General features: G+C 72.9%; 95 protein-coding genes, 1 tRNA gene, 1 pseudogene and 1 riboswitch (1 of these 98 cut by a window edge). Of the genes and pseudogenes, 39 read left to right on the top strand and 58 right to left on the bottom strand.

The window, feature by feature from the left end:
- Positions 1-938: 938 nt before the first annotated feature.
- Together HNP84_RS30955 and HNP84_RS30950 are read right to left on the bottom strand one after the other, a co-directional pair.
- Positions 939-2,000, bottom strand: a complete 1,062-nt coding sequence (locus HNP84_RS30955) for an ABC transporter substrate-binding protein (protein WP_185053448.1) — start codon at positions 1,998-2,000, stop codon at positions 939-941.
- A 100-nt stretch (positions 2,001-2,100) separates the two neighbouring features.
- Positions 2,101-4,698 carry a PA14 domain-containing protein gene (locus tag HNP84_RS30950; protein ID WP_185053447.1) on the bottom strand — a complete coding sequence of 866 codons (2,598 nt, stop codon included), beginning with the start codon at positions 4,696-4,698 and terminating at the stop codon, positions 2,101-2,103.
- 246 nt (positions 4,699-4,944) lie between these two features.
- On the opposite strand from HNP84_RS30950, the gene HNP84_RS30945 reads away from it, so the two are divergent.
- The 3 genes from HNP84_RS30945 (at position 4,945) to HNP84_RS30935 (ending at position 7,778) form a co-directional block, all read left to right on the top strand.
- Complete coding sequence (locus HNP84_RS30945) at positions 4,945-5,751, top strand: DeoR/GlpR family DNA-binding transcription regulator (protein ID WP_312926071.1); 807 nt, start codon at positions 4,945-4,947, stop codon at positions 5,749-5,751.
- A gap of 129 nt (positions 5,752-5,880) precedes the next feature.
- The gene (locus HNP84_RS30940) at positions 5,881-7,422 is read left to right on the top strand and encodes a sugar ABC transporter ATP-binding protein (protein WP_185053446.1); all 1,542 of its coding nucleotides are present in this window, start codon (positions 5,881-5,883) and stop codon (positions 7,420-7,422) included.
- Between the two features lie 95 nt (positions 7,423-7,517).
- A complete protein-coding gene (locus HNP84_RS30935; protein WP_185053445.1) occupies positions 7,518-7,778 on the top strand; it encodes a hypothetical protein in 261 nt (86 codons plus the stop codon).
- Here HNP84_RS30935 and HNP84_RS30930 read toward each other — a convergent pair.
- Together HNP84_RS30930 and HNP84_RS30925 are read right to left on the bottom strand one after the other, a co-directional pair.
- Positions 7,715-8,989: a multidrug effflux MFS transporter gene (locus HNP84_RS30930; protein ID WP_185053444.1), complete on the bottom strand. Its 1,275-nt coding sequence runs from the start codon at positions 8,987-8,989 to the stop codon at positions 7,715-7,717. The genes HNP84_RS30935 and HNP84_RS30930 overlap by 64 nt on opposite strands.
- Positions 8,986-9,849 (bottom strand): NAD(P)H-binding protein, encoded by an 864-nt coding sequence (locus HNP84_RS30925; protein WP_185053443.1) that lies wholly within the window; start codon positions 9,847-9,849, stop codon positions 8,986-8,988. Before HNP84_RS30925 ends, HNP84_RS30930 begins: the two co-directional genes overlap by 4 nt.
- Positions 9,850-9,931: 82 nt before the next feature.
- Between HNP84_RS30925 and HNP84_RS30920 the strand changes: the two genes are divergently transcribed.
- On the top strand, positions 9,932-10,369 hold the full coding sequence (locus tag HNP84_RS30920; protein ID WP_185053442.1) for an Rrf2 family transcriptional regulator: 438 nt from the start codon (positions 9,932-9,934) through the stop codon (positions 10,367-10,369).
- 74 nt (positions 10,370-10,443) lie between these two features.
- Here the strand turns inward: HNP84_RS30920 and HNP84_RS30915 are convergent, their stop codons facing one another.
- Complete coding sequence (locus HNP84_RS30915) at positions 10,444-10,839, bottom strand: RidA family protein (protein WP_185053493.1); 396 nt, start codon at positions 10,837-10,839, stop codon at positions 10,444-10,446.
- A gap of 123 nt (positions 10,840-10,962) precedes the next feature.
- Here HNP84_RS30915 and HNP84_RS30910 point away from each other — a divergent pair, with 123 nt between their 5' ends.
- Positions 10,963-11,937 (top strand): helix-turn-helix transcriptional regulator, encoded by a 975-nt coding sequence (locus HNP84_RS30910; RefSeq protein ID WP_185053441.1) that lies wholly within the window; start codon positions 10,963-10,965, stop codon positions 11,935-11,937.
- Between the two features lie 43 nt (positions 11,938-11,980).
- Here HNP84_RS30910 and HNP84_RS30905 read toward each other — a convergent pair whose 3' ends face one another.
- Positions 11,981-12,901 (bottom strand): aminoglycoside phosphotransferase family protein, encoded by a 921-nt coding sequence (locus HNP84_RS30905; protein ID WP_185053440.1) that lies wholly within the window; start codon positions 12,899-12,901, stop codon positions 11,981-11,983.
- Positions 12,902-13,071: 170 nt separating this feature from the next.
- Here HNP84_RS30905 and HNP84_RS56820 point away from each other — a divergent pair, with 170 nt between their 5' ends.
- On the top strand, positions 13,072-13,275 hold the full coding sequence (locus HNP84_RS56820; protein ID WP_376771985.1) for a hypothetical protein: 204 nt from the start codon (positions 13,072-13,074) through the stop codon (positions 13,273-13,275).
- Positions 13,272-14,357: an STM4014 family protein gene (locus HNP84_RS30895; RefSeq protein ID WP_185053439.1), complete on the top strand. Its 1,086-nt coding sequence runs from the start codon at positions 13,272-13,274 to the stop codon at positions 14,355-14,357. Before HNP84_RS56820 ends, HNP84_RS30895 begins: the two co-directional genes overlap by 4 nt.
- Before the next feature lie 61 nt (positions 14,358-14,418).
- Here HNP84_RS30895 and secA2 read toward each other — a convergent pair whose 3' ends face one another.
- Both secA2 and HNP84_RS30885 read right to left on the bottom strand, forming a co-directional pair.
- Entirely contained in the window at positions 14,419-16,653 is a 2,235-nt protein-coding gene (secA2, locus tag HNP84_RS30890; protein WP_185053438.1) for an accessory Sec system translocase SecA2, read from the bottom strand.
- A gap of 79 nt (positions 16,654-16,732) precedes the next feature.
- Positions 16,733-17,596 carry a DMT family transporter gene (locus HNP84_RS30885; protein ID WP_185053437.1) on the bottom strand — a complete coding sequence of 288 codons (864 nt, stop codon included), beginning with the start codon at positions 17,594-17,596 and terminating at the stop codon, positions 16,733-16,735.
- A 231-nt stretch (positions 17,597-17,827) separates the two neighbouring features.
- On the opposite strand from HNP84_RS30885, the gene HNP84_RS30880 reads away from it, so the two are divergent.
- Both HNP84_RS30880 and HNP84_RS30875 read left to right on the top strand, forming a co-directional pair.
- On the top strand, positions 17,828-18,187 hold the full coding sequence (locus HNP84_RS30880; protein ID WP_185053436.1) for a VOC family protein: 360 nt from the start codon (positions 17,828-17,830) through the stop codon (positions 18,185-18,187).
- A gap of 149 nt (positions 18,188-18,336) precedes the next feature.
- Positions 18,337-19,203 (top strand): DMT family transporter, encoded by an 867-nt coding sequence (locus HNP84_RS30875; protein ID WP_185053435.1) that lies wholly within the window; start codon positions 18,337-18,339, stop codon positions 19,201-19,203.
- On the opposite strand, the gene HNP84_RS30870 is transcribed toward HNP84_RS30875, so the two are convergent.
- Positions 19,198-20,340, bottom strand: a complete 1,143-nt coding sequence (locus HNP84_RS30870; protein WP_185053434.1) for an FAD-dependent monooxygenase — start codon at positions 20,338-20,340, stop codon at positions 19,198-19,200. The two genes, HNP84_RS30875 and HNP84_RS30870, sit on opposite strands and share 6 nt — an antisense overlap.
- 58 nt (positions 20,341-20,398) lie before the next feature.
- On the opposite strand from HNP84_RS30870, the gene HNP84_RS30865 reads away from it, so the two are divergent.
- Positions 20,399-20,995 carry a TetR/AcrR family transcriptional regulator gene (locus HNP84_RS30865; protein ID WP_312926070.1) on the top strand — a complete coding sequence of 199 codons (597 nt, stop codon included), beginning with the start codon at positions 20,399-20,401 and terminating at the stop codon, positions 20,993-20,995.
- Here the strand turns inward: HNP84_RS30865 and HNP84_RS30860 are convergent.
- Positions 20,970-21,563: a GNAT family N-acetyltransferase gene (locus tag HNP84_RS30860; protein ID WP_185053432.1), complete on the bottom strand. Its 594-nt coding sequence runs from the start codon at positions 21,561-21,563 to the stop codon at positions 20,970-20,972. The two genes, HNP84_RS30865 and HNP84_RS30860, sit on opposite strands and share 26 nt — an antisense overlap.
- A 163-nt stretch (positions 21,564-21,726) precedes the next feature.
- Here HNP84_RS30860 and HNP84_RS30855 point away from each other — a divergent pair, with 163 nt between their 5' ends.
- Genes HNP84_RS30855 through HNP84_RS30845 form a run of 3 tightly spaced genes read left to right on the top strand, consistent with a single transcriptional unit; the run spans position 21,727 to position 25,198 of the window.
- Positions 21,727-22,935, top strand: a complete 1,209-nt coding sequence (locus tag HNP84_RS30855) for an acyl-CoA dehydrogenase family protein (protein ID WP_185053431.1) — start codon at positions 21,727-21,729, stop codon at positions 22,933-22,935.
- The gene (locus HNP84_RS30850) at positions 22,932-24,122 is read left to right on the top strand and encodes an acyl-CoA dehydrogenase family protein (RefSeq protein WP_312926068.1); all 1,191 of its coding nucleotides are present in this window, start codon (positions 22,932-22,934) and stop codon (positions 24,120-24,122) included. Before HNP84_RS30855 ends, HNP84_RS30850 begins: the two co-directional genes overlap by 4 nt.
- A complete protein-coding gene (locus HNP84_RS30845; RefSeq protein WP_185053430.1) occupies positions 24,119-25,198 on the top strand; it encodes an acyl-CoA dehydrogenase family protein in 1,080 nt (359 codons plus the stop codon). The genes HNP84_RS30850 and HNP84_RS30845 overlap by 4 nt, the downstream gene beginning before the upstream one ends.
- 71 nt (positions 25,199-25,269) lie before the next feature.
- On the opposite strand, the gene HNP84_RS30840 is transcribed toward HNP84_RS30845, so the two are convergent.
- The gene (locus HNP84_RS30840; RefSeq protein WP_185053429.1) at positions 25,270-25,923 is read right to left on the bottom strand and encodes a TetR/AcrR family transcriptional regulator; all 654 of its coding nucleotides are present in this window, start codon (positions 25,921-25,923) and stop codon (positions 25,270-25,272) included.
- Positions 25,924-26,143: 220 nt separating this feature from the next.
- Between HNP84_RS30840 and HNP84_RS30835 the strand changes: the two genes are divergently transcribed.
- On the top strand, positions 26,144-26,911 hold the full coding sequence (locus tag HNP84_RS30835) for a nuclease-related domain-containing protein (protein ID WP_185053428.1): 768 nt from the start codon (positions 26,144-26,146) through the stop codon (positions 26,909-26,911).
- A 35-nt stretch (positions 26,912-26,946) separates the two neighbouring features.
- On the opposite strand, the gene HNP84_RS30830 is transcribed toward HNP84_RS30835, so the two are convergent.
- The 4 genes from HNP84_RS30830 to HNP84_RS30815 form a co-directional block, all read right to left on the bottom strand.
- A complete protein-coding gene (locus HNP84_RS30830) occupies positions 26,947-28,350 on the bottom strand; it encodes a vWA domain-containing protein (protein ID WP_312926066.1) in 1,404 nt (467 codons plus the stop codon).
- Complete coding sequence (locus HNP84_RS30825; RefSeq protein ID WP_185053427.1) at positions 28,347-29,204, bottom strand: AAA family ATPase; 858 nt, start codon at positions 29,202-29,204, stop codon at positions 28,347-28,349. The genes HNP84_RS30830 and HNP84_RS30825 overlap by 4 nt, the downstream gene beginning before the upstream one ends.
- A 182-nt stretch (positions 29,205-29,386) precedes the next feature.
- On the bottom strand, positions 29,387-30,607 hold the full coding sequence (locus HNP84_RS30820; protein WP_185053426.1) for a TIGR03118 family protein: 1,221 nt from the start codon (positions 30,605-30,607) through the stop codon (positions 29,387-29,389).
- A gap of 193 nt (positions 30,608-30,800) precedes the next feature.
- Positions 30,801-31,295 (bottom strand): universal stress protein, encoded by a 495-nt coding sequence (locus HNP84_RS30815; protein ID WP_185053425.1) that lies wholly within the window; start codon positions 31,293-31,295, stop codon positions 30,801-30,803.
- Between the two features lie 214 nt (positions 31,296-31,509).
- A riboswitch (cyclic di-AMP (ydaO/yuaA leader) is annotated at positions 31,510-31,669 on the top strand.
- A gap of 301 nt (positions 31,670-31,970) precedes the next feature.
- Here HNP84_RS30815 and HNP84_RS53695 point away from each other — a divergent pair.
- On the top strand, positions 31,971-32,849 hold the full coding sequence (locus HNP84_RS53695) for a hypothetical protein (RefSeq protein WP_312926065.1): 879 nt from the start codon (positions 31,971-31,973) through the stop codon (positions 32,847-32,849).
- A gap of 549 nt (positions 32,850-33,398) precedes the next feature.
- Positions 33,399-34,265: an alpha/beta fold hydrolase gene (locus HNP84_RS30800; protein WP_185053424.1), complete on the top strand. Its 867-nt coding sequence runs from the start codon at positions 33,399-33,401 to the stop codon at positions 34,263-34,265.
- Positions 34,266-34,269: 4 nt separating this feature from the next.
- Here the strand turns inward: HNP84_RS30800 and HNP84_RS30795 are convergent, their stop codons facing one another.
- From HNP84_RS30795 to HNP84_RS30770, 6 genes are all read right to left on the bottom strand, one after another.
- On the bottom strand, positions 34,270-34,641 hold the full coding sequence (locus tag HNP84_RS30795) for a hypothetical protein (protein WP_185053423.1): 372 nt from the start codon (positions 34,639-34,641) through the stop codon (positions 34,270-34,272).
- Positions 34,608-35,141, bottom strand: coding sequence for a roadblock/LC7 domain-containing protein (locus tag HNP84_RS30790; protein WP_312926064.1), 534 nt, complete (start codon positions 35,139-35,141; stop codon positions 34,608-34,610). Before HNP84_RS30790 ends, HNP84_RS30795 begins: the two co-directional genes overlap by 34 nt.
- Positions 35,142-35,183: 42 nt before the next feature.
- Positions 35,184-36,215 (bottom strand): MarR family transcriptional regulator, encoded by a 1,032-nt coding sequence (locus HNP84_RS30785; RefSeq protein WP_185053422.1) that lies wholly within the window; start codon positions 36,213-36,215, stop codon positions 35,184-35,186.
- Positions 36,216-36,227: 12 nt separating this feature from the next.
- On the bottom strand, positions 36,228-36,605 hold the full coding sequence (locus HNP84_RS30780; RefSeq protein WP_185053421.1) for a roadblock/LC7 domain-containing protein: 378 nt from the start codon (positions 36,603-36,605) through the stop codon (positions 36,228-36,230).
- Positions 36,606-36,778: 173 nt separating this feature from the next.
- The gene (locus tag HNP84_RS30775; RefSeq protein WP_185053420.1) at positions 36,779-37,999 is read right to left on the bottom strand and encodes a DUF4032 domain-containing protein; all 1,221 of its coding nucleotides are present in this window, start codon (positions 37,997-37,999) and stop codon (positions 36,779-36,781) included.
- Positions 38,000-38,044: 45 nt separating this feature from the next.
- The gene (locus tag HNP84_RS30770; RefSeq protein WP_185053419.1) at positions 38,045-38,737 is read right to left on the bottom strand and encodes a class II aldolase/adducin family protein; all 693 of its coding nucleotides are present in this window, start codon (positions 38,735-38,737) and stop codon (positions 38,045-38,047) included.
- Positions 38,738-38,836: 99 nt separating this feature from the next.
- Between HNP84_RS30770 and HNP84_RS30765 the strand changes: the two genes are divergently transcribed.
- A complete protein-coding gene (locus HNP84_RS30765; RefSeq protein ID WP_185053418.1) occupies positions 38,837-39,124 on the top strand; it encodes a 4a-hydroxytetrahydrobiopterin dehydratase in 288 nt (95 codons plus the stop codon).
- A 57-nt stretch (positions 39,125-39,181) separates the two neighbouring features.
- Positions 39,182-39,874, top strand: a complete 693-nt coding sequence (locus HNP84_RS30760) for a superoxide dismutase family protein (protein WP_185053417.1) — start codon at positions 39,182-39,184, stop codon at positions 39,872-39,874.
- A gap of 39 nt (positions 39,875-39,913) precedes the next feature.
- Here HNP84_RS30760 and HNP84_RS30755 read toward each other — a convergent pair whose 3' ends face one another.
- Positions 39,914-41,467, bottom strand: coding sequence for a penicillin-binding transpeptidase domain-containing protein (locus tag HNP84_RS30755; protein WP_185053416.1), 1,554 nt, complete (start codon positions 41,465-41,467; stop codon positions 39,914-39,916).
- Positions 41,468-41,540: 73 nt separating this feature from the next.
- Between HNP84_RS30755 and HNP84_RS30750 the strand changes: the two genes are divergently transcribed.
- Entirely contained in the window at positions 41,541-42,392 is an 852-nt protein-coding gene (locus HNP84_RS30750; RefSeq protein WP_185053489.1) for a spermidine synthase, read from the top strand.
- A 3-nt stretch (positions 42,393-42,395) separates the two neighbouring features.
- Here HNP84_RS30750 and HNP84_RS30745 read toward each other — a convergent pair whose 3' ends face one another.
- Positions 42,396-42,860, bottom strand: a complete 465-nt coding sequence (locus tag HNP84_RS30745) for a MarR family winged helix-turn-helix transcriptional regulator (protein ID WP_185053415.1) — start codon at positions 42,858-42,860, stop codon at positions 42,396-42,398.
- A gap of 134 nt (positions 42,861-42,994) precedes the next feature.
- On the opposite strand from HNP84_RS30745, the gene HNP84_RS30740 reads away from it, so the two are divergent.
- The gene (locus tag HNP84_RS30740) at positions 42,995-43,315 is read left to right on the top strand and encodes a cupin domain-containing protein (RefSeq protein ID WP_221336931.1); all 321 of its coding nucleotides are present in this window, start codon (positions 42,995-42,997) and stop codon (positions 43,313-43,315) included.
- Positions 43,316-43,320: 5 nt separating this feature from the next.
- Here HNP84_RS30740 and HNP84_RS30735 read toward each other — a convergent pair whose 3' ends face one another.
- Positions 43,321-44,112, bottom strand: a complete 792-nt coding sequence (locus HNP84_RS30735) for a class II aldolase/adducin family protein (RefSeq protein ID WP_185053413.1) — start codon at positions 44,110-44,112, stop codon at positions 43,321-43,323.
- Positions 44,113-44,252: 140 nt separating this feature from the next.
- Between HNP84_RS30735 and trhA the strand changes: the two genes are divergently transcribed.
- Positions 44,253-44,915 (top strand): PAQR family membrane homeostasis protein TrhA, encoded by a 663-nt coding sequence (gene trhA, locus HNP84_RS30730; RefSeq protein ID WP_246518930.1) that lies wholly within the window; start codon positions 44,253-44,255, stop codon positions 44,913-44,915.
- A gap of 99 nt (positions 44,916-45,014) precedes the next feature.
- Positions 45,015-46,328, top strand: a complete 1,314-nt coding sequence (lat, locus tag HNP84_RS30725) for an L-lysine 6-transaminase (protein ID WP_185053411.1) — start codon at positions 45,015-45,017, stop codon at positions 46,326-46,328.
- Positions 46,329-46,361: 33 nt separating this feature from the next.
- Here the strand turns inward: lat and HNP84_RS30720 are convergent, their stop codons facing one another.
- The 8 genes from HNP84_RS30720 to HNP84_RS30685 form a co-directional block, all read right to left on the bottom strand.
- A complete protein-coding gene (locus HNP84_RS30720) occupies positions 46,362-46,625 on the bottom strand; it encodes a helix-turn-helix domain-containing protein (protein WP_185053410.1) in 264 nt (87 codons plus the stop codon).
- Between the two features lie 868 nt (positions 46,626-47,493).
- A tRNA-His gene (locus tag HNP84_RS30715) sits at positions 47,494-47,569 on the bottom strand.
- A gap of 69 nt (positions 47,570-47,638) precedes the next feature.
- Positions 47,639-48,235, bottom strand: a complete 597-nt coding sequence (gene orn / locus HNP84_RS30710) for an oligoribonuclease (RefSeq protein WP_185053409.1) — start codon at positions 48,233-48,235, stop codon at positions 47,639-47,641.
- A 21-nt stretch (positions 48,236-48,256) separates the two neighbouring features.
- On the bottom strand, positions 48,257-49,462 hold the full coding sequence (locus tag HNP84_RS51395; RefSeq protein ID WP_221336930.1) for a DUF2510 domain-containing protein: 1,206 nt from the start codon (positions 49,460-49,462) through the stop codon (positions 48,257-48,259).
- A gap of 80 nt (positions 49,463-49,542) precedes the next feature.
- Complete coding sequence (locus HNP84_RS30700; protein WP_185053408.1) at positions 49,543-50,952, bottom strand: protein kinase family protein; 1,410 nt, start codon at positions 50,950-50,952, stop codon at positions 49,543-49,545.
- Positions 50,953-50,960: 8 nt separating this feature from the next.
- Positions 50,961-52,664, bottom strand: coding sequence for a serine/threonine-protein kinase (locus HNP84_RS30695; protein WP_185053407.1), 1,704 nt, complete (start codon positions 52,662-52,664; stop codon positions 50,961-50,963).
- A gap of 103 nt (positions 52,665-52,767) precedes the next feature.
- Positions 52,768-55,119 carry a serine/threonine-protein kinase gene (locus tag HNP84_RS30690; RefSeq protein ID WP_221336929.1) on the bottom strand — a complete coding sequence of 784 codons (2,352 nt, stop codon included), beginning with the start codon at positions 55,117-55,119 and terminating at the stop codon, positions 52,768-52,770.
- 127 nt (positions 55,120-55,246) lie between these two features.
- A complete protein-coding gene (locus HNP84_RS30685; protein ID WP_185053406.1) occupies positions 55,247-55,891 on the bottom strand; it encodes a pyridoxamine 5'-phosphate oxidase family protein in 645 nt (214 codons plus the stop codon).
- A gap of 58 nt (positions 55,892-55,949) precedes the next feature.
- Between HNP84_RS30685 and pdxR the strand changes: the two genes are divergently transcribed.
- On the top strand, positions 55,950-57,542 hold the full coding sequence (gene pdxR, locus HNP84_RS30680; RefSeq protein WP_185053405.1) for a MocR-like pyridoxine biosynthesis transcription factor PdxR: 1,593 nt from the start codon (positions 55,950-55,952) through the stop codon (positions 57,540-57,542).
- A gap of 541 nt (positions 57,543-58,083) precedes the next feature.
- On the opposite strand, the pseudogene HNP84_RS53690 reads toward pdxR, so the two are convergent.
- Together HNP84_RS53690 and HNP84_RS30675 are read right to left on the bottom strand one after the other, a co-directional pair.
- Positions 58,084-58,542, bottom strand: a pseudogene (locus HNP84_RS53690) (DegT/DnrJ/EryC1/StrS family aminotransferase); the annotation flags it as partial.
- A gap of 6 nt (positions 58,543-58,548) precedes the next feature.
- Positions 58,549-59,631: a GNAT family N-acetyltransferase gene (locus HNP84_RS30675; protein ID WP_185053404.1), complete on the bottom strand. Its 1,083-nt coding sequence runs from the start codon at positions 59,629-59,631 to the stop codon at positions 58,549-58,551.
- Positions 59,632-59,894: 263 nt separating this feature from the next.
- On the opposite strand from HNP84_RS30675, the gene HNP84_RS30670 reads away from it, so the two are divergent.
- The 3 genes from HNP84_RS30670 (at position 59,895) to HNP84_RS30660 (ending at position 63,304) form a co-directional block, all read left to right on the top strand.
- Positions 59,895-60,917 (top strand): phosphotransferase family protein, encoded by a 1,023-nt coding sequence (locus HNP84_RS30670; protein ID WP_185053403.1) that lies wholly within the window; start codon positions 59,895-59,897, stop codon positions 60,915-60,917.
- 31 nt (positions 60,918-60,948) lie between these two features.
- Positions 60,949-61,716, top strand: a complete 768-nt coding sequence (locus HNP84_RS30665) for an SDR family oxidoreductase (RefSeq protein WP_185053402.1) — start codon at positions 60,949-60,951, stop codon at positions 61,714-61,716.
- A 205-nt stretch (positions 61,717-61,921) separates the two neighbouring features.
- Positions 61,922-63,304, top strand: a complete 1,383-nt coding sequence (locus HNP84_RS30660) for a GH39 family glycosyl hydrolase (protein ID WP_312926061.1) — start codon at positions 61,922-61,924, stop codon at positions 63,302-63,304.
- A 246-nt stretch (positions 63,305-63,550) separates the two neighbouring features.
- Here the strand turns inward: HNP84_RS30660 and HNP84_RS30655 are convergent, their stop codons facing one another.
- The 9 genes from HNP84_RS30655 to HNP84_RS30615 form a co-directional block, all read right to left on the bottom strand.
- On the bottom strand, positions 63,551-66,826 hold the full coding sequence (locus tag HNP84_RS30655) for a hypothetical protein (RefSeq protein ID WP_185053401.1): 3,276 nt from the start codon (positions 66,824-66,826) through the stop codon (positions 63,551-63,553).
- Positions 66,827-66,879: 53 nt separating this feature from the next.
- A complete protein-coding gene (locus HNP84_RS30650) occupies positions 66,880-68,226 on the bottom strand; it encodes a lipopolysaccharide biosynthesis protein (RefSeq protein ID WP_185053400.1) in 1,347 nt (448 codons plus the stop codon).
- Positions 68,227-68,290: 64 nt separating this feature from the next.
- Positions 68,291-69,091, bottom strand: coding sequence for a polysaccharide deacetylase family protein (locus HNP84_RS30645; RefSeq protein ID WP_185053399.1), 801 nt, complete (start codon positions 69,089-69,091; stop codon positions 68,291-68,293).
- Positions 69,088-70,032 (bottom strand): glycosyltransferase family 2 protein, encoded by a 945-nt coding sequence (locus HNP84_RS30640; RefSeq protein ID WP_185053398.1) that lies wholly within the window; start codon positions 70,030-70,032, stop codon positions 69,088-69,090. Before HNP84_RS30640 ends, HNP84_RS30645 begins: the two co-directional genes overlap by 4 nt.
- Before the next feature lie 139 nt (positions 70,033-70,171).
- The gene (locus HNP84_RS30635) at positions 70,172-70,960 is read right to left on the bottom strand and encodes a glycosyltransferase family 2 protein (RefSeq protein ID WP_246518929.1); all 789 of its coding nucleotides are present in this window, start codon (positions 70,958-70,960) and stop codon (positions 70,172-70,174) included.
- Positions 70,961-71,176: 216 nt separating this feature from the next.
- Positions 71,177-72,295, bottom strand: coding sequence for a GNAT family N-acetyltransferase (locus HNP84_RS30630; RefSeq protein WP_185053396.1), 1,119 nt, complete (start codon positions 72,293-72,295; stop codon positions 71,177-71,179).
- A 945-nt stretch (positions 72,296-73,240) separates the two neighbouring features.
- The gene (locus HNP84_RS30625; RefSeq protein WP_185053395.1) at positions 73,241-74,830 is read right to left on the bottom strand and encodes a sigma-70 family RNA polymerase sigma factor; all 1,590 of its coding nucleotides are present in this window, start codon (positions 74,828-74,830) and stop codon (positions 73,241-73,243) included.
- 406 nt (positions 74,831-75,236) lie between these two features.
- Positions 75,237-76,949 carry a substrate-binding and VWA domain-containing protein gene (locus HNP84_RS30620; protein WP_185053394.1) on the bottom strand — a complete coding sequence of 571 codons (1,713 nt, stop codon included), beginning with the start codon at positions 76,947-76,949 and terminating at the stop codon, positions 75,237-75,239.
- An 843-nt stretch (positions 76,950-77,792) separates the two neighbouring features.
- Positions 77,793-78,359 (bottom strand): cation efflux transmembrane domain-containing protein, encoded by a 567-nt coding sequence (locus tag HNP84_RS30615; protein ID WP_221336927.1) that lies wholly within the window; start codon positions 78,357-78,359, stop codon positions 77,793-77,795.
- Between the two features lie 261 nt (positions 78,360-78,620).
- On the opposite strand from HNP84_RS30615, the gene HNP84_RS30610 reads away from it, so the two are divergent.
- Positions 78,621-79,424 carry a TrmH family RNA methyltransferase gene (locus tag HNP84_RS30610; RefSeq protein WP_312926056.1) on the top strand — a complete coding sequence of 268 codons (804 nt, stop codon included), beginning with the start codon at positions 78,621-78,623 and terminating at the stop codon, positions 79,422-79,424.
- Positions 79,425-79,442: 18 nt separating this feature from the next.
- Here HNP84_RS30610 and HNP84_RS30605 read toward each other — a convergent pair whose 3' ends face one another.
- Positions 79,443-80,339 carry a D-alanyl-D-alanine carboxypeptidase family protein gene (locus HNP84_RS30605; protein ID WP_246518928.1) on the bottom strand — a complete coding sequence of 299 codons (897 nt, stop codon included), beginning with the start codon at positions 80,337-80,339 and terminating at the stop codon, positions 79,443-79,445.
- Between the two features lie 126 nt (positions 80,340-80,465).
- Positions 80,466-80,993, bottom strand: a complete 528-nt coding sequence (locus tag HNP84_RS30600) for a DedA family protein (protein WP_185053390.1) — start codon at positions 80,991-80,993, stop codon at positions 80,466-80,468.
- 222 nt (positions 80,994-81,215) lie between these two features.
- Here HNP84_RS30600 and HNP84_RS30595 point away from each other — a divergent pair, with 222 nt between their 5' ends.
- Entirely contained in the window at positions 81,216-81,755 is a 540-nt protein-coding gene (locus HNP84_RS30595; RefSeq protein WP_185053389.1) for a hypothetical protein, read from the top strand.
- Between the two features lie 53 nt (positions 81,756-81,808).
- On the opposite strand, the gene HNP84_RS55355 is transcribed toward HNP84_RS30595, so the two are convergent.
- The 3 genes from HNP84_RS55355 to HNP84_RS30580 all read right to left on the bottom strand — a co-directional run bounded on the left by HNP84_RS55355 (position 81,809) and on the right by HNP84_RS30580 (position 87,442).
- The gene (locus HNP84_RS55355; RefSeq protein ID WP_185053388.1) at positions 81,809-85,234 is read right to left on the bottom strand and encodes an ATP-binding protein; all 3,426 of its coding nucleotides are present in this window, start codon (positions 85,232-85,234) and stop codon (positions 81,809-81,811) included.
- A 256-nt stretch (positions 85,235-85,490) separates the two neighbouring features.
- The gene (locus HNP84_RS30585; protein ID WP_185053387.1) at positions 85,491-86,561 is read right to left on the bottom strand and encodes a lysylphosphatidylglycerol synthase domain-containing protein; all 1,071 of its coding nucleotides are present in this window, start codon (positions 86,559-86,561) and stop codon (positions 85,491-85,493) included.
- Positions 86,562-86,605: 44 nt separating this feature from the next.
- Positions 86,606-87,442, bottom strand: coding sequence for a PIG-L deacetylase family protein (locus HNP84_RS30580; RefSeq protein WP_312926052.1), 837 nt, complete (start codon positions 87,440-87,442; stop codon positions 86,606-86,608).
- Positions 87,443-87,529: 87 nt separating this feature from the next.
- On the opposite strand from HNP84_RS30580, the gene HNP84_RS30575 reads away from it, so the two are divergent.
- Complete coding sequence (locus HNP84_RS30575) at positions 87,530-88,648, top strand: glycosyltransferase family 4 protein (protein ID WP_185053385.1); 1,119 nt, start codon at positions 87,530-87,532, stop codon at positions 88,646-88,648.
- Positions 88,649-88,652: 4 nt separating this feature from the next.
- On the opposite strand, the gene HNP84_RS30570 is transcribed toward HNP84_RS30575, so the two are convergent.
- The gene (locus HNP84_RS30570; protein WP_246518927.1) at positions 88,653-90,554 is read right to left on the bottom strand and encodes a DUF2079 domain-containing protein; all 1,902 of its coding nucleotides are present in this window, start codon (positions 90,552-90,554) and stop codon (positions 88,653-88,655) included.
- A 680-nt stretch (positions 90,555-91,234) separates the two neighbouring features.
- The gene (locus HNP84_RS30565; protein ID WP_185053384.1) at positions 91,235-91,639 is read right to left on the bottom strand and encodes a DUF8711 family protein; all 405 of its coding nucleotides are present in this window, start codon (positions 91,637-91,639) and stop codon (positions 91,235-91,237) included.
- A gap of 213 nt (positions 91,640-91,852) precedes the next feature.
- On the opposite strand from HNP84_RS30565, the gene HNP84_RS30560 reads away from it, so the two are divergent.
- Positions 91,853-93,226, top strand: coding sequence for an APC family permease (locus tag HNP84_RS30560; RefSeq protein ID WP_185053383.1), 1,374 nt, complete (start codon positions 91,853-91,855; stop codon positions 93,224-93,226).
- Positions 93,227-93,232: 6 nt separating this feature from the next.
- Here the strand turns inward: HNP84_RS30560 and HNP84_RS30555 are convergent, their stop codons facing one another.
- Genes HNP84_RS30555 through HNP84_RS30545 form a run of 3 tightly spaced genes read right to left on the bottom strand, consistent with a single transcriptional unit; the run spans position 93,233 to position 96,578 of the window.
- On the bottom strand, positions 93,233-94,093 hold the full coding sequence (locus HNP84_RS30555) for a transglutaminase family protein (RefSeq protein WP_221336925.1): 861 nt from the start codon (positions 94,091-94,093) through the stop codon (positions 93,233-93,235).
- Positions 94,090-95,052, bottom strand: a complete 963-nt coding sequence (locus HNP84_RS30550) for an alpha-E domain-containing protein (RefSeq protein ID WP_185053381.1) — start codon at positions 95,050-95,052, stop codon at positions 94,090-94,092. Before HNP84_RS30550 ends, HNP84_RS30555 begins: the two co-directional genes overlap by 4 nt.
- Positions 95,049-96,578: a circularly permuted type 2 ATP-grasp protein gene (locus HNP84_RS30545; protein WP_185053380.1), complete on the bottom strand. Its 1,530-nt coding sequence runs from the start codon at positions 96,576-96,578 to the stop codon at positions 95,049-95,051. Before HNP84_RS30545 ends, HNP84_RS30550 begins: the two co-directional genes overlap by 4 nt.
- 153 nt (positions 96,579-96,731) lie before the next feature.
- Here HNP84_RS30545 and HNP84_RS30540 point away from each other — a divergent pair, with 153 nt between their 5' ends.
- Entirely contained in the window at positions 96,732-97,463 is a 732-nt protein-coding gene (locus HNP84_RS30540) for a DUF427 domain-containing protein (protein WP_185053379.1), read from the top strand.
- Between the two features lie 580 nt (positions 97,464-98,043).
- Here the strand turns inward: HNP84_RS30540 and HNP84_RS30535 are convergent.
- The gene (locus HNP84_RS30535) at positions 98,044-98,340 is read right to left on the bottom strand and encodes a hypothetical protein (protein WP_246518926.1); all 297 of its coding nucleotides are present in this window, start codon (positions 98,338-98,340) and stop codon (positions 98,044-98,046) included.
- Positions 98,341-98,584: 244 nt separating this feature from the next.
- Between HNP84_RS30535 and HNP84_RS53680 the strand changes: the two genes are divergently transcribed.
- From HNP84_RS53680 to HNP84_RS30505, 6 genes are all read left to right on the top strand, one after another.
- Positions 98,585-100,144, top strand: a complete 1,560-nt coding sequence (locus tag HNP84_RS53680) for a helix-turn-helix domain-containing protein (protein WP_246518925.1) — start codon at positions 98,585-98,587, stop codon at positions 100,142-100,144.
- Positions 100,141-101,037 carry an aminoglycoside phosphotransferase family protein gene (locus HNP84_RS30525; protein ID WP_185053378.1) on the top strand — a complete coding sequence of 299 codons (897 nt, stop codon included), beginning with the start codon at positions 100,141-100,143 and terminating at the stop codon, positions 101,035-101,037. Before HNP84_RS53680 ends, HNP84_RS30525 begins: the two co-directional genes overlap by 4 nt.
- 31 nt (positions 101,038-101,068) lie before the next feature.
- Positions 101,069-101,803: an IclR family transcriptional regulator gene (locus tag HNP84_RS30520; protein WP_185053377.1), complete on the top strand. Its 735-nt coding sequence runs from the start codon at positions 101,069-101,071 to the stop codon at positions 101,801-101,803.
- Positions 101,804-101,942: 139 nt separating this feature from the next.
- Positions 101,943-103,100, top strand: a complete 1,158-nt coding sequence (gene pobA / locus HNP84_RS30515; RefSeq protein ID WP_185053376.1) for a 4-hydroxybenzoate 3-monooxygenase — start codon at positions 101,943-101,945, stop codon at positions 103,098-103,100.
- Positions 103,101-103,135: 35 nt separating this feature from the next.
- A complete protein-coding gene (pcaH, locus tag HNP84_RS30510; RefSeq protein WP_185053375.1) occupies positions 103,136-103,801 on the top strand; it encodes a protocatechuate 3,4-dioxygenase subunit beta in 666 nt (221 codons plus the stop codon).
- Complete coding sequence (locus tag HNP84_RS30505; RefSeq protein ID WP_185053374.1) at positions 103,801-104,256, top strand: peptidase associated/transthyretin-like domain-containing protein; 456 nt, start codon at positions 103,801-103,803, stop codon at positions 104,254-104,256. The genes pcaH and HNP84_RS30505 overlap by 1 nt, the downstream gene beginning before the upstream one ends.
- A 63-nt stretch (positions 104,257-104,319) precedes the next feature.
- Here HNP84_RS30505 and HNP84_RS30500 read toward each other — a convergent pair whose 3' ends face one another.
- Positions 104,320-105,285 (bottom strand): SDR family NAD(P)-dependent oxidoreductase, encoded by a 966-nt coding sequence (locus HNP84_RS30500; protein WP_185053373.1) that lies wholly within the window; start codon positions 105,283-105,285, stop codon positions 104,320-104,322.
- A gap of 227 nt (positions 105,286-105,512) precedes the next feature.
- Here HNP84_RS30500 and HNP84_RS30495 point away from each other — a divergent pair, with 227 nt between their 5' ends.
- Positions 105,513-106,277 (top strand): DUF998 domain-containing protein, encoded by a 765-nt coding sequence (locus HNP84_RS30495; protein ID WP_185053372.1) that lies wholly within the window; start codon positions 105,513-105,515, stop codon positions 106,275-106,277.
- On the opposite strand, the gene HNP84_RS30490 is transcribed toward HNP84_RS30495, so the two are convergent.
- Positions 106,217-107,179 carry a nucleoside hydrolase gene (locus tag HNP84_RS30490; RefSeq protein WP_221336924.1) on the bottom strand — a complete coding sequence of 321 codons (963 nt, stop codon included), beginning with the start codon at positions 107,177-107,179 and terminating at the stop codon, positions 106,217-106,219. The two genes, HNP84_RS30495 and HNP84_RS30490, sit on opposite strands and share 61 nt — an antisense overlap.
- Positions 107,180-107,566: 387 nt before the next feature.
- Here HNP84_RS30490 and HNP84_RS30485 point away from each other — a divergent pair, with 387 nt between their 5' ends.
- Positions 107,567-108,754: a low temperature requirement protein A gene (locus HNP84_RS30485; protein WP_185053370.1), complete on the top strand. Its 1,188-nt coding sequence runs from the start codon at positions 107,567-107,569 to the stop codon at positions 108,752-108,754.
- Here HNP84_RS30485 and HNP84_RS30480 read toward each other — a convergent pair.
- Both HNP84_RS30480 and HNP84_RS30475 read right to left on the bottom strand, forming a co-directional pair.
- The gene (locus tag HNP84_RS30480) at positions 108,722-111,142 is read right to left on the bottom strand and encodes an FtsX-like permease family protein (protein WP_185053369.1); all 2,421 of its coding nucleotides are present in this window, start codon (positions 111,140-111,142) and stop codon (positions 108,722-108,724) included. The genes HNP84_RS30485 and HNP84_RS30480 overlap by 33 nt on opposite strands.
- Positions 111,136-111,415: the final stretch of an ABC transporter ATP-binding protein gene (locus tag HNP84_RS30475; RefSeq protein ID WP_185053368.1), read on the bottom strand. Its footprint extends 488 nt past the window's final position; 280 of the gene's 768 nt are visible here — the last part of the coding sequence; the start codon falls outside the window, past its right edge; its stop codon occupies positions 111,136-111,138. Before HNP84_RS30475 ends, HNP84_RS30480 begins: the two co-directional genes overlap by 7 nt.

Genomic DNA, 111,415 nt, shown 5'->3' with positions numbered 1-111,415 from the left:
CGCACGGGCGGGCTTGGGCTGTGTTTATGGCCCGTGCTTCGCACGGGCGGGCTTGGGCTGTGTTTATGGCCCGTGCTTCGCACGGGCGGGCTTGGGCTGTGTTTATGGCCCGTGCTTCGCACGGGCGGGCTTGGGCCGTGCTTATGGCCCGTGCTCCGCACGGGCGGGCTTGGGCGCTCTGCAGGGTCGCGTCTTCCCTCGTCGCTCCGGTCGCTTCGCTCCCTGCGCTCCTCCTCCAGACACGACCCGCGCCCAAGCCACCACAACCCACCTGGCGCAAAGGAGGAAGGATCGCCCGCGTCCGGGGTGAGTCCTCCTCCGTCGGACACGACCCGCGCTGGCCCGGGCTGTGCCCGTGGCCCGGGCTGTGTCCGTGGCCTGCGCTGTGCCCACCGCTGTGTCCGTGGCCTGCGCCGTGCCCACCGCTGTGTCCGTGGCCCGGGCTGTGCCCACCGCTGTGCCCGTGGTCCGTGCTTTGCACGGGTCGGTTTGGGCGCTCTGCGGGGGCGTGTCTTCTCTCGTCGCTCTGGTCGCTTCGCTCCCCGCGTTCCTTGGTCCGCACGACCCGCGCCCGAGCCGCCACAGCCCTGCTTGCGCGGTGGAGGGAGGGGCGCCCGCGTCCGGGCTGGGTCCTCCTCCGTCGGATATGACCCGGGCTGGGGCCGTGGCCCGTGCTTGGCACGGGCGGGGTGGGGCGCATTGGAGGGGCCTGTCTTTCCTCGTCACTTCGGTCGCTTTGCTTCCGTCGCAGTCCGGACGCGATCCCACCCAAGCCGCCACCACCCGGTCGGCCGATGGTGGGGAGATCGCCGGATGTCCGGGCGGGCCCTGCGTCCGGGGGGCCTCCTCGGGGAGGCCGGCCTGGGGTGGCAGGTCATCGTGGCCGGGCGGGGGTGTGCGGGCCGCGCCGGGTGGGGGTGGCGCGGGCCCGCATGGGGTCAGTACGCCTCGGAGAGGCTGCTTGCGGCGTTCGTGGTGTCGTACTCGCGGTCACTGATGATGACCTTGTCCGGGATCGGCTCGCCGTTGAGGAACTTCTGGGCGGTCTCGAAGGCCAGCGGGCCGAACCTGGGGTTGGACTCGATCACCGAGTAGAGCCAGCCGTCCACGATGCCCTGGACCGCGCTCTTGGTTCCGTCCACGGAGACGATCTTGATTTCGCCGGGTTCCTTGCCCGCGCCCTTCAGGGCGGTCACCGCGCCCAGGGCCATCTCGTCGTTCTCGGCGTAGATGCCGTTGATGTCGGGGTTGGACTGGATGAGCTGCTCGGTGACCTGCTGGCCCTTCTCGCGGGCGAACTCGCCGGTCTGCTCGAAGGAGATCTCGATGCCGGTCCCCTTCTCCTTGATCCGGTCCTTGAAGCCGTTGGTGCGCTCGGTGGTCACGTTGTTGCCCGGGGCGCCGAGCAGGATCGCTACCTTGCCCTTGCCGCCCAGGGCCTTGATCATCTGGTCGGCGGCGCGCTGGCCCTGCTGGTAGAAGTCCGAGCCGATGAAGGTCAGGTAGTCGCTGCACGGCTTGGCGTTGATCTTGCGGTCCACGGTGATGATCGGGATCTTCTTGGCCGCGGCCTGCTGCAGCACCGGCTCCCAGCCGTCGGAGTTCAGCGGCGCGATCACCAGGAGCTGCGCGCCCTGGGCGATGAGCTGCTGCACGTCGGTGATCTGCTTGGAGAACTGCGACTGCGCGTTGGTGACCCGCAGGTTCTCGATCCCCAGCTTGGCCGCCTCGTCCTTGATCGACTGGGTCTCGGCGATCCGGAACGGGTTGGCCTCCTTCTCCGACTGCGAGAAGCCGACCACGGCCGTCTTCAGGTCGAACTTGGTGCCGCCGAACTGCTCCAGGGTGCAGGTGGGGCCGGTGCTCGCGCCGGTCGGCGTGGCCACCACCTGCTGCCCCTGGGTGCTGGACGCCGCGGGCGCCGCGGTCGTCTCCTCGCCTCTGGCGCACCCGGCCGCCGCCACGAGCAGCGTGGCGAGCAGGACGACTTTGAGCTTCATGGGCCTTCCTCCAGAAGAACGTACAGGTTCAGGGGGTGCGTGGGGGAGCGGCGGCCCCGAGGCCGCTCCCCCACGGGGCGAACAGGGCGTAGTGCGTTGGTCAGCAGGCGGCCGGGGTGGCGTCGGTCACGGCCTTGTTGGCGTCGTGCACGCGCTGGACGTCCGGCTTGGTGACCGCCCGGTCGTAGGTCATGAGCCCGTTGAGCTCGGTCTCCACGTCCGTCGTCTGGGTGTAGACGGCCGCGCTGAGCCCGCTGCACGAGCGCAGGCGGTCCAGCTCCTGGCTCATCTGGACGTACCGGTCGGTGAGGGCCGCCGGGTCGGGCTCGGTGGCGTAGCCCCAGCCGCCGCCGGACCAGGTGTGGCCGATGACCGGCATGCCCAGGCCGCCGTACTCGCCGATGACCGAGGCGCGGGTGGCGCTCGGCTCGCGCGGGGTGCCGGGGCCGGGGTAGTTGTGCACGTCCACGACGTCGCCGTTGCCGCCGTCCACCGCGCCGCAGCAGTTCACGCCGCTCATGTTGTTCACCAGGCGGGACGGGTCCCAGCTCTTGACCTGGTCGGCGAGGCGCGCCTGGTCGTACTGGCCCCAGCCCTCGTTGAGGGTGACCCACATGACCACCGACGGGCTGCTGATGTGCTGCTGCACCATCTCGTGCATCTCGGCCTCGAACTGGGCCTTGTCGGCCGCGGTCAGGTTGCCGAACATCGACGGCATGTCCTGCCAGACGAGCAGGCCCAGCTTGTCCGCCCAGTAGTACCAGCGGTCGGGCTCGACCTTGACGTGCTTGCGGACCATGTTGAAGCCGAGCTTCTTGGTCTGGTCCAGGTCGTACTTCAGCGCCTTGTCGGTCGGGGCCGTGTAGATGCCGTCGGGCCAGAAGCCCTGGTCGAGCGGGCCCATGTGGAAGACGTCCTTGCCGTTGAGCAGCAGCCGGGTGGTGCCGTTCACCTGGCCGACGCCCACCGAGCGCATGCCGAAGTAGCTGTCCACCTCATCGACCGTCTTGTGCCCGCGCTTGAGCTGGACGCGCAGGTCGTACAGGTAGGGGTCCTCGGGGGACCACAGGCGCGGGTTGCGGATCGGCAGGGTGAGCTCGGCGCCGACCTTGCCGGTGACCGTGCCGATCACGCGCTTGCCGGCGCGGGCGGTGACGACCGCGACGGTGTCGTTGCCGGCGCTGCCGTTGACGGTGACCTTCAGCGCGCTGCCGGGCACGTCGGGGGTGAGCTTGAGCGAGTCGACCCGGGTCTGCGCCACCGGCTCCATCCACACCGACTGCCAGATGCCGGAGACCGTGGTGTACCAGATGCCGCTGGGGTTGAGCCGCTGCTTGCCGATCGGCTGGCGGCCGCGGTCGGTCGGGTCGTACACGGCGACGATGAGCTCCTGCTCGCCGCGCGGCTTGAGCACGTCGGTCACGTCCACGGTGAAGCGGTCGTAGCCGCCCTTGTGGGTGCCGACCTGCTTGCCGTTGACGTAGACCGTGGCCTCCCAGTCCACCGCGTCCAGGTGCAGCAGCAGCCGGTCGCCCTTCCAGTCGCCCGGCACCTTGAAGGTGCGGCGGTAGAACATGCGCTCCTCGTGCCGCTGCACGCCGGACAGCAGCGACTCCACCGGGAAGGGCACCACGATCTTCTCGGCGAGGTCCTTGCCGAACGGCGGCGCCTCGCCCTGGGCCGCGCCGGCGAACTGCCAGGTGCCGTTGAGGCTGCGCCAGTCGTCGCGGCGGAGCTGCGGGCGCGGGTACTCGGGCAGCGGGTTGCGCGCGTCCACGTCGTCGGTCCACGGGGTGTGGAGGGTGTAGCGCGAGCCGTTGGCCACCCCCACCTGCTTGTACTCCTCAAGCGGGGCGCCGGCGGCCGTGGTGATGCCGCCCTGCCCGTCGTACGCCGTGCGTACGGTGTTGCCGGCCTGCATCGGGACGGGGTAGGTGAGCTTGAGCAGCACCACGGAGGGGTCGCCGTCCTTGAGCGCGGCCGAGGTCGCCGGGTACGCCGTGCCGGACACCGTGGTCACCAGGTGCTGGTGCGCGTTCTGCGGCAGCGGCGCCAGGTCCTCGGCGAAGTCCAGGGTCACGGTCTGGCCCGACTCGTCCACCGCGGCCGACTCGGGGCCGGGCGGGTCGAAGCCCTCGGGCAGGTAGAACGCCTCGGCCGGGACGATCTGCTTCTCCAGGCCGGGGGCCTGCCAGCGCAGGCGCAGGTTCGCGCCGCCGAAGTGCTCGAAGTACTCGATCTTGAAGTCGTACTTCTTGCCGGCTTCGAGGGCGATTGGCGTGCCGACCTGCTCGATGTCCCAGTCGTCCACCCAGTGGTCGATGATCAACTGGTTGTTCACCCAGAGCCGGTAGCCGTTGTCGCCGACCATGGAGAACGTGTAGGTCTGCGTGAGCTTGGGCTCGATCCGGCCGGTCCACCGCACCGAGACGTCGTCGGAGCGTCCGGTCAGGGTCTGGAAGACCGGGTTGAGATCGGCCATCTCGATGTTCGGATCGACCACCGTCGCCTTGAGTTCGGCGAAGTCGAAGGCCCCGGCCCGCGACTGCAGGTAGTAGTCGCCACGCAGGCCGTGCTTGTCGGCGACCGGCTCATCGGCCCGCGCGGCCGTCGTCCCGACGACGGTGTGCGCCAGGCCGAGCAGCAGGCCGAGCAGGAGTAACAGGGGGGTTCGGGGGGTGCGTCGTGTCGCCGTCATCCAGTGGATCCTCGTTCCTCGTGCAGAAGTGAACAAATCTGGACGTCTGCAGCACCAAAAGAAGCATCCGGGAACCGAAACAGTCAAGAGATCCGATCGGATTCGTTCGCAAACGGTCACGACCGGGCCTGTGAAGCGCCTTTGCATGGTGGCTCGCGGGCACTGCCCGGTCACACTATGATCGGAATCGGCCAGGGTGTTTCCTGGCCGGCACCTGCCCGATCGCGGATGACAGGGTGAGAGATCGTGGGCGACACACAGGCACCGGGTGACGGCCGTCGGCCCGTGTTCGCCGCCGAGCGCCGCCAGCGCATCATCGAGCTGGTCCGGGCCAACGGCGCGGTCTCGCTGCGCGAGCTGGCCCAGGCCGTGCGCTCCTCCGAGGTGACCGTACGCCGCGACCTGCGCGCGCTGGAGGCCGAGGGCCTGCTCAACCGGCACCACGGCGGCGCGACCCTGCCCGGCGAGCTGTCCCGCGAGCCCACGTACACGCAGAAGGCCCAGGTCGCCTCGGCCGAGAAGCTCGCCATCGCCGACCTCGCCGCCTCGCTGGTCGAGGACGGCGACGCGATCGTGGTCGGCCCCGGCACCACCACCCAGGAGTTCGCCCGCAGGCTCAGCCGCAACACCGAGCTGGCCGTGGTGACCAACTCCCTGCTCGTCGCCCAGGCCCTCGCGGGCGCGGCCCGGGTCGAGGTGGTGCTCACCGGCGGCACCCTGCGCGGCAGCATCCACGCCCTGGTGGGCAGCGCCGCCGAGCACTCCCTGGCCGGCCTGCGCGTGCGCCGCGCGTTCATCAGCGGCAACGGCCTGACCGCCGAGCGCGGCCTGTCCACGCCCAACATGCAGGTCGCCAGCGTCGATCGCGCCCTGGCCGCCGCCGCCGAGGAGGTCGTGGTGCTCGCCGACCACACCAAGATCGGCATTGACACGATGGTGCAGACGGTGCCCAGCGACCGCATCGACCACCTGGTCACCGACGACGGCGCCCCCCGCGACGTGCTGGACGACCTCGCCGCCCGCGGCGTTCACCTCCACGTGGCCAGGCCCTGACCGGAGAGTGACGATTTCCGATCACCTGTGACAGGATCACGCCTGTTCTGTTACGGGATTGTTTCCTAGCGGGATCACCATCATCTCATCGAGGCGTCTCCTCTCGCCTAGGAAGGTCGGTACGGGAGGATGCTTGTGACGACGGGCAGCACGGTTCTCCAAGCCGCAGGCATACTCAAGAGCTTCCAGGGCGTGCGCGCGCTGGACCACGTCTCCTTCACCCTGGCCGCGGGCGAGGTGCACGCCCTTGTCGGCGGCAACGGCGCCGGCAAGTCCACCCTGGTCAAGCTGCTGTCCGGGGTGCACCAGCCCGACGGCGGCGAGTTGCGCTACCTCGGCGAGCGGCGCCGCGGCTTCGCCTCCCCGGGCGAGGCCAGGCGGGCGGGGATCGCGACCATCCACCAGGAGAGCAACCTGGTGCCGCTGATGAGCGTGGCGCGGAACCTGTTCCTCGGCCGCGAGCCGCGTACCCGGTTCGGGCTGATCGACTTCGCCCGCATGCACGCCCGCGCGGCCGAGATCCTGGCCGCGTACGGGATGGAGGTGGACGTACGCCGTCCGCTCGGCTCGCTCGGGGCGGGGGCGCAGCAGATGGTCGCCCTGGCGCGCGCCGCCTCCGCCGACGCCCGGGTCGTGATCATGGACGAGCCGACGTCCTCGCTCGAACCCGCCGAGATGGACGTCCTGTTCGGCGCGATCGACCGGCTGCGCGGCGAGGGCCGCTCGGTGATCTACGTCAGCCACCGGCTGGAGGAGATCTACCGCATCTGCGACCGGGTCACCGTGCTCCGCGACGGCAAGGTGGTGCACACCGGCCCGCTGCCCGGCCTGGACCGGGTGCGCCTCGTCTCGCTCATGGTCGGCCGCCCCTACCACCCCCGCGCCGACGAGCCCGCCCCCGAGCCCGCCGGCCCCGCGGACGTCCCCGCCGACCTGCCGATCCTGGAGGCCACCGGCCTCACCCGGCGGCACGTGCTCTCCGGCGTGTCCATCGCCATCCGCCAGGGCGAGGTCCTGGGCCTCGGCGGCCTGCTCGGCGCCGGCCGCAGCGAGACCGCCCGCGCCATCGCCGGCGCGATGCCGGTGGACGCCGGTCAGGTCATCGTCGCCGGAGCGCCGCTGCGCAAGTGGTCGATCAAGGGCGCGATCCGGGCCGGCGTGGGCCTGGTCCCGGAGAACCGGACCACCGAGGGCATCGTGCCCGGCCTGTCGATCCGCGACAACATCGCCCTGGCCGCCCTGCCCCGCCTGTCGCGCGCCGGCATCGTCTCCGACGCCAGGGTGGACCGCGTCGTGGCCACCTTCATGCGCCGGCTCGGCATCAAGGCCGTCTCGCCCCGCCAGCCGGTCGCCGAGTTGTCCGGCGGCAACCAGCAGAAGGTCCTGCTGGCCCGCTGGCTGGCCATGAACCCCAAGATCCTGCTGCTGGACGAGCCCACCCGGGGCGTGGACGTGGCCGCCAAGGGCGAGATGCAGTCGCTCATCGACGACCTGGCGGTGGACGGCCTGGCCGTCCTGCTCATCTCCTCCGACATCTCCGAGCTGGTGGAGAACTGCGACCGCGTGGTGGTCCTGCACGACGGCGCGATCACCGGCGAACTGGTCGGCCCCGAGGTCACGGAGGAGGGCATCATGGCCGCCATGGCGGCCACCCCGCAGCCCGCCCCGTGACCAGGTGACGGATATATCGCCACTTTGACCACATACGTGCGTCCAACTTGGGTACCCCCGCGCCAAGAGGCGGGCCCGAGGCGAGGGGGTGCCAGATGAGCGGAACACACGTGATGATCATGGTGGACGCTGCGGCCACGGGCGGCGAGGAGTGGTACTGCCCCGAGTGCGGGCGGCGCCTGATCATCCGCTGGGAACCCCAGTTCGCCAAGGTGGTCCTGGAGCCCGGCAACGACCTGCTCGCCCACTTCGGCGGCAAGGGCGGCGTACGCAAGGCCGCCACGCCGAAGCGTCAGGAGCCCAGCCCCCTGGACATCGAGTGGCTGCGCCGCCACGGCATCTCCTGGACCTCCTGATCGTCGCTCGTCAGCCTGCGGGTGCGGCTGGGACCGGTTCTCCGTCGGCGAAGCATGAGGAAGGTGAGGGCCGCCGCGAGCCCGAGCACGGCGACGGCCACGGCCATGGGCAGCGCGCTGCCGGCGCCGTCGGCCCCGGCGAGCGGGGCGGCCAGGCCGCCGACGAAGAACTGGGCGAAGCCGAGCAACGCCGCGGCGGCCCCGGCGTGCGCGCCGTGGTCGTGCAGGGCGAGGGCCGGCGCGTTCGGCAGCACCAGGCCCACGCTCGTGACCACGATGAGCAGAGCCGTCAGCAGCGGCCACAGGCCCGCGTCGGCGAGCACGACCACGAGGAGCGCGGCCCCGCCCGCCGCCGAGCCGGCGACCCCCGCGCCGAGCAGCTTCCGCGGGTGGAAGCGGCGTACCAGCCTGCCGTTGACGTGGGTCGCGGCGACGAGCCCGAACGCGTTGACGGCGAAGACCACGCCGTACTGCTGCGGGGACAGGCCGTGGATCTGCTGGAGCACGAACGGCGAACCGGCGATGTAGACGAACATCGCCCCGAACACCAGCGCGTTGGCGAGCGCGTACCCGAGCAGCGCCCGGTCCCGAAGCAGGGCGGGGTACGCCACCCCCGCCGCTCTGCGGCGCCGCTCGGGAGGAAGGCTCTCGGGCAGCGCGACGGCGCATCCGGCGAGAGTCACGCCGGAAAGTAGCGCGAGCCCGAGGAACACGGTGCGCCAGTCCCCGAAGCGCAGCACCTGGGCGCCCGCGAGCGGTGCGAGCACCGGAGCGAGCCCGCTCACGAGCATCAGCGACGAGAAGACGCGGGCCGCCGCCGTCCCGGTGTAGCGGTCGCGGACGCACGCGTAGGCGATGACCAGCCCGAAGGCGCCGCCCATGCCCTGCAGCGCCCGGAACACGACCAGGCTCGCCGCGTCCGGCGCGACGGCGCAGAGCAGGCCCGCCACCGTGTGGACGCCGAGCCCGATCAGCAGCGGACGCCGCCTGCCCCACGCGTCGCTGAGCGGCCCGGCCAGTAGCTGACCGCAGGCCAGCCCGACCAGGCACGCGGTCACGGTGAGCTGGACCGCCGACGGGGCGGCGTCCAGGTCGCCGGCGAGCCGGGGCAGAGCGGGCAGGTAGGCGTCGATGGACAGCGGTGCGAGTGCGACGAGGGCCCCGAGCAGCAGTGCCGGGGACCTGTCCCGGGTGCGGCCGTCAGCCGTCATCGCGCCGGCAGCACGGTCCGGAGGAGGTCCGCCAAGGGCGTGGCCGGACGTCCGGTGAGGTCGGCGACCGTCGAGCTGACGTGCGCGAGGAAGCCGAGGCGCGTCGCCGCGCCGAACGACACCACCAGTTCCGCCGCCTCCTCCGGCGCCCCGGCGGCCCGCAGGCCCGCCGCCATGGCGTCGTCGTCGAGGGCGACCGGCTCGACGGGGCGACCGCCGACCTCTCCGGCGAGTGCCGCGAGGTCGGCGGCGGTGAGCGCCTCCGGGCCGGTGACGTCGTACACGCGGTCCTCGTGCCCGTCCTGGGTCAGCACCGCCGCCGCCACCGCGGCGCAGTCCTCGCGGGTCACGTAGGCGGTGGCGCCGTCTCCGCCGTTGGTCACGAGGCGTCCGGACGTGATCGCCTGTTCGATGACGGGGATCTGCATGTGCGCGTACAGGTTGTTGCGGAGCACCGTCCACGTCAGGCCGCTGTCGTACAGCGCCTGTTCGGTGCCGGCGTGGTCGGCGACGACCAGTGCGGGGTTGGCGGGCACCGGTTCCGGGACGGAGGTGTAGACGATGTGCCGGACACCGGCCGCGGCCGCGCCCTCGATGGCGGCGCGGTGCTGGTCGAGGCGGGCGCCGATGGCGTCGGTGGAGATGATCAGCAGCCGGTCGACGCCCGCGAACGCGGTGGCGAACGTGCCCGGTTCGGTGAAGTCGACTCGCCGTACGCCGGCGCCGCGTGCGGCGAGGTCGGCGAGCGCGTCCGGGCGCCGGGTGGCGAGCACGACCTCGGTCGGGCCGGCGAGTCGAAGCAGGTGGTCGGCGGTGCTGCGGCCCAGCGGGCCGGAGGCTCCGGTGATGGCGACGGTCATCTTCGTCCTATTCGTAACCATAAAGATTGCGGTTGCGCCCAGAACTGTAGCTGTGATGGTTGCGATATGACAAGATGGCGTCATGGCCCGATCGACCAACACCAGGTTCGCGGTCGCCGTGCACGTGCTGACGTACCTCGCGGGCGTGGCCGGTGAGCGTCCCGTCAGCTCCGATGAGCTGTCGGCGAGCACGAATGTCAACCCCGTGCACGTACGCCGGGTGCTCGGCCCGCTGCGGGCGGCCGGGCTGCTGCGGTCGCGTCCCGGCGTGCACGGCGGGTGGGAGCTGGCCGTCCCCGCCGGCGACATCACGCTCGCCGAGGTCTGGCGGCTGCTCCAGGGGGAGGACCCGGTGCTCGGGCTGCATGGTCCCAACCCGTCGTGCGAGGTCGGCCGCGGCGTGCAGGAGTCGCTGGCCGTCCTCGACCGCGCCGTCGCGGACGCCGTCGCGGACGAGCTCAGCCGGTTCACCGTGCACGACGTCCTGGCGGGAAAGGTGATCTCACGGTCAAGGGCGTGAGCCGGCCACGGGCGAGTTCGCCGGTGGCCGCTCGTGCCGCCCCCGGCGGCCCTGCCGGAGGCGGCGAGGCCGCGTCACGCGACGGCGGTCCCCTCAAGCTCGACCATCAGGGTGGGGATCGCCAGCCGCGTCACCCCGAGCATCGTGGTGGACGGCGCCACACCGGCGGCGCCCAGCCGCGACGCCAGCACGCCGTAGTGCTCGAAGAGCCGATCGACGTCGGTGGTGTAGACGTTGAGCCGGACGAGGTTCGCCAGGGACATGCCGGCCTCGCCGAGCACGGCCTCCAGGTTGTCCAGGCTCAGCGCCAGCTGCGCCGCCATGTCGTCGGCGTGCTGGGGCTTGCCGTCGCCGCTCATCGCGGTCTGCCCGGCGCAGTACAGGGTCCGGGTGTGCCCGGAGACGATCTCACCCTGGTTGTACCCCAGCTCCACCGACCACGCCCACGGGTTGACCGCCGTTCGCTCCATCGCCACATCAGCTCCGTTCGATTCGGTACGCCCGGTCGGCTCAGTAGCCGCCGTCCTTGTGGTGATCAGCCTCGCAGGCGAATCACGACATCCTGTGTCGTGTATTCCGGTAGCGTTTTTCGTATGCGCGCCGACCGGTTGGTCTCGCTGGTGCTGCTGCTACGGCAGCACGGCCGGCTGTCCGCGACCGCGCTGGCGCGCGAGCTGGAGGTGTCCACCCGCACCGTGCTGCGCGACATCGAGGCGCTGTCCGCGGCCGGCGTCCCGGTCTACGCCGAACGCGGCCGGAACGGCGGGTTCGCGTTGTTGCCCGGTTTCCGGACCGAGCTCACCGGTCTGAACCACGACGAGGCCCTCGCCCTGCTGGTCGCCGGATCGCGGCGCGGCGCCCAGGCGTTCGGCCTCGGCTCGGCGCTCGCCTCGGCGATGCTCAAGGTGATCGACGCGCTACCCGAGAGCTATCGCGACACCGCGGCCGGCGCGGCCGAGCGACTGCTCATCGACCCGGAGACCGACCTTCTCTCGCGGCGGCTGGCCGATGAGGAGGTGCCCGACGCCATAGTGGCCGAGGTCCTGCGGGCGGTGTTCGCCGGGCACAAGCTGCGCATCCACTACGCGGCCGTGGACCAGACCCCGACCTGGCGCACGGTGGACCCGATCGGCCTGGTCACCGTACGCGACCGGGGCTACCTGCTGGCCACGAGGTCCGGCGAGGACCGCACCTACCGGCTGTCGCGCATCTTGGCCGCCGAGGAACTCGCCGAACCCGCACAGCGACCGGACCGGGTCGATCTGAACCGGGCCTGGCGGGAACGCAGCACGCGGTTCCGGACCGGCGGCGACCAGGTCACGGTGCTGGTACGGGTGGACCCGGCGCGGCGGGAGGAACTGGTGGGCACCGCGCTGGCCGTACGCGCCGAAGAGGCCGACCCGGACGGCCGGCTGCGGCTGGAGGTGACCTTCCAAGATCCGAGGCACGCCGAATGGGCGCTGTGGCAGCTCACCACGGACGCGGAAGCCCTGGCCCCGGAGTGGTTGCGCACCTCCCTGCGCGACCGCGCCGCCGCCATCGCCGCCCGCTACGGAATGCCGTCCTGACATGCGCCGCCCGGGTGCGGGCCACGGCCGGCGCGGCGCGTCGTCAAGGACGTGTGACGGCCGCGATGAGGCGTCGCAGTGACGCGTGGGCGGGTGGGCCCCACGTGGCCTTGCCGCCCGGGCGGCCGCGGAGGCCGGCTTCGCCGATGAGGATGCCGCTGAGGGCGCGTCCCACCGCCCATCCGCGGGCGCGGCGCAGGGTCGCGGCGTCCGGGGCCGGCCGGTACGCGGCGTGGAAGCGGTCGGCGGCGCCGTCCGGCAGCAGAATCCACGCGGCGGCGAGGTCGCAGGCCGGGTCGCCGGCGCAGAGGTCGCCGAAGTCGATCACACCGCAGATGGCGCCGTCCGCGGTGAGGACGTTGGCCGGATGCAGATCGCCGTGGATCCACAGCGCCGGGCCTTCCCACTCGGGGGCGGCGGCGGCGTCTTCCCAGATCGCGCGGACGGCGTCCGGGTCGGGGACGAGGCCCAGCTCGGTGGCCTCGGCGAGCTGCTTGGCGAACCCCTCGGAGTGGCCGGCGAGCGGCCCTCCGCGGTCGCGGCCGGCGGGCGCCTGGTCGGGGGCGGGCCGGTGGAGAGCGGTCAGGAAGGCGGCCAGGGCGTCGGCCGCCTCGGCGCCGCGCGTGACGGGGGCGCGGTCGGCGGGCGCGCCCGGTACCCAGGTGGTGACGATCCAGGGGCGCGGAAACCGCGGCGAGGGCTCGCCGAGGCGCTGCGGGACGGGAACCGGCAGCGGTAGGCGCGGGGCGAGGGCGGGCAGCCAGGTGTGCTCCTTGCGCAGCAGCGCGTCGGCAGACCGCGTCGCCCAGGGCAACCGGACGGCGAGGTCGTCACCGAGCCGCCAGAGCTGGTTGTCCCAGCCGCGCGCGCCCAGCCGCAAACGGCGATCGGCCAGGTCGGGGTGCTGGTCACGCAGCAGGTCCCGCACCAGCTCCGCGCTGATCTCGATCTCGGTGTGAGTCATGCGAAGCAACGGTAGCCGGATGGGTGTGGTGCCGTGGCCGGACTGCGGGGGCCGCCTCCGGCCGGATCGGGGGGCGGGCGGGGTTCGCCTGGTTCGCCCGCGATTCGTCGGTCCTCTCTGGTAGAAGTACCGCGACATATCGCCTGCCCACCCATGGATCGGAGCCTGCCGTGGATTACCGGAATCTCTTCGGCGAGTTCCCGGCGCTGGAGTACCCGGAGGTGTGGATCGGAGCGGGGTGCCGCCTCGACCTGCACCACCACTATCCGAGCGAGAAGATGGCGGAGCGGGTCCGGGCGGCGTTGCCGGGCGCCGGGGTCGAGCTGTCGGGCAGGAAGGACGACGACCGTCCGTTCGTCGTGGTCGGCGAATGACGCCGGGCCGCCTCGCCGTGGTCGGCACCCCCGGCGACCGCCGCGTCACCCTCTTCACCGCCGCTGCGCAGGCAGCGGGGCTGGGCACGCCGCAGGTGGTGCCGTGGACGGAGGTGCTGGCGGGCGGCGAGCCGCGGCTCCGGCCGGGCGCGGTGGTGCGGATCGACTCGCCGGGCGAGGACGCCGAGGCCGACGCGCTGCTGCGCGGTCCGGGCGACCCGGCCAGAACCGCCGGCAGCGCGCTGTGGTACCGGCGCCTCACCGAAGCCCTGGAGCGGGTGCGCCGGGCCGTCGAGCGTACGCCCGGAGCGGTGGTGTACGGCGACACCGGCGAGATCGCGGTCATGTTCGACAAGACCCGCTGCCACGCCCGCCTGGCCGCCGCCGGCGTGCCGGTGCCGCCCGCGCTGCCCCGGCCGGTCACCGGCTACCGGGACCTGCGCGAATCGATGGCCGAGGCGGGCTGGCGGCGGGTGTTCGTCAAGCCCCGGCACGGCTCCTCCGCCGCCGGGGTGATCGCGCTGCAGACCGGGGGCGACCGGATCGTGGCCACCACCTCGGTGGCGGTCACCCCCGACGGGTTGCTCAACTCACTGCGGGTGCGCCGTTACACCGACGAGCGGCAGGTGGCCGCGATCGTGGACGCGCTCGCCCCCGACGGCCTGCACGTCGAGCAGTGGTTCCCCAAGATGTCCTTCGGCGGTGGCCCCGCCGACCTGCGGGTCGTCGTGGTGGCCGGGCGGCCCACGCACGCCGTCGTGCGGATGTCCCGCGCCCCGATGACCAACCTGCACCTCGGCGGGCGGCGCGGTGACCTCGCCCAGGTCGTCGCCGCGCTCGGCCCTCGTGGTTGGGAGCGGGCGCTGGAGGTGTGCGCGGAGGCGGCGGCCTGCTTCCCGGGCAGCCCGTGCGCCGGGGTGGACCTGATGGTCGGCACCGGCCTGCGCGACTTCGCGGTGGCCGAGGTGAACGCGTTCGGCGACCTGCTCCCCGGCCTGACCGGGTTCCCGGGCGGCGGCGCCGAGGGCCTGGACACGTACGCCGCGCAGGTACGGGAGCTGGCGCGGGCATGCGCGACCTGAACGCCACGCGCGATCCGCCGCCGGTGACGCCGGACAACGGCGGCGGGATTCGGGCCCGCCCTTACTGGAGGGTCTTCTTCAGGCGGCTGAGGATTCGGTCCAGGGCGGTGCCGAAGGGGTTCTCCTGCACCATGTACGTCCACGTGGCGGTGGGGCGTCTGGTGCCCGTGGCCTCGTGGTCCAGGCCGTCCTTCGTTATCGTGGCCTGCCGCCACATTTCCAGTGAGGCGGTCTCTATCGACTCCATGAGACTGCGGTAGGCCGTCACCGACTCCCGGTGGAACTCGTCCAGGGGGTTCATTCTGCCCAGGACTCTCAGGTGGATCCCTTCTCTCAGGTCGGAGAGGAAGGCCACGTGGGCGGTCCAGTGGTGGTCGATCTGGTAGAGGACGATCTGGCGGGCGGCTTCTCTGGCCACCGGCTCGCCCACCTCCTCCACGAGGGTCTTCCAGCGGCCGGGGTCGGCGGCGGCGAAGGCGTCGGCGGCCACGTCGCCGTGGAGGACCTTGTCGCGGCGTTCCAGGACCAGGGAGCGCTGGTGCTCCAGGAGTCGGGTGTAGCGCCAGGTGTTGCGGTGGATCTCCAGGTTGGCGCCCTCGGCGACGCGCTGGGCGTGGCCGACGATCTGGGGGCCGCGGCGGTTGCGTACGACGCCGTCGCGGTCGGCCGACGGCAGGTGCTCGTCGGGGGCGAAGCGGGAGATGAGGTCGTCTTCCAGGCTGACGTAGAAGACCGAGCCGCCGGGGTCGCCCTGACGGCCGGCCCGGCCGCGCAACTGGTCGTCCAGGCGGCTGCTGGCGTGGCGGCCCGAGCCGATGACGTACAGGCCGCCCAGCTCGGCGACGCCCTCGCCGAGCTTGATGTCGGTGCCGCGGCCGGCCATCTGGGTGGAGACGGTGATCCTGCCGCGCTCGCCGGCGCGGGCGATGATCTCGGCCTCCTCGGCGTCGTTCTTGGCGTTCAGCACGACGCACTCCAGGCCGCGGCCCTGGAGGTTGAGGGCGAGGCGTTCGGACTCGGCGACGTCGAGGGTGCCGATCAGGACGGGACGGCCGGTCTTGTGGATCTCGGTGATCTTGGCGACGAGGGCCGCGTCGCGGTCGGTCACGGTGGCGTACAGGACGTCGGGCTCGTCCACGCGCACGCAGGGTTTGTTCGGCGGGATGACCGCGACCTTGAGGTCGTAGAACTCGCGGAGCTGTTCGCCGACCGCCACCGCCGTGCCGGTCATGCCGCACTTCTCGGGGTAGCGGGTGATCAGGCCCTGGATGGTGATCGAGTCCAGGATCTCGCCGGTCTCGCTGGCGGGCAGGGCCTCCTTGGCCTCCACGGCCGCCTGGAGGCCGTCGGGCCAGCGCTGCAGGAGCGCGACCCTGCCCCGCGAGTGGTTGATGAGCTGGACCCTGCCGTCGCGGACGATGTAGTCGACGTCCTTGGTCAGCAGGGCGTGGGCGTGCAGGGCCAGGTTGATCTCGCTCACCGTGTGCGGCGCGTCGTACAGGTTGCCGCCGCCGAGCGCCTGCTCCACGGTGTCGGTGCCCCGGGCGGTCAGGTAGACGTTGCGGCCCTGCTCGTCGATCTCGTAGTGATAGCCGCGCACCAGCCGGCGCACCAGGGCCGCCGCCGCGGGCACCGCGTCGCCGGGGTCGGTCGCGCCGGCCAGGACCAGCGGGACGCGGGCCTCGTCCACCAGCACCGAGTCGGCCTCGTCGATCAGCGCCACGTGCGGCTCGGGGACCACCAGGTCGGCCGGGTCGGTGACCAGGCGGTCGCGCAGCACGTCGAAGCCGATCTCGCTCACCGACCCGTACGTGACGTCCTTCTGGTACGCCGCCCGCCGCTCCTCCGGAGTGGAGACCTGGCCGATCCAGCCCACGCCGACGCCGAGGGCGGCGTACAGCGGGCCCATCCACTCGGCGTCGCGGCGCGCCAGGTAGTCGTTGACCGAGATCACGTGCACCCGCTTGCCCTGCAGCGCGTACCCGGCCGCCGCCAGCGCGCCCGACAGGGTCTTGCCCTCGCCGGTCGCCATCTCGGCGACGTTGCCCGCCAGCAGCGCGAGCGTGCCGACGAGCTGCACGTCGTACGGCCGCAGCCCGATCGTGCGCCGGGCCGCCTCGCGCGCGATGGCGCAGAACTCGGCGAGATCGTCCATGGACGGCTTGGGGAGCTCGTCCAGTGCCTTGACCCGCTCCTCGCGCCGCCCGGCCTCGGCGACCACCCGCTCGAAGGGCGCGAGGTCGACCGAGCCGGGACGGTCGAGAAAACGCTTGATCAGTTGTGATAGCGACGCCACACACCCTCCAACGGGCCGTTCGAGGGCCACGTTCCCCGAAGGGTTTCAGTATGCCGGTTCGTCCGGTCCGTCCGGGAGGTCAGCGGCGTTCGGAGAGTGCGGGCAGGGCCGCGGCGAGTACGAGCAGCGCGGCGCCGGCCCAGGACAGCGGCGTCATGCGCTCTCCCAGCACCAGCACGCCGATCAGGGCCGCGCCCACCGGCTCCACCAGGACGACCACGGACGCGGTGGTGGCGCGCACGGCCGTCAGCCCGGCGAAGAACAGCCCGTACGCCAGCGCCGTCGGCACCGCCCCGAGGTACGCCAGTAGCGCCAGCACCGCGGGCCAGGAGTCCACGGCCACCGGGAACGCGCCTTCGGCGAGCGCGAAGGGGAGCAGGCAGGCCGACCCGACCGCCATGCCGCCGAGCGCGTTGCCGTACGGGTCGTCGCGCACGGCGCGGTTGGCCATGGTGACGCCCGCGTAGCCCGCGGCCGAGAGCAGGGACCAGGCCAGGCCCGCGGCCGAGAACGCGCCGGAGCCGTCGTCGCGGGTGAGCAGGAGCAGTCCGGCCAGGGCGGCGGCGAGGCCGGCCGTCCCGTACGCGCCCGGCCGCTCGCCCAGCCGGACGCGGGCGCCGGCGGCGACGAGGACGGGCGTGGCGCCGAGGGTGACCACGGTGGCGACGGCGAGCCCGGACTCGGCGACGGCGGCGAAGTAGGCCGTCTGGTAGACCGCCATGCCCACCCCGGTGGTGAGGAGGTGGCGGACGTTCGCGGCCGGGCGGGGCCGGTGCACGGCGGCGAGGAGGGCGGCCCCGAGGGCGAGGCGCCAGAAGGAGACGGCGACCGGGCCGAGGTCGCCGATCCGGTACAGGAGCGCGGCGGCGGCGCCGCCGGTGCCCCAGGCGGTGGCGGCGAGCGAGACGTACAGCAGGCCGCGCCGCACGGAGACGTGCGTCATGAAGGTCTCTCCGGTGGGATGGGTCGTCAGGTTGGCCCGTCTGCGGGCGGCGACCACCCACCGAATCACCCAGATCCGGCTTTAGTCGGAGAAACCGCCCGCTAGCGGGCGGCCGGGGGAGAGACGATGTAGTGCGGCACGTCCCGCAGCCTAGCCGGGTCCGGGCCGCGTCCGCCATCGCGTATCCGTACCTGACATGAGTTGACAGGTATGGGCGGCACGATGGGCCGCATGACAACGAAGGCCAAGCTCCTCGCCGTGACCATCGACTGCGCCGAGCCCGTGAAGCTCGCCGAGTTCTACGCGGCGATCACCGGATTCAACGTGGACTACGCCGAGAAGGAGTACGCCGGCATCGGCGACGGCACCACCGCCATCTACTTCCAGCGCGTTCCCGATCGCCGGCCGGGGTCCTGGCCCGGCCCGGACAAGCAGTTCCACCTCGACTTCCGCGTTCCGGACGTGGACAAGGCGGTCGCGGAGTACCTGGAACTCGGTGCCACCAAGCCGGAGTTCCAGCCCGGCGACGGCTGGGTGGTGCTGGCCGACCCGGAGGGACACCTGTTCTGCGTCTGCCCGGAGCGCTCCTGACGGGCGTCCCCGGCGCCTCAATTCCGGAAGAGGGGATTGCGCGGCGGGGATAGTCCCTAAACTGGGGCAATGCTCACCCCGCCGCCGCCCCGCGTGCTCGCGCTGCGTACCGCCAGTGACCACCCCGCCGATCGCCGCGGAGGGCGGCGATGATCTGGGTCGGGGTGACCATCGCCCTGGTGGGGGCCCTGGGATACGCGCTCGGCGCGGCGTTGCAGCAGTACGAGGCGGTGCGCGACGGCGCCACGCTCAAGCTCGTCAAGCGGCGCCGGTGGTGGGTCGGCGGCGTGATCGGCTTCGCGGGGGCGTGCCTGCACGCGGTGGCGCTGAGCGTGGCGCCGCTGGTGGCGGTGCAGCCGGTCAGCGTGGCCACGCTGGTGTTCGCGGTGCCGCTGGCCGCCATGATGTACGGCCGCAAGCCGCACCGGGCCGAGATCATCGGCTCGATCGCGGTCGCGGCCGGGCTGATCGGCCTGATGGCGCTGGTCCCCCACGAGGTGACCGTGCCGCACATGAGCAACGAGGGGGCGATCGCGTTCCTGGCCTGCGTGGGCGTGATCGCGCTCGTGGGCGACCTGGTCGCGCGGCGCACCTCGGGGCCGGTCAAGGCGCTGGTGCTGTCCATCGGCGCGGGCGCGGTCACGGCATCGGTGTCGATCTTCGTGCGCGTGGTCGGCGGGGGCTTCGGCGGCGACTTCGGCAAGCTGGTGCACTGGTTCACGCTGGCGATCCCGCTGCTGCTCGTGTGCGCGATCATCCTGCTCCAGCGCTCGTACGCCGTGGGCTACTTCGGCATCGCCTACGCCGGGGTCCAGGTCGTCGATCCGGTGACCTCGGTCATCGCCGGAGCGGTGCTGCTCGGTGAGCCCCTGCCCAGCGGCTCGGCGGCCGTCCTGCCCGCGCTGGTGGCGGCGGGCCTGCTCATCGCGGGCACGATCACGCTGGGCCGGCTGGCCCCCGACAGCTCCCACCACGCGCCCGCGCCCGCGCCCAAGCCGGTCCCGGTCAACTCATAGCCGCGGCGGGCGCCAGCCCAGCACGTCGTCCATCTGGCGCAGCATCGCCTGGCCGCCGTACCTGTTGCCCAGCGCCATGACCGAGTCGCGCAGCCGTACGGCCAGCGGGTTGCGCATCCGGGTCAAGCGGCAGATCCTGCGCGAGCGGCGCACGATCGCCGTCGTGCGCGGCAGCCGGGCCGCGGTGTAGGCGGCGAGCCCGCCCGGCCGATCGGCGAGGCCCGCGAGCACCACGGCGTCCTCGATGGCCTGGCACGCGCCCTGGCCCAGGTTGGGCGTCATGGCGTGCGCGGCGTCGCCGAGGAGGGCGACCCTGCCGCGGTGGAGGGTGGGCAGCGGCTCGTTGAGCGAGTAGATGTCGTGCCGCATCACCGTGGCCGGGTCGGCCAGGGCGATGGCCTGCGGGATCGGCGCGTGCCAGCCGCCGAACAGCCGGGCCAGCTCGGCCTTCTCGTCGCCGCCGGGCGCGGCGCCGCCCTCGGGGACGGCGTCGGTGGCGTAGCAGTACACCAGGTCGTCCACCAGCGGCATCACCCCGAACACCAGGCCGGCGCCCCATGACTCGGTCGTGCCGAACGGCACGTCGGGGCGCGGGGCGACGAACCGCCACGCCGTCACCCCGGCGTACTCGGGGGCCGGATGCGCCGGGAACAACGCCCGCCGCACCGCCGACCTGATCCCGTCGACGGCCACGACCAGGTCGGCCTGAATCTCGCGGTCGCCGACCCTGACCGCGCCGGTCTCGGCGTCCACCAGCTCGGCCGCGGTACCGAGCAGCAGCTCCGCGCCGTCCAGGCGCTCGGCCAGCAGGTTCACCAGGGTGGCGCGGAGCAGGAGCACCACCGAGTCGCCGCCGTAGCGCGCCGCCGCGGCGGCCTCGCTGGTACGGCTCAGCCAGCGGCCGTCGGCCCGCCGGATGCCGCCGTCGCCCCGGATCGCCGACAGCTTGCGCACGGCCTCGCCGGCGCCGATCTCGTCGAGCGCCTTGAGCGCGTTCGCCGCCACGGCCAGGCCGGAGCCCACCGGGTCCAGCGAGGGCGCGCGCTCGCACACCGTCACCGTCCAGCCCCGCCGCCGCAGCGCGACCGCCGCGGTCAGCCCGCCGATCCCGCCTCCGATGACCACCGCGTGCCCCATGGCCGCCTCCTCGTCACTACATCTGTAGTTCGCATACTACACATGTAGTATGCGAGGCGTGATCTCACCCCGGGCGACGCTCATCGCGGACACGGCCATCACCCTGCTCGCCGAGCGGGGCATGCGCGGGCTGACCCACCGGGCGGTGGACGAGGCGGCAGGGCTGCCCGCGGGCTCCACCTCCAACCTCGCCCGTACCCGGGCGGCCCTGCTGGAGACGACGCTGGCCCGGCTCACCGAGCTGGAGGAGGCGGCGTACGCGCTGACACTCGTGCCCGCGCAGGAGACCGAGGGGGCCGACCCGATCCGGGTCATGGCCGACATGATCGGCCGCCTGCTGCACACGCAGCTCACCGACGGGCGCGTGCGCACCCTGGCCCGATACGAGCTGGCGCTGGAGGCCAACCGGCGGCCGGAACTGCGGGTGATCTACGACCGGGCGGGCGCCCGGTTCCGCGGCCCGGCCGAGCACATGCTCGCCGCCGCGGGCTCGCCCGATCCGGTGCGCCACGGCCGCCAGCTCGTCGCGTACGCGGAGGGCCTGATCTTCGACGCCATCGCGGGCGCGGGCGCCACGCCCACGCAGGCCGAGTTGCAGGCCGGCCTGCGCGACCTGCTCGACGGCATGCTCAGGGGCGGGGGAGCGGCGAGGTGAGCCGCTCGCGGTGGGCCGGCCACTCGTCGTCCAGGATTCCGAAGTAGACCGTGTCGCGCCAGGTGCCGTCGGGGCGGCGGCGGTGGCGGCGCAGGGTGCCCTCGTGGACGCCGCCGATGCGGCGGATGGCCGCCTGGGAGCGGGTGTTCAGGGCATCGGTCTTGAGCAGCACCCGGTTGTAGCCGAGCTTGTCGAAGGCGTGGTCGATCAGCAGCACCTTGCACTCGGTGTTGACCGCGGTGCGCCAGACCGCCCGGCCGTACCAGGTCCAGCCGATCTCGACGCTCTGGTCGAAACCGGGCGTGTCGGCGTACGTCGTCCAGCCGATGGCCCGGCCCGTCTCCTTCAGCACCACCGCGAACGGCACGTGCCCCCGGTCGTGGATCAGGTACGCCGCGATCTCGCGCAGCTCGCGCTCGGTGCGCGGCGTCTCGCGCGGCAGCCACCGCCACACCTCGTCGTCGCCTCCGCCGGCCAGGAACAGGTCGGGCACGTGGGCCAGGGTGAGCGGTTCGAGGCGGACGGACTCGCCGTCGAGCACGACGGGTGAGGGCATGGTGGCGGTCACGCCCCCGACCGTACGCGAGCCGCGCCCGCGCGGATGAGAGCCACTTGGCCCGGGGAATCGACGACCACCTGAGGGTGGGGCCACAATACGGAAGAAGGTTCTGGTGTGTACAGTCATACCGTCCGGTCGGTAGGGTCTGGTGGGGAGAGGCTGAGGAGGAACCGTGGACTTCCTGTACGACACGACCACGGAGGACCTGCGCAAACGGCTCAACGCGTTCATGGACGAGTGCGTCTATCCCGCGGAGGAGGCGTTCGCGGCGCAGGCCGAGGAGAGCGGCTGGAGCGTCCCGCCGCTGCTCGACGACCTGAAGGACGAGGCCCGCAAACGCGGCCTGTGGAACCTGTTCCTCCCCGGCGAGCACGGCGCCGGCCTGACCAACCTGCAGTACGCGCCGCTCGCCGAGATCATGGGACGCAGCCCGCACATCGCCCCCGCCGCCACCAACTGCGCCGCCCCCGACACCGGGAACATGGAGGTGCTGGCCATGTTCGGCACCGAGTGGCAGCGCCGGGAGTGGCTGGAACCCCTGCTGAACGGCGAGATCCGCTCCGCCTTCGCGATGACCGAGCCCGACGTCGCCTCCTCCGACGCCACCAACATCGCCACCGCGATCGTCCGCGACGGCGACGAGTACGTCATCAACGGCCGCAAGTGGTTCGCCTCCGGCGCGATGAACCCCAACTGCAAGATCTTCATCGTGATGGGGCAGACCGACCCCGGCGCCCCCGCCCACCGCAGGCAGAGCATGGTCCTGGTGCCGCGCGACACCCCGGGCCTGACCGTCAAACGCGGCATGAAGGTCTTCGGCTACACCGACGGCGACCACGGCGGCCACGCCGAGCTGCTGTTCGAGGACGTGCGTGTGCCGGTGACCAACCTCATCGGCGAGGAGGGCGGCGGGTTCGCCATCGCCCAGGCCCGCCTCGGGCCCGGCCGCATCCACCACTGCATGCGGCTCATCGGCATGGCCGAGCGCGCCGTGGACATGATGTGCGAGCGGGCGCTGGCGCGTACCGCGTTCGGCAAGCCGATCGCGGAGCAGGGCGTCGTGCAGGACTGGATCGCCGAGTCGCGCGTACGCATCGAGCAGTTGCGGCTGCTGGTGCTCAAGACCGCCTGGCTGATGGACACCGTGGGCAACAAGGGCGCCCACACCGAGATCCAGGCCATCAAGATCGCCACCCCCCGCGAGGTGGAGTGGATCCTCGACAAGGCCGTGCAGGTGCACGGCGCCGGCGGAGTGAGCCAGGAGTTCCCGCTGGCGGGGCTGTGGGCGCACGCGCGCAGCCTGCGCCTGGCGGACGGGCCCGACGAGGTGCACAAGCGCTCCCTGGCCCGGCGCGAGCTGAAGAAGCACATCACCACGTGACCGCGACAGAAGGACGCACGTTGAACGAGGACGAGATCAGGGCGCGGGCGCGCGCCTTCCGCGAGGCGACCCCGGCCTCCGACCGGCTCGCCTTCCTGCGCGCCCGGTTCGACGCCGGGCTGGCCTGGGTGCACTTCCCCGAAGGTCTGGGCGGCCTCGGCGCCCCGCGCGAACTGCAGCTCGCCGTGGAGCAGGAGCTCGAAGGCACCCCGCAGCTCGACCCGGGCCTGCAGGCCATCGGGCTCGGCATGGCCGCCCCGACGATCCTGGCCTTCGGCACCGAGGAGCAGAAGAAGCGCTTCCTGCGGCCCCTGTGGACCGGTGAGGAGATCTGGTGCCAGCTCTTCAGCGAGCCGGGCGCCGGGTCCGACCTCGCCACGCTGGCCACCCGGGCGGTGCGCGACGGCGACGAGTGGGTGGTGGACGGCCAGAAGGTGTGGACGTCCGGCGCCCACCACGCCCGCTGGGCCATCCTGGTCGCCCGCACCGATCCCGACGTGCCCAAGCACCGCGGCCTGACCTACTTCGTGTGCGACATGCACGCCCCCGGCGTCGAGGCGCGCCCGCTGCGCCAGATCACCGGGGAGGCCGAGTTCAACGAGGTGTTCCTCACCGGCGTGCGCCTGCCCGACGACCTGCGCCTCGGCGCCGTCGGCGACGGCTGGCGGGTCGCGCAGACCACGCTGATGAACGAGCGGGTCGCCATCGGCGGCAACGCGGGCAGGCGCGGCGGCGGCATGATCGGCATGGTCGCGCAGACCTGGCGCGAGCGGCCCGAGCTGCGCACCCCCGACCTGCACCAGCGGCTGCTGCGGCTGTGGGTGGAGGCCGAGGTCACCCGGCTCGCCGGGGTCAGGCTGCGCGAGCAGCTCGCCGCCGGCCAGCCGGGCCCCGAGGGCTCGGGCATGAAGCTGGCCTTCGCCTCGCTCAACCAGGCCCTCACCGGCCTGGAGGTGGAGCTGCGCCGGGAGGAGGGGCTCGGCTACGACGACTGGACCTTCCGCCGCTCGGAGTCGGTGGACTTCGCCGGCCGCGACGCCGGCTACCGCTACCTGCGCGCCAAGGGCAACTCGATCGAGGGCGGCACCTCCGAGATCCTGCGCAACATCATCAGTGAGCGTGTGCTCGGGCTGCCCTCGGAGCCGCGCGTGGACAAGGACATCCCCTGGAAGGACCTGCCGCGTTGACCAGTCTGCTCTATTCGGAGGTCGAGGAGGAGCTGCGGGCCGCCGTGCGCGGGGTCCTCGCGGACAAGTCCTCGCCGGCGTCCGTGCTCGCCCGCGTGGAGTCCGACGCGCCGTACGACATGGGCCTGTGGAAGACCCTGGCCGCCGACATGGGGGTCGCGGGCCTGCTCATCCCGGAGTCGCGCGGCGGCGCCGGCGCGAGCGCCCGCGAGGTCGCGGTGGTCCTGGAGGAGCTGGGCCGCTCGGTCGCCCCCGTCCCGTTCCTGACCAGCGCGGTGCTGGCGACGACCGCCCTGCTCGCCGCCCCCGAGGACCCCGGGGACCTGCTGTCCCGCCTGGCGTCCGGCGACCTCACCGCGGCCCTGGCGGTCCCCTTCTCCGCCTCGCCCTACGGCTTCCGCGACGAGACGGTGACGGCCGGCGCCGACGGCACCCTCAGCGGCCGTGTCACCGCCGTCGCGGGCGCGGCGGTCGCCGACGTGCTGCTGGTCCCCGCCTCGGGCGCCCTGTACGCCGTGGAGGCCGGCCACGCCACGGTCGAGACGGTCCCCTCGCTCGACCTCACCCGCCCGATCGCCACCGTCACCCTGTGGTCGGCCCCCGCCGTCAGGATCGCCTCCGACCTGTCGGGCGTGCGCCGCGCCCTGCTCACCGGCGCGGGACTGCTGGCCTCCGAGCAGCTCGGCGTGGCCAAATGGTGCCTGGACACCACGCTCGCCTACCTCAAGGAGCGCCACCAGTTCGCCCGTCCCATCGGCTCCTTCCAGGCGATCAAGCACCGTATGGCCGATCTGTGGCTGGACGTCGTACGCGCCAGGGCCGCCGCGCGCGGCGCCGCCGACGCCCTGGCGGGGGAGGAGGACCCGTCCCTGGCGGTCGCGGTCGCCCAGGCGTGGTGCGGCGACGTGGCGGTGCACGTGGCCGAGGAGGCGCTGCAACTCCACGGCGGCATCGGCATGACCTGGGAGCACCCGCTGCACCTGTTCCTCAAGCGCGCCAAGGCCGCCCAACTGGCCCTCGGCACCCCCGGCGACCACCGGCAGCAGGTGGGAGTCCTGGCCGACCTCCCGGCCTGAGCGGACCCCCGAGCGTAGTCCCGGGCGGAGCGGGGCCCCGGCTCGTAGGGGCGCCGGGCCCCGCGCGGCCCCTACGAGCCGCCGGCCTCCGCCGGCTCCGGCGCGATGGACCGCAACAGCAGGTCGGCGAAGTACGCGCCCAGCTCGGCGCCCGACAGGGGGCCGTCGGCGTGGTACCAGGTGCCCAGGTGGTGGACGGAGCCGAAGAAGAAGTCCACCACTATGTCGGCCGGGACGTCGGAGCGGAAGACGCCCTCGCGCTGCCCCTCGGCCACGAGGTCGCGGAAGCGCTCGTGGTAGCGGCGGCGTTCGGCGCGGACGCTCTTGTAGGTCTCGGGGGCGAGCTGGTGCATGGAGCGGAAGAAGATCTTGGAGTCGTCCAGGTTGGCGACCGAGGTCATGACCACGTCGGCCGCGGCGGCGTGGAGGCGTTCGGTGACGGTGCCCGGCCCGTCGGCGAACATGAGCAGGCGCTCCATCTGCATGCGCAGGACGCGGCCGTAGATCTCGTGGAGCAGGTCGTCCTTGGAGTCGAAGTAGTGGTACATGGCGCCCTTGGTGACACCGGCCGCGGTGACGATCTCCTGGACCGAGGTGCCCTCGAAGCCCCGCTCGGCGAACAGGCGGGTGGCCTCGCTGAGCAGGCGGCGGCGTACGGGCTCGGGTTCCGCGGCGGCGTCGCGCGATCGGACCGCGCTCGGCGCCCGGCTGGCGTTTCGCGCCATGGCTCGCCTCCCCTATGCTGCAGGCGGCAGGCAGCGCCGCCACCGGTAGGATACCGACTGGTCGGTTGATCAGCGAAAGGACACTGCCGCGCTTGCCGTAATTCACTCACCACGCGATTCCTTCTCCGGCAGGTGGGGAATCCCATCCGTGGCGAGGGTCTTCAGCGTGGCAGATCGCTCGACCATGCCTTCAACCGGGTCGGACCTTTGGAGCGCCGCCATGCCAAGCGGGTCTATCTACGTGCCGCAGGACGACAAGTTCACCGGCGCGTCGCCCCAGCAGATGTATGAGAAGTTCTGGGTCGAGGGCATCCCCGATCGCAGGAAGATGCGCGCGGTGAAGGCGGTGGTCGGCCTGGCCGTCGGCATCGGGCTGGCCATGCGGTTCGCCCTGCCGCAGCCGGTGCTGGTCGGCATCGTGGTGGGCCTGCTGGTCGCCGCCGCCGACGCGTACTGGGCCTGGCACCTGCACGAGAGCACCGCCGTGTGGCGCGGCAAGCGGCGCGGCGAGGTGCTGACCGGCAAGATCCTGCGCCGCGGGCTGGCCAAGCAGGGCTACCAGATCCTCAACGGCCGCGCCGTGCGCGGGCAGGCGTCCATCGACCACCTGGTCATCGGGCCCGGCGGGGTGTGGATCGTGGACAACGAGGCGTTCGGCCCCGACGTCCACATCGAGCAGTACGGCGGCAAGCTGTTCTTCGGCGAGAAGTACGGCGCGAGCATGGCCAAGGGCCTCAACGACGCCGCCCTCGCCCTGGCCGAGGTGCTGACCGAGCGGTCGGGGGTGCCGGTCACCATCGAGCCCCTGCTCGCCGTGTACGGCGGCCACCTGCCGCGCGGCAAGATGGTCAGCGCCGAGGGCCTGACCCTGATGCGCCCCCGGCTCATCCCCAAGATCATCCGCAGCCGGGCGACCGCCGCGTTCTCCGACGAGCAGGTCGAGCTGCTGGCCCGCACCGCCGCCCGGGAGCTCAAGCGGCTGAACTAGCGGCGCGGTGTGGCTAGGTGTGGCTAGGTGTGCAGCTAGGCCAGTTCCTCGATGAAGGCCGTGAGCTGGGTGACGTTGCGGCACTCGTACATCGGCACCACGGCGCCGTAGGCGGTGGCCTCGGAGTCGCCGGTGTCCCACTGGGGGCGGGGCTCCGGATTGAGCCAGTACGCGTGCCGCGCCCGCCCCGCCAGCGCGGTCAGGGTGTCCAGGGCCGGGGGCTGGTAGTTGGAGCGGGCGTCGCCGAGGATCAGCAGCGAGGTCTTCGGGCCGATGGCGTCGGCGTACTTCTCGGCGAACCGCTCGAACGCATGCCCGTAGTTGGTGCGCCCGAAGCGCACCATGTCGGCCTCCTGGGTGAGCCGGGTCATGGCCTCCACCAGGTCGGCCCCGGGCACGAAGAACCGGGTGATCTCGTCGATCGTGTCCACGAACCCGAAGGCGCGCACCTTGCTGAACTGCTCCCGCAGCGCGTACGTCAGCAGCAGCGTGAAGTGGGCGAACGACGACACCGAGTCGCTGGTGTCGCTCAGGATCACCAGCTCCGGCTTGTGCGGGCGGCGCGGGCGGTTGTGCGTGGTCAGGGGCACGCCGCCGGTGCCGAGCGAGGCGCGCACGGTGCGGCGGAAGTCGAGGCGGCCCCGGTGGCCGTGGCGGTGCTTGATGACCAGCCGGGTGGCCAGGCGGCGGGCCAGCGGGTAGACCTCGCGCCGCAGCCGGGCCAGATCGGCGCGGGTGATGCGCAGGAAGTCCACCTGCTCCAGCGGCGGGCGTACGGCGGAGCGGGCGATGCGCTCGACGCCGGAGTCCTCGGCGATGCGCCGGCGCACGTCGGCGGCGACCGCCTCCTCGAAGCGGCGGATGTTGTCGGTGACGCGGCGGCGGACCATCCGCTCGGCCAGGCCGCCCCGCTCCCGGCCGGCCAGCGCCTCGGCGAGGATGCGGGCCATCAGGGTCTCGGGCGACAGGGCGCGCAGCACCGAGTAGGAGAACCAGTTCTGCCTGCCGGCGGCGGCCGGCTGCCGGCCGTACCGCTCGACCATGGCGCGGGCGAACTCCGCCATGCTCCCGGCGGCCTCGTCGCCCATGAGCAGGCGGGCGAGCTGCTCGCGGTGCTCGGGCAGGCCGTAGCCGGTGGCCCCGCCCGTCGGCGGGCGGGGCGGCTCCGCCTCCTCCGCGCCGGCCTCGCGCGCGGCGGTGAGGGCCGAGGTGACCGGCGGGAACCACAGGTCGAACAGCATGTCGAAGCCGGGCCGGTGCGCCGGCCGCTTGACCAGCGTGGCGGCGTACGCGGCGCGCAGCGACTCGCGCTCCGACAGGTCGATCAGGGCCAGCGCCCGCGCCGCGTCCAGCCCTTCGGCCGGTGACACCGGCAGCCCGGCCTCGCGCAGCGCGCGCACGAAGCCGACATGCCGTCCCACCAGCCCGTCGCCGGTCACAGCCCGAGTTCCTTCCTGGCCCGCGCCTGGTCGGAGGCGTGCTTGAGCACGACGCCGAGGGTGTCGGCGACGGTGGCCTCGGAGATGTCGTCGCGGCCGAGGGCGAGCAGGGTGTTGGCCCAGTCGATGGTCTCGGCGATGGACGGCGACTTCTTCAGCTCCAGGCCGCGCAGCGTGGCGACCATGCGGGCGAGCTGCTCGGCCAGGTCGGCGCGGATGCCGGGCACCTGCGACAGCACGATGTCGCGTTCGCGCTCCGGGGTGGGGTAGACGAGGTTGAGGTACAGGCAGCGCCGCTTGAGCGCCTCGGACAGCTCGCGGGTGGCGTTGGAGGTCAGCACGACGAACGGCCGGACGGCCGCGGTGATCGTGCCCAGCTCGGGGATCGTGATCTGGAAGTCGGACAGGATCTCCAGCAGCAGGCCCTCGACCTCGACGTCGGCCTTGTCGGTCTCGTCGATCAGCAGCACCGTGGGCTCGGCCGAGCGCAGCGCGCGCAGCAGCGGCCGCTCCAGCAGGAACTCCTCGGTGAAGATGTCGTCGTGGGTCTCGTCCCACGACTCGCCCGCGCCGGCCTGGATGCGCAGGAGCTGCTTCTTGTAGTTCCACTCGTACAGCGCCCTGGCCTCGTCCAGGCCCTCGTAGCACTGCAGGCGGACCAGCCGCGCCCCGGTGGCCGCGGCCACGGCCTTGGCGAGCTGGGTCTTGCCGACCCCGGCCGGCCCCTCGGCGAGCAGGGGCTTGCCCAGCGCTCCGGCCAGGAACACCGATGTGGCGATGGCGTCGTCGGGCAGGTAGTGGACGGCGGCCAGCCGCTCGCGTACGTCGGAGGGCGAGGCGAACCACGTCGTCATCTGTGCTCCCGGTCAGAACCCGAATGTTGTTCTAGAATAACCGGTGGCCGATGCGCGTGGGGGGTGCGGGGACCGCGGGGGCGCGCGGTCCCCACACCGGGGAGCGCCCCGGAGGAGAAAGCCCTGTGCCAGCAAAGGCCTCTCGCCGGGAACGTGGGGATGTATCGCCCTCGGAGCGGCCGCTAGTAGGAGTAGCCGCTGTTGTTGTTGCTGTTGTTGCTGTTGTGCTGGTTCGGGTTGTGCGTCGGGTTCGTCGTCGGGGTCCCCTGGCTCGCCGTGCCGCCGGCGGTGATGATGCCGAGCAGGCCGTGCTTGCCGCCGTCGGTGCCGCCGCTGAACCACAGGGCGTTCGTGCCGCCGTTCTCCGCGGTGCCGACCTGGAGGTCCCACAGCCCGGAGATCGTGATCGGCCTGCCGTCGGGGTGGCGCAGCGCGCCGAGGTGACGGCCGTTGCGCGGGTTGTAGGCGTGGATCGAGCCGTCGCCGAAGTTGCCCACCAGGAACGCCCCGGTGAGCCCGCCGAAGTTCTTCGGCGCCGCGGTCATCGCCCAGGGCGCGTTCAGCGGGCCCCGCGCCGCCAGCCTGCCCAGGAAGCGGCCGGAGGCGGAGAACCTGCTGACGAAGCCCTTGCCCTGGCCCGCGACCGACTTGCCGGTCTCGGGGTCGCGCAGCGCGTACGCCACGTACACGAAGCGCCCGACGACCTCCACGTTGAACGGGTGGTAGTTGTCGGGCAGGGCCGGGTCGCGGAAGGCGCGCCGGCCGAAGTTGACCCGGTCGAACTCGCCGTCGAAGACGTGGATGCGCCCGTTCGCGAAGTCGGCGGCCAGCAGGAACGGGCCGCGGTTGGTCTCCATCAGGGCCAGGCCCTTGTAGTCGGCGCCCCGGGTGAACGCCGCGATGATCGCGCTCTTGGGGTCGGCCTCCGCGTTCCATCCGGTGACGGCGCCGCTGGGACTGACCGTGATGAACGACGCCGGCCCGGAGCCGGCCTTGCCCTTGACGACGAACTCGTCGGTGGGGTTGAACACCTGCCCGGTCGGCCGCCCGCCGGGTATCCACACCTCCGTCTGCTCCTTCTTCAGCGCCCCGGCGGCGCCGGAGTAGACCGTGGACAGGTCGCTGCCGGCGTCGGAGACCCACACGGTCTTGCCGATGGCGATGCCCCACGGGTTGATCAGCGCGGGATCGTGGATCGGCGCCTGGCCCTTGACGTCCGAGACGAGGTTCGTCTGGGTGAACTTCAAGGACGTGCCGGTGGTGCCGGTGGTGCCGGTCGTGGTGGCGGTGGTCGTGCCTAACAGGGGGGTGGTGCTTGCCGAGGTTGCCTGCGCGGGGATGGTGCCGGTGGTGGTGCCCAGCACGAGGGCCGCGGCGCAGAGCGTGACGATACGTGGCCGCATCGGGCCTCCTTCTCTCGTCGGCTTGCGCTAACGCTTACGACGCGAGGTACGCGTGTGACGCGTGGGAGGTTCATCCCCGCCACGCGCCCACCCGAGGAGGACCGGGCGCGGCCGTCGGGCTCAAGCGGTCCGGCCAGGCAGTCCGGCCAGGCAGTCCGGCCAGGCAGTCCGGCCAGGCGCTCAGGCCGGGCGGTCAGGCGCTTCTGGGCACCCCGGCGAACTCCAGCGGCCGGTGGACGCGCTGCGGCGGCACCATCTCCGGGGTGACCACGACGACCGGGCAGCGGGCCCGCGCCAGGCACGCGGTCAGCACCGGGCCGAGCGGCCCCTGGGAGTCGGGGTCGTACGGGCGGCTGCCCAGGACGAGCAGGTCCGCCCCCTCCGAGTAGCGGAGCAGCACCTGCACGGCCGGGCCGTGCGCGACGATCGGAGCGAGATGCGGCGCGAGATCGGCGATCATGCGGGCGGTGTCGGCGCCGGCGGCCTCCCGTTCCTCGTCCGGGCGCGGCACGTTCCCCATCGGCGCGTACGAGGCGCGGCACTCGCCCGACCACTGCCAGGCGTGCACGGGCTCGATCACCGCCCCGCGCAGTTGGGCCTCGCGCAGGGCCCAGATCAGGGCCGAGGCCGAGGCCGAGGAGTGGCTGAACCCGACGACGATGCGTGGCTGGTCTGTCTTCTCGCTCACGGTTCGAGGATTAACGCCGCAGGGTGAGGGAGGGCCAAAGTGGAGGGAAACCGGACCCTAAATCATGAGATGACCGCTACGCCGGGTCGTCTCGGGGGTTTACGGGGCAAGGTAGATCTTTTGAGCCAAACGTGGTGATTTGATTGCTTCGTCCGGATTTGCCCCGTAGTATCCATTTCGTTATCGACCAGGGACGCGGGCTTCAACCGAAGCCGGCCTGGTCACGCCGAGTCCCGGACCCGCCGCGCGGGCCACGGGAGCCGGGGACCCGCTTCGGGGCGTCACCGCCCCTTGGGGTGAATCCGCGACGAGCGGTAGGGCATCTCCATGTCCGAACCCGACAGCTAACCCGGTAGGCGCGATGGAGAGGAGAACACCCGTGGGTAACCCCCCGCCCATCCCGGCGTTCCGCCGTCACCCTTCGGCATCCCGCCCATTGGCCGTCGGCTGCTGATCCGCGGCGATCTACCCTTTCCTGCCGCGATCTTCTGAACTCTGGCGACGATCCGCGCCCTGTTTGGCGCGTCGATCCGTGCCGTACGAGCCGTGCTCCGCGTAGCGAGCCATCCAGCTACGCCAACAGTTGACCGTTTGCTGAGCGCGTCTCGACCCGTGCCCGCGCCCCTGCCGCGCGTACGGATTTCCCTGTTGCCTCACAAAGGATCCCCCATCTTGATGAACGTCTCCTTCGGCCTGCGTGCCAAGCGTGTCCTCGTCGCCCCCCTGCTCGGTGCCGCCCTCGCCGGCTCCGCCGCCGCGGCCGGTGCCGCCCACGCCGACACGGCCAAGCCGGCGGACCCCAAGCCGGTCGCACAGGAGAGGGTGCTGCTGAAGGGATCGACCACCGCGTCGTACTTCTGGGACGACGGGTCCGGGCGCGCCGGCGACACCGGGATGCCCGCCATCGGCAAGCCCATGCAGAAGGGCATGTTCGCCAGCCCGAGCTGGCCCCTCGGCACCGAGGGCTACGTCATCTACAAGGGCAAGAAGGCGCCGTTCTTCATCGGCGACCGCGGCCCGGGCGTGCCCTCCAGCAACGGCATCATGCTGGACATCGACGCCAAGACCTTCGCCGACCTCACCGGCGGCCGCTTCAACCCGAGCACGCTCATGGTCACCGGCAACGGCGGCCTCGGCCACATCGAGGTCGAGTACGTCGTGACCAAGTGGGGCTCGGGCGCGGGCAAGAAGGACCACCCCGTCGCGTTCGCCACCGGCGCCTACAAGCGCTTCGACCGCACCCCGGCCGAGCCGCCGAGGATCGTCGAGGCCGCGCCGGACAAGCCGGCCGAGAAGGCCGGCGGCGCCGTGGCGACCGTCGCGGCCCCCGGCGCGAAGACCCCGGCCTTCGTGCCGGCCAAGGCTCCGGCCCCGGCCCACGCGCCGGCCAAGGTCGCCGCCGCCGACTCGGAGCACGGCCGGCGAGATGACATCGCCCAGGGCGAGAGCGGCCCGGCCGACATCGCCGGCGGCCTGGCCGTCCTGGCGGGCATCGCCGCCGCCGGCGGCGCCTACGCCGGCCGCGACAGGCTGCGGGCCCTGGTGCGCCGCTGACAGGACCTTTCCCCGGGGCGCCGCGCGGCATCCGACCTGCCCACGCCGCGCCGCGCCACCCACCGGGCGCGTGAGCATCCGCCCACGCCACGCGCCCGCCGGAGAACGGGCGTCCTCTACTTCCCCCTTAGAGGACGCCCGTTCGTCCGTTTTCGCCCATGCCGTGCTTGTCACGCTTGCAGCGCTTCCGCGCTCTCCGCGCTCTCCGCGCTCTCCGCGCTCTCCGCGCTCTCCGCGCTCTCCGCGCTCTCCGCGCTCTCCGCGCTCTCCGCGCTCTCCGCGCTTTCCGCGCTTTCCGCGCTCTCCGCGCTTTCCGCGCTTTCCGCGCTCTCCGCGCTTTCCGCGCTCTCCGCGCTTTCCGCGCTCTCCGCGCTTTCCGCGCTTTCCGCGCTTTCCGCGCTTTCCGCGCTTTCCGCGCTTTCCGCGCTTTCCGCGCTTTCCGCGCTTCCCGCGCTTTCCGCGCTGCCGCGCTTTTCGGGCCTTCTGTGCTCTCCGGGGCGCGGCGGAGCGCCTTGCCCGGCTCGTCACCCGAATGTCATTCTGGTGCGCATGACATCGCGCGCCGCCGTCAACGGGATCGAGATCGCCTACGAGACCTTCGGCAGGCCGGGCGACCGGCCGCTGCTGCTGATCATGGGGCTGGGCTCGCAGATGATCCTCTGGGATGAGGAACTGTGCGAGATGTTCGCCGCCCGCGGGCACCACGTCGTCCGCTTCGACAACCGCGACGTCGGGCTGTCCACGCACCTGGACGGCACGCCCGTGCCCGACCTGGCCGCGGTCGCGGCCGGGACCGCGGCGCCGCCGTACACGCTGGAGGACATGGCGGAGGACGCCGCGGGGCTGATCGACGCGCTCGGCTGGGACAGCGCGCATGTCGTGGGCGCGTCTATGGGCGGGATGATCGCCCAGGTGCTGGCCATCGCGCACCCCGGCAAGGTGCGTACGCTCACCTCGATCATGTCCACGACCGGCCCCAACGTCGGCCAGCCCACCGAGGCCGCCATGGGGGCGCTGATGCGCCCGCCCGTACAGGACCGGGAGGCCGCGGTGGAGAGCGCGCTCGCGGTCTGGAGCGTGATCGGCTCGCCGGGCTACCCGATGGACCCCGAGAAGATCGCCAGGACGGCCGCGCTCGCCTACGACCGGGCCTACGACCCGGCCGGCTCCACCCGGCAGCTCCTGGCCATCTTCGCGGCCGAGGACCGCACCCAGGCGCTGGGCAGGCTGTCGATCCCCGCGCTGGTGATCCACGGCGAGGCCGACCCGCTGGTGCAGCTCTCGGGCGGCAAGGCGACGGCGGAGGCGATCCCCGGGGCGCGGCTGATCACCTTCCCCGGCATGGGGCATGACCTGCCGCGCCCGCTGTGGGAGCGGATCGTGGACGAGGTGAGCGCGCTGACCGCCGCCGCCTGACGGCTCAGACGTCCAGCCGCTCCTCGATCAGCCGCAGCGTGTGCCGGGCCATGGCCAGGTTCGCCCGGTTCCGGTCCAGCGCGAGGTACAGGAACAGGCCCTTGCCGGTCCTGCCCGACACCGGGCGCATGACGTGGTACTGCGTGCCCAGCGTGATCAGGATGTCTTCGATCGCGTCCTTCAGGCCGAGCGAGTCCATGGTGCGCAGCTTGGCCTTGATCACCTCGGTGTTCCCGGCCGCGGCCACCTGGAGGTCCAGTTCTTTGGACCCGCCGAGCTGTCCCAGCGCCATGCCGCTGCTGTAATCGACGATCACCGCGCCGAGCGCGCCGTCGATGCTCATCATCTCCTTGAGAGAGACGTCGATTCCGGCCATGTCCTGCCTCCGTTCGATGGGTTTGCGTGGTGCGCGATGGGCGGCGCCGCCCCCAGCGGCGCGCGCGATGCGATGGCGGCCACCTTCTCGGCCGTCTTGCGGCCCTCCAGCCGCAGCAGGCCGAGGTTCGCCCCGGGCCCGGCCAGGACCGTCAGGACGACGCTGGGGCCCGCCGTGTAGCAGGCGGCGTAGCCCTCGGTGCCCGTGATCAGGGTCTCCTCGAAGCCGCCGTAGCCGATCATGGTGATCATGCGCCGGCTCAGGGCCAGCAGCGCCGAGGACAGCGCCGCGCTCCGCTCCGCCAGGTCGGTGTCCGCGGCGTGCTCGTCGCCGGTGCGCTCGTCCCCGGAGCCGCGCGCGTCCGGGGCCGCCTCGGGGTCGCGGGCGATGGTCAGGCCGTCCACGCTGCACGCGATCGACCCGCGCACCTCCGGGGCCCGCTCCCGCAGCAGGCGCATCTGCGCGTGTACCTCGGCGCGTACCTCGTCGGTGGTTCCCACCTGAACCTCCCTGGTGCTTCTCGCGGGCCGGTCACGGCGCGCTCAGAGCATCCGCTCCAGCGCGTCGCGGAGCCGGATGAGCATGCTCACGTCGGACGGATCACCGGTGACGGCGGGCCAGCCGCCGCCGGCCGCGCCGGCCCTGGCCGGAGCCACGGCCCCGGACGGCCGGGGGCGTCCCTTGGCGGACGCTCGCCGCGGCAGCTTCCCCGCCGGCTGATCCGCCGCCGGCCGCTCCGCCTCGGGGGCGGAGGGCTCGCGCCGTTCCGGCCCGGCGGCGGGCCGCGGCGGCGGCGGTTTCATCAGCAGGCCCGCCGCGGCGAGCCGGCGTACGGCCATCAGCACGGAGTAGGCCGGACGCCCGAGCCTGCGGGCCAGCTCGGCGGGCGTCGCCGTGCCGTCCGCGTTGACCAGGACCTCCCACTGCAGCGCGTCCAGCACGACCCGCTGGCCGGGCAGCCGCGGCACCGGGGAGACGGGGAGCGTGTCCAGTTGGGCCGATGGCCAGACGTCGTTCAACCGGGCCCTCCTCCGTTCGCACTCCCGGAGCAGCCCGGTGACGTCGAAGTACCAGTACGGGCCCAGCCAGTGCCGCTCGCCGGGGACGAACCGCGGGCGCGTGGCCGCGGCGGCGAGCAGGAAGTACACCGCGTCGAGCACCAGCCCGAGCACGCAGAACTCCAGTTCGCCGCGCGTCAGGACGCCCTGCGCGATCAGGGCGCCGCCGCCGTCGGGGGGCCTGTGCGAGGTCCTGCCCCGGGCCCCGTCCTCGTTCGCGTCCGTCGCGGCCCCGTTCGCGGCCCTGTTCGCGTCCCCGTTCCCGGCCCCGTTCGCGTCCCCGTTCCCGGCCCCGGGCGCGCCGGTCGCCGAGGCCGCCCGGCGCGCTCGCTGCACGGCCGCCGCCGAGACGCGCCCGCTGGCGGTGAGCACGTCCTCCAGCCGGGGGCTGTGGGCGCTCTCCGCGAACGTCACCCGGCCCTCGGTGAGATACACGGTGCCGGAGCGGCCGGCGCGGAGGGCCCCGGTCGCGCCCTCGCCCGCCAGGCCCGTGAGGATGCTGTCGAGTCGCGGCATCGTCGGCGCCGATCACGTCGTCAGCCGGGCCGAGATGGCCTGGAGGCGGTGCCGTGCCAGGGCCAGGTTGGAGCGTTCGACGTCGATCCGCAGGTAGATCACCATCTCCCCGTCCAGCACGGTGGTCACGGGCTTGAGCAGATGGTGCCCGCGGTCGGTGGTCACGATCATGTCGTGCATGCGCAGCGTGCCGGTGGTCATCGCCTCGGCGAGCCCGTCGAGGGTGGCGCGCAGGGCCTCGTTCAGCGCCGCGGCCGAGCGCTCGGCGTCGAGGTGCTGCCCCGAGCCCGCGACCGCCACCGCCGTGCCCGTCGCGTGATCGACCACGAGCGCGTCCAGCACTCCTGGGATGTCCATGAGCTCTGTGAGGCAGTCTTCGACTCCGGGCACGGTTCTCCTTGCCGAGGTTCCCCTGCGGGTCGTCGGAAAGCGTAGGAGGGCCGGGCGCGTGCGTTCCGCCGGCATCCGGTCACGGATGCCGGCGGATGCCAGGATCGCCTACCTCGGTAGGAGAATGCTCACTCTGGTTGGCATAGATGGTCCCGAATCCCATTCGGGGGGAATTATTCGTCCCCGGGCTCGGGCAGCAGCGCCTTCTCGTCGGGCTTGTACACCAGGACGTTCTCGATGTACGACTTCACCGCCGCGGGCAGGCCCACGTCGCGGCCCTCGGCCTCCGACAGGAACCAGCGGTGGTCCAGCACCTCGTGGAACAACTGCGCCGGCTCCAGCTTGCCCCGCAGCTCCACCGGGATCGCGGCGACCGTGGGCTGGAAGACCTCGGCCAGCCAGCGGTGCGCCACGATGGCCTCGTCCTCGTGCCGCAGCCCCTCCTGCACCCGGAAGGAGTCCAGGTCGTTCAGCAGCCGCCGGGCCTGGTTCTCCTCCACGTCCAGGCCGGTCAGGCGGAGCAGGCGGCGCTGGTGGTGCCCGGCGTCCACGACCTTGGGCCGCACGATCAGCCGGCCGGTCCCGGCCTTCCTGCGCACCATCATCTCGGCCACGTCGAAGCCGAGCGAGTTGAGCCGCCGGATGCGCTGCTCGACCCGGTGCCAGTCCACCTCGTCGATGATCTCGTCCTGGGTCAGCTCCGCCCACAGCCGGTGGTAGCGCTTGGTGATGTCCTCGGCGATGGCCTCCGGGTCCAGCGACGGGTGCAGGAACCCGCCCGCCTCCAGGTCGAGCATCTCGCCGAAGATGTTGGTGTGCGCGATGTCGATGTCGCCGGCCCGCTGCCCTTCGCTGATCATCGGGTGCAGCTCGCCGGTCTCGGCGTCCACCAGGTACGCCGCGAACGACCCCGCGTCACGCCGGAACAGCGTGTTCGACAGCGAGCAGTCGCCCCAGTAGAAGCCGTACAGGTGCAGCCGCACCAGCAGCACGGCCAGGGCGTCCAGCAGCCGGTTCAGCGTGTCGGGACGCAGCGTGCCCGACATCACCGCGCGGTAGGGCAGCGAGAACTGCAGGTGCCGGGTGATCAGCGCCGAGTCGAGCGGGCGCTCGTCGCGGCCGGTGCGCCCGGTGACCACCGCGACCGGCTCCACGGCCGGCGCGTCCAGCCGGTTGAGGTCCCACAGCAGCCGGTACTCCGCCTTGGCGTAGCGCTCGCTGATCTCCTTGACCGCGTACACCCGGCCCGACAGGCGCACGAAGCGCACCACGTGCCGCGAGATGCCGCGGGGGAGCGGGACGAGCAGGTGCTCCGGCCACTCCTCCAGGGGGACGTCCCAGGGGAGACGGATGAGGTCGGGATCGTCGAGCGCGCCCGTCATCTGCAGCGGCAACCCACGGCTCCTCGTGGTCAGAGGTTGATGCCTTCCTCTGGCACGTTAGTCGCTTTTCGGGTCGGCTGAGGGAGATGTCCGCTCTGTGGACGCGGGTTCCCGGCGGGGGAACGCGGGCGGGTTGAGCGCGCGCTCGACCACTGCGGCGAGCTGCTCCTCGGTCAGCACCCGCGGCTCGCCGACGGCGCGCGCCCGGACGTACACCTCGCACAGCCACTCCAGCAGCCGCGTCCGCTCGTACGCGGTGTCGAGGTCGGGGCCGATCGTCACCCCGCCGTGGTTGGCCAGCAGCGCGGCCTGCCTGCCCGCCAGCGCCGCGCGTACGTTCGCCGCCAGCTCGGGCGTGCCGTACGTGGCGTACTCGGCCACCTTGATCACGCCGCCGAGCAGCAGCGTGTTGTAGTGGATCGGCGGCAGCTCGCCCATCGTGGTCGCCACGACCGTGCCGAACACCGAGTGGGTGTGCACGATCGCCCGCGCGTCGGTGGTGGAGTAGACCGCCAGGTGCATCGGCGTCTCGGAGGAGGGCTGGCGCTCGCCCTCGACGAGGTACCCCTCCATGTCCACGATCGGGCACTCCTCCGGAGTGAGCCGGTCCAGCGCGACCCCCGACGGGGTGACCGCCACCAGGTCGCCCGCCCGCACGCTCAGGTTGCCCGCGGTGCCCACGACCAGCCCGGCCTCCGCCGCCCGCCTGCCGTACTCGCACAGCAGCCGCCGCTGCTCGGCCATCACCATGGCGATCAAACTAGGGTGTTTTCCGCGCACGGGCAAAGCCGCCGGGGGCGCCGCCGGATGTGCTCGACGCGTCCCGGCCGGGCATGGTCTGCTGTGGGCATGCTGGACGACACCGAAATCAGCGCCAGGCTGGCGGAACTGCCCGAGTGGCGGCTCTCCGGCCGGGAGATCCGGCGCACGGTCGCCGCGCGCGACTTCCCGACGGCGATCAGGATCGTCAACGACGTCGCCGCCCGCGCCGAGGAGCTCGACCACCATCCCGACATCGACATCCGGTGGCGCACCCTGCATTTCGCGCTGACCACTCACAGCGCGGGCGGTCTGACCGAGGCCGACTTCGCGCTCGCGGCCGACATCGACAGGATCGCGGCCGATTACGCCAAGTGATCATACGGTCACGGGTTAGAGTGGGCGGCGCCCGAACGACTCCGCGAAGGAGAACCCATGCGCCGTCGTCCCAGCGCCGTCCACCTCGTCGCCCTGATCCCGCTCGCCCTGCTCGCCGCGGGCTGCGGCGGGCAGGGGCCCGAAGCCGCCGATGGCCGCGCGGCCTCGCCCGCCGCCGCCCCGGCCGCCGCGCCGGGCTCACCCACCTCGCCGACCTCCCCGGGCTCGCCGACCTCGCCGGTCTCTCCGGGGACGCCCGAGCCCGGCGGGCTGCGGCTGTCCGGCGGCGGCCCGCTGACCCCGTACAAGGAGGGCAACAAGGCGGTCGCGTACGACGCCAAGCTGGTGCCCCAGGGGGCGCGCGCCGAGATCACCGTCACCACCACGGGCGGCGAGACCGTGTCCGAGCTGACCGTCTCCGGCCTGGTGCCCAACCGCCGCTACGGCAGCCACCTGCACGCCAAGGCGTGCGGCCCCAAGCCCGACGCGTCCGGCCCGCACTACCAGCACACCCACACCCCCGGCCCGTCCCACCTGGCGGCCAACCCGGTGAACGAGGTGTGGCTCGACTTCACCACCGACGCCTCCGGCGCGGCCACCTCCACCGCCCGCCAGCCGTGGCCGCTCAAGCGGGGCCACCTGCCCAAGTCGCTGGTCATCCACGCCGACCCGACCGTGACCAGCGGCCCCAGCGCGGGCAGCGCGGGCGACCGCGTCGCCTGCGTGACCCTCACACCCGCATCGAGCTGAGGGGGTCACGGGCTGAGCGCGGTCACGGCCTGAGCGCGGTCACAGGGCGCGCAGGAAGCGCGAGGCGATGGGCAGCGCGGCCCGGCCCGGGGCCCCGCCGTCCTTGACGAAGACGGCGAAGGCGACGTCCTGCCGGTAGCCGAGGTACCACGCGTCCGGCTTGCCGTCCGCGCCGCCCTCGGTGGTCGCGGCGTGGCCGGCCGAGCCCTCCGGCAGGGCCCGCGTGCCCCGGCTCGGCGCCTGCGCCGCCTCCGCGCGCATCATGCCGCGCAGGCCCGCCAGCACCCCGTCCGGGATCTTCACCTCGTTGGGCCGCACCCGGTCCAGCGCGCGGGCGGCCCGCTCGGTCACCAGGCGCGGCGGGCGCCAGGTGCCGCTGTCCACCGCGGCGGCGACCAGCGCCATGCACAGCGGCGTCGCGGTGACGGTGTTGTGGCCGATCGCGTCGGAGGCGAGCGCGCCCTTGCCCGCGTCCTTCTTCGGCGGCTGCCCGCAGGTGCCGCCCACGCCGGTGCCCAGGGCCTGGCCGAAGCCCAGGGCCTCGGCCTGCGCGGCGAGCTGCTCGGCGGTCAGGCGCTCCACCGCCTGCTGCGCGAACGTCGTGGTGCAGCGCAGGCTCAGCGCCCTGGCCAGCGACACCGTCCCGGTGGGCGGGGTGCCCGCGGTGGAGATCGCCTGCCGCTGCTCGGGCGGGGTGTACTCCTTCGGGCAGGGCACCTGGCTGTCCTGGGTGAGCCCGTCGGCCAGCAGCGCCGCCGCCGTGACCACGGTGAACGCGCCGCCGGGGGCGTACACCTCCTCGAAGGCGCGCCGGGTGCCGCCCAGGCGGTCGGCGACCGCCAGCACCTCGCCGGTGCTGGCCCGCACCGCGACGATCGCGGCGGGCTCGGCCACGCCGTCCAGGGCCCGGGCCGCCGCGGCCTGGATCGGGCGCGAGATCGTGGTGCGCACCTTGCGCTCGGGCGGCGGCTGGTAGACGATCAGCCGCCTGACCTCGCCCGCGGGCGTCACCCGCTCCACGGCCCAGCCCGAGGTGGTGCGGTTCAGCCGCTCGTTCAGCTCGCTCAGGTACGGCTCGGCCGCGTTGTCCTGCGGCATCTTCACGCCCGAGCGGGTGACCAGCTCGGAGGCGGGCACCTTGATCTCGGCCAGGCGCAGCGAGCCGCCGTCCTCCAGCGCGGTGTGCATGGTCTGCGGCGTCCACAGCACCTTCCACTCGCGCTCCCGCACACCCAGGCGCAGGGTGGTGGTGAACGGCCACGGGCCGACGCCGGTGATCTGGCGCACGCCCTGCACCGGCACCTCGGCGTCGCTCTGCCCCCGCCGTACGGGCGCGCCCGCGGTCAGCGTGATCGACTCCACCCGGAGGTCCCGAGCCAGGCGGCGGTGCCGCTCGTCGAAGTCGGCCGGCGGCTGGGCCACCAGCGCCCGCATGGCCGCGTGGTCGCCGCGCCGCCAGGCGTCCAGGTAGTCGGCGGCGATCCGCGCCGGATCGCCCGACACCGGCCGCCACCAGGCGTACCAGCCGTAGCCGCCTGCCCCGCCCGCGACGAGCAGGACGAGAAGCGGCACGAGGAGCCTGCGAGCGCGCATACGGTTTCTCCCGGGGGACATGTCCCCAGCGGTATATCAGAACGAACGGGCCGAAACTGGAGGATCCGGCGTGATGGCCAAGAGAGCGGCGCGCGAGCCGACGCCGGGTCTGTACCCGGTGACGTACGGCGAGGTGGAGCTGCTGCAGGACTACGACCGGCCCAGCGGATGGTTGCTGTCCATGGGCGGGGTGCCGCAGTCCTACGTGGATCTGGACGACCCGGAATACCTCGACTTCGAGTACGTCCGGCTGATGGCCGACGTGATCGACCTGCTCGACGAGGGCCCGCTCGACGCGGTGCACATCGGGGGAGGCGGCTTCACGATCCCGCGCTACCTGGCCGCCACCCGGCCGGGCTCGCGGCAGATCGCGATCGAGCCCGACGCCGGGCTGGTCCAGCTCGTCCGCGACCAGCTCCGGCTGAAGTCGGTGCCGCTGCTGAAGGTGCGCGTGGCCGACGGGCGCGCGGGCACCGCCGAGCTGTGGGACGACTCGGCCGACCTGTTCGTGCTCGACGCGTTCACCGGCGCGGTGATGCCGGTCGAGCTGGCCACCGCCGAGTACCTCGCCGACGTGGCGCGAGTGCTGCGCTACCGCGGCACGCTGCTGATCAACCTGGCCGACGGCAAGGGGCTGGCGTTCGCCCGGCGCCTGCTCGCCACGGTCTGCGCGGCGTTCCGGCACGTGGCGCTGCTGGCCGACCCGGGCGTCATGCGCGGACGCCGCTTCGGCAACCTCATCGTCGCCGCCTCGCGGGTCGAGCTGCCGCTGGACGACCTGGTACGCCGCGCCGCCGGCGGCCTCACCCAGGCGCGCTGCCTGCACGGCGCCACCCTGGAGCGCTTCACGGCCGGCGCCGCGGTGATCCACGAGGGCGACTCCGTCGTGGCCCCGGTCCCCCCGCCGAGCCTGTTCGACTCCTGAGGATCACCAGACGGGCCGCAGCGGCGGGAGTGGGCCCTTGCCGTCCTGCAGCGTCTTGATCAGTGTGGCGAGCTGATCGCGCAGCGCGGGCACGTCCACCTTCTCGCCCAGCTCGCGCTCCAGCGCGTGCAGGGTCTCCCCGGCGACGGCGAGGTGCCGCTGCGCCTTGTCGGTCAGCACCACGAGCCGCCGCCTCCCGCCGTCGGGGTGCGGGTGGCGGCTCACGTACCCCTTGCGCTCCAGCTCGTCGATCATCTGGCCCGCCGCCTGCTTGGTCACCCCCAGGCGGCCCGCCAGCTCGGTGCTGGTCAGCCCGCCCCAGCGCAGCGCCTGGAAGGCGTACCCGTGCACGGGGCGCAGGTCCTCGTAGCCGAGCGCGTCGAGCCTGCGTACGAACTCCGTCAGGACGAGCTGGAACGACAGTCCGAGCCCGAAGAGTAGTTCGAGCCGTTCGACCGGGTCCTCCATGTTGTCCCACCCCACTCGTGTTGACGCACTCCAAGTAAACCAGCTTTACTTGCCTCAACGAGTAAAGCCGCTTTACTTAAGGAGCGATCATGCTGATCATCGAAGGTCAAACCGTTGCCACGCCGAATGCTGTCATGACCGCCCTCGCCGCGCCCAGCCGGGGCAGCGCGGAGATCAGTACCTGGCGGGTGCGGATGGAGCAGGGGGCGAGCGGGCCGCTGCACACGATCGACCGGGAGCAGGTGTGGATGCCGCTTTCCGGCGTGCTGCGCGCCGAGGTGGCCGAGGAGGTCGCACCGGTCGTGCCGGAGCAGGCGCTGGTCGTCCCGGCCGGGGTGCCGCGCCGCTTCCACGCCCCCGACGGGCCGGTGGAGATCCTGGTGTGCATGCCCAACGGCGGCCGGGCGAGCACGCCCGGCTCGCCCGAGCCGATCGAGATCCCCTGGGCGAAGTAGCGGCTCTACTCCACCAGGTCCGGATCGGTGCGCAGGATCTGGTCCAGCAGCGGCTGGAAGTTGACCCAGCCGGCGAAGTCCGAGCCGATCTGCTCGTGGGTGAGCTTGGCGTTCTCGTGCGTGATCGGCACGGTCGGGCCGGCGGCCTTGGCGGCGAGCTGGGCCTGGCACGAGCGTTCCATGGTGATGAACCAGAACGCCGCCGAGTCCACCGAGCCGCCCACCGTGAGCAGGCCGTGGTTGCGCAGGATCACCGCCTTGGCCGAGCCCAGGGCCTCGGCGATCCTGCGCCCCTCCTCGACGTCGAGCACCACGCCGGTGTAGTCGTCGAAGACCGCGTGGTCCTCGTAGAAGGCGCACGCGTCCTGGGTCAGCGGTTCGAGCGGCGTGCCGAGCGCCGACAGCGCCTTGCCGTAGACCGAGTGCGAGTGGGCGGCGGCCACCACGTCGGGCCGGGCCTTGTGGATCATGGAATGGATCGCGAACGCGGCCCGGTTCACGTGGTACCGCCCGTCCACCACCTCGCCGTCGTGGTTGACCAGGATCAGGTCACTCACCCTGATGTGCTTGAAGCTCATCCCGAACGGGTTCACCCAGAAGTGGTCGGGGTGCTCCGGGTCGCGCGCCGTGATGTGCCCGGCCACGCCCTCCTCGAAGCCGAACCTGCCGAACAGCCGCAGCGCGGCGGCCAGGCGCTCCTTGCGGTGGCGGCGCTCGTCGGCCACGTCCTCGAAGACGGGCGGCGTGCGGAAGACGAGCTGGTCGTGCGGTACGGGCCGCAGGTCGGCGAGGCTCATGACCACTCCTGGCAGAACATCGTTCGGTGTGCCTGCAGTATCCCCCGGCGGGCGCGGCCCGGGAAGGGGCGGCGGTGAGCGAGATCACAACCTACGATGGCGTAACCTACGTTAGCGTAGGTTATGTGATGAGCATGTCCATGACGGAGAGGACCCCCGGCCGCATCGACGTGAGGCCGCGGCTTCGGGGCTGGCTGCACACGGGCGCGCTGCCCGTCGCGTTGCTCGCCGGGTTCGTGCTGGTCGCCCTGGGCCCCACCCTCCAGGCTCGCGCCGCCGCCGCGGTCTACGCGGTCACCAGTGGCCTGCTGTTCGGCGTCTCGGCCACCTACCACCGCTCGCGCCTCGGGCCGCGCCTGACGGAGTTCATGCGCCGGCTCGACCACGCCAACATCTACCTGATCATCGCGGGCACGTACACGCCGTTCGCGGTGCTCGCCCTCGACGGCCCCGCCCGGGTGGCCCTGCTCGCCGGGGTCTGGGGCGGCGCGGTCTCGGGCGTGCTGTTCCGGGTGCTGTGGATCGACGCGCCCCGGATGCTCTACACGAGCCTGTACATCGTGCTCGGCTGGGCCGCGGTCTTCACGCTGCCGCAGCTCGTCGCGGGCGCAGGGGTGGCGGCGGTCGTACTGGTCGCGGCCGGGGGAGTGCTCTACAGCGCCGGTGGCATCGTGTACGGCCTGCGCCGTCCCGACCCCTCGCCCCGATGGTTCGGCTACCACGAGGTCTTCCACGCCCTGACCCTGGCCGCGTACGTGGCGCAGTACGTCGCCGTCTCCCTGGTCGTCTACGCTGCCGGCTAGATTTCCTCCTCCGATATAAGCGACAGACAGGAAAATCTACGGATTAAACTGGGCATAGCCGGGGATACTCCACACTCCAGGTCCTGGAGGAGGCGACGCATGGACATCCGAGAGCGGCTGGCCCGCCATCTTCTCACCGACGGCTTCCACTTCGTGCCCGATCTCGACCGCAGCGGCGGCTCCTGGCTGGTCGAGGCCGGCACCGGCCGCCGCTACCTCGACCTGTACACCTTCTTCGCCTCGGCGCCCCTGGGCATCAACCCCTTCGACGACGACCCCGGCTTCCTCGCGCTGCTCGGCCGGGTCGCGGCGAACAAGCCGGCCAACTCCGACCTCTACACCGGCCACCTGGCCGACTTCGCCGACACCTTCTCCCGGGTGCTCGGCGACCCGGAACTGCCGCACCTGTTCTTCGTCGAGGGCGGCGCCCCGGCCGTGGAGAACGCGCTGAAGACCGCCTTCGACTGGAAGAGCCGGCGCAACGAGGCCGCCGGGCGCTCCCCCGAACTGGGCACCAAGGTGCTGCACCTGACCCGGGCCTTCCACGGCCGCGGCGGCTACACCCTCTCGCTCACCAACACCGAGCCGGTCAAGACCGACCGGTTCCCCAAGTTCGCCTGGCCCAGGATCGACGTGCCCGCGATCCACCTCTACCAGGACGAGCCCGGCGGCGTGGCGGCGGCCGAGGCGCGCGCCCTGGCCCAGGCCGAGGCCGCGTTCGAGCGCCACCCGCACGACATCGCCTGCTTCATCGCCGAGCCGATCCAGGGCGAGGGCGGCGACAACCACATGCGCCCGGAGTTCCTCCAGGCCATGCAGGACCTGTGCCATCGGCACGACGCGCTGTTCGTGCTGGACGAGGTCCAGACCGGCGTGGGGCTCACGGGCACGCCGTGGGCGTACCAGCAGCTCGGACTGCGCCCGGACATCGTGGCGTTCGCGAAGAAGGTCCAGGTCGGCGGGATCATGGCCGGACGCAGGGTGGACCTCGTCCCCGACAACGTGTTCCACGTCAGCGGCCGGATCAACTCGACCTGGGGCGGCGGCCTGGTGGACATGGTCCGCTCGCGCCGCATGCTGGAGATCATCGAGCGCGACGGCCTGATCCCGCGCGCGGCCGTGCTCGGCGAGCACCTGCTGTCCGGCCTGCGTGAGATCCAGGACGCCTGCCCCGGCCTGGTCAGCGCGGCCCGCGGGCGCGGCCTGATGTGCGCCTTCGACCTGCCCGACCCGGTCACCCGCGACATGATCGTGGCCCGGCTGCGCGAGGAGGGCGGCGTGCTCGTACTGCCCTGCGGCGAACGCTCCATCCGCCTGCGCCCGGCCCTGTCGATCACCCGCGAGGAACTGGACATCGCCCTGGCGGCCATCGCCCACGCGACCACCACCCACGCCGCCCCCACCCCCGCCTGACGGGGGAGGGGCCGGCCGGGCGTCGCGCGCCCATCAGTCGCGCTCGCGTTCCTCTCCCGAGGCCAGGCTCGCCCACAGCCCGATGGCGGTCACCCGGGAGTCCACGCCGAGCTTGGCGTAGATGCGGTTGACGTGGTTCTTCACTGTCTTCTCACTCAGAAACAGCCGCTGCGCGATCTGACCGTTCGAGTGCCCGGTCGCGATCAAATCCATGACCTCGGTCTCGCGCTTGCTCAGACCCGTAGCGATCCGGACGTCCCTCGGTCCGGCCGCGTACGCGGGGTCATCGACTCTCATCCGGCCTCCGGTGGCATGATCAGGTCGCCGAGGCCCCCGCCCATCCGGCGTATCGGTTGACAGCGAGCATAACTCCCAATATCAAACTTTGGGGGGTAAGTCGGTCAAGTTCCCCCCGCGAACCCAATTACGCCCCGCCCGCAACTCCCCCCGCCCCGTCCCCACCCAGGAGAGGCAGGGGACTCGCCCGCGTCAAAAAGAAGGCGACGACGGGCACCGCCCCCAGGTCCCAGCAGCCGCCCTGTGCAAGATCCGCCGTCCCTGGAGGCCCCGAGAGTGACGTGCTCACGTCTCCAGCGCCCAGGTCCCGGCACCCGCCTATCCCGCCTCCCGGAACATCCGCCGCCACCCCGACACTCGGGAGGCGACAGGAGGAGGTCCCATGCGCACAGGCTCCGGCACCCACCCCATGCCAGTTGTGGAAGTCCGCGCAGCCCCGCCCTCCTCCGGGGGAGTGTCCGGGCAACGGTAGATCTTGCGCCCGGCGGGATGGGGGTGGATGGATGCCGGAACTTGCGGAAACGCGACGCCCTCCGGCCGCCTCCTCCCGAACGGTGACACACCCTCCTCCGGGCGTGTGGGAGTCCGCTCGGGCCTGTCCTCCTCCGAGCGTATGGAGGTCTGCGCGGGCCGGTGTGTCGCCTGCCGAACCGCTGCGGCACTCCTCCTGGAGGGCATGGTGGCGGGCGGGTGAGGGGGACGGACGCGGTGTGCGCCTTGGGCGCGGCTTCTGCGGCGGGTGTTGTGGTGCCCTGGGGGCTGGCCGCTGGGCCGAATCGGTCACGCGCCGAGTCGCGGCGCGGGCGGTCGTGCCGGCCGGGGTGGGGGTGGGGAAAAGAAGACGGCCGGTCTTTCGACCGGCCGTTCTTGGGGTGAGCGATGGGACTTGAACCCACGACATCCAGGACCACAACCTGGCGCTCTGCCAACTGAGCTACGCCCACCATGGCCGCGCTTGGCGGCACGTAAGAAGTGTAGCGGTTTTTGGAAGTCGATTCGTCGTGTGACCCGGGTCAGGTTCCGGAGATGAGTTCGGCGACGCCTCGGGCGGTGGTGGAGTCGGGGCCCGGGAGGGGGACGAAGACGGCGGCGCGGTAGTAGCGGAGTTCGCGGATGCTCTCGGTGATGTCGGCGAGGGCGCGGTGGCCGCCCTGCTTCTCCGGGGAGGCGAAGTAGACCCGCGGGTACCAGCGGCGGACGAGCTCCTTGATGGAGGAGACGTCGATCATGCGGTAGTGCAGGTAGGAGTCCACGCCGGGCATGTCGCGGGCGAGGAAGGCGCGGTCGGTGGCGATGGAGTTGCCGCACAGGGGGGCGCGCTTGGGCTCGGTGACGTGGCCTCGGATGTAGTCGAGGACGAGGGATTCGGCTTCGGCGAGCGTGACGCCCCCGCCGAGGGCCGGCAGGAGGCCGGAGGCGGTGTGCATCTCGCGCACGACCTCCGACATCTGCTCCAGTGCCTCCGGCGGGGGCTTGATGACCACATCCACGCCATTGTCAAGCTGGTTCAGCTCGGCGTCGGTGACCACACAGGCCACCTCGACGAGCGCGTCACGGCCGAGATCGAGTCCGGTCATCTCACAGTCGATCCAGACCAGCAGGTCACTCATAGGGACAGACTAGTGCCCCTCTTATGAGACCTTGAGAGACTTGAGCACCCGCTCGACGTTAGAAGTGTCCAGATTGTCCGGTACCGAGATGTACATCAGTGCCGGGCGCAGGCCGCCGGGGCGGTCCATGAGGACGATCGCGCCGCGCTCCTTCTTCCACTTGTAGCCCTTCTTCTCCGACTCCTTGGTGAAGTCCAGCTCGAACTCCAGCACCCACGCGTCCTGGTCGCCGATCTTGATGGCCTCGTCGCGCAGGATCTTCTGCTCGTGCTCGGGCTCGTAGAAGCGCTTGTTGTAGTAGTGGAAGATCGTGGTGGCGGTGCCGCGCAGGCTCTCCGGCCCGCTGTACGGGAACAGCTCGTGCAGCTCGCCGGTGTAGACGTTGCCGACCCAGTCGCTCTGGCCGTCGAACTTCTCGTGCGACAGCGCCATGACCCCGCTGGTCCACTGCTGCTCGTTGGGGTTGGAGTTGAGCGACGACGCCGGCACCTCCCAGCCCTCGGGAACCTCGTACGACAGGTGGGTGACCGGGTCGGTGATGCGGCCGTCCTGCGGCTGGGGCAGCGGCGGGGCGCTCTGGTTCGGGTTGGGGGCCGTGCTGTCGGAGGGGAACGGGGTCGGCGGCAACGAGGGCAGGGTCTCCGGCCGCCCGGTGGACGGGGGCGTGGGGGTCGCCTGCGCGACCGGGCTGGTGTCGCTCCGGTTCACCACGAACACCACCGCGATGATGATGGCCGCGACCACGACGACTGCGCCCACGCCGCCCAGGACCCACGGCAGCGCGCCGCTCTTGCGCGGCGGCGGGCCGCCCGGGTAGCCGGTGCCCGGCGGGCCGAAGTCCGGTACCGGCATCTGGGCCGTGCCGCCGGACTGGGGGCCGCCGGTCCATCCGGAAGTGGACGGCCAGGTGGGGGCGCCGGCCGCGCCGAACTGGCCCGGCTGCTGCTGGGGGCGTTCGGCGGTGTTCAGCCCGGGGGAGGTGAAGCCGGGGCTGGCCGCCGTCTGCTGCGGGCCCGTGGGCGGGCCTGCGGGCGCACCCGTGGGCGGGGCCGGTTCGGGCTGCTGGGGGGCCGGGGGTGTGGGGGCGGTGGTGGCGGCGGGCTGCGCCTGTGGGGTGACGCCCTCCAGCGGGTGAGTGGCGTCGGTCCACTGGCCGCCGTCCCACCAACGGAGCTGTGGATGGCCGAACGGGTCGGGATACCAACCCGCGGGGGTTTGCGTGGTCATGGCCGCCAGAGTAGTAAGAACCGCTATGTCGTGCATTGTCACGGCAGGTCACCCTGACGCCTCCGTCAGGGCGCGCGGGGTCAGCGGCAGCGGTAGGTGAAGGTGGCGCGGTCTTCCATGGGCTTGCCGGCGGGCTCGGGGTCCAGGATGCGCAGGGTGGCGGTGGCCTTGAACGAGCCTTCGCCCTTGACCGTCCACCGCAGGCTGACCTGGTACGACGTGGTGTCCGCGGTGACGGTCTCCTCCTGCACGATGGGCTTTTTGCTGTCGCTGCGCCGCCACTCGTAGCGGACGCGCCCGTCGCCGCCGTTGGTGGTGATCACGCCGTTGATGACGACGGTCGAGTCGCACCCCTGCGTACGCCGTGGAGCTTTCACATCGACCTTCTCCACCGCCAGCACCGGTCCGGGGTCGCGCAGCAGCCAGGCCAGCAGCGCGCCCGCGACGATCAGGGCGAGCGTGGCCGCGGCCACGGCGGTGCGGCGGCGGCGCCGGGTGGCGAGCCTGCTCTCGCGGTGGTGCTCCTGCCCGTACACGGTGGCCTGCTCGCGGCCGGAGCGCCAGATCTGCTCGGCGGTGGACATGGAGGGCACCCCGGGGCCGAAGCGCACGTCGGCGGTCTCCGGCTGCTCGGGCGCGCGCTCCGCCTGGACGGGGGCGGGGACGTGCAGCAGGGTGACGATCTCGCCCTCGTCCTGGGGCCGCCCGGCAGGGACGGCGGCGAGGCCGGCCGGGCCCGTGGCCGCGGTGTGGTGGTCGCGCCACCAGCGGACCATGCCGACCAGGCGCTCGCGTCCGATGTGGCCGCCGGGGAGCCGGTCGCGGCCGGACAGGAGGGTGTCGCGGGCGGCGGCCAGGCCGTGGGTGGTGGCGGTGGTGGCGGCCTGCTCCAGCAGGGCGGCGCCACCGGGGGAGCCGGCGCCCCAGGTGGCGGCCAGGCCCCGGGCCAGGGACGCCCACGCGGCCACGTCGCGCTGCGGCGCGGGGGTGCGGCCGTGCAGCGCGTCCAGCAGCCCGCGCTCGGCCAGCAGGGCGGCGCCGTCCTCGCCGAGCACGATGGTGCCGGGCTGGAGCGCGCCGTGCGCGAGCCCGGCGGAGTGGATCGTGAGCAGCGTCTGCGCGGTCTCCACCAGGACCGCGGCGGCGCTGCCCGCGTCGGGGCCGGCCCCGGCGGCGCCCGCGTTGAGCAGGTCGGTCACCGTTGGGCCCGCCGGGTGGTCGATCAGCAGCCACACCTCGCCGGCCGAGCCCACCAGGTCGGCGACGGGCAGCAGCCCGGCCGGCCCGCTCTGGGTCAGGTGCCGGTCGGCGGTCACCGCCGCGGCGAGCCGCTGCCGGGCCGCGGCGTCGGCGACCAGGCGGTTGTCGAACAACAGCGCCGCGACCGGCCGCCCGTCGGGGGCGGTGCCGTCGGCCCACATGCCCAGCTCGCTGAGCCGGGTCCCGCCGTCGAGCCGGAAGCCCGCGATGACCCGGTTCCCCCCGTTCATCTGCCCCCCTACCGCCGTCTCCGGTGCCGTCCCGCCGCACGGCGCCCAATGGCCAGTGTGACGGGTACCGCGCCGGACGTCACCAGCCCGGCCGCGAGCGCCACCGCCGGGACGGTCTCGACGGGCGTGGGCCCGGCCGTCAGCCTGGGCACCTCGGTCTCGTCGTCGGTGCTGGTCTCGGTGGGCGAGGCGGTCGTGGCGCTGGTGGTCGGCCGGGACGACGTGGGCGTCTGGGTGGGCGTGTCGGTGGGCCGCGGCGTGGTCGGGGTGGGGGTGGGCAGGCGCGTCGGCCGGTCGGGGGTCTGCGGGTTGCCGACCGTCACGTCCTCGGACGGCTCGCCGGTCGCGGTGGGCTTGGCCGTGGGCTTCTTGGTGGGCTTCTTGGTCGGCCGCCGCTTCGTCGGCGTCGGCTCGGGGCTCTCGGACGCCGTGGAGGTGGGCAGCGTCGTGGCGGGCACGCTGGGCGGCACGGTGGTGTCGGTCGGCGTCGGGGTCGGGTCGGTCGGGGTGGGGGTGGGGTCCTCCTCCACCGGGTCGGCCGGCTCGGCCGGGTCGCCGGTCTCGCCGGGCAGGGTGGTCGGCTCGTCGCCGCTCGGCGCGGGAGTGGCGGCGGAGGTGTCGGCGCGCAGCTCGGTGTCGCCGGCGGAGTTCACCGTGACGAGCGCCACGACCCCGACCAGTGTCACGCAGCCCACGCCCACGGCGATCTTCACGCCGAGCCGGCTCATCCAGGAGCGGCTGATCTCGGTGTCCAGCTCGGCCTCGGCGTCGCGGTCGCCGCCGCCCCCGAGGAAGGTCTCGGCCACCGAGGAATCGCCCTCGGGCACCAGCTCGGCGCGCGGGAACTGCAGCGCGAGCAGTCCGGCCAGGGCGGCCAGGCGGCGGCGTCCGCGGTTCTCCCAGTCGCGCCCGTACGCCCCCGCCGCCACCGCTTCCAGCTCGGCCAGGAACGCCTCGGCCGAGGACGGCCGGTCGCCGGGGTCCTTGGCCAGCCCTCGCTCGACCAGCTCTTGGAGCGGCGGCGGCACCTCCTCCACCGGCGGCGGCACCGACTGGTGCTCGTGCGCCAGCACGGCGAGGTTGCGCGCGCGGAAGGGCCGGGCGCCGGTCAGGCACTCGAAGAACACCACGGTCGCGGCGTAGACGTCGGTGGCGGGGCTCGCGGACGCGCCCGTCCACTGCTCCGGCGCCATGTACGGCGGCGTGCCGGAGGCGTTGCCCCCGTCGCCCGCCCGTACGGCGATGCCGAAATCGACCAGCTTGCTCGTCCCGTCGTCGGAGACGATGACGTTCTCCGGCTTGAAGTCGCGGTGCACCACGCCGGCGCCGTGGGCCGCCGCCAGCCCGGTCAGCGCGCCCTTGAGCACGACGAGCGCGGCCTCGGGCCCGGTGGGGCCCTGGGAGCGCAGCAGCGCCCGCAGCGAGACCCCGTCGACCAGCTCCATCACGATGGCGGCGCCCTGGCCGGTCTCGATGTACTCATACAGCCGGGCCACCTGCGGGCTGTTCAGCAGTTCCAGCAGCCGCGCCTCGTGCCGGAACCGGGCCACGAACGCCATGTCGCGGAGCAGTTCGTCCGACAGGTACTTGATGGCGACGATCGCCCCGTCGGCGTCGTGCCGCGCCATGACCACGCGCCCGGAGGCGCCCGCCCCCAGCTCCCTCAGCTCGGTGAAGCCGGGGACCTTCCAGGCCGACGGCATGCCGAACATAGACGGTCTCCTTCTGCCTGGGCCCCCACCCTGAAATCAGTCGGACGTAGCATAGTGAGCTTCCGCATCATCCGTACGAATAATCACAAATGTGTTTCGTACGTCACCTGATCGAAGGCGGCGGATCGTCGGGGGCCGAGGCGGAGGGGGACGGTTCGGCGGGCTCCCGGGGTGGCGGGCAGGCCGCGGTGCGGCCGGAGAGCGTGTCCGCGCCGCCGCGCGCGGCCGGCGTCGTGGCGGCGCTCACCTGCCACGTCTGCCCGCAGGGCACGGTGCCCAGCGCGAAGCTCAGCGTGCGCGTGTACGACGTGGCGCCGGACAGCGTGAGCGCGGAGGTACGGGTGCGGTCGCCGACCTGGAGCACCACCCTCAGCCGTACGGGGCGGTCGTTGTCGGTGACCACCCGCACCGTGGCCGTGGCGCCCCTGGCGGAGACCGCCGCCCGCAGCACCTCGACCGTCTGCACGCCCGCCGGGCAGGTGACCCGCACCTGCCGGACGTCGCTGTGCGCCCCGGCCTTGACCCGGACGCCGACGGTCGTGCCGCACGGGCGCTCGGGGAAGGCGTGGGTCAGGGTGCGGGTGTAGGACCGCCGCCCGGACAGCACCGCGCTCCGCGTGGCGACCGTGCTTCCGCCGGACAGGATCTCCGCGGTGACCGGCACCCGCCCCGTGCCGCTCGCGGTGACCGCGAACCTGGCCCGGAGCGTTCGCCCGGGGGCGGCGTCCACGCTCAGCCCGGCCACCCGCACGCCGGTGGCCGAGGTGGGGCAGTCGGGGAAGGCACGGCTCGCGGTCACCGTTCCGCCCGGCGCGGCGGGCTCGGTGGTCGCGGTGACCGTCCAGGCGCCGCCGCAGCGCGGCTCGGCGAGGGCGTGCTGGAACGCGCGTACGTACGTGGTGGCCCCGGCCAGCTCCATCCGCTGGGTGTCCACCACGGTCCCGTTCACGGCGAAGGCGACGGTGAGCCGCACCCGGCCGCTGCCGCGGGTCGTGACCGTGGTGCTCACCGCCAGGACCTCGCCGTCCTGCGACAGCTCCCCGAGCCGCACCGCCGACACCCGGGTGGGCGCGGGCGCCCTGGTCGGCGGCGCCGTGGTGACGGGCGGCGATGTCGGCGGGGATGTCGTCGGCGGGAATGTGGTCGGTGGGGATGTTGTGGGCGGGGATGTGGTGGGCGGGGACGTCGTTACCGGCGGGGTGGTCTCGGGCGGGGTGGTCTCGGACTGGGTGGTCTCGGGCTGGGCCGTCTCGGGGGCGGTGGGCGTCTCCGCCGGAGGCGACTGGGCGAGCGCCGGCTCGGTGGTGGCCGGGGTGCCGAACGGCGTCGGGGCGGGCGGTTCGGTGGCCGGGGCCGCCGCCGGGGTGGGCGGGTCGGTCGGGGCCGCCGCCACGATGTCCACGCGCCGGGTCGGCGGCTCGTCGGCGGCCAGCACGTACGCCGTCGCGCCTCCCGCCACCACCACGACCCCCGCCCCCGCGGCGATGCGGGCCGCGTTGTCGCGCACGGCCCGCCGCGCCCGTCCCAGCACCGTGCGGAACAGGCTCGTGGCCGCGGTCGGCGGCGGGGCCGGGGCGTGCAGCGGGAACAGCAGCACCAGCAGGGCCGCCAGCTCGGCCAGCCGCCTGCGCCCGCGCTCCTCCCAGTCCTCCCCGTACGCCGCCCGCGCCACCCGCTCCAGCTCGGCCAGGAACGCCGCGGCCCCGGGCGGCCGGTCGAGGGGGTCCTTGGCCAGGCCCCGCGCGACCAGCCCGCGCACGGGCTCGGGCACCTCGCCGATCGGCACCGGGGCGTGCTCGTGCTGGAACTTCAGCACCACGTGCGCGGTCGCCTGATAGGGGCGATGGCCGGTCAGGCACTCGAAGAACACGGCGGTCGCGGCGTACACGTCGGTGGCGGGGGTGGCGGCGAGCCCGGACCACTGCTCCGGCGCCATGTACGGCGGCGTCCCCGCGGGCGTGCGCCCGTCGCCGGAGCGTACCGCGATGCCGAAGTCGACCAGCTTGCTGGTGCCGTCGCCCTGGACCAGCACGTTCTCCGGCTTGTAGTCGCGGTGCACCACGCCGAGCCGGTGCGCGGCGGCCAGGCCGAGCAGCGAGCCCTTGAGCACGCTCAGCGCCGCCTCCGGCCCGGTCGCGCCGTGCTCGCGCAGGATGGCGCGCAGCGAGACGCCGTTGACCAGCTCCATCACGATGGCCGCGCCGCCGTAGCGGGTCTGGCGGTACTCGTACAGCCGCGCCACGTGCGGGTCGGCGAGCTCCACCATGACCCGCGCCTCTTCCTGGAACCTGGCCAGGAAACCGGGCTCGTCGCGCAGCGCCTCGGAGAGGTACTTGATCGCGACCGGCGTGCCCGAGTTCACGTGCGTGGCCAGCACCACCCGGCCGCCGCCCCCCGCGCCGAGTTCGCGCACCTCGGAGTATCCGGGCACGCGCCATTCGCCCATGTCCGCCATGACGATCTCCATGCATGCGGGTGACCGGGGACCATCCCCTATGAGACGCCCTCCCGGCCGCCTTGGTTGCCGAAATTCGGATGATCGGCATGAAATTTGATCAAAGTGACAGATGTGACGCGTGGTGCTACCGGTCGCGTACGTGCGGCGGCACCGGGACGCCGGGCGGGAGCGCCGGGTCGGGCACCGGCTCCCCCCACGCGACGCGCAGCGGCAGCACGCCCGCCCACACCGGCAGCGCGTAGTCCTCCTCGTCGTCGGAGGGCGGGCCCTGGCGCGTCTTCACCGACGCCTCCTCCAGCGACAGGGCGAGCACGGCGGTGGCGGCCAGCTCCTTCGCGGTCGGCTTGCGCACCGCGTCCCACTGGCCCGGCGCCAGGTGCTCCGAGAGCACCCGCAGCCCGGTCAGCCGCTCCTCGGGGTCCTCGACCAGACGGGCGACCCCGTACACCATGGCCGAGCGGTAGTTCACCGAGTGGTGGAAGATCGAGCGGGCCAGCACGACGCCGTCCAGGTGGGTCACCGTGACGCACACCGGCGAGCCCGCCGCCGCGCGCAGCGACCGCGCCCCGGTGGAGCCGTGCAGATAGAGGGTGTCGCCGAGCCGTCCGTAGCCGGTGGGCACGACCATCGGGAAGCCGTCGGAGATCACGCCGAGGTGGCAGATCAGGCCGGCGTCGAGTACGGCGTACAGGTCGTCCCTGTCGGTGCGGCCCCGCTCCTTGGCGCGGCCGAGTCGGGTGCGGGGCGTGGGCGAGAGCGTGGCAGACATGTCTCCAGGCTCGGGCCGAGTGGCCTGGGATAATACAGCCACTATGCCGCAAATACCGATGACCACTTCTCCGTCTCCCCGCCGGCGGGGCCGGGTCGCGGCGGACCTGCCGCTGGCCCTGGACCGCGGCGCCACCGTGGCCCTGGTGACGCAGCTCGCCGACCAGCTCCGCGCGGCGATGCGCGCCGGGGTGCTGGCCGCGGGGGAGCGGCTGCCGTCCACGCGCGGGCTGGCCGGTCAGCTCGGGGTGAGCCGCACCGTGGTCACCGAGGCGTACCAGCAGCTCTACGCGGAGGGGTGGCTCGACGGGCGGCACGGCTCGGGCACCTACGTCGCCGACCTGCCGGCCACCGTCGGCGCGCCCGCCGAGACCCGGCCGCGTCCCGCGCCCGCGCCGCTGCCCGAGCGGCGCAGGCGTCCGGCGGGCCGGGCGATCGACCTGCGGCCCGGCGCGCCGTGGGTGCGCGACTACGACCGCGCGGCCTGGCGCCGCGCGTGGCGGCGCGCCGCGGAACTGCCGCCGTCCGACGACCCCGACCCGTACGGCCTGCCGGTGCTGCGCGAGGCGCTGGCCGCGCACCTGCGCCGGGCCAGGGCGGTGCCGGTGGAGCCGGACGGGATCATGATCACCCGGGGCACCGGGAACGGGCTGGACCTGGTGGCCGCGACGCTGCTGCGCCCCGGCGACCGCGCGGGCGTGGAGGACCCCGGATACCGGGTGGCCAGGAACGTCTTCGCCGCCCGCGGCGCGCAGGTCGTGCCCTGCCCGGTGGACGCCGACGGCGTGATCGTGGAGGCGCTGCCCGACGACCTGCGGGTGCTCTACACCACCCCCGCGCACCAGTATCCGCTGGGCGGGCGGCTGCCGATCCCGCGCCGCGAGCGCCTGCTCGCCTGGGCCCGCCGCACCGGCGCCACGATCATCGAGGACGACTACGACGCCGAGTTCCGCTACGACGTCGCGCCGCTGCCCGCCCTGTACGGCCTCGACCCCGACGTGGTCGTGCTGCTCGGCACCCTGTCCAAGACCCTGGCCCCGGACGTCGGCGTCGGCTGGCTGCTGGGCCGGCCCGACCTGCTCGCCCGGATCGCCGACACCCGCGACGCGCTCGCCGACCGCACCTCCGGCCCGGTGCAGGCAGCGGTCGCGGTGCTGCTGGAGCGGGGCGACCTGGACCGGCACCTGCGCCGCATGCGCCTGGAGTACGCCCGCCGCCGCGCCGCCGTCGTGGAGATCCTGGGGCCGCTCGTGCACGGCGACACGGCGGGCCTGCACGTGCTGGTGGAGCTGCCGGAGGAGGCCGTGGGCCCGCTGGCCGAGGCCGCGCGGCGGCGGGGCGTCCTGCTGGACACCACCGACCGGCACCACATCGGGCCGCCCCGGGTGCACGGGCTGGTGCTGGGCTACGGCTCGGCGTCGCCGGCCGAGGTCAGGCGCGGCTGCCAGGTGGTCGCGGAACTGGTGGCCGAGTTCACCGGCACGGCGTTCACCGATACAGCGTTCACCGGTACGGCGCTCACAGATACGGCGGCGGCGCCGGCTTCAGCTCCCGCACCACCGGCAGCGCGCGGTGGGCGTAGAGGGGATCGACAGGCAGCACATGCGCCGCCCACCAACGGGCGACCTCGGGAGAGGGCGAGGGCTCGGTGAAGCCGGGCGCGTAGTCGTCGTACGGCGGGTCGTACAGGTAGCCGGTCGCCACCCCGCGCCGCTCCAGCTCGGCGATGGCGGCGTCGCGGTCGCGCACCAGCAGCGGCACCCGGAACAGCGGCTGGTCCACGTGGTCGAGCACGCCGCGCGCGGCCGAGGGCAGCCCGGCCAGCTTGGCGACCCCGGCGATCCGGGCCGGCCGCTCCGCGGCCAGCGCGGCCACCCGCCTGGCCTGGTACCAGTGCGTCACCCGCCCCCGCCGGGTGCGGTAGTCGTGCAGGTCGGCGCGTACCCACAGGTCGAAGGGCGGCAGCTCGGGCACCCGCTTCAGCGCCAGGGCCAGCTCCTCGGGGTCCAGCGCGATCCGGTAGCCCTCGCGCTCCTCCTGCATGCCCAGGGCGCGCGCGAGACGCAGCGCGGGGCGTACCAGGTCGAGGCGGAGGGCGGCCTGACGGGCCATGGAGGTGAGCACCGAGAAGATCTCCCGGCGCAGCACGCCGGGCTTGAGCAGCAGGTCGCGCTCGCGGCGCAGCGCGCGCAGGTCGGCCTCGTCGTCCACCGCGATCACCCCGCCGGACCCGGCGCCGGCGTGCTTGGACAGGCTGAAGACCCCGGCCGCGCCGAACGCCCCGATGGGCACGCCGTCCACGGTCGTCTCGATCGCGTGCGAGGCGTCCTCGATCAGGGTGCGGCCCGCGCCCAGGACCCGCACGTCGTCGGGCAGGCCGTACAGGTTGGTGGTCAGCACCGCGTCCACGGTGGTCAGGTCGGCGGCGTGGGCGTCAATGTTGCCGTCGCGCGGCGAGAGCGGCGCCATGACCGGCCGCAGCCCGGCCGCCAGCACCAGGAACAGGATCTCGTCGGCCGAGACGGGGGACATCAGCAGGCGCTCGCCCGGCGTGCAGAAGTGGCGCAGGGCGAGGTAGAGCCCCAGCCGGTTGGACGGCAGCGCCAGGCACCGCCGCCCGGTGCGCCGGGCGAGCTGATCTTCGGCCTCCACGTGGAGCTAGGAGGACAGCGCGGTGCGGATGCGGCCGTACGCCTTCAACGTCCGATCTGCGGTGGTGCGCAACATGGGGCTCGCAAGCACGGTGCTTCTCGCCTTTCTGACAGGAACGCGCAACATCCAGTGCACGCCCGCGCCGACGTGGGCCCGCGCGACGCGGCCCTCCGCGACGTGGTACTCGCCGTTCTTGAGCTTCTCTTTATACTCCTTTTCACCCCGACCCATATCAATAACCTGGATTCCGGACGAAGCCGCCCGTTCTGCCATGGCGAGATGGTGGATGAGGCCGGGGGAGTACTTGGCGAAGGCGGTGTCGTAGGCGGGGAACCATCCGGCGAGCGTGGTGCGGGTGCGCAGCCCGAAGTGCCCGGCCACGGGACGCCCGTCGGCGTACACCATGTCGAGCATGCCGGCGAAGCTCTCGGTGTCGGTGGCGAGCAGGCGCTCGACCAGCGCCACGATCCACGGCCGGGCGAAGCGGTCGCTCCTGCCGGTGCGGCGGTACTGGTCGGTCTTCCAGCCGAGCAGCGTGCGCAGCGGCCCGGCGTCCTTGATCGCGAAGTCGTGCCGGACCTCGCCCACGTCGCGGGAGAGCTTGCGCTGCTTGTACAGCGTCGAGCGGTAGGTCTTGCCGGAGTTCTCCTTCAGCGTCGCGACGTAGGAGTCCCAGCCCTCCCGCAGGTCGATGATCGGCGACGGGTGCCGCTCGTGCCTGGCCGGAAGCAGGGGCTGGCCGACGACGAGATGGTCGAACTCCCAGACGGCGAGACCGCAGTCGCGTACCAGCTTGTGCGGATCGATCTCGATGTCCTTCGCGTGCACCAGCCCCTGCGCGTCGGTGAGGCCCGCCGCGACGGGCTTGCCGATCCCCATGGGATGGCGCTCGAAAGGAAAGAACCCGACGAGATCGGGTCCGTCGGTGAGGACGGCGACGCGTACGTCGTCGCGAAGCTCCCCCACGATGAGGGTGAATTCCGGCGACAGGAACGGGTTGTCGAAGGCGGGGTCGGCTTCCTGGAGGGAGCGCCAACGGGACACCTCCGGCTCGCCGAGCTCCTTCGGGTGAACGACTGAGACGCGCATGGGCTCCTACTGGGATGTGCGGTATCCCCAAGATCAGGCATGGCCGATAGACCCGATGTTCTCGGGTGTGATCTCAGCATGCCCAACCACATGTAATGACGAGGTAAGGTCGGGGGCGGCGCGGGACCCCGCGACCCAATGCATACCTGGTACCAGGTAAAACTATCTCATCCGCCGGTGCGGGACGCCGGATGGACACGCCGTCCGCCACGGATCCACCCCGGGCTGGCAGATGAACCCGAGTGGCGTTCTAATTAAGGGCTATGAACACCCCCGGAATCGACTGGCCGAAGCTGGTCGCCTGGATGGGCGCGAACGCCCCCGCCGCCGGCCGCCCCGTCGACGTGTCGCTGCTGTCGGGCGGCAGGTCCAACCTGACCTACCTGATCCGCACCGACGCCGAGCCGGTCGTGCTGCGCCGCCCGCCGCTGGGCCACGTGCTGCCGACGGCGCACGACATGAGCAGGGAGTGGCGGGTGATCTCCGCGCTCGCCCCCACGCCGGTGCCGGTGCCCGAGCCGGTCGCCTTCTGCGGCGACGAGGACGTCATCGGCGCCCCCTTCTACCTGATGGGACACGTGGACGGCGCGGCCATCCGCGACCGGGCGGCGCTTGAGCCGTTCGGCGCCGAGCACACCCGGCGGCTGGCGGAGCGGCTGGCGGAGATCCTGGCCGCCATACACGCGATCGACTACCGGGCGGTCGGGCTCGGCGACTTCGGCCGGCCCGAGGGCTACATGGCCAGGCAGCTCCGGCGGTGGAACCAGCAGTGGGAGCGGTCGGCGACCCGGGAGCTGCCGGAGTACGACCGGCTCGTCGCGCGGCTGACCGAGCGGCTGCCCGCCCACGCGTCGGCCACGCTGCTGCACGGGGACTTCCGGCTGGACAACACGCTGGTCGGGGTCGCGCCGGACGGCTCGCCGGAGGTCAGGGCCGTGGTGGACTGGGAGATGTCCACCCTCGGCGACCCGCTCGCCGACCTCGGGCTGACGCTGACGTACTGGCAGGACCGGGCCCGGTCGGTGCCGGTCTCGGGTGACGCCACGCTGGCCCCGGGATTCCTGGACGCCCGGGAGTTCGCCGCGCACTACGCCAAGGCCGCCGGGGCCGACCTCGCCGAGCTGGACTTCTACCTGGCCTTCGGCTGCTTCAAGCTCGCGGTCATCATCGAGGGTATCCACGCGAGGTACATCCAGGGTAAGACCGTAGGAGAGGGGTTCGAGCACGTGGGCGAGGGCGTCCCGGTGCTGGTGGCGCGCGCTCACCGCATCCTCGACGGCTCGTAGCCCGCGGCCCTGTGAAGCTGGGAGGCGTGGGATGAGCACCGTTGCGTTGGTCACCGGGGCGGCGAGCGGCATCGGCGCGGCCACGGCGAGACGGCTGGCCGCCGGGGGCGTCTCCTGCGTGCTGGTGGACATCGACGGCGACGGCCTGGAGCGCGTGGCCAAGGAGATCGGCGCGGCCACGCTGACCGGTGACGTGTCGCGGCCCGAGGTCTCCGCCGAGGCGGTCGCGCTGGCCGTGGAGCGCTATGGCGGGCTGGACCTCGTCCACCTCAACGCCGGGGTGGCCACCGGGTTCGACCTCGCCGCCGAGTTCGACGCCGATCTGTACCGGCGCGCGACCGGCGTCAACATCGACGGCGTCGTGTACGGCTTCGCCGCCGCGGTGCCCGCGCTGCGCCGCCGGGGCGGGGGCGCGATCGTGGTCACCGCCTCCATCGCCGGGCTGATGGGCTACGAGGCCGACCCCGTCTACACGATGACCAAGCACGCGGTCGTGGGCCTGGTGCGCGCGATGGCGGGCCCGCTCGCCGTGGACCGCATCCGGGTGGGCGCCGTGTGCCCCGGCTTCACCGACACCCCGCTGCTCGGCGGCGGGGCCAAGCGGGTCTTCGTCGGCGCGGGGTTCCCGCTGCTCACCGCCGACGACGTGGCCGCGGCCGTCGAGTCGGCCTTCTACGCCGAGACGCCGGGCACGGTGCTGGTCGTGCAGCCGGGCCGGGCGCCGGTGCCGTACCGGTTCGCGGGCATCCCGGGCCCGGCGGACCACCGCAGGCCGCCCGTGGTGACCGGAGAGGCGTAGCTCCTGTTATGGGGCGTATGAGAAGGTTCTAGAACATTCAAGCAACCTGCAAGCGATGGCCGGTACGGTAATCGTGGGTGTGAACCATCATGGTTCGTCACCCCCGGCGGGCGGGGGCCGCGCTGGCCGCGCTGGCCGTGCCGCCTGTGCCGCCTGTGCAACGCCTGGAAATGCGTCTAAGTGAACAGGATTGGGTGAGCGAGCGGTGATTCCCAGTAACGGACGGCACGCACGTGGGGGGCCGAGCTGGCCGGTCGCCATCGGCGCCGGTGTCGTGGCCCTGGCACTCATCGTGGGCATCCTGTTCTACGCGAGCCGCGACAGGGAGACGGGCCGGGGGCAGGCGATGACCGTCGCCCCGACCGAGCCCGCGCCCAGCCTCCAGCCGCCGCCGGTCACCGCCGACTGGCCGCGCTGGGGCGTCACCCACACCCAGTACAGCGCCGACAACGAGACGCCGGACGTCACCGAGGCGGCCTCCCACCTGCTCGACCGGGTGCCCATGCTGCAGAACCAGCACATCATGGGCTGGGGCGCGGGCAACCCCGAGCCGGCCCCCGGGCAGTACGACTTCCGCGACCTGGACCGGCGGGTCAAGTTCATGGCCCAGTCCAAGTCCATTCCGGTGCTGACCCTGTGCTGCGCGCCCGACTGGATGAAGAACGGCAGCGAGGGGCGTACGGACTGGACCCGGATCGAGGTCGCGCCGCAGCGCGACCACTTCGACGACTACGCCAAGCTCGCGGCCACCGTCGCCAAGCGCTACCCGACGGTCAAGCACTTCATGGTGTGGAACGAGTTCAAGGGCTTCTGGCACAACTCCCGCAACGAGTGGGACGCGGCGGCGTACACGGAGCTGTACAACAAGGTCTACACGGCGTTGAAGGCCGTGAACAAGGACATCAAGGTCGGCGGCCCGTACATCCCGATCGACAGCAACGTGACCGCGGGCCCGCGCTCGGAGCTCACCGGCCCCTGGGGCACGGTGGACCAGCGCACGCTCGACGCGATCCAGTACTGGCTGAAGAACAAGAAGGGCGCCGACTTCATCATCATCGACGGCTCCTCGGCCAACAAGGACAAGGGCCTGGTGCCCGACGAGTTCACCGCTCTCGGCAAGTTCAGCGCGGTCACCAACTGGGTGCGCCGCGAGAGCAACGACCTGCCGGTGTGGTGGGCCGAGTGGTACGTCGAGACCGACGGCTCCGACTGGGACGAGAACCGGCGCGTCGCCGTCCAGGCCGCGGCCATGATGGAGTTCGCCAGCAGCGGCGTCACCACCGCCCTGTACTGGAACCCGCAGCGCAAGGCCGGCGGCACCGACCAGACCTGCCCCGGCTGCCTGTGGCAGCCGGGCACCGGCCGCGAGCTGCCGATGGCCGGCATCATCAGCGGCTTCACCAAGTGGTTCCCGGCGCACGTGACACTGGAGGACGTCACCGCCTCCGACCCCCGGGTCAAGGTGCTGGCCCAGCCGCGCCAGCTCGTGATGGTCAACACCACCAACACCAAGCTCACCGTGACGGTGGACAACCAGGAGTTCCAGCTCAACCCGTACGAGGTGAAGTGGAGCGACCGGGGCGCCTGACGCCCCACCGGACCCGATAGCCCTCCCGGCCGTCCCGCATTGGGCGGCCGGGAGGGCGTTCGTATGCGGCGGCCGGGAGGACGTTCGCACCGGCCCGGCACGCGAGAGCCCGTGCGCTGTCCGGCCCGCCCTCCATGACCGCCGCGCTGTTCCCCCACGATCGAGACCAGCGGGTACCACCGGAGACCGGCGGGCCGGCATCGCCGGACGACCCGACCAGGACATGCCCCCTGCCGGGGGCACCTCCTACAGGAATCCGATCGTCAGGAACCGCTCCACGATCACGGCGACGGCGATCACGAACCCGAGGGCGGCGACCACCAGCGTGCGGCGGCGGGCGCGGCGGGCCAGGTGCAGGCCGCGCAGCCGCATCACCTCGTAGGCGAAGCCGCCCACCCAGGCCACCGCCAGCGCTCCCAGGCCGTAGGGCGTCCAGGACGTCGTGGCGTCACCCGGCAGCTCGAAGGTCGCCGTGGTGTCGCCCACCGGGCCCTTCGGATAGGAGCGGTAGGTGTACACGGCCGCGTCCTGGTTGGAGTAGACCCGTTTGAGCTCCTTGGAGGAGTCCAGGGCGGCCCGGAAGCGCTCGCCCCACCCCTTCGGGTAGCCGTTGTTCAGCTCCAGGTAGTGCGCCTGCCCCTTGGTGGCGATCACGTACGACCGGGGGCCGAGCATCCGCAGGTCGGAGACGATCGCGGAGATGTTGGTGGGGTCGGCGTCCGCCATCGTCTCGCGGTACTCCACCTTCTCGATGTCCCGCTCACGCCACGGGATCGTGGGCGTGATCTCCTCGCCCAGCACCGGGACCAGGTACAGCAGGCGCGCGTTGGGGTCGTCGTGGGCGTACACCCAGCGCATGGCCGCGACCTCGCCCGTGGTGACCCGCTCGAACTTCTCGTTGCCGTAGCGGGCCACCAGGAACGCCATCGACAGCGACAGCGCGCACGCCGCCGCCAGCACCAGCGACACCTTCCGGGTCAACTGCGGGTTGAACCGCACGTTGCGCCGCCGGATCGGCACGGTCTCCTCGCCGGTGTTGGCGGGCCCGGCGGGCAGGTTGGGGAAGAACGCGTACGCCGCGAGGATGCAGGCCCCGGGCAGCGCGAACATGTAGATCCGCAGCCCGATCTCGCCGCCGTAGCTCTGCAGGCCCAGCGCCAGCACCGGGATGCACAGCAGGACCAGCGCGGCCCGGTCGGCCACCCCGCGGCGCAGGCGCCGCAGCAGGCCGATCGCCGCCAGCGCGAGGATCACCCCGCAGATGCCGAGCCGCACCTGCAGCACCATCGTGTGCTGCGGGTCGGTGCCCGCGACCCGCTCGGTGGTGTTCTCGGCCAGGTTGTCGAAGATCCGGCCGATGCCGCCGAAGATGTTGTCGATGTTGCCCGACCAGTACGGCGTGGCCTGGTAGCTGATCCAGGCCAGCACCACCAGGCCGAGGAAGAACGGCAGCGCCAGCGACAGCGACGTACGCCGGAGCAGGATCAGCCCGGTCAGCGCGCCCAGCATCATGAACGGCGTGATCTGGTGCGCCGCGGTGGTCGCCATGAACAGCACCACCAGCACGATCAGCAGGATCACCCGGTCGGCGACCCGGGCGGGCGGCAGCGACAGCTCACCCGGCGACAGCGAGTCGAGCTTGGCCAGCAGCCTGCGGATGCCCCGCTTCTTCGGCAGCGGCTTCGTACGCGGCTCCACCTTGCCGAACCAGCGCAGCACGATCGCCACGAACGCCAGGTACAGCGCGAAGGTGAACCCCTGCGGCGAGAAGTAGTCCTGCCCGATCCACTGCACCAGCACGAACAGCAGCGCCGCGAACCACCGCGCCCGGGTCGTGGCCACGACCAGGCGCAGCAGCAGCACGAACGGCAGCATGTACAGCAGGTTCGACAGCAGCGGCGTCCACTGCAGGATCGGCGCCAGGTCGGTGATCCCGGCCGCCCTGGTCACGAACGCGAACAGCACGAAGAACCCGGGCCAGGAGAAGCGCGCGTCCAGGCCGGGCAGCGCCTCGCCGGTGCGCGCGATGTACTCCACGAAGCCCGCGTGCACCCAGGCGGTGTGGAAACGCGGTTGGTCCTCCACCAGCGCGGCGGCGCCGTGCAGCGCGAAGGTGATCGTGGCGAGCTGGAACAGCAGCAGGCCCTTGCGGTCGGTGTTCTGCCCGATCGTGACGAAGAACGCCAGGATGAGCATCAGGATGCCGGCGAACGCCGCCCCCGGCAGCACCGAGATCAGCCCGAGCCCGTTGATGTCCTCCAGGTTCACCCCGCGCATCGGCCCCGGCGAGACCTTCAGCGCCAGGATGTACATGACCAGGCCCTCCAGCGTCAGCACCGGCGGCAGCCAGCGCGGCGCGGTCCTGGTCAACACGTTCATCCGCCGCCGCATCCCCTTCGCCCCGGCCCCACCGGGGGTCCACGAGGGCCCGGGGACGACCACCGAGGGCGCCGCCTCCCGCGCCGGGTCGGCGGGCGACGCGGTCGCGGGAGGGGCCTCCTGCGGGAGCGCCTGGGGCGCGGCAGGAGCCGGCGCGGCGGCCTTCGTGCCCCCGGCGGCCGGGGCCTCGGTCTGGTGCGGCGTGGCGACACCCTTGGTCGCGCCCTTCGCGCCCCCCGCCTCGGCAGCGGTCGCGCCGGTGCGGGGATCGGCCTTGCCCGCCTTGGGGGTGGCCGTGCCCGTGGCCGGTGTGGTCGTGCCCGCGCCGGGCGCGGCCTTGGCCGTGCTCGGACGCTCCGTCGCGGCGCCGCTGCCGGGCTTGGGCGCGCCCGTTGCGCGCTTCTGCGCGTCGTCCGCTGTGCTGCGTTGCGGCGTGGCGGTGGTGCCGGGCTTGGCGGGACGTGCGGTCGTCGCGGGGCCGCCGCGCTCGGCCGCGTCCGTGCCGGGAGCGGCCTCGGCCTTGGAAGAGGCGTCGGCGCCCGTGCGGGGAACGGCCGTGCCCGCCTTGGCGGCGGCCGTGCCCGTGGCCGGTGTGGTCGTGCCCGCGCCGGGTGCCGCCTTGGCCGTGCTCGGACGCTCCGTCGCGGCGCTGCCGCCGGGCTTGGGCGCGTCGTCCGCTGTGGTGCGCCCCGGAGTGCCGGTCGTGCCGGGCCTGGGGCGGTCGGTGCGGGGTTTGGAGGCCGTGGCAGTGTCTGGAGTGGCCTTTGGGGCTTTCGGGGCCTGTGAGGCGCTCTCAGGGGCGTCCGGGGCCCGCTTGGCGGGCTCGGCCGCGTCGCCTGCGTCGGCTGCGTCGCCTGCGTCGCTCGCGTCGGCCGCGTCGGAGTCCGGGGCGGGGCCGGGTTCGGCGGGCAGGCGGAGGTTGACGGTGGTGGCGCCGAGGTCCGCGTCGGGGGTCGCCTCGTCACCGGAGGGCTCGGGCTTGTCGTCCGGCCGCGTCGGCTCCGGGGTGATGACGATCTTGGGGAAGACCGCCGTGGCGTCGGCGTCGTCCTCGTCCGGGGCGGGCGGCACGGAGGGCGCATCGGTGGCGTCGGGGCCGTCGGTCTCCTCGACGTCGGCGCTGCCGGTCGTACCCGTGGTCATGTCCTTACCTGCCCCTTGCCTCACGTGTAACATCATGCGGCCTGGTGCAACCTCTATGCGACGGACCGCTGGGGTGTTTCTCCGTAGTCAAGCATTCTGCGAAGCCCGCCGAAGATCAGAGCGGCGACCAGAAGCTCGCTGAACAGTAGCCCGTATCCGACCGCTTCCACGCCGAAGTACGGGAACAGGGCCATCGTGCTCGCCAGCACCGTGACCGCGAGGCCGATCTGCACCAGGGCCAGTTTGCGGGCCTCGCTGCGCGCGCGCAGCCCGCTGAGGTAGATCTCGATCAGCACCCGTGGCAGCACGGCCAGGGCCATCAGCCGCAGCAGGTGCGTGCCCTGCTCGGCGAAGTCCGGACCGAAGATCGACAGGATCAGCGGCGCCGCCACGATCGTGACCACGACCACCGGCACGATGATCATAAAGGCACGGCGCAGTGCGTGCCGCGCGTTCCGGGCGAGCTGCGTCTTGGCGATCGAGCCCTCGACCGTGAGCGAGGTGGCCATGTTCATCGCCAGCGTCTCGATCAGCGACCCGAGCGTGTGGGCCATGGAGAAGTAGCCGAACGTCGCCTCGTCCACCTGGGAGGCGACCATGACCGGGATCACGTACACGATCGCCAGGATCGACAGCGTCCCCGGGTAGTCGCCGGCGAGGAAGCGGCCGATCTCGCGCAGGGTGGGCGGACGGGTGGTCTCGGCCGCGGGCGCGTTCTCGCGTACGTGCCGGGGGATCACGAAACCGAAGATGAAGATGTTGATCGGGATCAGCGCCATCGCGGTCGGGATGATCCACGAGACGAAGATCCCGTCGTCGGGCAGCGCCGAGGCCAGCCCGACCAGCATGGCCATCTTCACCAGGCCGAAGCAGATGCTGTTGACCGGCACCCAGGTGGCCTTGCGCAGCCCGGCCAGGGTCACGTCCTGCAGCGTGAAGATCGACCACACCAGCACGGAGGCGAGGAAGAACAGCCCCGGGCCGAACCCGGCCAGGCGCTGGTAGGTCTCGCCCCACAGCGGAAGCGTCAGCAGGAAGCCGAACGCGGCCGTGACCCCGGTCGCGCCCGCCACGACGTACGCGCGCACGACGAGGTGCGCCGTCCGTTTCCCCGAGACTGGGATGAACCGGGCCAGCGCTCCCACGAAGCCCAGCGCCGTGAGCGAGGCGAACAGCCGCATGCCGGTGATCAGCGCCTGGCCGCGCCCGAAGTCCTCCGGCGTGTACAGCCGGGCCGCGAGCAGCCAGTAGCCCATGCCGAGCACGGCCGTGATGGCGGTGTTGGCCATCAGCGCGTACCCGTTGCGGAACAGCGGGTTGCGCAGGTCGCGCATCAGCTTCCGGCTCAGGCCGGTCAGCCTGCCGGTCGCCGCCTCCGGCGGCGAAGCGGTCGTGCTCATGGTCGTGGTTCCCCCCTCCGGCACGCGGGGGCCGTCGGCCTCGCGTCCCGGCGCCTCAGGCGAATCAGACACGGCCGCGCACCCGGCGCACGCCGTACCTGGTCCTGCGGACCACGGCGTAACCCTTGGTCAGCAGGCGCTCCCGGAAATAGATGAGGGGGATGCCGCGGTCCTGGACCGCGCGGCGGAACATGGCGATGGTGGTGCCCTTCGCCACCGTGAGCCGGGGCAGCGCGAGGATGTCGTCGCCGTCGTCCGCCAGGTCGTTGTTGACCGCGCACGCGGCCGTGTAGCCCGCCCGGCGCACCTCGCGGCGCACGCGCGCGCTGGAGTAGCCGAACGGGTAGGCCATCGTGGTGACCGGCAGCCCCAGCCGGTCCTCCATCAGGGCCTTGTTGCGGCGGAGTTCCTCGCGCAGCTCCCCGTCGGGCAACTGGTCGAGCTGCGGATGGCTGTGGCTGTGCCCGCCGAACTCGATGCCGGCCGAGGCCGCCTCCGCGGCCTGGGCCCAGGTCAGCATGGTGTCGAGCGGACGGCCCGCCGCGTCGGCGCCGGCGTCCTCGACCCAGCCGCTGGTCAGGAAGACCGTCGCCGGGAAGCCCCTCTTGTCGAGGAGCGGCAGCGCCTCGCGGTGGAAGTCCGCGTAGCCGTCGTCGAAGGTGATCACGACCGGCTTCTCGGGCAGCGGCGGCCCGGTTTTGTCCAGTGACGCGACCAGGCCGGCGAACGTCACCGGCGTGAAACCCTCGTCCTTGAGGCAGTCGAGCTGCTCGGCGAAGTCGCCGGGCCGCACCGCCAGCGGGCGGGTGTCGTCGTTCGGGGTGTCGGTGACCGAGTGGTACATCAGGATGGGCACGCGGGTCATGACGAGCCCCCCATGCGCATCCGGGCGGTGCCCACGACGTAGCCCCAGGTCGTCCAGGCCAGGCCGATCACGATCGCGAACGCGCGGCCCAGGCCGGACACGTCGCCGCGCACGGCGTCGCCGAGCCCGCGCAGCGCGCCGAGCGGCAGGGTCTTCATGGCGTGCGCGCGCTCGCTGGACAGGCCGTCGCCCGCGCCCACGCTGGCCGTGACCAGGGCCTTGGACAGGCCCTCGGCGTAGCACCTGCTGCGGAAGTAGCGGAATTTCTCCCGCGCCGCGGGCACCTTGTGCCCGATGACCGCGCGCGGCTCGTACAGCATGACCGAGCCGGGTCTGCTCTGGGACAGGCGGATGCAGAACTCGGTCTCCTCGCAGCCGAGGGGACGGCTCTTCTTGCCCTGCACGCTGCGCCCGATCCCGGTGCGGAAGCCGCCGACCGCGCCGATCACCTCACGCCGGAAGGCGGCGTTGCCGCCCATGACGTTCCTGATCGGCGCGCGCGTCTCCGGCATGCCGCGGTAGGTGCAGCCGACGGTCCAGTCGAACTCGTACGGATACCACCGCGGCCGGCGGCCGGACGCCCACAACGGCAGCGTCCGCCCGCCCACGCCCACCACGGCGGGGTCCTGGAAGCCCTCCTCCAAAGCCTCCAGCCACCCCGGGTCGGCGACGGCGTCGTCGTCCAGGTAGACGACGATGTCACCGGTGGCCACGTCGGCGCCGGTGTTCTTGCCGCCCGAAAGCCCCTTCTCGTGGGCGTTCTCGACCACGATCGCGTGCGGGTACTCCCGCTTGAGCCGCAGGTGCAGGTCCGGGTTGTAGTCGACGACGAGGATGAGTTCGTGCGCCGGACGGCTCTGGCCCTCCACCGACTCGACCGCTGCCCGGATGTCGTCCCAACGCTCCTCGGTGTAGACGCAGATGACAACGCTGCACTTCATGACTGCTCGCTCGCTAACGGTTTGGCCGACGGTTCGCCCGTGGTCGTCTTGTCGCCCTCGCTCGGGACGTTCGCCCCGCACACGCCCTTCCGGACGTCATTCGCCGGGCGGCGCCCGATGGATCACGCGACGCGGTGGGCTACGCCACGCCCCGGTTGGCCCGGCCGGTCTCGTGAGCCGACTCGTCGTGCTCGTCGAAGTCCTGGTCGGGGCTCTTGCGCATCTCGCGGATGATCGTCTTGAGCACCCGGAACCCGTCGCGTACGACGTGCAGGTTGCTCTCGCCGTGAATGCGGGAACGCTCGTGGCTCGGCACCTCGTGCACCCGCAGGCCCGCCTTGGCCGCCCGGATGTTCATCAGGGTCTCGATCTCGAAGCCGTCGCAGTCGAGTTCGAGGGCGTCCAGGTGGTGGGCCCAGAACGCGGCGAAGCCGTAGCACAGGTCGGTGTACTGGGTGCCGTAGATGTAGTTGACCAGCGACGTCAGCACCTTGTTGCCGAAGCGGCGGTTGAAGGTCAGGTCGTCGCTGCCGCCCCCGGAGGCGTACCGGGAGCCCTTGACGAAGTCGGCGCCGGTGACGAGCGCGCCGACGAACTGGATGATCTCGCGGCCGTCGGTCGAGCCGTCGGCGTCGATCATGACGATGATGTCGCCGGTGCACGCCGCGAAGCCGGCCGACAGGGCGTCGCCCTTGCCCTTGCCGGTCTGCCGGACGATGCGCACGTTCGGCCGCAGCCGCTTGGCGACCTCGACGGTGTCGTCGGTCGAGTTGCCGTCCACGAGCACGATCTCGTCGATCCAGTGCGGCAGCGTGGCGAAGACGTGCGGCAGGTTCTCCGCCTCGTTCATCGCGGGGATCACCACGCTGACGCTCGGGGAGATCGCCACGTGGGGGGACAACGGGGTGAAGCGCTCCAACGGCGGCATCGACCTCAGGGGGGTCACATGAGGCTTGCCGCTGTGCTTTGTGATCTCGGGACTCATTGTGAGGGCTGTCCTTCCGGGCGGTCGGTCATCGGCGCTGACTGCCGCGCGGACCCGGCGGGCTCGTGGAGGTGAGGGTGCCGGTGGCAATGGCGAAATCCACGATCGTGCATCTGAGGGTCCTGGGCTGCTGCGGGTGAAGGTGCGTGGAGGGAGTGGTTATCGCGCTCCCGAGGGTTCGGTGGGGGGAACATCCTGCTGTACGGACGTGCGCACCCGGCCGAAGCCCTTGAGCACGCGATCCGCCAGCCGGTAGAGCTGCGGCCGGTCGGTGACGATCGTGCGGGCCTTGTTGACCGGGGCCCTGCCCACCCAGTGGACGGCCGCCGCGGCCGACGGCCGCGAGACCCTCCCCTCGGCGACGAGCAGCGCCCCGTTCTTCAGCCACGACTTGTACTCCCGGCCGCCCTTGCCCATGTCCACCTGCTGGAGGCCGGCGTTGGCGGCGTGCTCGGCCATGTGCAGGTGGTGCATGATGCCCGGCGAGTAACGGGCGAACTCGGTGTCGTAGGCCGGGAACCAGCCCACGAGCGTGGTGGCCGTGCGCAGGCCGAAGTGGCCCGCCACGGGGGTGTCACCGGAGTAGACCATCGTCAGCACCCCGGCGAAGTCCTCGGTCGCCAGGTCGTGGCACTCGTCCAGGAGCTGGACGATCCACGGCTGGGCGAACCGGTCCACACGCCCGGTGCGACGGTACTGGTCGGACTTCCAGTTCATCAGGGTGCGCAGCGTGGCGCGGTCGCGGGAGTCCCACTCGAAGCGGATCTCACCGTGCTCGCGGCCGAGCTTGCGCTCCTTGTACCGCACGGTCTTGAGGTTCTTGGGGGAGTTGATCCGGACCTGCTCGATCCACGGCTCGAAGCCGGCGCTCAGGTCCATGATCGGCGCGGGCCGCACGTCGGACTCGTACGGCGCGAAGGTAGGCTGCCCGGCGACCAGGTGGTCGAAGTCGAACACGCTCAGCTTGCAGGCGCGCAGCAGCGTGCGGGCGTCGAGCTTGAGCTCGGGGACCGAGATCAGGCCGTGGCAGGTGGTCAGGAATCCGCCGAGCGGCTTGCCGATGCCGAAGCTGTGCCGCTCGAAGGGGAAGAACCCCTGGATGCGCCCGCCGTCCTCGATCACCGCGACATGGACGTAGTCGCGCAGCCGGTCCATCGCGAGCGCGAACTCCACGGACAGGAAGGGGTTGTCCAGGGACGGCGAGGCCTTCTGCAGCTCCCGCCATCGGGCCGTCTCGGCGGCGCCGAGGTCCCTCGGGCGAACGACGCTGATGTTCACCTTGAACCTGCCCCCTGCTGCTCGGTCTTCATGTTGCTCGTGTTCCCCCGGTACAAAGTTCGCAGGACGTACAAGAACCCCCCGAGTACCGCGATCGTCGCCACACCGGCTCTAGGGGACCATGCATCGAACAGAAGCATGGCTTCGGCCAGGAGAACATTTACAACCAGACTTGCGGCGGCACCCACTGATAGTGCCGCAAGTGGGTCACGATCACGCAACAGTCCCACGACTGCCGCGCCAGGAACGACCAAAAGGAACAAAGGGGTCAAAACCAGGCGTAGTGGCGTGTCGATATCGGCGAGCGCGATCACCGCCCCCGCGACGCACGCGAGCGCGAGCGCCCACGTGAGTGCTCTCCGATTCCTACGCATCTGTCTAGCTCTCCTGGCTTGGTCATGGCCGATTGATCGCCGGTACTCATGGGACCAATCGCCGTGCAACGCCGTCAACGGCGACGCATTGCCCCGCCGGATGGTTTACCGGACGGCAAAGCGCAGCCGTAGTGTTATCCCTCACATAGTCAAAATGATCTTACATGAGTGGCGCGCGTCACACCTGGGTGTAACGAAGGCCCCAAAGCCTACAATAGGGGATCTTCATCCCGGTGCCTCATCACACCCCAGGATTCCCGCCTAACTCATAAGATCCTACGCACCCCAGGCACCTCTCCGGATCCCCCCACCGCCCCCTGCGCCGCCCCCCTCGGGCTCGCCCGCACGGCCGGTGACCCGGCAGGGCTCGCGGTGCGCTCCTTGGGGTTGGCCCGCACGGCCGGTGACCTGGCCGGGGTGGCGGCGCGCTGCTCGGGTTGGCCCGCCTGCCGGTGGGTGCGGCCGGTGGGGGGCCGCGGCGCCGTTATGTGATGGTCGTCACTCTGCCCTGTCTCGGCGGCTTCGCCGGGAGGGGGCGGGGGTCGGCGCCGTCCTCGCCCGCCCCGGGGGGTCAGGTCGCGGGGACGGTGTGCTCGGTGACCGTGGTGTCGGAGGAGGTGGGGGTTTCCGACGGGTCGGCGGTGGGGGTGACGGGGTCGTCGGTGGGGGGCTCGGAGATGTCGTCGTCGCTGCCGGACCAGGAGACCGTGCAGGACGGGCTGCCCGCGGAGGAGGTGAAGGTGACCGTGCCGGTGCCCGCGGCGTCGGCGGTGGTGACGACCCAGACCGAGGCGGTGGCGCCCGCCTTGAGGCGGCCGCTGCTGGGCTGGACGCTCAGGCCGCCGCCGGCGGAGGCGCTCCAGGTGACCGCGGCGCCGCGGGCGGACAGGGTGATGCGGCCCGCGCCGCCCTCGCCGAGGGAGCCGGGGCAGGAGGCGGAGAAGCGGGCGGTGGAGTGGGCGGCGGGGCCGCGGGTGGCGGCGGGGCGGGGGGCGTTGCGGCGCTTGCGGGGCGGCGGCGCGGCGGAAGGGACCTCGGCCTCGGGCGCCTCGGTGGTGCGGGTGCGCGACGGGGTGGGGGAGGACGCCGGCTCGGTGGGCTCCTCGGGCAGCTCGGTGTCCTCGGGGGTCACGTCGGGGCCGGGGGAGAACACGCCGTCCTCCGGCGCCGCCTGGGCGTTGCCCGTACGGCCGGGCCCCTCGTCCTGGCCGCTGACCACGATGACCGCGCCCGTGGCGGTCAGCAGGCACACCGCCGCGATGACCACCGGGGTCAGCCTGCGGGGCCGGCGCCGGGAGCGCCGCTCGACCGTCACCGGGAAGCCCGACTTGTCGGTCTGCTCGGTGCGCTGCATGATCACCGTACGGGTCTGCTCCCGCTCCGGGTTGACGCAGGTGTCGATCACCCGGCGGCGCAGCGACAGCGGCGGGTACGCCACCGGCACCAGGTCCAGCAGCTTCTCGGCCGAGACCTGCCGGTGCCGCAGTTCGGTGCAGACCTCGCAGCCGCCGATGTGGCCCGACAGCCGCCTGCGCAGGATCTGCGTCAGCGGCCCCTCCCAGGAGTCGAGCATCGCCGACAGGTCCGGGCAGTGGGCCCGGCCGTTCCTGGCCAGCAGCACCGCCGCCGCGGCCAGTTCCAGGTGCTCGCGGGCCCGGCCGAGCCGCGTACCCGCCTGGCGGGAGGTGATCCCGAGCACCGCGCCCACCTCCGCCGGGGTGAGCCCGTGCCGCGCCGCGAGCTCCAGCGCCTCGCGCTCGTCGCGGCTCAGCTCGGTGAGCACGTCGTGCACCAGGTCGGTCAGCTCCGGGTCGGCCGGGGGCTCCTCCACCCCGCGCGGCTCCTCCCGCACCGGCGCGCCGTGCGGCGGGGTGACCCGGCCCCGCTCGCGCGCGGCGCACTGGAAGCGCACCAGCGCGTACAGCCAGGCGCGCAGCTTGGCCGCCTCGCCGAGCCGCCCGGCCGAGGCGTGGGCGGTCACGATCGCGTCGTGCACCGCCTCGGCCGCCGCCTGTTCATCGCGCAGCAGCGAGCACGCGTAGTCGTGCAGGCGCTCCGCGTAGGCGTCGTAGAGGCTCGCGGGCGCGTGAGCGTCCATTCGTCGCAGCGCCTCGGCCAGCTTGTGGTCGTCGGCGCGGCCGGCGTTCGGCCATCCGGGCACGGATCTTCCTCCCCGCAGGACGGGCACGTAGGCGGGAGAATTCACCTGCCCGCTCCAGGCCCCACACGCGTAGGACGCGACCGGTTCCGGACGGGTTGACGAACGCATAACAACCCGGCATGACCTGGGGTTAGGGGGGTTTTACGGCATTTATGGGGATGGCGTTACCAGTGGGGTTCGGGCCATAGCCGGGCGCCTGTCGGTCCGCGGTGGCAGCGGGGTTCGGCGTTGCGTTGCGGACGGCCGCCTGCCTGTCCCCGCCCTGGGGCGGCGGGTACGGCGCGGGGGAGCGGCGGCGCGCGGCCGGGCGTGCCGCGTACGTCTGGCGCGCGGGCACGCCGGGCCCTGTCGGCCTGACCCCGTACGTCCCCCGCCTACGCCAGGCCGGTGGCGTGGGGGTCCCGGGTCAGCCGTCGCAGTGCGGGGAGCACAGGCGGCGCTCCATGCCCTGGAGGAAGAACTTGCGCACGTCCAGGATGTTCTTGGCGATGAACAGCTCGCCGCCGGTGGCCTTGGCCAGCGCCTCCATGGTGCGCTTGCCCTTGGGGGCGTCGGGACCGAAGGCGATGATCAGGATGCTGACCGGCTTGGTCTCGTCGTACTGCGCGCGCAGGCGGCGCAGGATCTCGGCGTTGGACAGGCCGCCGTCGGGGTCGTCGTTGCCCGCGCCGTCGGTGAGCACCAGCAGGGTGTTGATCTTGTCGGGCTGGTACTCCTCGGTCATCCGCTCGTACGCCGCCGCCAGCGTGTCGTTCAGCCCGGTGTCGCCGGTGGGTTTGGCCTTGATCGTGGCCAGGTGCTGTACCAGCAGGTCCTTGCGCAGCTTGCCGTTGATCGTCTCGGTGATCGGGCCGACCGGCACCATCTCGCGGTAGTCGGCGCCGTTCGGGGCGAGGTGGGTGGAGAACTCCCACGCGCCGATCTCGCTGTCGGGCGGGAACAGCTTCAGGCCCTCACCGGCGATCCTGGCGATGACGCTCATCCGGTCCTGGCCGGTGCCCGGCACGGGCAGCGCCATCGTGCCCGACACGTCGTACAGGGCGAGCAGCCGGGTGCCCAGGTTCAGCCGCGACCACGACTGCGACAGCGACGCCACCGTCTTGGCGTCCGGCAGGGCCAGGGCCTTGGGGGGCTTGGCGGCGAAGCCGCTTGCCGGGGCGAGCGCCGGGCCGGCCTTGTCGTCGGCGGTGCGGAAGCCCTCCTTGCGGATGGCCGTCTTGGCGGCCTCGGTGGAGAGCTGCCGGGTGAACTCGGCGGCGGCCTTGGTCACCGCGGCGTCCTTGGCCAGGACGACGACGGGATAGTCCAGGTTGAGGGTGCCCTCGGCCGGGTACAGCGGCACGGCCGGGTTGGTCGGCTTCTTGGTGGTGTTGTACGCCCACACCGCCTGCTCGGAGGACACGCCGATCGGCGCGCGCCCCGACTTGACGTCCAGGCTGGCCAGCAGCGCGTCCGGGCTGCGCGCGAGCGACTGCGAGAGCTGCTTGAGCGCCCCGATGAGCTGGGCCTGCTGGCCGCTCTCGCGCAGCACGCCGGACGCGGCGATCAACGCGCCCATCCCGGACGCGTTGCGCGCCGGGTCGGGCGCGAGCACGCGCACCTTCCTGGCCAGGCCGTCGGGGTTGGCCACGTTGGCGGCCGAGACCAGCCCGGTCCAGCTCGCCGCGCCGAAGCTCTGCTTCAGGCTCGCCACCACCGTGCGGGAGGCGACGAGCACGATCGGGGAGTGCGCGGCCGACGCCGTGGGACGCGGCAGTTCGACGCCCTTGGCCTGGAGCTGGCTCAGCCACAGGCTGGAGTCGGGGACCCACACGTCGGTGCCGCCCTTGCCGGCCTCGGCGCCCTCGGCGGAGGTGACGCCGGTGCCGCCGAGCGCGCCCGCCACGCTGGACGCGTCGGCCTTCTTCACCGAGACCTGTACGCACCGGCCGTCCACGGAGTGCCTGGCGCCGTTGAACGTGGCCGCGACCGCCGAGAGCGCCGGCTGGATGTCCGGCGAGGCGGTCACGCGCAGGGCCAGTTCGTCGCCGGCGCAGCCCCGGTCGCGGTTGACGATCACGAACGCCGCGACACCGAGCAGGACGGCGAGCGCGACGGCTCCGGCGAGCGGGACGAACACTTTGCCCCGCCCGCCACGCCTGCGTGCCGGCGCCTGGCGGAATTGCTGGTACCCGTCGTCGAGCTCGTCTGTCCGGTGGCGTCCGCCCACAATGTCCTCTTAGGTGTTGGTCGGGTCCGGTGATGCGGCACCCTATCGGGTCATAGTCCGCAATGTTTACGGAACGATACTGGGAACGCTAACTGTGGCAAAACTCCTGTTTTGCTGCATCGATTACGTCCTGCGGCGGCGGGCTGGACGGTACGTCGCCGGTGGCGGGCGTGGCACGCGATACATCTTGACAGCGCTCCCACGTTCTGTATCGTGAGGGTCAATATCGCGATATGTCGCGTAACGCAGCCGGGGGGAATGGGCTCCGGGGGGATATGGCCTCGCTCCGGGGGGCATGGGCTGCGGAAGCCGTCGGGGGCGCAATGGCCGTCCCGGCGGTGCGGCGAGCGGCGGGCTGACGAAGGGCTCACGAGGGGCGCGCATGGCGGCGGTCATGGAGGCACGGGACACGGCGCGGGCGGTGATCGACCATCCGGCGCCGGCCGGCGTGCCGGCGCCCGCGCCGTCGCGGTCGGAGGCGGGGGACCTGGTCCTGATCGATCTCGGCGGGCTCACCCGCGAGTGCGAGGGCGTCATCCGGGGCGTGCTGCGCGAGTCGAGCGCGGTGCGCGAGGTGGAGATCGCCGCGGCGGCGCGGCGCACCTGCCGGGTGCTGGCCGGGCCCGGCGCCGGGCCGGAGCTGGCCGCGGCCCTGTACGCGCGCGGCCTCCCGGTGACCGTGCTCACCCTGATCCGCGGCGGCGGGGAGACGCGCGATGGCGGCGGGCCGCGGGTGGGGGGTGACGGTGTGGGTCAGTGGCAGCAGCCGGCCTGTCCCTGCCAGGCCCTGACCCCCTCGCGTACGGCGACGCCCGCCAGCAGCAGCGCCACCGCCGGGTCCACCCACCACAGGCCCATCGTGTTCAGCCACAGGCCGATCAGCACCCCGCCCGCGACCGCCGCGCACAGCAGGTTCTGGGTGCCCTCGCCCGCGGTGGACGGCGAGCCCAGGCGGGCGCCGAGCCTGCGCTTGGCCAGGCCCAGGGCCGGCATGCTGATCAGGCTGACGGTGGTGACGACCATGCCGAGCACCGTGGGGGCGGCCCGGTGGCCCGCGCCCACCTCGTGCGCGACGTGCACGACCAGGTAGGGCGCGAGCAGCCAGAAGCTCACCGCGACCGCCCGGGTGGCGGTGCGCTCGGCGTGCGGCGACAGGGTGCGCGAGCCGGTGAACCGCCACACCACGATCAGGCTGGCCAGCGCCTCGACGAGTGAGGACAGCCCCCAGCCGAGCAGCGCGGCGGAGTCGGCGTGCCAGCCGGCGGCCAGCGCCAGCCCGCTCTCGGCGCCCAGCCAGCACAGCGTGACCAGGGAGAGCATGCGGGCCCGGCGCGCGTCGCCGGCCCAGCTCGGGTGGGGGTGGTGCGCGTGGAGGCGGGGCGGGGGTGCTGGCGCGGCCGGGCGTGGGCGAACACGTTGGTCAGGCACCATGACTACGTCTCCCCACCCCCGGCCTCGACAGCGCTACGTACCTTACCCACTACTAACCGTGAGTATCTCTCTTCTCACGCAAAGCTCACGCAACTCCTGCACCATTTCGGCGGCGTACGGAGCATGTCCGGGACGTGCGAGTATGCACGGGTGGACGTGCGGGAAGTGGCCGACGCCGCCGACCCCCGGCTGGCCGACTACACGCGGCTGCGCGACGTGGAACTGCGCAAGAGCCTGGAAACCGAGCGGGGCCTGTTCATCGCCGAGGGCGAGAAGGTGATCCGGCGCGCGCTGGCGGCCGGGTACCCCGCGCGCTCGGTGCTGCTCACCCGCAAGTGGCTGCCGGCGCTGGCCGACGTCCTGGGCGGGGTCACGGTCTACCTCGTCGGCGACGAGGTGATGCGCGAGGTCGCCGGGTTCCAGGTGCACCGCGGCGCGCTCGCCTCGATGGAGCGCCTGCCCCTGCCCCCGGTGGGCAAGCTGCTGGCCGGGGCCTCCAGCGTGGTCGTGCTGGAGGACATCGTGGACCACAGCAACATCGGCGCGATCATGCGCTGTGCGGCGGCGCTGGGCGTGGGCGGCGTGGTGTTGTCGCCGCGCTGCGCCGACCCGCTGTACCGGCGGGCCGTGAAGGTCTCGATGGGCACCGTGTTCAGCGTGCCGTACGCGCGCATGGACGACTGGCACGGCGGGCTCGCCGAGCTGCGCGCCGCGGGGTTCCGGCTGCTGGCGCTCACCCCGGCGCACCACGCCGCCCCGATCGAGGAGGCGCTGGAGCGGGCGCGGGACGGCAAGGTCGCGCTGATGCTCGGCTCCGAGGGCGACGGGCTGTCCTCCCGCTGGCTGTCGCAGGCCGACGAGCCGGTGCGTATCCCGATGAGCGGCGAGGTCGACTCGCTCAACGTCGCGGCGGCGGCCTCGATCGCCTGCTACCTGCTCACCAGGCGGGCCTGACCCTCACCGGCGCGCGGGTCAGAGCGTGGCGCGGGCGGTGTCGTACCAGTCGAGCAGGCGGCGCGCGGTGGTGAAGCGGCGGTCGGCGGAGGTGTCGCCCAGGATGGCGCCGATCACCAGGCTGTCGCCGCGGTCGGCGGCGAACAGCAGGCAGTAGCCAGCCGCGCGGGTGTAGCCGGTCTTGACGCCGAGCGCCCCCTCGGAGCCGAGCAGCTTGTTGCTGTTGCGCCAGGTGTGGGCGCGGTGCCAGGCGGTGCGCGGGACGGTGTGGGTCTCGGCGGCCGAGATCGTGCGGAATGTGCTGTCGCCCAACGCGATCCGGGCCAGGTGGACCTGGTCGGCCGCCGTGGAGTATCCGCCGCCGCCGGGGGAGGGGAGGCCGTCGGCGTTGGTGTAGCGGGTGGAGCGCAGGCCGAGCGCGCGGGCGGTCGCGTTCATCTTGGCCACGAAGCGCGAGGTGCCGGGGCCGTACCGGGTGGCCAGGGCGTGCGCGGCGTCGGCGCCGGAGGGCAGCATGAGCGCGTACAGCAGGTCGCGTACGGTGAGCCGCTCGCCCTTGCGCAGCGAGGCGTGGGTCGCGCCGTTGACGGCGGCGTGGCGCACGTCGGCCGCGCTGATCCTGACGATCTCGGCCGGATCGGCCTCGCGCAGCACGACGTAGGCGGTCATCACCTTGGTCAGGCTCGCGACCGGCATGCGGCGGTTCGCCTGCTTGGCGTACACGGCCTCGCCGGTGGTGGCGTCGAGCAGGTACGCCGCGCGGCCCGGCACCGCCGGGGCGGCCGCCCGCTCCGGTGTCCGCTCCGGCGCGCGAACCGGCGACGCGAGCGCGGGCGGCGGGGCGAACGCGACCGACACGGCGAAGGCCGCCACCACGGCCGGAATCAGGGCCAGGCGGCTACAGACGGTACGCATGACCGCCATGGTGACACGGGAGGAGCGGGAGATGTCGGCCGCTCACGGCCATGCGGGGGGCAAGCGTTCGACAGGTGTGGCCAAAGGGTAAGGGGCGTGCCGCGGGGGTCCGGCGCCCCCAGACGGTCAGGCCGAGGCGAGCTTGTCGTCGGGCGCGGCCTTGCGGCGGCGGCGCCACACGGTCACCCCGGCGAGCGCGGCCAGCGCCGCGACCGCCACGACGGCGGCCGTGATCGGCGAGCGGGAGGCCAGGCCCACCCAGCCCCAGATCACGGTGTACAGCCCGAAGGAGGTGACCGGCACCCAGGTCAGGCAGCCCAGCGCGCTGGCCACGACGTACCAGGGGTAGGAGACCCGCAGCACGCCGGCCACCCAGGGCAGGCTGTGCCGGAGCACAGGCACCCAGAAGCAGGCGTAGACGGCGAGCGCGCCCCAGCGGCGTACGACGTTCTCGACCTTGCGGATGCGGTGGCGTCCGATGCGCGTGCCGACGCGGGAGGCGTACAGGCGCTCGCCCAGGAAGTGGCCCACCCAGTAGTAGACCTGGAACGCGCCGAACAGGGCGACGGCGCCGACGGCGACCACCAGCCACAGGGGGAGCCCGAACAGCGACGCCTCCGTCGGAGCTGGGATGCTCAGCCCGGTTCCTGACATGTCCGAACATCACCCGCTATCGCAGTCACTGGCCGTGCAAACCTGATCTTAGGTCAGCCTAACCTCATTTCCCAGAGGCGCACCCCGGGAGAAAGAAACACCCCATACCACAACACACCCCACCGCGGTGGTTCTTCCGCGTAATCGCCTGCAAGTGGACGTCAAGCCGGGGGCAACCGTCCCGGCGCACCCTGACAGTGCGAGACGAAGGAGGTGTCGGTCATGAACGGACGGGACATTCTGGGCCCGGTGGCGGCGAGCGGAGCCACGAACGCGATCAAACTGCTGGTCGCGACGCTGGCCTTCGCGGGCGCGTACGTGGGGGTGGAGGCGACGCAGCACGCCTCCGTCAGCGCGCAGGCCACCGATGCCGGCACCTCGGCGCCGGAGCGCCCGGCGCAGCGGATCACACTCCAGTCGCGCGCCGTCCCCGTCACCACCGACCGCCTGCCCAAGACCGGGACCATCACGGTCAGCGCGGCCGGCTTCACCGCCCCGTGCGCCAAGGAGCTGCACGTGCAGTCGGTGGTCGCCAACCCCGACCCGGACGACACCGTCCTTTACGGCTGGCGCCTCCAGCGCTGGAGCGAGGCCACCAAGACCTGGAAGCCCTACCTCACCGCCCGCTCCGGCTTCGCCGGCGCCCGCAAGGTCGCCGAGTGGCACCCGCGCGTGGTGAACAACCCCGGCTGGTACCGCGTCGAACTGTCGGTCACAGGGGCCGGCGCGGTGCGCAGCGAGCGCTTCCAGGTGAGCTGCTGACCGACCGGCCCCGGCGCGTCCCGCCCGACGGGGGCGCGGCCGGGAGCCGGCGGTCAGTGTCCGTTCCCGAGCGCGCGCCTGGCCGCCTCCACCCACCGCGGCACCCCGACCCGCTCGGCCACCGCGAGCGCCTTCTCGTAGTGCGTCCGCGACGCGTCGGGCAGCCCCAGCCTGATCGCCAGATCGCCCAGGGTCAGCGCGACCGGCCACAGCGCCACCACGCCCGTGCCCGCCCCGGCGATCCGGTCGGAGAACGGGGTCAGCGTGTCGTACGACTCCTGCATGCGCACCCGGTCGTCCAGCAGCATCCCGGTCAGCGCCCGCCACGTCATGGCCAGCTCGTACAGGAAGTCGGGACGCACCGGGGTGCGCACCGCCGCCACCGCCCGCGCGTCCTTCTCGTGCCCCGCCGAGGCCAGCGCCAGCGCGTACGCGTCGAGGGTCCACTTCGCGCCCCGCTGGTGCGCCTCCGCCAGCGGCTCCACCATCTGCGCGGCCCGCCCGTCCACCAGGTGCAGGCAGAACGCCGTGATCAGCGGGAGGTCCTGGCGGCCCTCCAGCATCCCGGCCCGCGCGGTCAGCCGGGCCGCCTCGCGGTAGGCCCGCTCGGCGCCCTGGTAGTCACCGGCGATCATCCGCCGCTGCCCGGCGTACCAGGCGCCGACCGCCGCCGGGGCGGGCAGGTCGTACTGCTTGGCCAGCCGTTCGGCCGCCTCCACCTCCGCGTCGGCCGCCGCGAAGTCGCCCCGCGCCGCCGAGCACTCCATCAGCACCAGGTGCGCCAGCGCCTGCACCGCCACCTGGCCGGACTCCTTGCTCACATCCAGCAGCTCGCGGCCGATCGCCTCACGCTCGCCCACCGCCGGGATGTTGTACGACTGGCGCAGCCGCCCGCTCAGCGCCACCGCCAGCAGCGCCGGGTCGCCGCTGCGCCGGGCCAGCTCCTCGGCCTCCAGCGACGCCTGCCTGCCCCGCCCGCGGTCGGCGTCGGAGCCCTCCAGCTCCAGCGCCAGCGTGGCCAGCAGGCTCGCGCGCAGCGCCTGCTCCTCGGCGGGCAGCTCGATCAGCGCCCGCTCGGTCACATCGACGATCTCCCACGCGGTGCGGGTGAAGTCGCGCGCCATGCCCTTGTGCGGCACGGCCAGCGACGCCGCCACCCGCGCGGTCAGCTCCATGTCGCCGAGCGGCAGCGCGGCGTCCATCGCCGCCCGGCGGTGGCGGCGCGCCGCCGCCATGTCGCCGGCCAGCCCCAGCGCCTTGATCAGCCGCAGCAGGAGCTGCAGCCGCTCGCGCGTGTGCTCCTCGCCGGTGACCTTCTCGGCCCCCGGCGCCTGCGCCGCCCGGTCGAAGGCGGCGATGGCGCGCTCCCACAACTTCGCCGCCTCGCGGTGGGCGAAGCGGCGCTCGGCCTGCTCGGCGGCGAGCCCCGCGTAGTGGACCGCCTTGGCCGCGGTCTCGGTCGTGCCGGCCGAGTCGTAGTGGTGGGCCAGCGCCGCGACGTCGGACGGGTTGCGCCGCTCGATCACCGCCGCCACGGTCGCGTGCAGCCGGGAGCGGCGCAGGCGGGAGGCGTCGGAGTACAGCGTGTCGCGCACCAGGTCGTGGTCGAAGCGCAGCATGCCCGGCCCCGGCTCGGTGACCAGCCCCGCCAGCAGCGCGGCCTCCACCGCCTCGACCACCGCGTCCTCGTCGCCGGCGACGTCCACCAGCACGTCCACGTCCACGTCGCGGCCGATCACCGCGGCCTGGAGCAGGATGTGCTGCGCCTGGCTGGGCAGGCGGGCGATGCGGCGGCGCAGCACGTCGCGCACGCCCGAGGGCACCCCCGACAGCACCTCCGCCGCCGTGGCCCGCTCGCCCGCGCGGATCGCCCCGGCCTCGGCGTCGAGCAGGCGCACGGTCTCACGGACGAAGAACGGGTTGCCGCCCGTGCGCTCCACGATCGTGTTGACCGCGTCCTCGTCCACCTCGCGGACGCACGTCGCCCGCACCAGCTCGGCCACCGCCTTGGGGTCGAGCCCCGACAGGCCCACCCGCACCGGGCCCAGCCGGGCCAGCGCGGCCAGCACGTCGGCCTGCTCGTCGTTCAGCTCACTGTCGCGGGCCGTCACCACCAGCACGACCCGGCTCGTCGCCAGCAGGCTCGGCAGCGCCCGCAGCAGCGCCAGGGTCTGGGTGTCGGCCCAGTGCAGGTCCTCCAGGGTGAGCAGGATCGGGGTCTCCTTGGCGACCGCCGACAGATAGCCGCCCACCGCCCGGTGCAGCCGGAAGCCCCCCGAGGCGATGTCGTCGTCGGGGTCGGGCGCGGTGTCGTCCAGCAGCGGCGCCAGGAGCTGGGCGTACTCGCCGGGGCCGGTGATCGACACCAGCGTGCGCAGGATCTCCACCCACGCCCACCCGGGCGGGGTCGCGCTGCTGTCGGGGCAGGCGCCCGCCGCGGCGATCCAGCCGTCGCCGGTGAGCTGGCGCTGCAGCATCCGCATCAGCGTGGTCTTGCCGGCCCCCGCGTCACCGCTGATCACCGCGACCGTGAACCGGGCCGTGTGCTTGGCCGCGGTCGTCAGCCGGGCCAGCTCGGCCTCGCGCCCCACGAACGGCTCGGGTTCGAGCGGCGGCAGGTCGGCGGGCACGGCCGCCGCCGCGCTCGTCGGACGCGGCGGCCACGTCTCGGCCATCGGCGTCGGCCGCGCCGGCGCCCGCTGCGCCGGCGGGACCAGTTCCAGCCCGGGGTCCTGCGCCAGGATGTCGGATTCGAGCTTGCGCAGCGCGGGCCCGGGGTCGATCCCCAGCTCGTCGGACAGGATCGTACGCGCGCGCCGCAGCGCCGCCAGCGCGTCGCCCTGGCGGCCCGACCGGTACAGGCCCAGCGCCAGCAGCCGCCAGCCCTCCTCGCGCAGCGGATGCTCGGAGGTCATCGCCTCCAGGTCGGGCACCGTCTCCGCCGGCATCCCCAGCCGCAGCCCGGTGTCGGCGTGCCGCTCGCGCGCCACCAGCCGCAGCTCCGTCAGCCGGTTCACCTCGGCCTCGGCCCACGGCTGGTCGGCGAAGTCGGAGTACGGGGTGCCGCGCCACAGGTCCAGCGCCTTGGCCAGGATCGACCGCGCGGAGGCGGGATCGTCCTCCATGTGCTCGCCCGCCGCGCGCACCATGGCCTCGAACCGCAGCGCGTCCACCTGGTCCGGGGTCGCCCGCAGGGCGTACCCGGAGGCGACCGTCACCAGCAGCCGGTTCGGCCCCCCGCGAGGCCGCCCGGGTTCGAGCACCCGCCGCAGCCGCGAGATGTATACCTGGAGCCCCGACTGCGCGCCCTTGGCCGCGTCGTCGTCCCACAGGTCGTAGAGCAAGGAATCCACCGGCACGACCTGCCCGCGTGCGACGAGTAACCGGGCGAGCACGGCCCGTTGCCGCAGCCCGCCGAGATCGATCGCGTCGTCGCCTGAGTAAGCCTCGACCGGCCCAAGAACCCGGAACGCCACCATGTCAGCCGCCACGCTATGCGGGGCGAGAGGTTGTGTCTATCGCGCTCATGGCGCGTGCTCCGCACGCGCGCGGCCTGCGCGCACCGAGGGTCGTGTCTTCCCTCGTCGCTCTGGTCGCTTGGCTCCCGCCGCTCGTGCAAATGCTCGTCGCGGTATCCGACCACGGGGCCGGGGGCGCGGCGTTCGCGAAGGCCGAGCTTCGAGGACGGCGGGCCCCCCTTTGCACCATCACGTGGATGACAACTCCTTGGTCGCTTCACAGTCGTACCTGAGCGGTCCCCACTTCGCTTTCCTGGCGGTCGGTTCCGTTGCGGCGGCGGAGGAGGGCCCAGGCGCCCAGCGCCAGGCCCCCGAAGGGGATTTCGATAGTGTAGGTCCAGAAGCCGAAGAGGAGTGCGGCGGCCGTGGCATCTGGGGCCGGAGCGCCGAATTTGATCAATAGGGCGATCGTGCCGGCCTCCATGATGCCCGTCCCGCTCGGGGTGACCAGGGCCGTGGTGAGCACCCGCGACAGCGCGAACGCGGCCAGCGACTCCGCCAGGCCGGGGTAGGCGCCCGTCGCGTGCAGGCAGGCCACCAGGATCAGCCACTGGAAGCCGAGGAAGAAGATCATGCCGAGCGACAGGACCGGCCAGCGGGTGTGCACGATGCCCGCCGTGTCGCCGCGGAGCTTGGCCAGGGCCGACGACGCGGCGTGCTCGCGCGGCCTGATCCGGTGCGGCAGCAGGCCCACCAGGGCGTCCAGGGCGCGGCCGAGCAGGGCGGCGGCGCGCTCCCAGTAGAGCGCCGCGGCGACGACCGCGACCAGGCCCAGGATCGACAACGCCCCCACCCAGCCCGCCTTGGCGACCGTGGGGTTGGGCGCCTCGCCCGCCAGGAGCAGCGCCAGGATGCCCACCGCGGGCAGGATGAACCGGAACAGCGTGTTCCAGACCCCGCTGACCAGCGTGGAGACCACGACCGAGCGGGTGCTGAACCCCCAGCCCTTGGTCATCGCGAACGTCATCGCCACGCCCGCCGCGCCGCCGAACGGCAGCAGGTTGCTGACCGCGCTGCCCCCCGCGTTGAGCGTGAGCGCCTGCAAGTGGGTCAGGCCCGGCAGGGAGCCGGTGAGCACGAACGTGTACGCCCCCAGGCTGGCCAGCCAGATCACGGCCATCAGCGCGACCATCCCCGGGCTGATCCGGGAGAACTCGGCGCCGATCTCGGCCCACGACACGTGCTTGCCGGTCATCGTGCGCACGATCGCGGGCAGGAAGAGGACGAGCGTGACGGCCAGCGCCAGCGAGGCGGCGGACAGTGCGATCTGCGCCCACTTGTTCTTCATAACCACCCCAGTCTGCCGGGTGGCCGACGCCCGGGACGTCCTTCTTAAGGACGACTCTTGCCTGATTCGCTCGGCTGATCGAACGGGTGGGACAGGCGCACGCCGGGCGGCAGGTCGCGGCGTACGTACCACTCGGTGCCGAACACCAGGCGGTACAGCGGCCCCGGGATGCGCAGCATCATGCCCAGGGTGCGGGTGCCGTCGCCGCCGGTCGCCTGGGTGGCGTGGGCGGCCATGCTGGCCCGCTTCTGCTTGATGTACCTGCGCACGTTGACCCGGTGCGTGATCACCTCGCCGGGGGAGTAGGCCCGCTCGAAGGTCCGCATGTCGAACTCCGGGGGGAAGGTGTAGAACCGGCTCGCCAGGCGCAGCGCCCGCAGCAGCGGGTCGCGGTTGACCGTCGCCTCCAGCACGATCGGAGTGCCGGCGATCTCGGCCGCCCGCTTGCCGACCCGGTGCACCTGCACGTGGTCCGGATGCCCGTATCCGCCCGCGGGATCGTAGATCGTCACCAGTTCGGCGTTCTCCTCCTTCAGGACGGCGGCCAGCCGCTGCGCCGCCTCCTCGGAGTCGGCGTCGATGAACGCGTTGTCGGGCCGGTCCTCCGCCACGCCGCCGGTCTCGCTGAGCCCGGAGTCGGCGTACCCGAGCCGTACGACGCGGGCGCAGCCGAGCAGCGCCGCCGACTTGTACAGCTCCTCCATCCGCGCCTCGCCCAGTGCGTCGCCCGGCGCGAGATCGGCCAGCCCCCGCTCCCCGGCCGTCGCCACGACGAGCACGACCCGGTATCCCTGCGCCGCGAGCATCGCCATGGTCCCGGAGGTGAGCAGGGCCTCGTCATCGGGATGAGCATGAAAGAACACCGCAGTACCCAAAGCCACGCTCGCCATTCTCGCGTACCTGCGGGGATGGCATCCGCACCGCGTCGGCGCCGCGCGCCGGGCCCGGGTGCGCGCCATAATCGCACAGTGCGGATTCTGCATATCTCTGACTGTTATCTGCCGCGGCTCGGGGGGATCGAGGTTCAGGTCGCCGATCTCGTACGCGCCCAGCGGGGGGCGGGGCACGACGTCGAGGTGGCCACCGCGACGCCGGGGGAGGATCTGCCGGGGGTGCACCGGATCGTGGCGCGGCTGCCGTTCGACCTGCCCGTGCACCCGTTCGGGGTCGGGCACCTGCTGCGCCTGATGACCTCCAGGCGGCCCGACGTCGTGCACGTGCACGCCGGTGCGGTCTCGCCGTTCGCCTGGATGGGGGCGCGTGCTGCGGCGCGGGCCCACCTGCCCGCCGTGGTCACCGTGCACAGCATGTGGGACCCGGTGACCCGCGGCCTCTACCACGCGCTGCGCGGCGCCTTCGAGTGGCAGGGCTGGGGCCTGGTCGGCACCGCCGTGAGCGAGGCGGCGGCCCGCCCGATCCGCGCCGTGGCCGGACGCCAGGTGCCGGTGCACGTCGTCTCCAACGGCCTGGACGTCTCCGGCTGGCGCCCCACCGGCCCCGTGCGCCGCGCCCCCCAAGGGGAGCCCGTGCACGTCGTCGCCGTGGGCAGGCTGGCCCCCCGCAAGCAGCCCGTACGCCTGCTCAGGCTGCTCCGCGAGGCCCGCCGCCGGGCCGACCTGCGCGCCACGATCGTCGGCGACGGCCCCGCCCGCGCGTCCATGGAGCGCTACCTCGCCAAGCACGGCATGACGGGGTGGGTGTCGCTGCCGGGCAGGTATCCCAGGGAGCGCATCCGCGAACTGCTCGCCGAGGCCGACGTGTTCGTGGCCCCCGCCCCGCGCGAGTCCTTCGGCCTGGCCGCGCTGGAGGCCCGTGCGGCGGGCGTACCCGTGGTGGCCAGGGCCCAGAGCGGCGTGGCCGACTTCGTCCGCCCCGGCAAGGAGGGACTCCTCGGACGCGACTTCGACGAACTGGTGTCCTCGGTCGTCCGCCTGGCCACCGACCGCGAACTGCGCGAACTGATCGCCGAGCACAACCGCGGGACCGAGCCGTCCCGATGCTCCTGGCCGGTCGTCCTGGAGGGCTTCGAGCGCTGCTACGACCAGGCCCGCGACCGCGCCGCGCACCGTACGTACCGGGGTCGTTAGCGGCTCAGGGACGGTGCAGCACGACCAGGCCCTCGCGCTCGAAGACGGTCCGGTAGCCCTGCGCGCGCAGCTCGGCCACCCGCTGTTGCTGCTGCTCGACCGCGCCGAAGGGGAACTCCGCCCGCGCGGTGTCGGCGATCACCCAGGGCGCCTGGCGCGGGGTGTGGTCCAGCAGCAGGACCGTGGCGCGGCCTGACAGGGCCGGGCCGACGGAGTTGACCGCCTCGACCACCACGCCCGACGGCACCATGGCCGCGGCCTCCGCGGCGGCGGTGGCGCGGGCGTCACGCTGGTAGAAGGTCGGGTGGGCGAGCTGGTCCAGGGCGAATCTGGGCAGCAGCGTGACCGCCACGACCACCACGCCCACCGACCAGCTCAGCACCAGCCCGCGGTCGTCCCGGCGCTTCATCCAGGCCAGCACTCTGGACAGCCCGTCCACGCCGGCGCACAGCAGGATGACCACGGTGAACGCGCTGTGGTGGAAGTCGGTCACCCACCAGTGCATCCGGTCGGACAGCATGCGCTCCAGGAAGTGCGGCACCGCCATCAGCGTCAGCGGCGAGAACAGGCACAGCAGGAGCGTCGGCCACAGCATGATCGCCAGCGTGTCCCACTTCTCCTCGGGGGTGAGGAAGGTGCCGATCACCCTGAGCGGCTCGGTGACCACGGTCTTGAGCACCTGCGGGGCGTCCGCGCCGAGATGGTTGTACGCCCAGTACATGTTCGGGTCGCCGCCCACGGCCGGGATCAGGAAGCCGCGCACGAGCATCGTCCACCCGAGGCCCATGAGCGCGAAGCTGCACCCTTCGAGGCGCTGGCCGGCCACGAACGCGTACGCGCCGAACCCGGCGACCAGCAGCCCCATGTCCTCCTTCACGAGCAGAAGCAGGATCGCCGCGATGGCACAGGCCCGCAGCCTGCCCGCCTGGTACCGCTCGATCATGATCGCGATGAGCAGGGGGGCGAAGGCGACCTCGTGGAAGTCGAAGTTGGCGGCCTGCGCGATCGGCCAGGACAGCACGTACGCCACGGCGACCAGGTAGGCCGGGGCCGTGCCCAGCACCCGCCGGGTGAACACCCAGATGAACGGGGTCGCCAGCGCGAACAGCACCGCCTGCGCCACGATCAGCGTGGCGGGCCCGTCGTGGAGCCAGTAGAGCAGCGCGAGCGCGCCGAGGATGGGCGAGAAGTGCTCGCCGAGCTGCACGAAGTCCATGCCGCGGTCCAGGCTGACCCCGCGCGCGGCGCTGACCGGGGCCTCGAAGTGCGCCATCGCCCGCACCGCCTGGTCGAAGATCACCAGGTCGAACGTGCTCGCCTTGAAGGTGTGCAGCTTGACCAGCCCCAGCACCGCCCAGATGACCGCCCCGGCCAGCGTCACCCCGCCGACCCCCCACACCTCCCGCGGCACCTCGCCCCGCCGCACCCGCCCCACCACGCCCCGAACCCGCTCCCGCACCCCACCCGCACGCTCCCGGGCGGCGCCCTCCCGCTCCCCCGGATCGGCCTGGTCCCCCCGGCCATCCTGGTCCCGCTGCTCCGCTGGATCCGGCTCCGGTCCCGGTCCCGGCTGCGGCTCCGGGTCTGTCGCGGGCGCTCGCGTGGCGGTCCCGTGCGGGTGGCCGACGGTCACCCCGCCGCCGTCGGGGTCCGAGCCGGTGGTCGTGTCGGAGCCGGTGGTCATGTCGGGGTCGGTGGTCGTGTCGGGGTCGGTGGTGTCGGAGCCGGCGCTTCCTCGGTCAGCGGCGGCGGTCCGGGGGCCGTCGGCGGCCGGCTCGATGCGGCCGGTGATCGCGCCGTTGGCGGCGGTGGTCGTGGTGGAGGCGAGGGCAGGAGGCGCGCCGTCTGGCTGCGTGGCCGCCGTGGTCGCGCCGGCGATGCCGGTATCGGGTCCGCGCACGGCCATGGCCGTCCCCTGCGGGGCCGTGGCGGTCCCCTGCGGGCGCGTGGCGGTTCCCTCCGGGTGCGTGGCGGTCTCCTGCGGGCCTGTGTCGGTCCCCTTCGGGGCCGTCGCGGTCCCCTGCGAGCCTGTGGCGGTTCCCTCCGGGTGCGTGGCGGTTCCCTGCGGGGCCGTGGCGGTTCCCTGCGGGCCTGTGGCGGTTCCCTCCGGGTGCGTGGCGGTTCCCTCCCGGGCTGTGGCGGTGTCGGCTTTGGCCGCGTTGCCGACGTGTGTGGCGCTGCCGTCGATCTCTCCGGCACTCCCGGGGACATGCGTGGCCGTGCCGCCAGCGTCGGGGGCCGCCTTGGGGGTGTTGTCGGGGGTCGCCTCACTGGCGGTGGTCTCGCCGGTCACGGCGGACAGGCTATTGGATCGCGCGAAATGTCGCACCATGGCGCTTTCTAATGCGCTATGGGGTAATCCCGGATGATGTCGCTATTGAAGGAGTGAGCCGGGAATATGCGGATTGTCGGGGCGGTATTCGCGGGCGGTCATTGAGGGCGTGCGGAGCGGGGGTGTGAAACGTACATCGTGCCGTGCGGCGGACCTCCCCGCCGCATGGCGCGTACATCCCCCGCACAGGCGACGGCCGCCGCGCCGTCCTGGGGACGGGGCGGCGGCCGAGGGGTGTCGGTGCCGGGGGCCGATCAGGTGCAGGCCTGGCCGAGCTTGACGGCGGCGTTCTGGGCGTTCGTCGAGAGCTCGGTGAGCTTGGCGGTCGCGGCGGCCGGGTTGGACGCGTCGATCTTGACCGCGCCGAACAGGGTGGACAGGTCGGTCAGCGCGCCGGCGAGGTCGCCGTCGGACTTGTCGGCCAGGGCCTTCAGGTCGGCGGCCAGCTCATCGGTGGCCTTGTTGAACGAGGCCGGGTCGGCGACGCTCGCGCTGAGCTTGTTCGGGAACTCGGTCATGATCTTCTGGGCCTCGGCGCAGGTGGCCCTGGTGTCGGCGCCGGGGCCGCAGGCGGCGGTGCCGACGAGGGCGGCGGCGACGGCCGCGATGGCGAGGGTTCGGCGGGAGAGGACGCTGAACATGTAACTGCCTACTTTCATTTCCTGATTTATGCGACATCTCCGGGCCGGCTTGTCCGGGGAGGGGCGCGGCGCGGAGCTCGTCTGCGACGAAGGGAACGTTAGGAACGGGTGCTTGCGGATCACTTACACAGCGCCAACAGGGGCTTACGGGGCGCTGACACCCCGCGCCAGGGAAACCACGCCATCACGGTTGGTAGATCATTCCTAGCGGTGGGTAATAGAGCCGGTGTGATGGAGACCGGAGCGCACACGGAAGAACAAGGGGCCGAGCGGCACTCGCTGCGGCGGGTGATCGGACGCAAGGTGCTGCTGCTGTTCGTGGTGGGCGACATCCTCGGTGCGGGCATCTACGCGCTGGCCGGCAAGGTGGCCGGGCACGTGGGCGGGGCGTTGTGGGTGCCGTTCCTGGTGGCGTTCGTGCTGGCGGCGCTGACCGCGACCGCGTACGCCGAGCTGGTGGGCAAGTATCCCCGGGCGGCCGGGGCGGCGCTGTACGTCAACAAGGCGTTCGCGGTGCCGTTCGTGACCTTCATCGTGGCCTTCGCGGTGATGATGAGCGGCATCACCTCGGCGAGCGCCGCGGCGCGGGCGTTCGGCGGCGACTATCTCGCCGAGTTCGTCTCACTGCCCACGGTCGTCGGGGCGCTGATCTTCCTCGGGCTCATCACCCTGGTCAACTTCGCCGGCATCTCCGAGTCGGTGCGGGTGAATGTCGTGCTGACGCTCATCGAGGCGTTCGGCCTGCTGGTGATCATCGCCATCGGCGTGTACGCCCTGATCGTCGGCGACGGCGAGCCGGCGCGGGCGCTGGAGTTCCACCCGGTCCACGGCGCGTTCCTCGGCGTGCTCGGCGGCACCGCGCTGGCCTTCTACGCCCTGCTCGGTTTCGAGGACTCGGTGAACCTCGCCGAGGAGGCCAAGGACCCGCAGCGTGACTTCCCGCGGGCGCTGTTCGGCGGGCTCGTCGTCGCCGCGCTGATCTACATGGCGGTGGCGTTCACCGCGACCATGCTGGTGGACACCGAAACCCTGCGCACCTCCTCCGGGCCGCTGCTCGAAGTGGTCAGGGTCGCCGGGCTGTCGTTCCCGCCGAAGCTGTTCGCGCTCATCGCGCTGCTCGCGGTGGGCAACACCGCGTTGATCAACATGCTGATGGCCAGCCGCCTGGTCTACGGCATGGCACGCGAGCGGATCGTGCCGAGGGCGTTCGCGATCGTGCACCCGACCCGGGCCACGCCGTGGGTGGCGATCCTGTTCACCGTCGCCATCGCCGTGGTGCTGGTGAGCACCGGCGACGTGGGCGGGCTGGCCGACACCACCGTGCTCCTGCTGCTGTGCGTGTTCACCCTGGTCAACGTCTCGGTGCTGGTGCTGCGCCGCGAGAGGTCCGAGCACGCGCACTTCCGGGCGCCGACCTGGGCCCCGGTCCTCGGCGCGGTGGTGTGCGCGGCGCTCGCCCTGCCGATCACCGGGCGCGGGCTCGACGTGTACGTGCGCGCGGCGGTGCTGATCGCGATCGGCGTGGTGCTGTGGCTGGTGAACCGGATCGTGGTGGGACGGCTGGAGCGGATCGACCCGGCCCATCTGGACCGGGGCGGGCTGTGAGCCCGGCTACGCCAGGCGGGTCACCGTCACCCTGACCTCCTGCCTGCCGCCGCCGGGGCCCTGGTAGATCCCCTTGAGCGGGGGCACGTCGGAGTAGTCGCGGCCGCGGGCCACCACGACGTGGCCCTCGCCCACCGGGAGCCGGTTGGTGGGGTCGAGCGGCACCCAGTCGCCGGCCCAGTACTCCACCCAGGCGTGGCTCTGGCCGTCCACCGGCTCGCCGATCTTGGCGTCGGTGGCGGGGTGCAGGTAGCCGGAGACGTACCTCGCGGGCAGGCCCGCGGCGCGCAGCAGCGCCACGGTGAGGTGGGCCATGTCCTGGCAGACTCCCTGGCCCTGCTCCCACGCCTCCTGCGCCGAGGTCTGCACGCCGGTCGAGCCGGGCACGTACGCCACCCGCCCGGCGACGGCCGCGGCGATGGCGGCGGCGGCCTCGTGCGGATCGCGCCCGCCGGTCTGGGCCCGGCCGATCCCGGCCACCTCGTCGGTGATCGTGGTCATCGGGGTGGGGCGCAGCAGCTCGCCCAGCGCGCCGTCCGTGCGGGTCACCGTGCCGCTGACCGTGCCGGTGAGCATGCCGGTGAGCTGCGACCAGGTCGGCGGGGCGGGCAGCGGGCGCGGGCCGGAGGTCTCCACCCGGCTGATCGCCTCGACCGTGAGCCCGGCGTGCGGGGGCGCCAGGTCGAAGACGCTCACGGTGGTGCCCCAGTAGTCGCGGTAGGTCCACACCGGCACCGGCGGGCGCACCATGATCCGGCTCGCCAGCGTGGTCTGTACGCCGTCGTCCAGCGGCGTCATGCGCACCTCGTTGTACGACGAGCGCGCCTCGCCGTCGTACTCGACCCTGGTCAGGTGCCTGATCCTCATACGCCAGCCCACGGCTGCCCCTCCCGTTCCCAGCGGCCGGGCGCGTTGTGCCTGAAGAACCGCTCGCTGATCGCCTCGCTCGCCACCACGCACGCCTCCTGGAGCCCGACCAGCAGCTCGGGCAGCCCGTCGCCCAGGCTGTCGGCGTCGGCGTAGGTCAGCTCCATCCGGGCCCGGCCGACGGCGGCGCGCGCCGCGTCGGTCACCCCGGCGCGGCCGGTGTCGGGCACCAGCTCGGCCAGCAGCTCCTCGGCCGTGGCCAGCGCGTGCATCACCGAGCGCGGGAACAGCCGGTCCAGCAGCAGGAACTCCAGCACCCGCTCCATGTCGCCGCCCCCGCCGTGGGTGCGGGTGAAGGACTCGTCGGCGCCGCACGCCTGGAGCAGCAGCCGCCGGTCGCCGTGCTGGTGCGCCGCGAGCAGCCGCGCGGTCATGTCCACCCGCTCCAGGCTGCGGCCGAGCACGATGAACCGCCACCCGTCGTCGCGGCTCATGGTCGCGTCGGTGAGCCCGAAGAACAGCGCGGCCCGCTCGCGGACGTACCTCAGGTAGCCGTGCGGCCCGAGCCGGTCGGCGGCGGCCTGCCGGGCGGGGAGCTGGTGCCAGGTGACGTTCAGGCACTCCCACGCCTCGCTGGAGATGATCTCCCGTACGCCGCGCGCGCTCTCGCGCACCGAGCGCAGGCACCCGGCGATGGCGCTGGGGTCGGTGACGTCGAAGGCGAGCCGGTCGATCAGGGTGGCCACGCTCAGCCGCTCCGGCCTGTCGTGCTGGATGCCCAGGATCGCGAACAGCGCCCGGCACGCCTCGTCCTCGTCGCGCCACGGCTCCTCCAGCAGCCGGTGCACCGAGACGTCGAGCAGGCGGGAGGTGTCGTCGGCCCGCTCGACGTAGCGGCCGATCCAGTACAGCGTCTCGGCGATCCGGCTCAGCAGGCCCCGGTCTCCGTGCCCGCTCATTGCTGCTGCTCCCCATCCCAGGACGCGGTGCGGCTCGGGGTCCACTGCGCCGGGCGCGGCGCCGGCACGGCGGGCGGCGGGGGCGCGGGGTCGGGCCGGTCGAACAGGACCCAGGTGTCCTTGGAGCCGCCGCCCTGGCTGGAGTTGACCACCAGCTCGCCCTCCGGCAGCGCGACGCGGGTGAGCCCGCCGGGCAGCAGCCACACGTCGTCGCCGTCGTTGACCGCGAACGGGCGCAGGTCGATGTGGCGGGGCGCGGGCCGGTCGCCGATCAGGGTGGGCGAGGTGGACAGGGCGACCGGGCGCTGGGCGATCCAGCCGCGCGGGTCGGCGAGCACGGCCTCGCGCAGCTCGGCGAGCCGCTCGGGGGCGGCGCGCGGGCCGATCACGATGCCCTTGCCGCCGGCGCCGTCCACCGGCTTGAGCACCAGCTCGTGCAGGGAGTCGGCGACCTGGTGCAGCACCTCGGGGTCCTCCAGGCGGTAGGTCTCGACGTTGCGAAGCAGCGGCTCCTCCGCCAGGTAGTAGCGGATCAGGTCGGGCACGTACGTGTAGATGAGCTTGTCGTCGGCCACGCCGTTGCCGACCCCGTTGGAGATCGTGACGTGCCCGGCCCTGGCCGCGTTGAGCAGGCCGGGGCAGCCGAGGGTGGAGTCGGCGCGGAAGTGCAGCGGGTCCAGGAAGTCGTCGTCCACCCGGCGGTAGATCACGTGCACCGGCCGCCGCCCGTACGTCGTGACCATGTGGACGCGGTTGTTCTCGCACACCAGGTCGCGGCCCTCGACCAGTTCGACGCCCATCAGGCGGGCGAGCAGGGCGTGCTCGAAGTAGGCGGCGTTGTAGATGCCCGGCGTGAGCACGACCACGGTGGGGTCGGCGACGCCCTCGGGGGCGGCGTTGCGCAGCGCGGCCAGCAGCCGGGCGGGGTACTCGTCCACCGGGCGCACCGGCTGCTCGGCGAACAGCGCGGGCAGGGTCCGGGTCATGGCGAGCCGGTTCTCCAGCACGTAGCTGACCCCGGACGGCGTGCGCACGTTGTCCTCCAGGACGCGCATGTCGCCGTGCTCGTCGCGGATCAGGTCCACGCCGGCCACGTGCACCCGTACGCCGTTGGGCGGCCGGAGCCCGGCCGCCTCCCGGTGGAAGTGGGGCGAGGAGTGCAGCAGCCGCCACGGGACCACGCCGTCGCGGAACACGGCGCGCTCGCCGTAGACGTCGTCGAGGAACGCCTCCAGCGCCCTGACCCGCTGGCGCACCCCCCGGGAGATCAGGTCCCACTCGTGGGCGTCGATGACCCGGGGGATCAGGTCGAGCGGGAACGGCCGCTCCTCGCCGGCGTAGTCGAAGGTGACGCCCCGGTCGGTGAACACCCGGGCGAGCTGGTCGGCGCGGAAGCGCAGCTCCTCGGCCCCGAGCGGTTGCAGCGCGGCGAACAGCGCCTGGTACGGCGGGCGAGCCACGCCCGGCCGCTCGAACATCTCATCCCACGCCCCGGCCATGGCATATGCGTCAAAAATGTCCGCCATGTCCGGAGCGTAGGAAACCCATGTTTCGGCGGGACTACTCAGGTGTTTCGGGTGTTCCACCGGGTCGGGCCTGCCCCCGGCGGGCAGCCCCGCCGCCGGGTGGAATGCGGCGGTGCGCGGAACAAGCGGGCGGGCGCGCGGGTTGTGGCGGGCATGGAGCCGACCAAGCGTGGCCGCGTGCGCATCGAGCCCACGGCCAAGAGGATTCGCGCCTACCTCGACGGGCGTCCGGTGGCCGACACCACCGCCGCCCTGATGGTGTGGGAGAGCCCGTACTACCCCACCTACTACTTCCCGCTCGCCGACATCGAGGCCGGGCTGCTCAAGCCGACGGGCGAGATCGACCACTCGCCGAGCCGGGGCGACGGGAAGGTGCACTCGCTGGGATCGCGCGAGGACGCCGCCGTCGTGTACGAGGACTCGCCGATCGAGGAGCTGCGCGGCCGGGTCAAGCTGCGCTGGGACAAGCTGGACGCGTGGTTCGAGGAGGACGAGGAGGTCTTCTACCACGCCCGCGACCCCTACACCCGGATCGACATCCTGAGCAGCTCCCGCCGGGTGCGGGTGGAGATCGACGGCGTGACCGTGGCCGACTCGCACAACCCGCGCATCCTGTTCGAGACGGGCCTGCCCGCCCGCTACTACCTGCCGAAGACGGACGTGCGGCTCGACCTGATGGAGCCCACCGACACCGTCACGCACTGCCCCTACAAGGGGACGGCGGTGTACTGGAGCGTCGCGGGCCGCAAGGACTACGCCTGGTCCTATCCGGCACCGCTGCCCGAGTCGCAGAAGATCGCGGGTCTGGTCTCGTTCTACAACGAGAAGGTCGACATCTACGTGGACGAGGTGCTGCAGGAGCGGCCCAAGTCGCCGTTCGCCTGAGTCCGGCCGAGTCCGGCCGAGTCCGGCTGAGTTCGCCTGAGTTCGCCTGAGGCTGGCTGGGGCTCGGCCGAGGACTGAGTTCGGCTGGGGCTTGGCCGAGGCTCGGCTGAGGCTCGGCTGAGGCTCGGAGCCGAGGGTCCGAGGGCCGGAATCGAGGCTCAGAACGGCATGGGGCGTCCTGACGGGGTGCGCAGGTCGAGTGGGTCCGGCCTGCGCGGTGGTCTGGGACGTTGCGTGGTGATCCGGCTTCGCTTCAAAGGAGTCCACCTCCTCTTCGGGGCCACCGCACCGCTACCCCCGGCGCGCGGTTGTATGTCCGGCCCGCGCCGAGGGGCGCGGGCGAGGGTGCCGGTCGCGCCGCAGGGGCGCGGGCGGGGGTGCCGTCCGGGGCGCGGGTACGGACGGGGGTGCAGTCCGGCGCGTGGGTGCGGGCGGAGGGTGCTGTCCGGCGCGCGGGTACGGGCGGTGGGCCGTCCGTCGCGAGGGCGCGGGCGAGGGGTGCCGTCCGGCGCGTGGGTGCGGCGAGGGGCACGGCCCGGCGCGGGCGGCCGGGCCGTGGCCGCGTCATGTGGGCGCCGGGTCAGCGGCGGATCACGTGCAGGACGCTGGCGATCCGCTCGGCCGCGGTGGCGACGTCCTCGGCCTGTCCGATCCGGCCCGCCCAGGACAGCCAGAACCACCACTCGCCGCCGTCCTCGTGCGCGGCGAACACGTCTTCGGTGCGAGCCGGATTCATCGGGTTGATGACGTGCAGCCGCGGGAACAGGCCGGTCCGGGACTTCAGTTCCACCTGGAAGGCGTGGGCCTCCAACTGGAGCGCCAGGCGCTGCAGGTGATCCACCGCATCGGCCGTCATGGCGTGGCTGTCCGCATTCATGCTGATCACTCCTGCCGGCGTGGGGAGGTTGGGTCCTTTGCAGGGTGCGGCTTGCTCCGGGCGACCGGCAATCGTGCTCTGGGCGCGGGTTACGAGGACTACCTAGGAATCTCGCGGGTAACTCGTGGATTTTGCGCGAGTTTTGGGAACCATAGGCACAGGACCGATAGTGGCATAGTGCGCCATGATTAACCTCAGCGAAACATGATGTGATCGGGGCCCGAGACGCGGAGGGTGCGGGCAGATGGCCCGAGGGGAGCATTCACCGGCCTGCGCGCGGCGCTGGCGGGAGCAGGCCGAGCAACGCCAGTGGACCATGTGGCAGACCGTGCAGGCCATCCACGGCTGTTGTGGTGTAAGTCTACTCAAAGCGCACCGGCTGGGCAGAGGCTGGTCCGCGAGACAGGCCATCCAGGAGCTTGAGGACCTGTGTGCCAGGCAGGGGCTCGGCGAGCCGCGCGCCAGCATCGACCTGATCAACGCCTGGGAGAACAACCGGGCCCGGCCCCGCCCCCAGACCATCGACCAGCTCGCCCGGCTCTACCGCGCCAACGCGGTCCGCCTCGGGCTGGCCGGCGACTACTGCGAGGACGGCGACGACGGCAAGGTCGTGGTCGTGCCGGCCGCGCAGGGGTTCCCCGCCCCGGCGGGCATGCTGCCCGAGGGCGCGATCCCCGAGCCGCCGGCCACGGTGTACACGCCGCCTCCGCTGCGCCGGCCCCAGCAGGCGTACGCGCTGATGCCCGACCCCACCGCGGTCGTGCTCGACGACGACACCGAGCGCAGGGCGCTGTTCCACGCGGCCCTGATGGGCAACGGGATGTCGATGAGCGGCCGGATGATGGCCGAGGTCGAGCGCACCCGGCAGGACCTCGACCGCACCCTCGCCGCCAGCACGGTCACCGAGGACCAGCTCGACCGGCTGGACGAGCAGGTCGTGCACTACCGCAGGCAGTACATCTCCAGCGCCCCGCTGCCGATGCTGTACCGGCTGATGCTGGAGATCTCCGAGGTGCGCAGGCTCACCGCCGTACGCCAGCCCGCCGCCGCCCAGCGCCGCCTGCTCAACGCCACCACGATGCTGGCCCTGCTGTCGGCCGACGCCCTGATGAAGCTGGGCGACACCCGCCAGGCCGCCGCCTGGTACGGCACCGCCCGCACCGCCTCAGACGACATGGGCGACGTCCGGCTGCGGGCGCTGGTCCGGGCGCAGCAGGCGATGTTGCCGTACTACTACGGCGACCTCACCGAGACCGTCAGGCTGGCCCGCGAGGCCCGCATGCTCGCCGGCACGGCCCCCTCCTCGCCCGCGGCGCTCGGCGCGGCGGCCGAGGCGCGGGCGCTGGCCCGGATGGGCGAGCACAAGGCCGCCAGGATCGCGCTGGCCGAGGCCGAGCAGATCTTCTCCCGGATGCCCCGCGAGGGCGCCGACCACCTGGCCTTCCGCTTCTCCGAGCGGCGGATGCGGTTCTACCGCACCTGCACCCTGATCGAGCTCGGCGAGGCCGACCAGGTGGACGACGACTGGACCTCCAACCCCGGGCCGTACACCATCGACCCGGCGCTGATCATGCTGGACCAGGCCACCCGCCTGGCCCGCGAAGGAGAGATCGAGGAAGCGTGCAGGCTGGCCGAGCAGGCGCTGCTCAACGTGCCCCCGGAGCACCGGACGTCGATCGTGGTGGTCAGGGCGCGGGCGCTGCTGGCCGCGGTGCCGCCCGCCCGGCGGCGCATCCCCGCCGTACGCCACCTGGACTCGATGCTCTCCGAAGCGATCCCCCAGCTCGCCCTGGGGCGTCCATGAGAGGCAGTCTGGCGGACGAGGCCACCGCCGTACTGCACGAGGTGGGCCGGGGGATGGGGCTCGACACCGAGGGCGCGCGCCTGATGCGGGTGCGCAGCAACGCCGTGTTCAAGCTGCGCGGCGAGATCGTGGTCAGGATCGCCACCGCGCCCGACGCGCTGACCCGGCTGCCGGTGGTGCTCTCGGTGGCGCGCTGGCTGGCCGAGCGGGGCTTCCCGACCGTGCGCCCCGCGGACGAGCTGTGCGACCACCCCGTCGTCCACTCCGGCCGCGTGGTCACCTTCTGGCGGTACGTCCCGGCCAGCGGGCGCCCGACCACCACCCAGCTCGGCCGCATCCTGCGCGACCTGCACCGCCTGCCGGTGCCCCCGTTCGCGCTCAAACGGCTGGTCGATCCGCTCGCCGAGGTACGGCGGGCGGTGGACCGATCCAGGGACGTGCTCACCCCGTGCCAGCGGGCCTGGCTGAGCGAGCGCATCGCCGAGCTGACCGAGCGCTGGGAGGACCTGGAGAACGCCGGTCCTCCCGTGCTGTTGCACGGCGACGCGTGGATCGACAACCTGCTGCGCCGCACCGACGGCCACGTGGTGCTGTGCGACTGGGACGGCGTCGCGGTCGGGCCGCGTGAGTGGGACCTGGTGCACACCTACCACGGCCAGCGCCGGTTCGGGCTCACCGCCGCCGACGTGGATGCCTTCGCCGCCGCCTACGGGCGCGACCTGCGCGTCTGGCCGGGCTACTCCACGCTGATGGAGGTCCGCGACATGTACGCGGTGGGCATCCACATCCGCAACGCCGCCCGCGACCCCTTCTCCCGCCGTGAGCTGCCGCGCCGCCTCGACTCCCTGGCCACCGGCGACGGCTCGGCGCGCTGGTACCTCGCGCCCGCCTGACGGCCCCCGCGACCCGGTAGGGTCGGGACCCATGAGCGTGGCGGGCCGGGTGGCCGGCGTGCTGGAGGCGTTCCTCCCCGGCGACGTGCGGCTGACCCTCACCGAGATCTGCCGCCGGGCCGGCATCCCGCTCACCACCGGCCACCGGCTGGTCGGCGAGCTGACCGCGGCCGGGTTCCTGGAGCGCCTGCCCGACGGGCCGTACCGGATCGGAACCCGGCTGTGGCGCATCGGCGCCCAGGCGGCCGGGCCGCGCGGGCTGCGCGAGCTGGCGCTGCCGTACATGGCCGAGCTGTACGCCGCCACCCGCGAGAACGTGCAGCTCGGGGTGCTGCTGGGCGACCGGGTGCTGTGCCTGGAGCGGCTGCGGGGCCCGCACTCGGTGCCGGTGGTCTCCCGGGTGGCGGGGGAGCTGCCGCTGCACTCGACCGGGGTCGGCAAGGTGCTGCTGGCGTACGCGCCCGAGGCGCTGACCGAACGGCTGCTGGCCGCGCCGCTGCCGGCGTACACGCCGGGCACGATCACCGATCCGGCCCGGCTGCGCGCCGAGCTGGCCGAGATCCGGCGCACCGGCATGGCGCACACCCAGGAGGAGATGACGATCGGCGCCTGCTCGGCGGCGGCGCCCGTGCGCGGGCCGGGCGAGGAGGTCGTCGCCGCGCTGTCGGTGGTCGCCTGGCGGCACTCGGCCGACCTGCGCCGGCTCGACCCGGCGGTGCTGGAGGCGGCCCGCGGCCTCAGCCGCGACCTCGCCGACCTGGACTGAGGCCGACCTGGACTGAGGCCGACCTGGACTGAGTCCGCGGCGAGTCCAGACCGGCTCCGGGCCGAATCCGAGCCGAGCCCCCTTCCGCCCAGCGGAAGACTTCCTGATACGGGGGTTGCGCGCAGGACATGCTCGACACATGCGAACCAAGGTCGGGATCGTCGGGGCGGGGCCCGCCGGTCTGTTGTTGTCCCATCTGCTTCACCTGCGCGGCATCGAATCCGTGGTGCTGGAGAAGCGCAGCCGGGAGTACTGCGAGCGCCGGGTGCGCGCCGGCGTGCTGGAGCAGGGCACGGTGGACGTGCTCAACGAGGCGGGCGTCGGCGAGCGGATGCGCCGCGAAGGACTGCCGCACCACGGGATCGAGCTGCGTTACGGCGGCGCCGGCCACCGCATCCCGTTCGAGAAGCTGATCCCGGGCCGGTCCATCACCGTCTACGGGCAGCAGGAGGTCGTCAAGGACCTGATCGCGGCCCGGCTCGCCGCAGGCGGCGAGATCCACTTCGAGGTGCCCGACGTGGCCCTGCACGACCTGACCGGCTCGCCGTACATCACCTTCCAGGGCGAGCGGCTGGACTGCGACGTGATCGCCGGCTGCGACGGCTTCCACGGCGTGTCCCGCCCCGCGGTGCCGGAGGGCGAGCTGACCTTCTTCGAGCGGGAGTACCCGTTCGCCTGGCTCGGCATCCTGGCCCGGGTCAAGCCCTCGGCGGAGGAGCTGATCTACGCGCGCACCGAACGCGGCTTCGCGCTGCACAGCATGCGCTCGCCCGAGGTCAGCCGCTTCTACCTCCAGGTGCCGCCGGACGAGCAGGTGGAGAACTGGCCGGACGACCGCATCTGGGCCGAGCTGAAGGCGCGCCTGGAGACCGTGCCCGGCTTCACCCTGGAGACCGGCGAGATCCTGGAGAAGGGCGTCACGCCCATGCGCTCCTTCGTCACCGAACCCATGCAGTACGGCAGGCTCTACCTCGCCGGCGACGCCGCGCACATCGTGCCGCCCACCGGCGCCAAGGGCCTGAACCTGGCCGTGGCCGACGTACGCGTGCTCACCCAGGCGCTGGACCACTGGTACCGGACCGGCTCCACCGAGCTGCTGGACGCCTACTCCGCCACCTGCCTGAAGCGGGTCTGGCGGGCGCAGCACTTCTCCTGGTGGATGACCACGCTGCTGCACACCTTCGACTCCGACGACGCGTACGGCCGCCGCCTGCAGACCTCCTACCTCGACTACGTCACCTCCTCCGACGCCGCGGCGACCACCCTGGCGGAGAACTACGTGGGCCTGCCGTGGTGACCGCCCCGCCCCCGACCCAGCGAACGGAGACACCGATGCCCCAGGACCCGCACCCGCCGTACCTGTCGCCGGAGTACAAGAGCACGGTGCTGCGCGCGCCCGCGCGGCCCTTCGTCGCGCCCAAGCTCGACCCCGAGGCCGTGGAGCTGGTCGATCCGGTCTACGGGCACACGCCGGTGGGCGAGCTGGACCACGACCTGACCCGCCAGCACCCGGGCGAGCCGCTCGGCGAGCGGATCATCGTGACCGGCCGGCTGCTCGACTCCGACGGCAAGCCGGTACGCCGGGCGCTGATCGAGGTCTGGCAGGCCAACGCGGCCGGCCGCTACGCCCACCCCGGCGACCAGCACCCGGCCCCGCTGGACCCCAACTTCACCGGCGCCGGGCGCTGCCTGACCGACGACGAGGGCCGCTACCGGTTCGTCACGATCAAGCCGGGGGCGTACCCGTGGCGCAACCACCACAACGCCTGGCGCCCGGCCCACATCCACTTCTCGGTCTTCGGCACCCAGTTCACCCAGCGCCTCATCACCCAGATGTACTTCCCGGGCGACCCGCTGTTCCCGTACGACCCGATCATGCAGTCCGTGCGCGACCCCGAGGCGCGGGAGCGGATGGTGGCCAGGTTCGACCTCGACACCACCGAGCCCGAGTGGGCGCTGGGCTACCAGTGGGACATCGTGATCAGAGGAGAAGCGTGATGCCGTCCCTGCCCCTCACCCCGTCGCAGACCGTGGGCCCGTTCTTCGCCCACGCGCTGCCGTTCCCGGAGGGCCCGTACGCGGTGCCCGAGGACCATCCCGGCGCGATCCTGCTGCACGGGCACGTCTACGACGGCAACGGCGACCCGGTGCCCGACGCCCTGCTGGAGATCTGCCAGCCCGGCGGGATCTTCGGCCGTTGCGAGACCGACAAGGACGGCCGCTACCACTTCCGCGCCGCGCGGCCGGAGACGTACATCTCGCTGCTGATCTTCGCCCGCGGCCTGCTCAGGCCGCTGTGGACCCGGATCTACCTGGACGGCGACGACCCGTTCCTGACCTCCGTCGACGCGGACCGTCGCGCCACCCTGATCGCGCGGCCGGAACCGGACGGCTCCTACCGCTTCGACGTCCGCCTCCAGGGCGAAGGCGAGACGGTGTTCCTGGCGATCTGAGCGTTCCCGGCGATCAGAGTGTTCCTGCCGATCTGAGTGTTCCCGGCGAGCTGAGCGGCCGGGTCACGCGGCGAACGCGTCGATCCCGGTCAGCCGCGCGGACAGCTCCCACAGCCGAGCGGCCTCGCCGGGGTCGATCGCGTGCCGCCGTACCCCGGGCCCCACGGCCTGGTCGGCGGCCACCTCGGCGATGTCGCAGTCCTCGCAGTAGACGCCGCCGAGCCCGTCGAGCCGGGGCGAGGTGGCGGCCCAGACCTGGGTCGCGGCCCCCTGCTCGGGCGTCTTGAAGGTCGGGTCCAGCGCGTTGCCGTCCTCGTCGATCCACCCCGCCTCGACCATCTCCTCCTTGGACAGGTGCCGCTGGAGCGGGGTCAGGATCGCGCCGGGGTGCAGCGCGAACGCCCGTACGCCGTGCTCGCGCGCGAGCGCGTCGAGGTGCACCGCGAACAGCACGTTGGCCGTCTTGGCCTGCCCGTACGCATCCCACTTGTCGTAGCCGCGCTCGAACATCACGTCGTCCCACCGGATGCCCGTGCGCCCGTGCGCCCCCGAGGAGACGGACACGACCCGCCCCCGCCCGCGCCCGCGCGCGAGGGCCGGCCAGAGCAGGTTGACCAGGGCGTAGTGGCCCAGGTGGTTGGTCGCGAACTGCGCCTCCCAGCCGGGCCCGACCCGGGTCTCCGGCGCGGCCATGATCCCGGCGTTGTTGATCAGGATGTGCAGGTCGCGCCCCGAGGCGAGGAACCGCTCGGCGAACCCGCGCACGCTCGCCAGGTCGCCGAGGTCCAGCTCGTCCACCTCGGCCCCGTGAATCCCGGCCAGCGCCTTGGCCGCGGCCTCGGGCCGCCGTGCCGGCACCACCACCCGCGCCCCGGCGCCGGCCAGCGCCCGCGTCGTCTCCAGCCCGATGCCGGAGTAGCCGCCGGTGACGATCGCCACCTTGCCCGACAGGTCGATCCCCGCGATGACCTCGGCCGCCGTGCTGCGCGCCCCGAACCCCGAACCGATCGTGTGCTGTGCCGTAGTCATACCGCGCAGGCTACGAACTGGAGCGCGCTCCAAGTCAAACAGGCCGGGACCCTGAGGGGGACAGCCCTACCCCCGGCCGCGTCCGGGCAGGTCACGGGGGCGGTCCCCGGAGCGGCCCCGTAAGGGTCGGCCCCACCCCGGGGGCGGTCGCCTAGGGGAGCGGTCAGGGCCGGTTCCGGGCTCATCTCGGATACTGGTGAAAGCCCAGTTCGGCGACCGTTTTCGGTATGGAGATCGATGCGGGCAAGGGTCTGGTGACCGGTGGGTTCGCCGCGGTCGGCGCGGGCGCCGCGGCCATGGTGTGGCTGCACGTGCAGGCGGGTCTCGACCCGCTGCACACCGTGATCAGCGAGTACGCCTTCGCCCCGGAGGGCTGGCTGCTGCCCGCGTCGCTGACCCTGCTCGCGGCGGGAGCGGCGATGTTCGCCGCGGTGCTGGCGCGCGGGGGCGCTCACCGGGGTGCTCATGGCGCTGATCATGGCGCTGATCACGGCGCTGATCACGGCGCTGTCCGGGGGGCTCGTGGCGCTCACCGGGTCATCGCCGGGCTGCTGCTGGCCTGGGGCGTGTGCATGCTGCTCATCGGGGCGTTCCCCACCGACAGGCCGGGCGTGCCGCTGTCGATGTCCGGGGGCATCCACAGGTACGCGGCGTTCGTCGCCTTCCTGGTCATGCCGGTCGCGGCGCTGATGCTGGCCCGGCGCCTGGCCCCGGAGCGCGCCGGCGTCGCGGCGGCGCTGCGGGTGCTCGGCGTGGTCGCGGCGACGGCCCTGGTCGCGGTCGTGGTGCCGTACGTGCTGAGGATGGGCGGCATCCCGATCACCAACGACGACATCCCGGCCGGGCTGACCCAGCGGATCGTGGTCGTGGCCGAGGTGGGCGCGCTCGCGCTGATGGGGCTGGTGCTGCGCGCGCTCCCCGGGCGGGCGCCTCAGGGGGCCGGCTCGGCGGTGGTCTCGGCCGCCCCCATGCGGGCGGCGGCCTCGCGGTAGGCGGGCAGGACCAGGTCCCAGAAGCGGGCCACGTCCAGCGAGGTCGCGACCCGGGCGTTGGCCCGGCCGGGCCGCACGTCGAAGTCGGTGACGGTCATCCCGTACGTCCAGCGCCCCACGGTCTCCACGTTCACCTCGGCGGGCGCGAACACGTGCAGGGTGGGGTCGATGACGTGGGCGACGGCGCAGGCGTCGTAGATCGCCGGGCCGTCGGCGGCGGTGGCCAGGCCGTAGAACTCCACGCACGGCACCAGCAGGTCGGCGCCGAGGCGGCCCATCGCCCGCATCTCCTCCACCACCCACCCCGTGGCGAGCGCGTGCTTGGCCGCGTCGAGCCCGATCGTGGTGACCGTCCAGCCCGCCTCGAACACGATCGCGGCGGCCTCGGGATCGGCGGCGATGTTGAACTCCGCCGCGGGCGTGAAGTTGCCGCGCGTGTAGGAGCCGCCCAGGATGACCAGCTCGCGCACCATCTCGGCCAGCTTGGGCTCCTTGCGCACGGCCAGGGCCACGTTGGTGAGGGGGCCGATCGCCACCAGGGTGATCTCGCCGGGGTCGGCGGCGATGGCGTCGATGATGAAGTCCACCGCGTGGCCGGGGGCCGCCCTGAGCCGCGGCTCGGGCAGCCGGGCGGCGCCGAGCCCGGAGTCGCCGTGCACCTCGGCCGCGTCCACGCGGGCGCGCAGCAGCGGGCCGGCACTGCCGGCGGTGACCGGTACGCCGTGCAGGCCGAGGAACTCGCGCAGCTTGAGCGCGTTGGCCGTGGTGTGCTCCAGTCCGACGTTGCCGCCGACGGTGGTGATCCCCACGATCTCCAGCTCCGGGCTGCCGTGGGCGAGCACGATCGCCAGCGCGTCGTCGATGCCGGGGTCGCAGTCAATGATGATCTTCTTTGCGGTCACGCGTATCAGCATATTTACACATGCATTGCGATTCGTTGACGTGATGCCCGCGCCCAACCTGGCGTCGGTGGCACCGACCGGCCGGTATGCCCTTTGAAGGGTGCCTGCGCGCCCGGCCCGGCGTCGCGAGCCCCCAGTCGCGACGCCGGGCCGCGGGCAGGGCGGAGCGAGCCTCCCCGTGCCCCTGGGGGGAGTCGTAGGGACACGGGGAGTGCTCATGGTGGACCCCGCTCCGACATATGGGAGCGCTCCCACACATCCTTCTGCACGGAAGGGGTCCGCGTCAATAGCGGGACCGCCCCGCCGCGCTGACGGCGAGGCCGAGAGGGCGCCGGGGTGTGCGTAGCGGGCTGTTCCGGGGCGAGCCGGGGGTGGCATCATCCTGCAATGAGCTCCAGGGAGACGGCCACGGCCCGGCGGGCCGGGTGGCGCAGGGCGATGCGGCCGCGCAGCAGCGAGGAGGAGCACCGGGCGGCCACGCCGCTGGAGCTTCTGTTCGACCTGTGTTTCGTCGTGGCGGTGGCGCAGGCGGCGGCGAGCCTGCACCATGCCGAGTCCGAGGCGCACATCGGGTCGGGCCTGATCGGGTACGTGATGGTGTTCTTCGCCATCTGGTGGGCCTGGATGAACTTCACCTGGTTCGCCTCCGCCTACGACACCGACGACGTGCCGTACCGGCTGACCACCCTGGTGATCATCGCGGGTGTGCTGATCATGGCGGCCGGGGTGCCCCACGCGTTCGCCGAGAAGGACTTCACCATCCCCACCATCGGCTACGCGGTGATGCGCCTGGGGATGGTGGCGCTGTGGCTGCGCGCCGCCGCCGGCCATCCCGCGGGCCGCGCCTGCGCCCTGAAGTACGCCGGCGGCATCGCGCTCGTCCAGGCCGCCTGGCTCGCCCGGCTGGCCCTGCCCGAGCAGATCGGGGTGCCCGCGTTCGGGGTGCTGGCCCTGGCCGAGCTGGCGGTGCCGGTCTGGGCCGAGCGGGGCACCAGGACCGACTGGCACGCCGGGCACATCGCCGAGCGTTACGGCCTGCTCACGCTGATCATGCTGGGCGAGTCCGTGCTCGCCGCGACGCTGGCGATCCAGGAGGGCGTGGACACCGGCGAGGCGAGCGCGGCCGAGCTGCTCACGATCGGCTTCAGCGGCATGGTGATCGTGTTCGCGATGTGGTGGCTGTACTTCGAGCATCCGGCCTCGGACATCCTGGCCGCCGGCAACCGGGTCGCCTTCCCCTGGGGGTACGGCCACTTCTTCGTGTTCTCCTCGATCGCGGCGGTCGGCGCGGGCCTGGCCGTGTCGGTGGACGCCGACCTGCACCGCGCCCACCTCGGCCCGGCGGCGGTCGGCCTGGTGGTCGCGGTGCCGGTGGCGGTGTACCTGCTCAGCGTGTGGCTGGTGCACATCCGCCCGCACCGGCCCGGCCCGGCGGTGACGGCCGGGTTCCCGGCCGCGGCGGCGCTGGCGCTCGCCGCCGCGTTCACCCCGGTCCCGCTGCCGGTGATCGCCGCGATCCTGGCCGGGCTGGTGGCGGTGGTGCTAGCGGCGTCGTACCGCCAGGCGCGCGGGTAGCACGCTCGCCGCCAGGGCCAGGAGCAGGCAGGCCGCCACGATCCCGGCCAGCAGCGGCCAGGGCAGCACCAGCTCGACCGGTGCCCCGGCCAGCTCGGCCAGCCCGGCGCGCAGGCCGAGCAGGGCGGGCAGGGCGGCCAGCGCGCCGAGCAGCGTGCCCAGGGTGACGACCAGGGCCGACTCGCCCGCGACGGCCGCGAGCACCTGGCGCACGGTGGCGCCCGACAGGCTCAGTACGGCGAAGTCGCGGCGGCGGCCCGATGTCGCCATCAGGAGGGTGTTGCCGATGGCGACCGCGGTGTAGCCGGCCGACATGCCGACCAGCACCAGGGTGAAGGTCCACACCAGCCGGTCCTCCTCGGCGTCGGCGCTCGCCGCGTACGCGGCCACGCTCAGGACCCGGGCCCCCAGCTCGGGCGGCAGGGCGGGCGGCGTGGCGCCCCCGGCCACGTATGCCTCCGCCGTCAGCGCCGACGGGTCGTGCGCGCGCAGGGTGTCGCGGGGGAGCAGCAGGGAGGCCGGCGCGCCGGAGGTGACCGCCACCACCGTCAGCGGCACCGTACGCCCGTCGTCGAACGTGACCGGCAGCGTGTCGCCCGGCCGCAGCCCGAGCTCCCCGGCCGGTCGCGACGCCACGGCCACCGTGTCGCCGCGCAGCCGGCCCAGGTCGCCCGCGACCGCGCGCAGGTCCCGCGCCACCCGTAGCGCGCCGGGGGTGAGGCCGAGCGCGTCGAGCGGCGTGTCGCCGTGGTAGACGGTGCCGGGCAGCCCGGCCACCGCGCCCGCCGCCGCCACCGCCGCGTCCGACAGGCCGGGCGTGCCGTCGGGCGCGACCACGGCCGCCGCCGAGACCGCCGCGCCCCGCCCGGCCGCGAAGGCCGCCGCCGTGGTCTGCACCATGCTGGTGATCAGCATCGCGAACCCCACCGTGGCCAGCACCGGCGCCGCCGTGGAGGCCGTGCGCCGCGCGGCCACCCGCGCGTTCTCGCGCACCAGCATGCCGGTGGCCCCGCGCGCCCGGCCGAGCGGCCAGGTCAGCGCGTGCGCCAGCGGCGGCACGACGGCCGGCGCGAGCAGCGTCAGCCCCACGATCAGCGCCATCGCGGTGTAGATGCCGTAGTTGAACATCGCCTCCGCGCCCGCGCTCACGGTCAGCACCGACAGCACCACGCCGCCCGCCGTGAACGCGATCCCGAAGATCCACCGGCTGCGCGGCATCGGCCGCTCGTCCACCGCCGCCTCGCGCAGCGCCTCCAGCGGACGCACCCGCGCCGCCCGGCGCGAGGCGGCCCAGGTGCCGAGCAGCGCGACCACCAGGCCGACCGCGAACGCCGCCGCCGGCGGCCAGGCGGCCACCCGCACCTCGAAGCCCGGGGGCTCGAACCCGGCGGCCACCAGCAGCCCGCCCATCGGGGACGCGGCGGCGATCCCGAGGGCCGCCCCGGCCGCCCCCGCGACCGTGCCGACCGCCAGCGCCTCGCCGTACATCATGACCCGCACCTGACGGGGCGTGGCGCCGATGGCGCGCAGCAGCCCGAACTCCCGCCGCCGCTGCGCCACCCCGAACGCGAACGTGGACGCCACGATGAACACCGACACGAACGCCGCCAGCGCCGCCATCCCGGCCAGGACCTGGGTGCCGATCCACCGCGTCCGCGAGTCGTGCTTGGGCTCCACGGCGGCCCGCGCGTCCCCGGCCAGCACCGTGCCGCGAGTGCCCGCGGCGGCCCGCGCCGCCGCCTCGACCGCGGCCGGGTCGGCGCCCGGCTCGGTGACTAGCCCGATCACCCGTACGCCCCCCGCCAGCCTCGCCGCCGCCGCGTCCGAGACGTAGAAGCCGGGCCCGTCCACGGTCCCCGACACCCGGTACGCCGCCGGCCCCGCCGCCGTGAGCAGCGTGACCGGCTCGCCCGCGCGCAGCCCGAGCTCCCGGTCCACGACCACGTCGCGCTCCCCGGCCGGAGGCGTCCCGGACGCCAGCCGGTACGGCCCCAGCGCCGCGGCGGCCCAGCCGTGCCCCTGGAGGTCCGCCCGCAGCCCGACCGGCCGGCCCCCGATCACCGCCTGGGCGTAGAACGACCGGTCGGCCACCGCCGCCGCCACGCCCGGCACCCCGGCCAGCCGCCGGGCCAGCGCCTCCGCCTCCTCCGGCGGCCAGGCCCGGTCGGGGGCGAACACCCCGTCCGGCTGCACCGGCGTCGGCGCCCGCACCAGGACCGGCGCGCCCGCGAGCCGGTCGGGCACCCGCGGCTCCGCCGACACGTACGCGAGCCCGGCCGCGGTCACGATCGCCACCCCCAGGCACAGCGCCACGAACGACCCCGCGAACGCCGTCCACCGCTCCCGCACCGAGGCCAGCGCCACCGGCACACCCCGCCGCCTCAGCATCCCGCCCCCTCCTCAAGGCCGGCCATCCGGCTCGCGATCGAGGCCGCGTCGATGTCCGCGCCGACGGCCTCCTCCACCACCCGGCCGTCGGCCAGGAACAGCACCCGGTCGGCGTACGACGCCGCCACCGGGTCGTGCGTCACCATCACCAGCGTCTGCCGCTGGTGGTCCACCAGGTCGCGCAGCAGCCGCAGCACCGTGCGCGAGGTCGTGGTGTCCAGCGCGCCGGTGGGCTCGTCGGCGAACAGCACCGACGGGCGGGCGATCAGCGCC

This window comes from Thermocatellispora tengchongensis, from assembly GCF_014202315.1.
GTDB lineage: Bacteria > Actinomycetota > Actinomycetes > Streptosporangiales > Streptosporangiaceae > Thermocatellispora > Thermocatellispora tengchongensis.
The sequence above is the reverse complement of the archived record's forward strand: the minus strand, read 5'-3'. Positions and strand labels throughout refer to the sequence as shown.

What these genes read in the sequence shown, in the direction of transcription:
- HNP84_RS30955 (WP_185053448.1), bottom strand. Translation starts at nt 2,000, where the DNA reads ATGAAGCTCAAAGTCGTCCTGCTCGCCACGCTGCTCGTGGCGGCGGCC.
- HNP84_RS30950 (WP_185053447.1), bottom strand. Translation starts at nt 4,698, where the DNA reads ATGACGGCGACACGACGCACCCCCCGAACCCCCCTGTTACTCCTGCTC.
- HNP84_RS30940 (WP_185053446.1), top strand. Translation starts at nt 5,881, where the DNA reads ATGCTTGTGACGACGGGCAGCACGGTTCTCCAAGCCGCAGGCATACTC.
- HNP84_RS30935 (WP_185053445.1), top strand. Translation starts at nt 7,518, where the DNA reads ATGAGCGGAACACACGTGATGATCATGGTGGACGCTGCGGCCACGGGC.
- HNP84_RS30930 (WP_185053444.1), bottom strand. Translation starts at nt 8,989, where the DNA reads ATGACGGCTGACGGCCGCACCCGGGACAGGTCCCCGGCACTGCTGCTC.
- HNP84_RS30925 (WP_185053443.1), bottom strand. Translation starts at nt 9,849, where the DNA reads ATGACCGTCGCCATCACCGGAGCCTCCGGCCCGCTGGGCCGCAGCACC.
- HNP84_RS30920 (WP_185053442.1), top strand. Translation starts at nt 9,932, where the DNA reads ATGGCCCGATCGACCAACACCAGGTTCGCGGTCGCCGTGCACGTGCTG.
- HNP84_RS30915 (WP_185053493.1), bottom strand. Translation starts at nt 10,839, where the DNA reads ATGGAGCGAACGGCGGTCAACCCGTGGGCGTGGTCGGTGGAGCTGGGG.
- HNP84_RS30910 (WP_185053441.1), top strand. Translation starts at nt 10,963, where the DNA reads ATGCGCGCCGACCGGTTGGTCTCGCTGGTGCTGCTGCTACGGCAGCAC.
- HNP84_RS30905 (WP_185053440.1), bottom strand. Translation starts at nt 12,901, where the DNA reads ATGACTCACACCGAGATCGAGATCAGCGCGGAGCTGGTGCGGGACCTG.
- HNP84_RS30895 (WP_185053439.1), top strand. Translation starts at nt 13,272, where the DNA reads ATGACGCCGGGCCGCCTCGCCGTGGTCGGCACCCCCGGCGACCGCCGC.
- HNP84_RS30885 (WP_185053437.1), bottom strand. Translation starts at nt 17,596, where the DNA reads ATGACGCACGTCTCCGTGCGGCGCGGCCTGCTGTACGTCTCGCTCGCC.
- HNP84_RS30880 (WP_185053436.1), top strand. Translation starts at nt 17,828, where the DNA reads ATGACAACGAAGGCCAAGCTCCTCGCCGTGACCATCGACTGCGCCGAG.
- HNP84_RS30875 (WP_185053435.1), top strand. Translation starts at nt 18,337, where the DNA reads ATGATCTGGGTCGGGGTGACCATCGCCCTGGTGGGGGCCCTGGGATAC.
- HNP84_RS30870 (WP_185053434.1), bottom strand. Translation starts at nt 20,340, where the DNA reads ATGGGGCACGCGGTGGTCATCGGAGGCGGGATCGGCGGGCTGACCGCG.
- HNP84_RS30840 (WP_185053429.1), bottom strand. Translation starts at nt 25,923, where the DNA reads ATGGCGCGAAACGCCAGCCGGGCGCCGAGCGCGGTCCGATCGCGCGAC.
- HNP84_RS30835 (WP_185053428.1), top strand. Translation starts at nt 26,144, where the DNA reads ATGCCAAGCGGGTCTATCTACGTGCCGCAGGACGACAAGTTCACCGGC.
- HNP84_RS30825 (WP_185053427.1), bottom strand. Translation starts at nt 29,204, where the DNA reads ATGACGACGTGGTTCGCCTCGCCCTCCGACGTACGCGAGCGGCTGGCC.
- HNP84_RS30820 (WP_185053426.1), bottom strand. Translation starts at nt 30,607, where the DNA reads ATGCGGCCACGTATCGTCACGCTCTGCGCCGCGGCCCTCGTGCTGGGC.
- HNP84_RS53695 (WP_312926065.1), top strand. Translation starts at nt 31,971, where the DNA reads ATGAACGTCTCCTTCGGCCTGCGTGCCAAGCGTGTCCTCGTCGCCCCC.
- HNP84_RS30800 (WP_185053424.1), top strand. Translation starts at nt 33,399, where the DNA reads ATGACATCGCGCGCCGCCGTCAACGGGATCGAGATCGCCTACGAGACC.
- HNP84_RS30795 (WP_185053423.1), bottom strand. Translation starts at nt 34,641, where the DNA reads ATGGCCGGAATCGACGTCTCTCTCAAGGAGATGATGAGCATCGACGGC.
- HNP84_RS30785 (WP_185053422.1), bottom strand. Translation starts at nt 36,215, where the DNA reads ATGCCGCGACTCGACAGCATCCTCACGGGCCTGGCGGGCGAGGGCGCG.
- HNP84_RS30770 (WP_185053419.1), bottom strand. Translation starts at nt 38,737, where the DNA reads ATGGTGATGGCCGAGCAGCGGCGGCTGCTGTGCGAGTACGGCAGGCGG.
- HNP84_RS30765 (WP_185053418.1), top strand. Translation starts at nt 38,837, where the DNA reads ATGCTGGACGACACCGAAATCAGCGCCAGGCTGGCGGAACTGCCCGAG.
- HNP84_RS30760 (WP_185053417.1), top strand. Translation starts at nt 39,182, where the DNA reads ATGCGCCGTCGTCCCAGCGCCGTCCACCTCGTCGCCCTGATCCCGCTC.
- HNP84_RS30755 (WP_185053416.1), bottom strand. Translation starts at nt 41,467, where the DNA reads ATGCGCGCTCGCAGGCTCCTCGTGCCGCTTCTCGTCCTGCTCGTCGCG.
- HNP84_RS30750 (WP_185053489.1), top strand. Translation starts at nt 41,541, where the DNA reads ATGGCCAAGAGAGCGGCGCGCGAGCCGACGCCGGGTCTGTACCCGGTG.
- HNP84_RS30745 (WP_185053415.1), bottom strand. Translation starts at nt 42,860, where the DNA reads ATGGAGGACCCGGTCGAACGGCTCGAACTACTCTTCGGGCTCGGACTG.
- HNP84_RS30740 (WP_221336931.1), top strand. Translation starts at nt 42,995, where the DNA reads ATGACCGCCCTCGCCGCGCCCAGCCGGGGCAGCGCGGAGATCAGTACC.
- HNP84_RS30735 (WP_185053413.1), bottom strand. Translation starts at nt 44,112, where the DNA reads ATGAGCCTCGCCGACCTGCGGCCCGTACCGCACGACCAGCTCGTCTTC.
- trhA (WP_246518930.1), top strand. Translation starts at nt 44,253, where the DNA reads ATGACGGAGAGGACCCCCGGCCGCATCGACGTGAGGCCGCGGCTTCGG.
- lat (WP_185053411.1), top strand. Translation starts at nt 45,015, where the DNA reads ATGGACATCCGAGAGCGGCTGGCCCGCCATCTTCTCACCGACGGCTTC.
- HNP84_RS30720 (WP_185053410.1), bottom strand. Translation starts at nt 46,625, where the DNA reads ATGAGAGTCGATGACCCCGCGTACGCGGCCGGACCGAGGGACGTCCGG.
- orn (WP_185053409.1), bottom strand. Translation starts at nt 48,235, where the DNA reads ATGAGTGACCTGCTGGTCTGGATCGACTGTGAGATGACCGGACTCGAT.
- HNP84_RS51395 (WP_221336930.1), bottom strand. Translation starts at nt 49,462, where the DNA reads ATGACCACGCAAACCCCCGCGGGTTGGTATCCCGACCCGTTCGGCCAT.
- HNP84_RS30700 (WP_185053408.1), bottom strand. Translation starts at nt 50,952, where the DNA reads ATGAACGGGGGGAACCGGGTCATCGCGGGCTTCCGGCTCGACGGCGGG.
- HNP84_RS30695 (WP_185053407.1), bottom strand. Translation starts at nt 52,664, where the DNA reads ATGTTCGGCATGCCGTCGGCCTGGAAGGTCCCCGGCTTCACCGAGCTG.
- HNP84_RS30690 (WP_221336929.1), bottom strand. Translation starts at nt 55,119, where the DNA reads ATGGCGGACATGGGCGAATGGCGCGTGCCCGGATACTCCGAGGTGCGC.
- HNP84_RS30685 (WP_185053406.1), bottom strand. Translation starts at nt 55,891, where the DNA reads ATGTCTGCCACGCTCTCGCCCACGCCCCGCACCCGACTCGGCCGCGCC.
- pdxR (WP_185053405.1), top strand. Translation starts at nt 55,950, where the DNA reads ATGACCACTTCTCCGTCTCCCCGCCGGCGGGGCCGGGTCGCGGCGGAC.
- HNP84_RS30675 (WP_185053404.1), bottom strand. Translation starts at nt 59,631, where the DNA reads ATGCGCGTCTCAGTCGTTCACCCGAAGGAGCTCGGCGAGCCGGAGGTG.
- HNP84_RS30670 (WP_185053403.1), top strand. Translation starts at nt 59,895, where the DNA reads ATGAACACCCCCGGAATCGACTGGCCGAAGCTGGTCGCCTGGATGGGC.
- HNP84_RS30665 (WP_185053402.1), top strand. Translation starts at nt 60,949, where the DNA reads ATGAGCACCGTTGCGTTGGTCACCGGGGCGGCGAGCGGCATCGGCGCG.
- HNP84_RS30655 (WP_185053401.1), bottom strand. Translation starts at nt 66,826, where the DNA reads ATGACCACGGGTACGACCGGCAGCGCCGACGTCGAGGAGACCGACGGC.
- HNP84_RS30650 (WP_185053400.1), bottom strand. Translation starts at nt 68,226, where the DNA reads ATGAGCACGACCGCTTCGCCGCCGGAGGCGGCGACCGGCAGGCTGACC.
- HNP84_RS30645 (WP_185053399.1), bottom strand. Translation starts at nt 69,091, where the DNA reads ATGACCCGCGTGCCCATCCTGATGTACCACTCGGTCACCGACACCCCG.
- HNP84_RS30640 (WP_185053398.1), bottom strand. Translation starts at nt 70,032, where the DNA reads ATGAAGTGCAGCGTTGTCATCTGCGTCTACACCGAGGAGCGTTGGGAC.
- HNP84_RS30635 (WP_246518929.1), bottom strand. Translation starts at nt 70,960, where the DNA reads ATGCCGCCGTTGGAGCGCTTCACCCCGTTGTCCCCCCACGTGGCGATC.
- HNP84_RS30615 (WP_221336927.1), bottom strand. Translation starts at nt 78,359, where the DNA reads ATGCTCTCCCTGGTCACGCTGTGCTGGCTGGGCGCCGAGAGCGGGCTG.
- HNP84_RS30605 (WP_246518928.1), bottom strand. Translation starts at nt 80,339, where the DNA reads ATGCGTACCGTCTGTAGCCGCCTGGCCCTGATTCCGGCCGTGGTGGCG.
- HNP84_RS30600 (WP_185053390.1), bottom strand. Translation starts at nt 80,993, where the DNA reads ATGTCAGGAACCGGGCTGAGCATCCCAGCTCCGACGGAGGCGTCGCTG.
- HNP84_RS30595 (WP_185053389.1), top strand. Translation starts at nt 81,216, where the DNA reads ATGAACGGACGGGACATTCTGGGCCCGGTGGCGGCGAGCGGAGCCACG.
- HNP84_RS55355 (WP_185053388.1), bottom strand. Translation starts at nt 85,234, where the DNA reads ATGGTGGCGTTCCGGGTTCTTGGGCCGGTCGAGGCTTACTCAGGCGAC.
- HNP84_RS30585 (WP_185053387.1), bottom strand. Translation starts at nt 86,561, where the DNA reads ATGAAGAACAAGTGGGCGCAGATCGCACTGTCCGCCGCCTCGCTGGCG.
- HNP84_RS30570 (WP_246518927.1), bottom strand. Translation starts at nt 90,554, where the DNA reads ATGGCCGTGCGCGGACCCGATACCGGCATCGCCGGCGCGACCACGGCG.
- HNP84_RS30565 (WP_185053384.1), bottom strand. Translation starts at nt 91,639, where the DNA reads ATGAAAGTAGGCAGTTACATGTTCAGCGTCCTCTCCCGCCGAACCCTC.
- HNP84_RS30560 (WP_185053383.1), top strand. Translation starts at nt 91,853, where the DNA reads ATGGAGACCGGAGCGCACACGGAAGAACAAGGGGCCGAGCGGCACTCG.
- HNP84_RS30555 (WP_221336925.1), bottom strand. Translation starts at nt 94,093, where the DNA reads ATGAGGATCAGGCACCTGACCAGGGTCGAGTACGACGGCGAGGCGCGC.
- HNP84_RS30550 (WP_185053381.1), bottom strand. Translation starts at nt 95,052, where the DNA reads ATGAGCGGGCACGGAGACCGGGGCCTGCTGAGCCGGATCGCCGAGACG.
- HNP84_RS30545 (WP_185053380.1), bottom strand. Translation starts at nt 96,578, where the DNA reads ATGGCGGACATTTTTGACGCATATGCCATGGCCGGGGCGTGGGATGAG.
- HNP84_RS30540 (WP_185053379.1), top strand. Translation starts at nt 96,732, where the DNA reads ATGGAGCCGACCAAGCGTGGCCGCGTGCGCATCGAGCCCACGGCCAAG.
- HNP84_RS30535 (WP_246518926.1), bottom strand. Translation starts at nt 98,340, where the DNA reads ATGAATGCGGACAGCCACGCCATGACGGCCGATGCGGTGGATCACCTG.
- HNP84_RS53680 (WP_246518925.1), top strand. Translation starts at nt 98,585, where the DNA reads ATGGCCCGAGGGGAGCATTCACCGGCCTGCGCGCGGCGCTGGCGGGAG.
- HNP84_RS30525 (WP_185053378.1), top strand. Translation starts at nt 100,141, where the DNA reads ATGAGAGGCAGTCTGGCGGACGAGGCCACCGCCGTACTGCACGAGGTG.
- HNP84_RS30520 (WP_185053377.1), top strand. Translation starts at nt 101,069, where the DNA reads ATGAGCGTGGCGGGCCGGGTGGCCGGCGTGCTGGAGGCGTTCCTCCCC.
- pobA (WP_185053376.1), top strand. Translation starts at nt 101,943, where the DNA reads ATGCGAACCAAGGTCGGGATCGTCGGGGCGGGGCCCGCCGGTCTGTTG.
- pcaH (WP_185053375.1), top strand. Translation starts at nt 103,136, where the DNA reads ATGCCCCAGGACCCGCACCCGCCGTACCTGTCGCCGGAGTACAAGAGC.
- HNP84_RS30505 (WP_185053374.1), top strand. Translation starts at nt 103,801, where the DNA reads ATGCCGTCCCTGCCCCTCACCCCGTCGCAGACCGTGGGCCCGTTCTTC.
- HNP84_RS30500 (WP_185053373.1), bottom strand. Translation starts at nt 105,285, where the DNA reads ATGACTACGGCACAGCACACGATCGGTTCGGGGTTCGGGGCGCGCAGC.
- HNP84_RS30495 (WP_185053372.1), top strand. Translation starts at nt 105,513, where the DNA reads ATGGAGATCGATGCGGGCAAGGGTCTGGTGACCGGTGGGTTCGCCGCG.
- HNP84_RS30485 (WP_185053370.1), top strand. Translation starts at nt 107,567, where the DNA reads ATGAGCTCCAGGGAGACGGCCACGGCCCGGCGGGCCGGGTGGCGCAGG.
- HNP84_RS30480 (WP_185053369.1), bottom strand. Translation starts at nt 111,142, where the DNA reads ATGCTGAGGCGGCGGGGTGTGCCGGTGGCGCTGGCCTCGGTGCGGGAG.